This window comes from Cupriavidus sp. UGS-1 (assembly GCF_021213615.1).
GTDB lineage: Bacteria > Pseudomonadota > Gammaproteobacteria > Burkholderiales > Burkholderiaceae > Cupriavidus.
Genome location: NZ_JAJQJF010000012.1, coordinates 1 through 115343 on the forward strand (window position 1 = coordinate 1; position 115343 = coordinate 115343).

At 68.1% G+C, this 115343-nt stretch carries 88 protein-coding genes, 7 tRNA genes, 1 other RNA gene and 1 pseudogene (1 of these 97 running past the window's edge); 42 read left to right on the plus strand and 55 right to left on the minus strand.

Annotated features, from left to right (window positions below; genetic code table 11):
- Positions 1–33 precede the first annotated feature (33 nt).
- Positions 34–1530 (minus strand): annotated as a pseudogene (locus LRR16_RS15915) (DNA polymerase III subunit gamma/tau); the annotation flags it as partial.
- 157 nt (positions 1531–1687) lie between these two features.
- The gene (locus LRR16_RS15920) at positions 1688–4207 is read right to left on the minus strand and encodes an adenosylcobalamin-dependent ribonucleoside-diphosphate reductase (protein ID WP_232206495.1); all 2520 of its coding nucleotides are present in this window, start codon (positions 4205–4207) and stop codon (positions 1688–1690) included.
- Positions 4208–4264: 57 nt separating this feature from the next.
- Here LRR16_RS15920 and ffs point away from each other — a divergent pair.
- An RNA gene (ffs, locus tag LRR16_RS15925) (signal recognition particle sRNA small type) lies at positions 4265–4363 on the plus strand.
- 318 nt (positions 4364–4681) lie between these two features.
- On the opposite strand, the gene LRR16_RS15930 is transcribed toward ffs, so the two are convergent.
- From LRR16_RS15930 to LRR16_RS15940, 3 genes are all read right to left on the minus strand, one after another.
- The gene (locus LRR16_RS15930; RefSeq protein WP_232206496.1) at positions 4682–8356 is read right to left on the minus strand and encodes an exodeoxyribonuclease V subunit beta; all 3675 of its coding nucleotides are present in this window, start codon (positions 8354–8356) and stop codon (positions 4682–4684) included.
- Positions 8353–11502 (minus strand): PD-(D/E)XK nuclease family protein, encoded by a 3150-nt coding sequence (locus LRR16_RS15935; protein WP_232206497.1) that lies wholly within the window; start codon positions 11500–11502, stop codon positions 8353–8355. The genes LRR16_RS15930 and LRR16_RS15935 overlap by 4 nt, the downstream gene beginning before the upstream one ends.
- Before the next feature lie 214 nt (positions 11503–11716).
- Positions 11717–12058: a hypothetical protein gene (locus LRR16_RS15940; protein WP_006578222.1), complete on the minus strand. Its 342-nt coding sequence runs from the start codon at positions 12056–12058 to the stop codon at positions 11717–11719.
- 464 nt (positions 12059–12522) lie between these two features.
- Here LRR16_RS15940 and trxA point away from each other — a divergent pair, with 464 nt between their 5' ends.
- The 6 genes from trxA (at position 12523) to LRR16_RS15970 (ending at position 19218) form a co-directional block, all read left to right on the plus strand.
- Entirely contained in the window at positions 12523–12849 is a 327-nt protein-coding gene (trxA, locus tag LRR16_RS15945) for a thioredoxin TrxA (RefSeq protein ID WP_006578220.1), read from the plus strand.
- 199 nt (positions 12850–13048) lie between these two features.
- Complete coding sequence (rho, locus tag LRR16_RS15950; protein WP_006578219.1) at positions 13049–14311, plus strand: transcription termination factor Rho; 1263 nt, start codon at positions 13049–13051, stop codon at positions 14309–14311.
- Positions 14312–14388: 77 nt separating this feature from the next.
- Positions 14389–15240: a M90 family metallopeptidase gene (locus LRR16_RS15955; RefSeq protein WP_232206498.1), complete on the plus strand. Its 852-nt coding sequence runs from the start codon at positions 14389–14391 to the stop codon at positions 15238–15240.
- Between the two features lie 206 nt (positions 15241–15446).
- Positions 15447–15713, plus strand: a complete 267-nt coding sequence (locus LRR16_RS15960) for a type B 50S ribosomal protein L31 (RefSeq protein ID WP_006578217.1) — start codon at positions 15447–15449, stop codon at positions 15711–15713.
- A 258-nt stretch (positions 15714–15971) separates the two neighbouring features.
- Positions 15972–17750, plus strand: a complete 1779-nt coding sequence (locus LRR16_RS15965) for a glycosyltransferase family 39 protein (RefSeq protein WP_023263381.1) — start codon at positions 15972–15974, stop codon at positions 17748–17750.
- 118 nt (positions 17751–17868) lie between these two features.
- Positions 17869–19218, plus strand: a complete 1350-nt coding sequence (locus LRR16_RS15970) for an MATE family efflux transporter (protein ID WP_023263380.1) — start codon at positions 17869–17871, stop codon at positions 19216–19218.
- A gap of 140 nt (positions 19219–19358) precedes the next feature.
- On the opposite strand, the gene LRR16_RS15975 is transcribed toward LRR16_RS15970, so the two are convergent.
- The 4 genes from LRR16_RS15975 to gltX all read right to left on the minus strand — a co-directional run bounded on the left by LRR16_RS15975 (position 19359) and on the right by gltX (position 21487).
- Positions 19359–19435 (minus strand) — tRNA-Asp (locus LRR16_RS15975).
- Between the two features lie 77 nt (positions 19436–19512).
- Positions 19513–19588: transfer RNA gene (locus LRR16_RS15980), tRNA-Glu, on the minus strand.
- 102 nt (positions 19589–19690) lie between these two features.
- A tRNA-Ala gene (locus LRR16_RS15985) sits at positions 19691–19766 on the minus strand.
- Positions 19767–20080: 314 nt separating this feature from the next.
- Positions 20081–21487, minus strand: coding sequence for a glutamate--tRNA ligase (gene gltX, locus LRR16_RS15990; protein ID WP_064576090.1), 1407 nt, complete (start codon positions 21485–21487; stop codon positions 20081–20083).
- 274 nt (positions 21488–21761) lie between these two features.
- Between gltX and LRR16_RS15995 the strand changes: the two genes are divergently transcribed.
- On the plus strand, positions 21762–22736 hold the full coding sequence (locus LRR16_RS15995) for a patatin-like phospholipase family protein (protein ID WP_232206499.1): 975 nt from the start codon (positions 21762–21764) through the stop codon (positions 22734–22736).
- Positions 22737–22860: 124 nt separating this feature from the next.
- Here the strand turns inward: LRR16_RS15995 and LRR16_RS16000 are convergent, their stop codons facing one another.
- The 5 genes from LRR16_RS16000 to LRR16_RS16020 form a co-directional block, all read right to left on the minus strand.
- The gene (locus LRR16_RS16000; RefSeq protein WP_006578047.1) at positions 22861–23538 is read right to left on the minus strand and encodes a C40 family peptidase; all 678 of its coding nucleotides are present in this window, start codon (positions 23536–23538) and stop codon (positions 22861–22863) included.
- Positions 23539–23928: 390 nt separating this feature from the next.
- Positions 23929–25614: an ABC transporter ATP-binding protein gene (locus tag LRR16_RS16005; protein WP_232206556.1), complete on the minus strand. Its 1686-nt coding sequence runs from the start codon at positions 25612–25614 to the stop codon at positions 23929–23931.
- Between the two features lie 17 nt (positions 25615–25631).
- On the minus strand, positions 25632–26834 hold the full coding sequence (locus tag LRR16_RS16010) for an ABC transporter permease (RefSeq protein ID WP_232206500.1): 1203 nt from the start codon (positions 26832–26834) through the stop codon (positions 25632–25634).
- Positions 26831–27880 (minus strand): microcin C ABC transporter permease YejB, encoded by a 1050-nt coding sequence (locus LRR16_RS16015; RefSeq protein ID WP_006578940.1) that lies wholly within the window; start codon positions 27878–27880, stop codon positions 26831–26833. The genes LRR16_RS16010 and LRR16_RS16015 overlap by 4 nt, the downstream gene beginning before the upstream one ends.
- Positions 27881–27926: 46 nt before the next feature.
- Complete coding sequence (locus LRR16_RS16020; RefSeq protein WP_370646828.1) at positions 27927–29792, minus strand: extracellular solute-binding protein; 1866 nt, start codon at positions 29790–29792, stop codon at positions 27927–27929.
- Positions 29793–30178: 386 nt separating this feature from the next.
- Between LRR16_RS16020 and fabI the strand changes: the two genes are divergently transcribed.
- From fabI to LRR16_RS16050, 6 genes are all read left to right on the plus strand, one after another.
- The gene (gene fabI / locus LRR16_RS16025) at positions 30179–30967 is read left to right on the plus strand and encodes an enoyl-ACP reductase FabI (RefSeq protein WP_006578939.1); all 789 of its coding nucleotides are present in this window, start codon (positions 30179–30181) and stop codon (positions 30965–30967) included.
- Positions 30968–31033: 66 nt separating this feature from the next.
- A tRNA-Pro gene (locus LRR16_RS16030) sits at positions 31034–31110 on the plus strand.
- Positions 31111–31178: 68 nt separating this feature from the next.
- Positions 31179–31255: transfer RNA gene (locus tag LRR16_RS16035), tRNA-Arg, on the plus strand.
- Positions 31256–31541: 286 nt separating this feature from the next.
- On the plus strand, positions 31542–31763 hold the full coding sequence (gene infA / locus LRR16_RS16040) for a translation initiation factor IF-1 (protein WP_006578938.1): 222 nt from the start codon (positions 31542–31544) through the stop codon (positions 31761–31763).
- A gap of 688 nt (positions 31764–32451) precedes the next feature.
- Positions 32452–32928: a histidine phosphatase family protein gene (locus LRR16_RS16045; protein ID WP_232206501.1), complete on the plus strand. Its 477-nt coding sequence runs from the start codon at positions 32452–32454 to the stop codon at positions 32926–32928.
- Between the two features lie 156 nt (positions 32929–33084).
- Positions 33085–33921, plus strand: coding sequence for a GNAT family N-acetyltransferase (locus LRR16_RS16050; protein WP_006576601.1), 837 nt, complete (start codon positions 33085–33087; stop codon positions 33919–33921).
- 145 nt (positions 33922–34066) lie between these two features.
- On the opposite strand, the gene ppx is transcribed toward LRR16_RS16050, so the two are convergent.
- A complete protein-coding gene (ppx, locus tag LRR16_RS16055; RefSeq protein ID WP_006576602.1) occupies positions 34067–35599 on the minus strand; it encodes an exopolyphosphatase in 1533 nt (510 codons plus the stop codon).
- Between the two features lie 130 nt (positions 35600–35729).
- Here ppx and ppk1 point away from each other — a divergent pair, with 130 nt between their 5' ends.
- Positions 35730–37847: a polyphosphate kinase 1 gene (gene ppk1 / locus LRR16_RS16060; RefSeq protein WP_023265070.1), complete on the plus strand. Its 2118-nt coding sequence runs from the start codon at positions 35730–35732 to the stop codon at positions 37845–37847.
- Between the two features lie 177 nt (positions 37848–38024).
- On the opposite strand, the gene phoR is transcribed toward ppk1, so the two are convergent.
- From phoR to LRR16_RS16115, 11 genes are all read right to left on the minus strand, one after another.
- On the minus strand, positions 38025–39344 hold the full coding sequence (phoR, locus tag LRR16_RS16065; RefSeq protein WP_006576604.1) for a phosphate regulon sensor histidine kinase PhoR: 1320 nt from the start codon (positions 39342–39344) through the stop codon (positions 38025–38027).
- Positions 39345–39543: 199 nt separating this feature from the next.
- The gene (phoB, locus tag LRR16_RS16070; RefSeq protein ID WP_006576605.1) at positions 39544–40251 is read right to left on the minus strand and encodes a phosphate regulon transcriptional regulator PhoB; all 708 of its coding nucleotides are present in this window, start codon (positions 40249–40251) and stop codon (positions 39544–39546) included.
- Positions 40252–40407: 156 nt separating this feature from the next.
- A complete protein-coding gene (phoU, locus tag LRR16_RS16075) occupies positions 40408–41112 on the minus strand; it encodes a phosphate signaling complex protein PhoU (protein WP_006576606.1) in 705 nt (234 codons plus the stop codon).
- A gap of 74 nt (positions 41113–41186) precedes the next feature.
- Positions 41187–41975 carry a phosphate ABC transporter ATP-binding protein PstB gene (pstB, locus tag LRR16_RS16080; protein ID WP_006576607.1) on the minus strand — a complete coding sequence of 263 codons (789 nt, stop codon included), beginning with the start codon at positions 41973–41975 and terminating at the stop codon, positions 41187–41189.
- 71 nt (positions 41976–42046) lie between these two features.
- On the minus strand, positions 42047–42943 hold the full coding sequence (gene pstA, locus LRR16_RS16085; protein ID WP_006576608.1) for a phosphate ABC transporter permease PstA: 897 nt from the start codon (positions 42941–42943) through the stop codon (positions 42047–42049).
- Positions 42944–42963: 20 nt separating this feature from the next.
- The gene (gene pstC / locus LRR16_RS16090; RefSeq protein WP_006576609.1) at positions 42964–43929 is read right to left on the minus strand and encodes a phosphate ABC transporter permease PstC; all 966 of its coding nucleotides are present in this window, start codon (positions 43927–43929) and stop codon (positions 42964–42966) included.
- Positions 43930–44023: 94 nt separating this feature from the next.
- Positions 44024–45055, minus strand: a complete 1032-nt coding sequence (pstS, locus tag LRR16_RS16095; RefSeq protein WP_006576610.1) for a phosphate ABC transporter substrate-binding protein PstS — start codon at positions 45053–45055, stop codon at positions 44024–44026.
- Between the two features lie 236 nt (positions 45056–45291).
- Positions 45292–46635 (minus strand): phosphoglucosamine mutase, encoded by a 1344-nt coding sequence (gene glmM, locus LRR16_RS16100; protein ID WP_023265067.1) that lies wholly within the window; start codon positions 46633–46635, stop codon positions 45292–45294.
- Between the two features lie 93 nt (positions 46636–46728).
- Positions 46729–47598, minus strand: coding sequence for a dihydropteroate synthase (gene folP / locus LRR16_RS16105; RefSeq protein WP_370646829.1), 870 nt, complete (start codon positions 47596–47598; stop codon positions 46729–46731).
- 149 nt (positions 47599–47747) lie between these two features.
- Entirely contained in the window at positions 47748–49631 is a 1884-nt protein-coding gene (ftsH, locus tag LRR16_RS16110; RefSeq protein WP_006576612.1) for an ATP-dependent zinc metalloprotease FtsH, read from the minus strand.
- Between the two features lie 204 nt (positions 49632–49835).
- Complete coding sequence (locus LRR16_RS16115) at positions 49836–50501, minus strand: RlmE family RNA methyltransferase (protein ID WP_064576082.1); 666 nt, start codon at positions 50499–50501, stop codon at positions 49836–49838.
- 134 nt (positions 50502–50635) lie between these two features.
- On the opposite strand from LRR16_RS16115, the gene LRR16_RS16120 reads away from it, so the two are divergent.
- Positions 50636–51136, plus strand: coding sequence for a YhbY family RNA-binding protein (locus LRR16_RS16120; protein ID WP_053822097.1), 501 nt, complete (start codon positions 50636–50638; stop codon positions 51134–51136).
- Positions 51137–51308: 172 nt separating this feature from the next.
- Here LRR16_RS16120 and LRR16_RS16125 read toward each other — a convergent pair whose 3' ends face one another.
- The 15 genes from LRR16_RS16125 to gloB form a co-directional block, all read right to left on the minus strand.
- Complete coding sequence (locus LRR16_RS16125; RefSeq protein WP_043437799.1) at positions 51309–51782, minus strand: DUF4149 domain-containing protein; 474 nt, start codon at positions 51780–51782, stop codon at positions 51309–51311.
- 65 nt (positions 51783–51847) lie between these two features.
- Positions 51848–52324 carry a transcription elongation factor GreA gene (gene greA, locus LRR16_RS16130; protein WP_006577738.1) on the minus strand — a complete coding sequence of 159 codons (477 nt, stop codon included), beginning with the start codon at positions 52322–52324 and terminating at the stop codon, positions 51848–51850.
- A gap of 275 nt (positions 52325–52599) precedes the next feature.
- A complete protein-coding gene (carB, locus tag LRR16_RS16135; protein ID WP_006577739.1) occupies positions 52600–55848 on the minus strand; it encodes a carbamoyl-phosphate synthase large subunit in 3249 nt (1082 codons plus the stop codon).
- Positions 55849–55915: 67 nt separating this feature from the next.
- A complete protein-coding gene (gene leuE, locus LRR16_RS16140; RefSeq protein ID WP_006577740.1) occupies positions 55916–56605 on the minus strand; it encodes a leucine efflux protein LeuE in 690 nt (229 codons plus the stop codon).
- Positions 56606–56654: 49 nt separating this feature from the next.
- Positions 56655–57791, minus strand: a complete 1137-nt coding sequence (carA, locus tag LRR16_RS16145) for a glutamine-hydrolyzing carbamoyl-phosphate synthase small subunit (protein ID WP_006577741.1) — start codon at positions 57789–57791, stop codon at positions 56655–56657.
- Positions 57792–58271: 480 nt separating this feature from the next.
- Positions 58272–58694 (minus strand): RidA family protein, encoded by a 423-nt coding sequence (locus tag LRR16_RS16150; protein ID WP_232206559.1) that lies wholly within the window; start codon positions 58692–58694, stop codon positions 58272–58274.
- 96 nt (positions 58695–58790) lie between these two features.
- A complete protein-coding gene (locus tag LRR16_RS16155; protein ID WP_232206560.1) occupies positions 58791–59276 on the minus strand; it encodes a thioesterase family protein in 486 nt (161 codons plus the stop codon).
- Positions 59276–60943: an AMP-binding protein gene (locus tag LRR16_RS16160; RefSeq protein WP_232206502.1), complete on the minus strand. Its 1668-nt coding sequence runs from the start codon at positions 60941–60943 to the stop codon at positions 59276–59278. Before LRR16_RS16160 ends, LRR16_RS16155 begins: the two co-directional genes overlap by 1 nt.
- Positions 60944–60987: 44 nt before the next feature.
- Positions 60988–62172 carry an acyl-CoA dehydrogenase family protein gene (locus LRR16_RS16165; RefSeq protein WP_064576068.1) on the minus strand — a complete coding sequence of 395 codons (1185 nt, stop codon included), beginning with the start codon at positions 62170–62172 and terminating at the stop codon, positions 60988–60990.
- Between the two features lie 15 nt (positions 62173–62187).
- Complete coding sequence (locus tag LRR16_RS16170) at positions 62188–63039, minus strand: enoyl-CoA hydratase family protein (RefSeq protein ID WP_023264571.1); 852 nt, start codon at positions 63037–63039, stop codon at positions 62188–62190.
- A 79-nt stretch (positions 63040–63118) separates the two neighbouring features.
- Positions 63119–63925 carry an SDR family NAD(P)-dependent oxidoreductase gene (locus LRR16_RS16175; protein WP_232206503.1) on the minus strand — a complete coding sequence of 269 codons (807 nt, stop codon included), beginning with the start codon at positions 63923–63925 and terminating at the stop codon, positions 63119–63121.
- On the minus strand, positions 63922–66291 hold the full coding sequence (locus tag LRR16_RS16180) for a bifunctional salicylyl-CoA 5-hydroxylase/oxidoreductase (RefSeq protein ID WP_232206504.1): 2370 nt from the start codon (positions 66289–66291) through the stop codon (positions 63922–63924). The genes LRR16_RS16175 and LRR16_RS16180 overlap by 4 nt, the downstream gene beginning before the upstream one ends.
- Before the next feature lie 182 nt (positions 66292–66473).
- A complete protein-coding gene (locus LRR16_RS16185; RefSeq protein WP_232206505.1) occupies positions 66474–68366 on the minus strand; it encodes a propionate--CoA ligase in 1893 nt (630 codons plus the stop codon).
- Between the two features lie 226 nt (positions 68367–68592).
- Entirely contained in the window at positions 68593–70290 is a 1698-nt protein-coding gene (locus tag LRR16_RS16190; RefSeq protein ID WP_006578184.1) for a transglycosylase SLT domain-containing protein, read from the minus strand.
- A 126-nt stretch (positions 70291–70416) separates the two neighbouring features.
- Complete coding sequence (gene gloB / locus LRR16_RS16195) at positions 70417–71217, minus strand: hydroxyacylglutathione hydrolase (RefSeq protein ID WP_232206506.1); 801 nt, start codon at positions 71215–71217, stop codon at positions 70417–70419.
- Between the two features lie 10 nt (positions 71218–71227).
- Here gloB and LRR16_RS16200 point away from each other — a divergent pair, with 10 nt between their 5' ends.
- From LRR16_RS16200 to LRR16_RS16215, 4 genes are all read left to right on the plus strand, one after another.
- Positions 71228–72034 carry a class I SAM-dependent methyltransferase gene (locus tag LRR16_RS16200; protein ID WP_232206507.1) on the plus strand — a complete coding sequence of 269 codons (807 nt, stop codon included), beginning with the start codon at positions 71228–71230 and terminating at the stop codon, positions 72032–72034.
- Positions 72035–72164: 130 nt separating this feature from the next.
- Positions 72165–72614, plus strand: a complete 450-nt coding sequence (rnhA, locus tag LRR16_RS16205) for a ribonuclease HI (protein WP_232206508.1) — start codon at positions 72165–72167, stop codon at positions 72612–72614.
- A gap of 10 nt (positions 72615–72624) precedes the next feature.
- Entirely contained in the window at positions 72625–73350 is a 726-nt protein-coding gene (dnaQ, locus tag LRR16_RS16210; protein ID WP_232206509.1) for a DNA polymerase III subunit epsilon, read from the plus strand.
- 125 nt (positions 73351–73475) lie between these two features.
- Positions 73476–73550: transfer RNA gene (locus LRR16_RS16215), tRNA-Val, on the plus strand.
- 96 nt (positions 73551–73646) lie between these two features.
- On the opposite strand, the gene LRR16_RS16220 is transcribed toward LRR16_RS16215, so the two are convergent.
- Positions 73647–74207 carry a DUF1801 domain-containing protein gene (locus tag LRR16_RS16220; RefSeq protein ID WP_370646831.1) on the minus strand — a complete coding sequence of 187 codons (561 nt, stop codon included), beginning with the start codon at positions 74205–74207 and terminating at the stop codon, positions 73647–73649.
- Positions 74208–74464: 257 nt separating this feature from the next.
- On the opposite strand from LRR16_RS16220, the gene LRR16_RS16225 reads away from it, so the two are divergent.
- Positions 74465–75211, plus strand: a complete 747-nt coding sequence (locus LRR16_RS16225) for a hypothetical protein (protein ID WP_232206510.1) — start codon at positions 74465–74467, stop codon at positions 75209–75211.
- Positions 75212–75367: 156 nt separating this feature from the next.
- Here LRR16_RS16225 and waaC read toward each other — a convergent pair whose 3' ends face one another.
- The 7 genes from waaC to LRR16_RS16260 all read right to left on the minus strand — a co-directional run bounded on the left by waaC (position 75368) and on the right by LRR16_RS16260 (position 82838).
- On the minus strand, positions 75368–76381 hold the full coding sequence (gene waaC, locus LRR16_RS16230) for a lipopolysaccharide heptosyltransferase I (protein WP_232206511.1): 1014 nt from the start codon (positions 76379–76381) through the stop codon (positions 75368–75370).
- A gap of 223 nt (positions 76382–76604) precedes the next feature.
- Positions 76605–78356 (minus strand): ABC transporter substrate-binding protein, encoded by a 1752-nt coding sequence (locus LRR16_RS16235; protein ID WP_232206512.1) that lies wholly within the window; start codon positions 78354–78356, stop codon positions 76605–76607.
- A gap of 134 nt (positions 78357–78490) precedes the next feature.
- A complete protein-coding gene (locus LRR16_RS16240; RefSeq protein ID WP_174107149.1) occupies positions 78491–78799 on the minus strand; it encodes a DUF2160 domain-containing protein in 309 nt (102 codons plus the stop codon).
- A 27-nt stretch (positions 78800–78826) separates the two neighbouring features.
- Positions 78827–79648, minus strand: coding sequence for a carbohydrate ABC transporter permease (locus LRR16_RS16245; protein WP_006576490.1), 822 nt, complete (start codon positions 79646–79648; stop codon positions 78827–78829).
- Entirely contained in the window at positions 79641–80522 is an 882-nt protein-coding gene (locus tag LRR16_RS16250; RefSeq protein WP_232206513.1) for a carbohydrate ABC transporter permease, read from the minus strand. Before LRR16_RS16250 ends, LRR16_RS16245 begins: the two co-directional genes overlap by 8 nt.
- Positions 80519–81652 (minus strand): ABC transporter ATP-binding protein, encoded by a 1134-nt coding sequence (locus tag LRR16_RS16255; RefSeq protein WP_232206514.1) that lies wholly within the window; start codon positions 81650–81652, stop codon positions 80519–80521. The genes LRR16_RS16250 and LRR16_RS16255 overlap by 4 nt, the downstream gene beginning before the upstream one ends.
- Positions 81653–81656: 4 nt before the next feature.
- On the minus strand, positions 81657–82838 hold the full coding sequence (locus LRR16_RS16260; RefSeq protein WP_232206515.1) for an ABC transporter ATP-binding protein: 1182 nt from the start codon (positions 82836–82838) through the stop codon (positions 81657–81659).
- Positions 82839–83043: 205 nt separating this feature from the next.
- On the opposite strand from LRR16_RS16260, the gene LRR16_RS16265 reads away from it, so the two are divergent.
- On the plus strand, positions 83044–83811 hold the full coding sequence (locus LRR16_RS16265) for a DeoR/GlpR family DNA-binding transcription regulator (RefSeq protein ID WP_064576047.1): 768 nt from the start codon (positions 83044–83046) through the stop codon (positions 83809–83811).
- 196 nt (positions 83812–84007) lie between these two features.
- On the opposite strand, the gene purU is transcribed toward LRR16_RS16265, so the two are convergent.
- Positions 84008–84874, minus strand: coding sequence for a formyltetrahydrofolate deformylase (purU, locus tag LRR16_RS16270; RefSeq protein WP_232206516.1), 867 nt, complete (start codon positions 84872–84874; stop codon positions 84008–84010).
- A 96-nt stretch (positions 84875–84970) separates the two neighbouring features.
- The gene (locus LRR16_RS16275; RefSeq protein WP_232206517.1) at positions 84971–85855 is read right to left on the minus strand and encodes an NUDIX hydrolase family protein; all 885 of its coding nucleotides are present in this window, start codon (positions 85853–85855) and stop codon (positions 84971–84973) included.
- A 95-nt stretch (positions 85856–85950) separates the two neighbouring features.
- Between LRR16_RS16275 and glpK the strand changes: the two genes are divergently transcribed.
- From glpK to LRR16_RS16340, 13 genes are all read left to right on the plus strand, one after another.
- Positions 85951–87540 (plus strand): glycerol kinase GlpK, encoded by a 1590-nt coding sequence (gene glpK / locus LRR16_RS16280; protein ID WP_232206518.1) that lies wholly within the window; start codon positions 85951–85953, stop codon positions 87538–87540.
- A 56-nt stretch (positions 87541–87596) separates the two neighbouring features.
- Positions 87597–89207 carry a glycerol-3-phosphate dehydrogenase/oxidase gene (locus LRR16_RS16285; RefSeq protein WP_232206519.1) on the plus strand — a complete coding sequence of 537 codons (1611 nt, stop codon included), beginning with the start codon at positions 87597–87599 and terminating at the stop codon, positions 89205–89207.
- A gap of 67 nt (positions 89208–89274) precedes the next feature.
- Entirely contained in the window at positions 89275–89655 is a 381-nt protein-coding gene (locus LRR16_RS16290) for an MliC family protein (protein WP_232206520.1), read from the plus strand.
- A 93-nt stretch (positions 89656–89748) separates the two neighbouring features.
- Positions 89749–90132 (plus strand): hypothetical protein, encoded by a 384-nt coding sequence (locus LRR16_RS16295; RefSeq protein WP_006577295.1) that lies wholly within the window; start codon positions 89749–89751, stop codon positions 90130–90132.
- A 563-nt stretch (positions 90133–90695) separates the two neighbouring features.
- Entirely contained in the window at positions 90696–92990 is a 2295-nt protein-coding gene (bcsB, locus tag LRR16_RS16300) for a cellulose biosynthesis cyclic di-GMP-binding regulatory protein BcsB (protein ID WP_232206521.1), read from the plus strand.
- A 16-nt stretch (positions 92991–93006) separates the two neighbouring features.
- Positions 93007–94215: a cellulose synthase complex periplasmic endoglucanase BcsZ gene (bcsZ, locus tag LRR16_RS16305; protein ID WP_232206522.1), complete on the plus strand. Its 1209-nt coding sequence runs from the start codon at positions 93007–93009 to the stop codon at positions 94213–94215.
- Positions 94197–98027 (plus strand): cellulose synthase subunit BcsC-related outer membrane protein, encoded by a 3831-nt coding sequence (locus LRR16_RS16310; RefSeq protein ID WP_232206523.1) that lies wholly within the window; start codon positions 94197–94199, stop codon positions 98025–98027. The genes bcsZ and LRR16_RS16310 overlap by 19 nt, the downstream gene beginning before the upstream one ends.
- A 16-nt stretch (positions 98028–98043) precedes the next feature.
- Positions 98044–99960 (plus strand): cellulose biosynthesis protein BcsE, encoded by a 1917-nt coding sequence (gene bcsE, locus LRR16_RS16315; protein ID WP_232206524.1) that lies wholly within the window; start codon positions 98044–98046, stop codon positions 99958–99960.
- Between the two features lie 7 nt (positions 99961–99967).
- A complete protein-coding gene (locus LRR16_RS16320; RefSeq protein ID WP_232206525.1) occupies positions 99968–100171 on the plus strand; it encodes a hypothetical protein in 204 nt (67 codons plus the stop codon).
- Entirely contained in the window at positions 100168–101007 is an 840-nt protein-coding gene (gene bcsQ / locus LRR16_RS16325) for a cellulose biosynthesis protein BcsQ (RefSeq protein WP_232206526.1), read from the plus strand. The genes LRR16_RS16320 and bcsQ overlap by 4 nt, the downstream gene beginning before the upstream one ends.
- A complete protein-coding gene (bcsA, locus tag LRR16_RS16330; protein WP_232206562.1) occupies positions 101004–103571 on the plus strand; it encodes a UDP-forming cellulose synthase catalytic subunit in 2568 nt (855 codons plus the stop codon). The genes bcsQ and bcsA overlap by 4 nt, the downstream gene beginning before the upstream one ends.
- Before the next feature lie 54 nt (positions 103572–103625).
- On the plus strand, positions 103626–105263 hold the full coding sequence (bcsG, locus tag LRR16_RS16335) for a cellulose biosynthesis protein BcsG (RefSeq protein ID WP_232206527.1): 1638 nt from the start codon (positions 103626–103628) through the stop codon (positions 105261–105263).
- The gene (locus tag LRR16_RS16340; RefSeq protein ID WP_232206528.1) at positions 105260–105562 is read left to right on the plus strand and encodes a hypothetical protein; all 303 of its coding nucleotides are present in this window, start codon (positions 105260–105262) and stop codon (positions 105560–105562) included. The genes bcsG and LRR16_RS16340 overlap by 4 nt, the downstream gene beginning before the upstream one ends.
- Here the strand turns inward: LRR16_RS16340 and LRR16_RS16345 are convergent.
- Together LRR16_RS16345 and LRR16_RS16350 are read right to left on the minus strand one after the other, a co-directional pair.
- Positions 105543–106286 (minus strand): TetR/AcrR family transcriptional regulator, encoded by a 744-nt coding sequence (locus LRR16_RS16345; RefSeq protein WP_064576026.1) that lies wholly within the window; start codon positions 106284–106286, stop codon positions 105543–105545. The genes LRR16_RS16340 and LRR16_RS16345 overlap by 20 nt on opposite strands.
- Positions 106287–106333: 47 nt before the next feature.
- Entirely contained in the window at positions 106334–107035 is a 702-nt protein-coding gene (locus LRR16_RS16350; protein WP_232206529.1) for a copper resistance protein CopQ, read from the minus strand.
- Positions 107036–107451: 416 nt separating this feature from the next.
- On the opposite strand from LRR16_RS16350, the gene LRR16_RS16355 reads away from it, so the two are divergent.
- Positions 107452–107853: a VOC family protein gene (locus LRR16_RS16355; protein WP_232206530.1), complete on the plus strand. Its 402-nt coding sequence runs from the start codon at positions 107452–107454 to the stop codon at positions 107851–107853.
- A gap of 108 nt (positions 107854–107961) precedes the next feature.
- Positions 107962–108052 (plus strand) — tRNA-Ser (locus LRR16_RS16360).
- A gap of 635 nt (positions 108053–108687) precedes the next feature.
- Here LRR16_RS16360 and LRR16_RS16365 read toward each other — a convergent pair.
- Both LRR16_RS16365 and LRR16_RS16370 read right to left on the minus strand, forming a co-directional pair.
- Positions 108688–110211: an amidase gene (locus LRR16_RS16365; protein ID WP_232206531.1), complete on the minus strand. Its 1524-nt coding sequence runs from the start codon at positions 110209–110211 to the stop codon at positions 108688–108690.
- 6 nt (positions 110212–110217) lie between these two features.
- Complete coding sequence (locus LRR16_RS16370) at positions 110218–111210, minus strand: tripartite tricarboxylate transporter substrate binding protein (RefSeq protein ID WP_232206532.1); 993 nt, start codon at positions 111208–111210, stop codon at positions 110218–110220.
- Positions 111211–111398: 188 nt separating this feature from the next.
- Between LRR16_RS16370 and LRR16_RS16375 the strand changes: the two genes are divergently transcribed.
- The 5 genes from LRR16_RS16375 to LRR16_RS16395 all read left to right on the plus strand — a co-directional run.
- On the plus strand, positions 111399–112319 hold the full coding sequence (locus LRR16_RS16375) for a LysR family transcriptional regulator (protein WP_006576415.1): 921 nt from the start codon (positions 111399–111401) through the stop codon (positions 112317–112319).
- Positions 112320–112441: 122 nt separating this feature from the next.
- Positions 112442–113680, plus strand: coding sequence for an FAD-binding oxidoreductase (locus LRR16_RS16380; RefSeq protein ID WP_232206533.1), 1239 nt, complete (start codon positions 112442–112444; stop codon positions 113678–113680).
- Between the two features lie 159 nt (positions 113681–113839).
- Entirely contained in the window at positions 113840–114328 is a 489-nt protein-coding gene (locus LRR16_RS16385; protein ID WP_006576413.1) for a GFA family protein, read from the plus strand.
- A 143-nt stretch (positions 114329–114471) separates the two neighbouring features.
- Positions 114472–114801: a multidrug efflux SMR transporter gene (locus tag LRR16_RS16390; protein ID WP_232206534.1), complete on the plus strand. Its 330-nt coding sequence runs from the start codon at positions 114472–114474 to the stop codon at positions 114799–114801.
- A 477-nt stretch (positions 114802–115278) separates the two neighbouring features.
- Positions 115279–115343, plus strand: the beginning of a protein-coding gene (locus LRR16_RS16395; RefSeq protein WP_232206535.1) for a helix-turn-helix transcriptional regulator. It continues 901 nt past the right edge of the window; 65 of the gene's 966 nt are visible here — the first part of the coding sequence; its start codon is at positions 115279–115281; its stop codon lies off the right edge, out of view.

Sequence of the window (115343 nt, forward strand, 5' to 3'; positions counted from 1 at the left end):
CGCTCTTCCGATCTACAGCGGCTTGCCGTCATTGGCGGGCCGGGCGACAAGAGCCGGCGCCGCTGCAGCCGGTGCGGGGGCTGCCGGTGTGGCCGCCGGTGTGGCCGCCGGTGTGGCCGCCGACGCGGGCGCCGATGCAAGTGCCGATGCAGGGGTTGCTGCGCCGGAAGCCGTCGGGCTCGACGGCGCCGGGCGAGGACCTGGCGTCGCTACGGGTGCGGCGGCGGCAATGGTTGCGCCGGTCGCGGGGCCGGCAGCGGCCGGACTCGAGGCCGGAGCCGATGCAGCGGATGCAGCGGGCGAAGCCGGCGCAGCCGATGCTGCCGGCGCCGCAGCCGCTGCTGCGCCGGCCATACCGGCCATCGCCGGGCCCGGCATCCGCCGCGCACCGGTCGTCGCCGGTCCCGCCGGCGCCGGCGCCGACGGCATCGCCGAGGGCCGGAACGCCAGCATCCGCAGCAGCGTCATCGTGAAGCCGGCGTACTCGTCCGGTGCAAGCGCGAGCTCGCTGCGGCCGAGATTGGCGATCTGGTAGAACAGCTGGACTTCTTGCGGATCGAAGGCGGCGGCCAGCCGGCGCACCTCGCCGGCCTCGGGCCATTCCTCCTGCACCGACGCCGGCACCGCCTGCGCCAGCGCGATCTTGTGCAGCAGCGAACCGAGGTCCTGCAGCGCGCCGGCGAACGACAGGCTGCGGTCGGCCATGCTGTCGGCCACCGCCAGCATCGCGGCGCCGTCCTCGGCGGCCAGCGCGTCGAGCAGCTGCACCAGGTAACTCTGGTCGATCGCGCCCAGCATGCCGCGCACCGACGCCTCGGAGACCTCGCCCGCACTGTAGGCGATGGCCTGGTCGGTCAGCGACAGCGCGTCGCGCATCGAGCCGTGCGCGGCCTGCGCCAGCAGCCGCAGCGCATTGCCATCGTGCGCGATGCCCTCCTCGGCCAGGATGCGGTCGAGGTGGTTGACGATATGGCCGGGCGGCATCTGCTTCAGATTGAACTGCAGGCAGCGCGACAGCACCGTGACCGGAATCTTCTGCGGGTCGGTGGTGGCGAGGATGAACTTCACGTGGCCTGGCGGCTCTTCCAGCGTCTTCAGCATCGCGTTGAAGGCGTGGTTGGTCAGCATATGCACTTCGTCGATCATGTAGACCTTGAAGCGTCCGACCGTCGGCGCGTAGACCGCCTTGTCGAGCAGCTGGGCCATCTCGTCGACGCCGCGGTTCGATGCCGCGTCCATCTCGATGTAGTCGACGAAGCGGCCCGCATCGATCTCGGTGCAGGCCTTGCAGACGCCGCAGGGCTGCGCGGTGATGCCGCCGTTGCCGTCAGGCCCGGTGCAATTCAGGGCCTTGGCCAGGATGCGCGACAGCGTGGTCTTGCCGACCCCGCGCGTACCGGTAAACAGGTAGGCGTGATGCAGCCTCTGCTGTTCCAGCGCATGCGTGAGCGCGCGCACCACGTGCTCCTGGCCGACCAGCGTGGTGAAATCCCTGGGGCGCCATTTGCGCGCTAGAACTTGGTAACTCATGGCGGCGATTGTAGCAAATGGCGTGCCGCGGCAGCGCGGCCGCGGGACGGGCTGGTCGAGGCGTCGCCGTCGCGAGCGCTACCGCATTTCTCCCCTCTCCCGCGCGCGGGAGAGGGGCCGGGGGAGCGGGCAAGCCACCGCCGCCCAGCGGCACGCACTAGCCGCACTCGCCGACGTAGCCGCAATTGGCGCATTTGGCGCAGCCATCGACCTTGTGCAGCGCATGCGCGCCGCATTCCGGGCATGGCTTGCCGGTGCCGACGCCGGGCGCGCCTACCGGCAAGCCGGCGCCCGGCGCCAAGGCTCCGCGCGGCGGCGCCGCGTCCGGCTCAAGGCCGGGCTCGCGCTGCGCCAGCCGCTCGGCCAGCACGGCGACCGGTACCTGCTGGCCCTCGGCATCGAGAAAGCCGCGCTTGATCAGGATCCGCTGCAGCGCGTAGCCGAGCGCGGCCACCTCGGAGTCGTGGAAGCGCGGCACCTCGGTGCCGTCCTGCCGCGCCAGCGTGCCGTAGCGCACCGTGCCCTTGTCCCAGACCACGTTGCGCATGTCGGCCAGCGCCTTGGCGATCGAGCCGCCCGAGCGCGCCACCATCGACAGCAGCCGCATCGTCGAGGTAATCCATTGCTGGCCTTCGCTGCGCTGGCCGGCCGGCATGAAGAACTCGACCGGCCGCTCGATCGTCACTGGCCGACCGTCGACCACGCCGTCGACGCGCATGAAATTGACGGTCAGGTAGACCGTCTTGTGGCCCTCGTAGGTCAGGTACTCGACCTTGGAAGTCACGCCCTCGAGATCGCCCACGGGCCGGCTCTCGAAGGGCCGGCGCAGCGGATCGTCGCCATTGGCGGCCGATGTCGAGGCCGCCGCGCCGGCCGCGCCCGCGCCCTGGCCCGCCTGCTCGACCGACAGCACCGCGCCCAGCACGCGATTGGGCCGGTAGGTCGCCAGGCCCTTCAGCCCTGCTTTCCACGCCTCCAGATACAGGTTGCGGAAGGCCTCGTACGGATAATCCTCGGGCACGTTGACGGTCTTGCTGATGCTGGTGTCGATATAGGGCTGCACCGCCTCCAGCATCTTCATATGGTCCAGCGCGGACATCTGCAGCGCGGTGACGAAGCGCTCGGGCAGCTGCTCGACGTCGCCGCCCAGATGACGGTACAGCCGCCACGCATGGTCCGCGACTTCGTAGACCTTGTAGCTGTCGTCGCCCATCCGCTTGCGCCGCTGGTAGGTCCACGAGAACGCCGGCTCGATGCCGTTCGAAGCGTTGTCGGCGAAGGCCAGCGTGATGGTGCCGGTCGGCGCGATCGACAGCAGGTGCGAATTGCGGATGCCATGCGCGCGGATCGCGGCCCGCACCGGCTCGGGCAGCCGGCTGGCGAAGCCGCTGCGCAGATAGGCGTCGGCGTCGAACAACGGGAACGCGCCCTTCTCGCGCGCCAGCTCCGTCGAGGCCAGATAGGCGGCATCGCGCAGCGTCTGCGCGATGCGTGCAGCCAACGCGCGGCCGGCCTCGCTGTCGTAGCGCACGCCGAGCATCACCAGCGCGCTGCCCAGGCCCAGGAAACCGAGTCCGACGCGGCGCTTGGCCATCGCTTCGGCACGCTGTTCGGGCAGCGGCCAGTAGGTGACGTCGAGCACGTTGTCCAGCATCCGCACCGCGACCGCGACCAGTGCGCGAAAGCCGTCGAAATCGAAGGCCGCCGCGTCGCTGAACGGGCCGCGCACGAAGCGCGTCAGATCGATCGAACCGAGGTCGCAGCAACCGTAGGCCGGCAGCGGCTGCTCCGCGCACGGGTTGGTGGCCTCGATCCGCTCGCAGTAATGCAGGTTGTTGTCGTCGTTGATGTGCGACAGGAACAGGATGCCGGGTTCGGCGTGATCGTAGGTCGCCTGCATGACCTGGTCCCACAGCTGCCGCGCCGGCACGCGCCGGTACACCCACATGCCGTCGTCGCGGCGCCACGCGCCGGCGGCAATCGTCTCCGGCGCCGGCTCTGCAACGTGGACCAGCTCGATCTCGCCATCGGCCTCGACCGCCTGCATGAAGGCGTCGTCGACGCCGATCGACAGATTGAAGTTGGTCAGTTCGCCGCGATCCTTGGCGTGAATGAAGGCCTCGATATCGGGATGGTCGGCGCGCAGCACGCCCATCTGCGCGCCGCGCCGTGCGCCGGCCGATTCGACGGTCGCGCACGAGGCGTCGAACACCTTCATGAACGAGACCGGACCCGAAGCGCGCGAATGCGTGCCGCGCACCAGCGCGCCGGACGGGCGGATGGCCGAGAAATCGTAGCCGACGCCGCCGCCGCGGCGCATGGTTTCCGCAGCCTGCGCCACCGCGGCATAGATGCCCGGCTTGCCGTCGACCGTCTCGGACACCGCGTCGCCGACCGGCTGCACGAAGCAGTTGATCAGCGTGGCCTCGATGCGCGTGCCCGCGGCGGAGTGGATGCGGCCCGCCGGCACGAAGCCGCCTTCGAGCGCCGCCAGGAAGCGCTGCGCCCAGCGTTCGCGCTGCGCCTCGGGCTCGGCCTCGGCCAGTGCGCGCGCCACGCGGGCGCGCACATCGGCCGCGGTCCGTTCTTCACCCTTGGCGTACTTCTCGCGCAGCACCTCGACCGAGATTTCCTGCGGCGGCAGCACGGCCTGCATCATCTGTTCGTTGGCATTCATCGCTCGGATCACCGGGTTTTGGCGCGGGACTCGCGCTCTGGGTTACAATGCCGGTCGGACGGGCCTCCTCGCATGGCGGCGCGGTCAACCTGGTCAGGTCGGGAACGAAGCAGCCACAGCCGTTTTCCGCCAGTGCCGAGGGTCAGGCTCGTCCCCCTTCTCTTTCCCCCCGCCCCGCTTTTCCCCTGATTTCCCCTGCTTGCTGTTCGCTTCCCGCGTGCCACATCGGCCGAAGGATCGTATTCGTCTTCGTGCCGGGCTGCCCCCGTTGGCACTTGGCCAGCGCCCCTGCCCTCTCCCCCGAGCCCCTCTCCCGCGCGGCGGGGAGCGCGATATCGGTATTGGTTGCGCTGAGGAGCTGGTCGCCGGCTCCCTCTCCCGCTTGCGGGAGAGGGGTCGGGCGAGAGGGCAACGACGCCCCACCACCCCGCATCGTTTGCATCTTATTCCCGTTCGCCGCGCTGCGCCGAGCGCTCAGAACAGCGACGCCTGCCGCGGCTGCACGGGCGCCGACAGTTGCGCCAGCGCGATCCAGTCGCCGTCGGCCGTGGCGATGCCCGACGCGATGCGCCGGCCGGGGAACATCGGCCGCAGCGCGGCCTCGTAGCGCCGCAGCTGCGCCGCGTAGGCGGCGTGTTCCTGCGGCAGCAGCCGCAGCTTGTAGTCGACCACCACCACGCGATCGGCGTATTCGACCAGCCGGTCGATCCGCAGCAATCGCCCCTGCGCGTCATACAGCTCGACCTCGTTGCGCGCGCTCAGCGCGCCCTCGGGCAGCAGCAACGCGCGCAGCGCCGGCGCGTTCAGCATCGCGCTGACGGCGCGTACCGCGGCCTCGGCCTGCTCGCGCCACTCGGTGCGCGCCTGCGGACTGCCGGCGCCGGCCAGCGGAAACCAGCGCATCACCGCATCGGCGTCCGGCACGCCGTCGTAGGCGCCGGGATAACGCGTGATCCGTTCGAGCAGCGCATGCACCAGCTCGCCGTGGCGAGCGGCGGCGGCATCGAAGACGATCTCGTCGTAGCCTTCCTCGCTCGCCTCGCCCTGGTCCTGCCCATCGAGCGGCGCCACGGGCAGCGCATCGCGATAGCGGGCACGAAAATCGGCAAAGCGGATCGGTCCTGCCGCCGCGCCAAAGGCGGCACCGCGCACGCGGGCATCCTCGCCCGGCAGCGCCGGCACCGGCTCGCCGACATCCGCGGCCTGCAGGCGCACATACCAGCTGCCGGCGATCTCGCTGCCCGGCTCGCTGCCGCCCTCGTCGCCCTTGCCGCCCTTGCCGTTGCGCTGGATGCCGCTGACGATCAGGCCCTGCCTGGCACGGGTCATCGCGACATAGAGCAGATTCCAGTTCTCGCGTTCGGCCAGCGCGGCCTGCTCGTCGAAGCGCGCCGCGCGCGCGAGCCCACGCTCCGAGCGCTTGCCGTACGCGGAGAAATGCACCGGCGCCGGGGCCGACGGCGGCCAGTCGATCAGGATGCCCGCGCGGTCGGCGGCCGGCTCGCTGTGGTTGGCATCGAGCAGCACCACGAACGGCGCCTCGAGCCCCTTGGCAGCGTGCACGGTCAGGATGCGCACCGCGTCCAGCGTGCCGTTGCTGTCGTCCGCGCCCTCGGGCTCGTCGGCCTCGGCTTCCGCCGCATCGCCCATGCCGCCTTCGTCGGGACTCTCGTCCTCGTCGCCGCGGCGGATCGCCTGCAGTTCGTCGATGAACTTGGGCAGGCTCGGATAGCGGCCGCCATCGAGATCGAGCGACAGCTTCAGGAACGCGTCGAGGTTGGCCAGCACCTGCTCGCGGATTTCCGCGGGCGCCGCCTGCGCATAACGGCGGCGCACCTCGCCCGTGTGATAGATGTGGTCGATCAGGTCGTGCACCGGCCGATGCGGGGCGATCTCGAGCCAGCCGCGCAGCCGCGCCAATCCTTCGCGCAGGGCCGGCGACGCCTGCTGCGGAAGCTCGCCGGCGGACAGCGCCGGCCACCAGCGGCGCTTGCCGGCCAGCTGCGCGATCGCGATCAGATCGTCGTCGCCCGCGCCCACCAGCGGACTCTTCAGCACGTGCGCCAGATCGAGGTCCGACTCGGGCGTCATCAGGAAGGCCAGCAACGCCGACAGGTCCAGCGCTTCCAGCGTGGCCAGCAGGCCGCCGCGCCGCGGGCTCAGGCACGGAATGCCGGCCTCGCGGAACGCGCGTTCGTAGTCGGCCAGATAGGTCTTGCGCCGGACCAGCAGCGTGATATCGCGCCAGCAAGCCGGACGCTGGTTCTCGCCTTCTTCGACCGGCACCGTGTCGCGCAGCTGCCGCAGCCACGCGGCGACGCGACGGCCTTCCTCGAAGCGCGGCGAGTCGCCCAGCGGCGTGCGCGGCTGGGTCAGCGTGTCGCGGGAATCGGGGGCGATGGTGGAGACTTCGTTGCCGCTGCCGTTGCCATTGCCGCTGCCGTTGCCATCGTCGCCGTTGGTGTCGCGCTCGCCGTTGCCGCCGTTGCCGCCGTTGTCACCATTGCCGCCATTGCCGTTCGCCGGCACCAGCGGCAGCAGCCACACCGGCCCGCCCTGCTGCGTCAGCGCGGTGGTCTGCGTTTCGTACAGCGGATAGCGACCTTCGGCGCGCGCCTGGTCGAACACCGCATTGACCCAGCGCAGCACGTCGCCGCTGTTGCGGCGGGTGCGGTTGGTGCGCAGCACCGTGGCGCCGAACTCGTGCTGCAGCATCTGCCGCGCGACCTCGAACAGCCGCGCGTCGGCACGGCGGAAACGATAGATCGACTGCTTCGGATCGCCGACCAGGAACACCGTCGGCCGCTCCGCCAGATCCTGATAGCCGGCCAGCCACCCCTGCAGGATGCGCCATTGCAGCGGGTTGGTGTCCTGGAATTCGTCGAGCAGCAGATGCCGGTAGCGCGCGTCGAGCCGCACCTGCAGATAGGTCGCGGTGTGCTCGTCGCGCATCAGCCGCGCGGCCAGCCATTCGAGATCGGCAAAATCCATCGCGCGCTGCTGGCCCTTGTGCTGCTGATAGCGCGTCAGCAGCGCATCGCCGAGCAGATAGAGATCGCGATTGAGCGCGAGCACCGCGGCCTCGCAGCGGCGCGCGGCGACCTGCCGCAAGACGTCGCAAAGCGCCGCATGCCGCGCCAGCAGCGCATCGGCCTGCGCCTCGCCGCCGGCCGCCTTGACCAGCGCCGCGGTGCGCCGCAGCGCGCGCGGCTCGCCCTTGCCGGTGAAGAAGGCCTCCCAGCAGCAGCCGAACGCCTCGTGCGCCGGCTGCCCGCTGTGCGCGCCGGCGTCGGTCCACTCGCGCATCGCCGCCAGCGCGGCGCCGATGCGATCGGCATGGCCCTGCTCGGTCTTGCCGCCCTGCGACAGGGTTGCCGCCAGCGCCTCGCAATCGGCGCGCAGCGCCGCATCGCCGATCGCCTGCGCCAGCACGTCGATACGCGCGTCGTCGCCCAGATCGGCGGCCAGCCGCTCGGCGGGATCGTCATCGGGCGCATCCTCGCGCATCGCCCACCATTCGCTGCGCGCGTGGAACATGGCGTCGAGCAGCGCGCGCGCCGAGAACTCGCCGATCGCATCGACCAGCCGCTCGTAGGCTTCGCGGTATGGCGCCGCCTCGGGCGCCGACAACCCACGCCAGAACGGTGCCCAGGCCTCGCGCTTCATGCGCAGCGCATCCTCGCGCAGCGCCGCGCCGGGCACGATGCCGGAGGCCAGCGGCGCGCCGCGCAGCAAGGTACCGAACCAGCCGTGGAAGGTGTCGATGGCGATGCGGCCCGGGCTGGCCAGCACGCGCGCATGCAGCGTACGCGCGCGAGGCAGCGCGGCGCGCGCCGCGTCGGGCGACAGTCCGCGCTGCTCCAGCGCGGACAGCACCTGCGCGTCGGTGCCGCGGGCCAGTTGCGCCAGCACGTCGAGCAGGCGCTCGCGCATTTCCTCGGCGGCCTTGCGCGTAAAGGTGATGGCGAGAATCTGGCTCGGCTCGGCACCGGCCAGCAGCAGGCGCAGCAGCCGCGCCACCAGCAGCCAGGTCTTGCCGCTGCCGGCGCAGGCCTCGACCACGACGGAGCGCGCCGGATCGCAGGCGGCGCGCGTGAATTCCGCTTCGCTGACGTCCTGGCCGTCGCGCAGATAGGCGTGCACGGTCATGCCAGCAGTCCTCCTTCCTGGTCGCTCGATGGCGCGTTTGCTGGTTTGTTCGTTTGATCTTCCATCGGTGCGGACGGCCTCGGGGGCGCGTGCTGTGGTGCGTGCTCGTGCGTGTATCCTGGCGCTGCTGTCACCGCCTCCGGCAACGCGGTCGACTGCCAATATCCCTTGCGGCACAGCCCGCGCGCATTGCACCATGTGCATGCCGCGGCGTCGCCGAAGGCCGGCAGCGGCGCCCCTTCGCGCAGGCGCAGCGCATCATGCGTCAGCTGCTCCTGCAACCATGCCACCGCCTCGTCGAAGTCCGGCAGCGAGACCTCGCGGCGGCTTGCCGGCGAGGCGCTACGCGGCTCGTTGCGGCCGTCCTCCAGCGCGATCCAGCTGCCCTCGCGCGCATCGGCGCGCAGCAGGCCGTAGAACGGCAACTGGCAATCCTCCTGCGCATCGCGCGCCTTGCGCTTCAGGCGAGCGGCGCTTTGCGTCTTGTAGTCGAGCACCGCATGACGGCCGTCGCGATGGCGGTCGAGCCGGTCGATGCGGCCATGCAGCCGGATCGGCTGGCCGTCGCGCATCGGCAGTTCCGCGCCGGCGTCGAGTTCGCCCGCATGCCAGTACCAGCCTTCGCGCTCGCGCGCGGCCTGCCACGCGACGTACGAGGGCAATACCGCGAGCCAGCGGCGGTAGTAGCCGATCGCATTGCCGTCCTCGGCCATCACGCCGTCGAAGACCTCGCGCGAGACGGCCTGCAGATGCGCGACGCGGGCCGCATCGTCGCGCAGGTCCCGCGCCTGCACGTCGCGGTGATAGCGCAGCAGGATCTGGTGCAGCAGCTCGCCGATATCGCGCTTCTCGAGGTCGTCGCTGACCGCCTCCAGGCCAGCCAGGCCCAGCATGCGCCCGGCGAAGAACTGGTACGGGCAGCGGCGCAGCATGTTGTACGACTGCGCGCTCCAGCGCGCCGGGGCCAGTTCCGGCGCCGAGGGTGCGGGCATGCCGCCGACCTGCGCGATCGCCTCGTGCAGCGAAGGCGCGACGCTCGCGGCGATTGGCGCACCGGCCGCTTCGCAGTGCACTGCCAATCGTTCGAGCCAGCCCGATACATGCTTCGGTTCGCCGCGGCCGCCGAAACGCTGCCAGGTCATCACGACGTCGTCGTTGTTCAGCAGCACCTCGGCCAGATCGCGCGCCTGCTGCGCAAAGCGCGCCTCGCGATCCTCGAGGCCGAGCTCGCGGCGCATCTGGTTGGAGAAGAACATCAGCTCGGCCGCGGTCGACGGCAGTTGCGCGTCGTCGCAGCCGACGATCACCACACCGTCGAAGCGGCGCATCCGCGCGCCGTTCAGCGGCAGGATCGTGATGCGCGCGGCGGCGGGCTCGCTCGGCTCCTTGTAGGCCACCGCTTCGAGCAGCGCGGCCAGCATCGCGCGGAACTCGGCCAGCGTCAGCGTGGCGGTGGCGCTCGCCTCGTCGTCGGGCAGTTCGTCGAGCCGCGCCAGTGCGTCGAGCAGTTGCGCGCCGGCATCGTCGGCGGTCAGCGCGGCGCGCATGTCGAGCGCGTCGAGCGTGGCCTGCAGGCGCTGCAGCCAGAATCCGACCGGACGCGCGTCGTTGCCGCGCGGCCAGGCTTGCGCCTCGCCGGCCAACTGGCGCAGCAGCGCCGCGGTGGCGGCCTGGGCCGCGGCCAGCACGGCCGCTTCCTCGTCGTCATGCGGGCTCATATCGGGCGCTGTGTCGGCGGTCCACTGCGCCTGTGGCGTCGCCGGAAAGCGCTGCAGCAGCCGGCGCCATCCGCCGGTGATGCCGTGGCGGCGCACTTGGCGCTCGAGCAGCGCGATCGCGGCGCCGCGCTGCGGCAGCTGCGGCAGGCAGAACGGGCTCTTGAGCAGGTCGAGCAGCGCCGCGGTATCGCCGTCGCCGACGACCAGATCGAACCAGCGCATCAGTGCGGCGGCGGCGCGCGTGGTCGACAGCTTCCAGCCCGTTTCGTCGCGTACCGGCGCCCCGGCGCGCGCCAGCAGCGCACGCGCGCGCCGCGCGACCACGCGGTCATGCGCGACCAGCGCCAGCTGCTTGCGGCCCTCGTTGAGCCAGCGCACCAGCTGATCGGCCGCGGCCGCCGCCTCGTCCTCGAAGCGCGCGCTGCCGATCAATCGCACGCGCGGGCGATCGGCGGGCAGGCGCGGCGCCATCAGCATCGGCAGCGACGGCAACGCGGACGTGTCGGCGGGCAGACGGCACTCGGGCCAGAGCCTGAGCAAGGTGCGATACCAGTTGCCGCGGCCGCCATCTTCATCGCGGCCGCCATCGCCGGCGCGATCGAAGTCGAAGCCGCTCGCCCCTTCCACAGCGCCGCCGCCTTCGTCATCGACTTCGTCGGCCTCGCCCTCGGCCGCCTCGCCGCTCCAGTCGTAGCCGATCTCCAGCACCGGCACCATGTCGGCGGCGGCGCGCAGGAAGGCCGCCTCGATCGGCGTCGGCGGAGTCGGCCCGAGCCATACCACCGGGCCGGTCAGTTGCTGGGCCAGCGCCTGCAACGCGCGCCGGCGCGCCGGCAGCGGATCGTCGGGTCCGGACAGCGCCTGCCAGAACGCCAGCACGATGCGCGCCTCCTCGCCGAGGAAGCGCTCGGACAGATGCGCATAGCTGCGTTGCAACGCCTCCTGCAGCAGGCCGGCGCGATCCTCGGCCAGTACCGCGTCGTCGTCGCGGATGGCGGCATCCTCGAGCCAGCGCGCCGAGAGTTCGTCGCAGACCGTCAGCACGGTCTGCGCCAGCCCCCAGGCCGCCGGCTCGGTCTGCGCGCCGAAGGCCTGCCGCAACCAGTCCTGGCCGCGGATCGCCTGCTGCACCGCGAGCAGGCGCGCGGCGTGGCTGCGTACCTTGCCGCCATGCAGCATCGCGGGCGGGAAATCGAGCAGCCAATGGCCGAGCGTCAGGATCCGCGGCAGCAGCCGCGGCGCCCCGGATGCGCGCGCGGCGCGGTCCAGCGCCTGGCGCACGCCCGGGATCTGCGCCGCGGTAGGCACCACCAGATGCGCGGCGGACGCGCTCTGGCCGTGCTGCTCGCAGCGGTCGAGGAAATACCAGGCCGCGGCCGCGGCATTGTCGAGAAAGTCGCGGCCGGGGCGGAAGCGCAGCGTTGTCATGTAGCGGGGTGAAATGGCAAGGCCTGGCTGGCGGAAACGGTGGCAATCGGTGAACGTCGGCCCGCGTTCGGAGCGGGCGCATGGGGGCGCGCATGGGGGCGCGCATGGGGGGCGCGCATACGGGCGCAGCACATACGGGCGCAGCATGGCAACACCTCGACCCCATCCTGACGCCGCGCGGTCCTGCGCCGGCGTCACGCGATCGCGGCCGGCCTCAGGAGCGGTCGCCTTCGATGCGGGCGCGGATCTCGCGCGCGGTTTCGAGCAGTCCTTCGTAGCCGGAGCGCGCATGTTCGGGCAGGTCCGGATCGCCGACCAGCGTACCGAGCGTCTCGATGATGCTGTAGACAAGGCCCTTGGCCGCACCCACCGCGATGCTGTTCTCTTCGACGGCGGTACTCAGATGGGCCAGCGCATCGCCAAGATGCTCGGCGCCGGCCGATTCGGACCGTGCTTCAGCATCCGCCTCGGGCAACGGCCGGGAATCGCGCAGGGGATCGCGGATCGGGTCGCGGGTCGGGTCGCGGGTCGGATCGTCTTCGGGCGTCATGGTCATGGCCTGATCGATAGCAAGGGACTGCGCCGGGACTTGTCCGGCACGTGTTCATTCTACGCGCGCCGTGCCCGCCCACGGCAACTACGAGCCAGTGCGGTGCCCTGCGCGCCTCGGGAAAACCCGAGGTCCAAGCATGCGATATTGACAAAATCTCTGGCGCCGATTGAAAGGGATCATTGGCTTCGCGGCGCCGGGCGCGGCAGAATGGCGCCATCCCTGGTACGAGGCCGATGCCGCCGGCGCCGGGACCGCACGGCACGCAAGCGTACGGACGAAGGCAGGCACGGTTGAAATCGAGGCTGCCGCCGCCATCTTCGATATTGCGAATCCGGGCGGCCAAACCGGCCAGCTCCGACCGGCGCAATATGACCGGCCCCGACGAGCCGCGAAAAAGTCGTGTAATGTAGCGGTTCGGCATAATCCAGCCTTTTGAAATCCCCGAGCGAAACCTGAGGTTTTCCGCCATGAGCGAACAAATCAAGTATGTGAGCGACGCCTCCTTCGACGCCGACGTCCTCCAATCCGACAAGCCCGTGCTGCTCGACTTCTGGGCCGAATGGTGCGGCCCCTGCAAGATGATCGCGCCGATCCTGGACGAAGTCGCCAAGGACTACAGCGACAAGCTGCAAGTAGCCAAGATCAACGTCGACGAGAACCAGCAGGTGCCGGCCAAATTCGGCATCCGCGGCATCCCCACGCTGATCCTGTTCAAGAACGGCCAGGTCGCCGCGCAGAAGGTCGGCGCGCTGTCGAAGTCGCAGCTGACCGCCTTCCTCGACGGCAACCTGTAATTGCCCTCGCGGCGCCGCGCAACGCGCGCCGCGACAGGCATCGCCGCCCTCCCGGGCGGCCACGATCCGACCGGCTCGCCGCCTCTGGTGCGCCGGTCGGATTGTGCTAAGATGCCCCCTACAACTTCCCCGAGCGTTCGCTCATTTCTTTCCCCTTCCTTTGCTTCTGCCCGTCCGGGCCCATCTGTACCCCTCGTCTATGCACCTGACAGAACTCAAATCGCTTCACGTGTCTGCCCTTCTCGAAATGGCCGCGACCCTCGAGATCGACAACGCACAGCGGATGCGCAAACAGGAACTGATGTTTGCGATCCTGAAGAAGCGCGCCAAGATGGGCGAAACCATCTACGGAGACGGCACGCTGGAAGTGTTGCCTGACGGCTTCGGCTTTCTGCGCTCGCCCGAAACGTCGTATCTGGCCAGCACGGACGATATCTATATTTCCCCCTCGCAAATCCGCCGCTTCAATCTGCATACCGGCGATTCGATCGAGGGCGAGGTGCGGACGCCGAAGGATGGCGAGCGTTATTTCGCGCTGGTCAAGGTCGACAAGGTCAACGGGCAGCCGCCCGAAGCGGTCAAGAACCGCATCATGTTCGAGAACCTGACGCCGCTGCATCCGAACCGGCCGCTGACGCTCGAACGCGATATCAAGGCCGAGGAAAACATCACCGGCCGCATCATCGACATGATCGCGCCGATCGGCCGCGGCCAGCGCGCGCTGCTGGTGGCCTCGCCGAAGTCGGGCAAGACCGTGATGCTGCAGCACGTCGCGCACGCGATCGCCAACAACCATCCCGAAGCCGACCTGTTCGTGCTGCTGATCGACGAGCGTCCCGAGGAAGTGACCGAGATGCAGCGCTCGGTGCGCGGCGAGGTGGTGGCGTCGACCTTCGACGAACCGGCGATCCGCCACGTGCAGGTCGCCGAGATGGTGATCGAGAAGGCCAAGCGCCTCGTAGAACTGAAGCGCGACGTGGTGATCCTGCTGGACTCGATCACGCGTCTGGCGCGCGCCTACAACACGGTGGTGCCGGCCTCGGGCAAGGTGCTGACCGGCGGTGTCGACGCCAACGCGCTGCAGCGTCCGAAGCGTTTCTTCGGTGCCGCGCGCAATCTCGAGGAAGGCGGTTCGCTGACCATCATCGCCACCGCGCTGATCGAGACCGGCAGCCGCATGGACGACGTGATCTACGAAGAGTTCAAGGGCACCGGCAACATGGAAGTGCACCTCGAACGCCGGCTGGCCGAGAAGCGCGTCTACCCGTCGATCAACCTGAACAAGTCCGGCACGCGCCGCGAGGAACTGCTGATCAAGCCCGAGATCCTGCAAAAGATCTGGGTGCTGCGCAAGTTCATCTCGGACATGGATGAAGTGCAGGCGATGGAATTCATCCTCGACAAGATGAAGGCGACCAAGAACAACGCCGAATTCTTCGACATGATGCGCCGCGGCGGCTGAGGCCGCGCCGGCCCGCTTCATCGCCGCATGATCAAGGCGCGCCGCGGCGCGCCTTTTTTCTTCCTGCACCGACCGCCATGCTCGCCCGCCTCGCCCGACTGCTGCATGCCCGTTCGCGCCAGCGCAAGCTGCGCCGCTACGCGATCGACGACGCGCTGTGGCAGCAGACCGTTTCCGCGCTGCCCTTCCTGCAGCGCTACGGCGCCGAAGACCTGGCGGCGCTGCGCGAGCTGGCCACGCTGTTCATCGCCGACAAGGAATATTCGACCGCGCACGAGCTGGTGCTGACCGACGAGATGGTGGTCAGCGTCGCCGCGCAGGCTTGCGTGCCGATCCTGCGGCTCGGGCTGCAGTGGTATCGCGGCTGGCACGGCATCGTGCTGTATCCCGGCGAATTCATCATCCGGCGGACCGTCGAGGATGAGATCGGCCTGGTCCATGGCGTGGTCGAAGAGGCCAGCGGCGAAGCATGGGAGCATGGGCCCGTGATCCTGTCGTGGCCGGACGCGAGCCTGCCCGGCGCGGGGCTCGATGCCGCCGCGGACCATCCCGACGACACCTACAACGTGGTCATCCACGAGTTCGCCCACAAGCTCGACATGCTCGATGGCGAGGCCGACGGTGTGCCGCCCTTTTCGCGCGGTCTGCATGCGGGCGTCCAGCGCAGCCAGTGGGCGCAGACGTTCGAGGCCGAATACCAGCGCTTTGCCGACGCCTGCGATGCGGTGCCCGACGCCGCCTGGGACGAGCCCGAGCGCCTGCCGGCGCCGATGCGCGTGATCGACCCCTACGGCGCCGAGGCACCGGGCGAGTTCTTCGCGGTGGCCTCGGAAGCGTTCTTCGTCGAGCCGGCGGGGCTTTCGCGGCATTGGCCGGTGCTGTACGGGCTGCTGAAGACGTTCTACCGGCAGGATCCCGCGTCGATGTGATTCACGCAACACAAACCAACATCGGATCTTCGCGGCGCGATGTTTGTTGCACCTTGCCCAAGTCCTTGTTTCTCTGCCATAATCCGCGTTTGTCCGTCACCGGCAAGTGGTTCGCTCGCCGCCAGCCAGCGCAACACCGAATGGCCAAGCTTGGCCAGCACGAACAGGCGGCCGCGGACTGGCTACCCAACCTGCAAGGAAACACCATGAAAGAAGGCATTCACCCGAATTACCGCGAAGTCGTGTTCGTCGACGTGTCGTGCGACTTCAGCTTCGTGACCCGCTCGACCATCCAGACCAAGGAAACGATCACCTGGAAGGACGGCAAGGAATATCCGCTGGCCAAGATCGAAGTGTCGTCGGAATCGCACCCGTTCTACACCGGCACCCAGAAGATCATGGACACCGCCGGCCGCGTCGAGAAATTCCGCCAGAAGTTCGGCAGCAAGCTGGGCAAGGCCGCCGCGAAGTAATCCGGCGCTGGACCCAGAGACGGCGCCGGCAGCGCATCCCGCATGCCTTCTGCCGCCGTCCGATGCGCGCCTTCCTGCAGGAATCGGTGCACATTGTGTTAAAAGAGGCAGCCCAGGCTGCCTCTTTGCATTTGCAACGCGTGGGGCGCCGCGCTGTCTTCTTTCCGATGCAAGCAGTCAACCGCGCCCACCCGGTTCGGTGCCACGTCCGGCGCCATGCCAGCGCCAAACCACGCCGCCCAGTCCGCTGACCGATCGATGAGCCCCGTCAAAGCCTCCCGCGTCCACCTGACCGCCGCCGCCACCGGGGCGCTGCCCCGCGCGCTGCTGCTGGCGATCTGCATCATCTACGGCGCCGTCGGCCTGTTCGGCCGCGACCCGTGGAAGAACGAGGACGCCGCCGGCTTCGGCGTGATGTGGCAACTGGCCATCGGCGGACTGCACGACTGGCTGATGCCCAATATCGCCGGCCGGCCCTACGGGCAGGACGGCCCGCTGGTGTTCTGGGTCGGCGCGGCGATGATCCGGCTGGCGGGCGGCTGGCTGGGCGCGCCCGATGCCGCCCGGCTTGCCACCGCGCTGTTCTACTTCGGCACCTGCGCCTTCATCTGGTACGCGACCTATCTGCTGGGACGCCGCACCGAGGTGCAGCCCTTCGCCTTCGCCTTCGGCGGCCAGCCCAACGCCCGCGACTACGGCCGCACGCTGGCCGATGGTGCGCTGCTGATCTTCCTGGCCTGCGTCGGCCTGGCGATGCGCGGCCACGAGACCACGCCGCAGGTCGGCCAGGTCTGCTTCGTCGCGATGAGCCTCTATGGCCTGGTGCGCAGCCTCGACATGCCGACCCAGGGCGCGCTGTGGCTGGGCGCCGGCCTGGGCGCGCTGACGCTGGCCAGCGGGCCGATCCTGCCGCTGGTGCTGTTCGCCGCGATCCTGATCGGCGGCCTGGTCTGCAAGCCGCTGCCGCTGCGGCGCGTGCTGACAATCGCCCTGCCGATCGCGCTGGCGATGGTCGCCGCCTGGATGGCGGCGACCTATTTCGGCGCGGCGCAGCGCGACGAGGCGGTCAGCTTCATCCGTGAATGGTCGCGCTACGACCGCCGCACCTACAGCTGGCCGAACGGCTTCGCGATCGGCTTCGTCGCGCGCAACTTCTTTCTGTTCTCGTGGCCGGTGTGGCCGATCGCGATCTGGTCGTGGCTGAGCTGGGCCGGCATGCGTCGCAGCCCTCATGTCGCGCTGCCGCTGGCGCTGCTGCTGCCGTTGTTCGTGCTGCTGCTGATGCTGCGCCAGCCCGGCGACGTGCAGTTCATCCTGCTGCTGCCGCCGATGGCGGTGCTGGCGGCTTTCGGCCTGCCGACGCTGACGCGCGCGACGATCAATGCGATCGACTGGTTCGCGCTGCTGTTCTTCACGATCTTCGGCGGCACCGTCTGGTTCATGTGGCTGGCCAAGACGACCGGCTGGCCGCCGCGGATCGCCAACAACATCTTCAAGCAGCTGCCCGGCTACCTGCATGTGTTCTCGGTCAGCGCGGTGCTGTTCGCGCTGGCCGCTACCGCGGCCTGGGTGCTGGTGGTGCGCTGGCGGCTGTCGCGCGCGCCCAAGCAGATCTGGCGTCCGGTGGTGATCTCGGCCGCCGGCACCACGCTGATGTGGGTGATGGCGATGACGCTGTGGCTGCCGTCGATCAACTACGGCAAGACCTACCGCGACGTCGCCGAGGCCGCCTCGATGGCGCTGCCCTCGACCTACGAATGCGTGCAGCCAATCCGCATGGGCGACGCGCAACTGGCCTCGTTCGCCTTCTTCGGGCATTTCCGCTTCGGCGGTCCGGAGGACGGCTGCGACGTGCTGCTGCGCCACGATCCGGTCGACTACGGCGAACCGTCCAGCATCTCGCGCTTCGAATGGCGCCTGATCTGGGAAGGCCGCCGCCCGTCGGACCGTGACGAGCGCTTCCGCATGTACCAGCTGATCGAAAAACCCGCGGTGCCGCCGCGCAAGAGCACGCGCCGGCTGCCGCGGCAGCCTTGATTCCCCGCCGCGGCGGCTGGGGTGCCCGCCCTTCCCGCGCTGCCGGGGCTTATCCCGTCCGCCCCGGCATGATCGCGCAGCCGCGCGGCCCGGCCTTGCGCGGCGCCCTCGAACGACCATGACCCTGACCCAGGACCTTCGCCGCATTGCCGCGCTGGCCGGCCCCGTGCTGGTGGGCCAGCTGGCCGTCATCGCCTTCAGCGTGATCGACACCATCATGGCAGGCCGCGCGTCGGCCACCGATCTGGCCGCGGTCGGGCTGGGCGGATCGATCTACGTGACGGTCTACATCAGCCTGATGGGGGTGCTGCAGGCGCTGGCGCCGATCGCCGGCCAGCTCTATGGCGCCGGCCGCCACGCCGAGATCGGCGTCGAGGTGCGGCAGGCCGCGTGGCTGGGCCTTGCGCTCGCTGTGCCGGGCATGCTGCTGCTCAGTTTCCCCGGGCCGCTGCTGGCGTTCGCCAAGGCCCCGCCAGAACTGGTCGACAAGGCCACCGCCTATCTGCATCTGCAGGCGTTCGGCCTGCCCGCGGCGCTGGGCTTTCGCATCTATTCGGCGCTGAACAATGCGCTGTCGCGCCCGATCATGGTGACGCTGCTGCAATTGCTCGGGCTGGCGGTCAAGGTGCCGCTCAATGCGTGGTTCATCCATGGCGGGCTGGGTCTGGCGCCGATGGGCGGCCCGGGCTGCGCGCTGGCCTCGACGCTGATCAGCTGGATGTGGTGCCTGTCCGGCGTGCTGATCCTGCGCCATGGCGGCGCCTACCGGCCGCTCGGCATCTTCGCGGCGTGGAGCTGGCCGATGCGCTCGCACCTGTGGGCGCTGCTGCGGCTCGGCGTACCGATGGGGCTGACCTATCTGATCGAGATCACCTCGTTCACGCTGATGTCTGTCTTCATCACGCGGCTGGGCACCGTGACGCTGGCCGGGCACCAGATCATCGCCAATCTCGGCGCGGTCGCCTACATGCTGCCGCTGTCGCTGGGCATCGCCACCTCGACGCTGGTGGCGCAGGCGGTCGGCGCGCGCGACCGGGCCGGCGCACGCCGTGTCGGCTGGCGCGGGATCCGGCTGGCGGCGGCGCTGGCGCTGGCTGTCGGCGCGACGCTGTGGCTACTGCGTGCGCCGGTGCTGCAGGCCTATGCCAGCGATGCGGCGGTGGTCCAGGCCGCGCTGCCGCTGGTGACCTTCGTCGCGCTCTACCAGGCCTTCGACGCCGTGCAGGTGACGACCGCCTTCGTGCTGCGCGCCTACAAGATCGCGCTGGTGCCGACCGTGATCTATGCGGTATCGCTGTGGGGAATCGGCCTGGGCGGCGGCTATCTGCTGGGATTCGGGCTGATCGACGGGCTGCCGGCCTTTACGCGGGGCGCGGCCGGTTTCTGGCTGGCCAACAGCCTGAGCCTGGCGATTGCCGGTGCGCTGCTGGTGTTCTATTTCATTAGGATCAGCGAGGAGCGCAGCTGAGGGCGAGCGCGGGCGGAACCTGGAGACATGACCAGCGCCCCACTCCGCGCTTTCCGGCAAACCAGGCGACAAAATCCCGCGACCAATTCCCGCGACCAAAAAGAAAAACCCGCATGGCGTTAACCATGCGGGTTCAGTTTTGGCGGAGTGGACGGGACTCGAACCCGCGACCCCCGGCGTGACAGGCCGGTATTCTAACCGACTGAACTACCACTCCTTAGTCGGCTTATCGATATTGCCGCACCGAAGTGCAGGCTTTACCGATAATCTGGACGTTTGATTACGCCCATTATCTGGCGTCCCCTAGGGGATTCGAACCCCTGTACTCACCGTGAAAGGGTGATGTCCTAGGCCTCTAGACGAAGGGGACAGAAACCTGTTTTTCAACACGTTCCGTCTTGCTTCGATCATCGCGGCGAACCGCTTGATCGAAACGGATAACACCGGACTGCTGATGTTATCGCTGGAATTTTGGTGGAGCTAAGCGGGATCGAACCGCTGACCTCTTGCATGCCATGCAAGCGCTCTCCCAGCTGAGCTATAGCCCCATGTGTACTGCCGTCGCCGTTATTGCCACCGGCGTTTCGCCTTTTGTTTCAGATTATCGTTCGTTTTACCGAAGCGATTATCTTGTCGTTTCCAGCGAAGCCAAGATTATATAACAGCCTTGCTTTTTTGCAAGCCCCTATTTCACTTTTTTTACTGCTTCGGTTGCCGTCGAAATCGCTTCGGATATTCGCCGCCAAACCGCTGCGGTACTGCCGTGATGCCCGCTTGGTGTTGAACCGCGCTGCAGGGAGAAAGAGATTATGCGCAAGTCGCGGCGAAAGCGCAAGCCCCCGCCGCAACTTTTTTTGCTGGATCAGGCACTCACGCCGGCCTGCAGCCGGCGGAGCACGGTCTCGCGGCCGATCAGTTCGAGCACTGCATCGATGCTGGGCGTCTGCAGCTGGCCGACCACCAGCAGCCGCACCGGCATCGCGAGCTTCGGCATCTTCAGGCCGAACTCGGCCAGCACCGCCTTGAACTCGGCCGAGATCGCCTCGCGCCGCCATTCGGCCAGCCCTTCCAGGCGCTGGGCCAGCGCGCGTACCGCCGGCGCGATCTCGGCGGTCAGATGTTCTGCCTTCAGCGCCGGATCGGGCTGCGGCTCGCCGCGATAGAACAGCAGCGCGGTCTGCGCGACCTCTTTCAGCGTATTGGCGCGATCCTTGACCAGCGCCACCACGCCGACCAGATCGGCGCCCTCGACCTTGCCGCCCAGCTGCTCGATGAACGGCCGCGTCAGTTCGGCCAGGCGCGCGTTGTCGCCGACCTTGATGTAGTGGTTGTTCAGCCAGGCCAACTTTTCCGGGTTGTACTGCGCCGGCGACTTGCCCAGATGTTCCAGGTCGAACCATTCGACGAACTGCTCGCGCGAGAAGATCTCGGCGTCGCCGTGCGCCCAGCCCAGCCGCGCCAGATAGTTGAGCACCGCCTCGGGCAGATAGCCCTCGTCGCGATAGGCGGTCACCGCCATCGCGCCATGGCGCTTGCTCATCTTCTCGCCGTGCTCGTTCAGCACGGTCGGCAGGTGCGCGTAGACCGGCGGCGTACCGCCCAGCGCGCGAATGATATTGATCTGGCGCGGCGTGTTGTTGACGTGATCGTCGCCGCGGATCACATGGGTGATCTTCATGTCGAGGTCGTCGATCACCACGCAGAAGTTGTAGGTCGGCGTGCCGTCCGGCCGCGCGATCACCAGGTCGTCGAGCTCGTCGTTCGAGATCTCGATGCGGCCCTTGACCGCGTCGTCCCACACCACGCTGCCGCCGATCGGGTTCCTGAAGCGGACCACCGGATCGACGCCGGCCGGCGGAGTCGGCAGGACCTTGCCCGGCTCGGGCCGCCAGAAGCCGTTGTAGCGCGGCTTTTCGCCCCGCGCGCGCTGCGCCTCGCGCAGTGCATCGAGCTCCTCGGTGCTCATGTAGCAGGGGTAGGCCAGGCCCGCGTCCAGCATCTGCCTGACCACCTCGCGATAGCGGTCCATCCGCTGCATCTGGTAGAACGGGCCCTCGTCGATGTCCAGGCCCAGCCAGTCCATGCTCTCGAGGATCACGTCGACCGCTTCCTGCGACGAGCGTTCGACGTCGGTGTCCTCGATGCGCAGAATGAAATCGCCCTTCATGCGGCGGGCGAAGGCCCACGGATACAGCGCGGAGCGGATATTGCCCAGATGGATGAAGCCGGTCGGGCTCGGGGCGAAGCGGGTGCGGACGCGTGTGGTCATAGAGGGGAAGAACCGGGGAAGACTGCGGAGATTCGCGGAAAAACAGCCCGCGCAACAGGGGGCGCGGGCGACGATTCGAAGCCGGTCATTGTAGCAAAGGCATCAGTCAGCGCTGACTGATACCGGCCGCGGCCGCTACGGATGATCGGGCCGTTGCGCGGAATCATTTATGCTATCGCCCGGTCTGAACCGCTGCCGCCACCGGCGGCCGTCGGAGCGCGACGCGCCGGCACGCCGGCCCCGGGGTCCTGCCCTTTCCTATTCGTATTCCCGCATGCAACGACGTACCTTCCTGAGCGCGGCGGCGGGCGCCACCGCGGCGTCCCTGCTCGCAGCCTGCAGCCTGGGCCCCAAGCCGGATACGCCGGCCGCGCCGTCCGCCGTCACGCCCGCGCCCCGCCCCGTCCGCATCGGCCTCGCGCTGGGCGGCGGCGCCGCGCGCGGCTTCGCCCATATCGGCGTGATCAAGACGCTGGAAGCGCACGGCATCCGCCCCGACCTGGTCACCGGCACCAGCGCCGGCGCGGTGGTCGCGGCGCTCTACGCCTCCGGCATGGACGGCTTCGAGCTGAACAAGCACGCACTGAAGATGGACGAGGCCACCATCGCCGACTGGGCGCTGCCGTTCGGCACCCGCTTCGGCGGCTGGCTCAAGGGCGAGGCGCTGCAGAACTACGTGAACCGCCTGGTCGACAACCGGCCTATCGAGGCGATGAAGATTCCGCTGGGCATCGTCGCCACCGACCTGAAGACCGGCCGCGCGATCCTGTTCCGGCGCGGCAATACCGGCCAGGCGGTACGCGCGTCCAGCAGCGTGCCGGGCGTGTTCCAGCCAGTGTCGATCCAGGGACACGACTACGTCGACGGCGGCCTGGTCGAGCCGGTGCCGGTCGACTCCGCGCGCAGCATGGGCGCCGACTTCGTGATCGCGGTCAACATCTCGGCAGATCCGGCCAGCCAGAACAACGCTGGCCAGAGCGGCGTGCTGCTGCAGACCACGGCCATCATGGGGCAGTCGATCAACCGGCTGGCGCTGGCCCGCGCCGACGTGGTGATCCGCCCCGACCTGCCGGACATGAGCGGCAGCGACTTCGGCGCACGCAACCGCGCGATTCTCGCGGGCGAGAAGGCCGCCGTGGCCGCCCTGCCCGCACTGCGCGAGAAGCTGGCGCAGGCGCGCCTGCAGCTCGTTGCGCCGGTCGCGCCGGTCGCGCCGGTCGCGCCGATTGCGCCGGTCGCGGGGAAGTAGGCAGCGGGCACAGCAGATCGCAACCAGCACGGCACCACCGCACCAACGAAAAAGGACTGCCGAGGCAGTCCTTTTCATTGCATGGCGATCGGCGCCAATCGACGCCAATCCGGCGCCGTTGCGATCAGCCGCCGTAGAACGTACGCCCGCTGGCGTTCGGATCGAAGCGCTTGAGCGTCTCGACCATGCCGCCGATGCCGCCGGCCGCGCCGTTGTCGCGCTCGGGCATATCGTCGATGCGGCGCGCGCCGTTGTAGCGCGTGACCCAGTAGGCCGAACGCATGTCGTCGACGCGGATCTTGCTGCCCGTCGACGGCGCGTGCACGAACTTGTTGTCGCCGATATAGATGCCGACGTGCGAGAACGCGTGGCGCATCGTGTTGAAGAACACCAGGTCGCCGGGGCGCAGTTCGTGCGCGGCAACGTTCGTGCCGACGCGGCTGATCTCGACCGAGCGCCGCGGCAGCATGAAGCCGAAGGTGTCGTTGAAGACGTAGCGGACGAAGCCGCTGCAATCGAGGCCCGATTCCGGCGTGTTGCCGCCGAAGCGATAGCGGACACCGATCAGGCCCAGCGCGTTCATCACCAGATCGCCGGCCTTGTTGGCGACATGGCTGGTCGAATTCATCATCGACGACAGCAGGCCCTTCTTCGGCTCGGGCTGCTGGGCCTCGGCGCTCAGCTCCGTGCCGGGTTCCTTGAACACCGTGTCAGCCAGGGCTCCATTCGACAAGGCCGCGCCGCATGCCAGGGTCAGTCCGATGGCGGCACGCGCCAGGGAATGAAGCACCGTTCGCTGCATGGGTTCTCCCGTTGGTTCCGGTTCGGATGATTCAAATCACACGATCCCTCACGCGACGCGACAACCCATCGTCGTGTGGATCGGAGATGACTATGTGGAAAGACTGCTGACGGCGAATGCCAGGAGCCGAATCGTCCCGACAACGGTGTCGGGGTACGGCCGGACGCACCCGCCAGGAGACGTGCGGCGTGCAAACCACCCACACATCAAGTTCTCGCGGGATGGTATAAGGTCACGCCGGCGATGTCAAAGTTCGTTACAAAATCGGCCGAAATCGCCGTGTAATCAAAGGAATAGCGGGGGACTTGCACGCTGATTCTTGGGATTGGCCGCGGTATCGGACAAAGAGCGGCGGCCGTGGGTGGCCATGTGCGGACCTCAGCCGGGCGTTCATCCCGGCCAGCCTCCGGCGTCTCCTGCCCGCAGACCCAGGCCGGAGTCCATGCCGAGTTGGGCCGCCCGCATCAGCTTGCGGGTGTAGGCGTGCTGCGGTGCGCCCAGCACCGCATCGGTCTCGCCGGCCTCGACCACCTCCCCGCCCTTCATCACGATGACGCGGTGCGCCATCGCGCGGATCACGGCCAGGTCGTGGCTGATGAACAGGTAGCTGAGGTTGTACTTGCGCTGCAGCTGCGACAGCAGTGCCAGCACCTGCTGCTGGATCGATACGTCGAGCGCCGAGGTCGGTTCGTCGAGCACCACCACCTGCGGCTTGAGGATCAGCACGCGCGCGATGGCGATGCGCTGGCGCTGCCCGCCGGAGAACTCGTGCGGATAGCGCCCCAGCGCGGTGCGGTCCAGCCCCACCTCGCGCAGCGCCTCGATCACGCGTTCGCGCATCGCCTCGCGCGACAGCCCCGGCTGATGCAGCGCCAGGCCCTCGCCGACGATCTGCTCGATCGTCATGCGCGGCGACAGCGAGCCGAACGGGTCCTGGAACACCACCTGCAGCCGGGCCCGCAGCGACGCGCGCTCGGCCCGCCTGACCTGTTCCAGGCTGCGCCCGAGAAACTGGATCTGGCCGCCGCTCTTGCGCTGCAGCGCGAGCACCGCGTGAGCCAGCGTGGTCTTGCCCGAACCGGACTCGCCGACGATGCCCAGCGTCTCGCCCTCGCGCAGGTCGAAGTCGACCTCCTTGACCGCGCGGACCACGTCGCGGCCGAACCAGCCGGCCAGGCCCCGGCGCTTGCGCGTGTAGTTGACGTCCAGGCCGCGCGCGCTCAGCAGGGTCGGCGCCAGCGGCAGCACCGGCACCACCTCGCGCCGCGGCCGGCTGTCGATCAGCCGCTGCGTGTACGGGTGGCGCGGATTGGCGAAGACCTCGGCGGTCTCGCCGATCTCGACCAGCACGCCCTGCTCCATCACGCCGATGCGCTGGGCAAACGCGCGCACCATGTTCAGGTCGTGGGTGATCAGCATCACCGCCATGCCGAACTCGGCCTGCAGGTCGCGCAGCAGCTCGAGGATCTGCACACGGATCGTGACGTCGAGCGCCGTGGTCGGCTCGTCGGCCAGCAGCAGCTTGGGCCGGCAGGCCAGCGCCATCGCGATCATCGCGCGCTGGCGCTGGCCGCCCGACAGCTGGTGCGGGAAGCTGTCGAAGCGATGCGCCGCCTCCTCGATGCCGGTGCGCTCGAGCAGCGCGATCGCCCGTTCGCGCGCGGCGCGCTTGTCCAGCCCCTCGTGCAGCTCCAGCGTCTCGACGATCTGGTTGCCGACCGTATAGAGCGGGTTCAGCGCGGTCATCGGCTCCTGGAAGATCATCGCGATCTCGCTGCCGCGGATCGCGCGGATCTCGCGGTCGGGCACGCGCAGCAGGTCGCGCCCTTCGAAATGGATCGCGCCCTGGTAGCGCGCGTCCTCGACGAGCCGCAACATCGACAGCGCGGTCACGGTCTTGCCCGAGCCGGACTCGCCGACCAGCGCGAAGCGTTCGCCGGGACGCAGCGAGAAGCTGACATCGCGCACCGCGCGGGTGGCCTCCGGCCCTTCGCCGAAGGTCACCGACAGGCGGTCGACGCGGATCAGCGCCGGATCGGCAGCGTCGCGCGGCGTACCCATGGGCTGTGGCGGCATCTTGATGGGAAGGTCATTCATGGCCGCGCTCCCGCGGCGGACTGCCCCGCCGCTGCGGCATCCGTCGCCGGTCCGCCGGCCGATCCCGCCGACGGGTCGGGCAGCTTGGGCTCGACCCGGCCGCGCAGCGCCGCCAGGCCCAGCCGCGTATCGAAGGCATCGCGCAGCGCATCGCCCATGAACGTCAGCAACAGCAGCGTGACGACCAGCACGCCGAAGGTCGACAGCGAGATCCACCACGCATCCAGATTGGCCTTGCCCTGCGCCAGCAGCTCGCCCAGGCTCGGCGTGGTCGGCGGCACGCCCAGGCCGAGGAAGTCGAGGCTCGTCAGCGCCAGGATCGCGGCGCTCATGCGGAACGGCAGGAAGGTGATCACCGGCGTCAGGCTGTTGGGCAGGATATGGCGCCACATGATCTGCACATTGGACAGGCCCAGTGCGCGCGCCGCCTTGACGTAGTCGAGCGAGCGGTTGCGGTAGAACTCGGCGCGCACGTAGTCCGACAAACCCATCCAGCCGAACAGCGACAGCAGGATGATCAGCAGCGCCAGGCTGGGCTCGAAGATCGAGGCGAAGATGATCAGCAGATAGAGCTCCGGCATCGAGCTCCAGATCTCGATCGCGCGTTGCGAGATCAGGTCGAAGCGCCCGCCGAAGAAGCCCATCAGCGCGCCGGTGATGGTGCCGATCACCACGCCGATCACGGTCAGCGCCAGGCCGAACAGCACCGACACGCGGAAGCCATAGATCAGCCGCGCCAGCACGTCGCGGCCGCGGTCGTCGGTGCCGAGCCAGTTCTCCGACGACGGCGGCGCCGGATTGGGCTCCTTGGCGAAGTAGTTCAGCGTGTCGTACGAATAGCGGTTGGGCGGATAGATGGCCCAGTTGCCGTTGCTGGTGATGCGCTGGCGGATGAAGGGATCGAGATAGTCGGTCGGGGTCGGGAAGTCGCCGTCGAACGTGGTCTCGGCATAGGTCTGCACGATCGGGAAATACCACTCGCCGCGGTACTTGACCACCAGCGGCCGGTCGCTCGACAGCACCTCGGCAACCATGCTTAGCACGAACAGCACGACAAAGGCGATCAGGCTCCAGTAGCCGAGCCGGTTGCGGCGAAAGCGCTGCCAGGCGCGCTGGCGCGGCGACAGCGACGACGGCAGCCGGTCCAGGCGCGGCGGCCGCGGCGTCGAGCGGAAAGGAGTTTGCCAACGCGGGATCATCGCGGCATGGCCTCGAAATGGATGCGGGGGTCGACCAGCACGTAGCAGACATCGGAGATCAGCCGGGTCACCAGGCCGATCAGCGTGAACAGGTACAGCGTGCCGAGCACGACCGGATAGTCGCGGCGCAGCACCGCCTCGTAGGACAACAGGCCCAGCCCGTCGAGCGAGAACAGCGTCTCGATCAGCAGCGAGCCGGTGAAGAAGGCGCCGATGAAGGCCGCCGGGAAGCCGGTAACCAGCGGGATCAGCGCATTGCGGAAGATATGCTTCCACAGCACACGCCGCTCCGACAGGCCCTTGGCGCGCGCGGTCAGCACATACTGCTTGCGCACCTCCTCCAGGAACGCGTTCTTGGTCAGCATCGTCACCACGGCGAAGCTGCCGACCACCGACGCGGTGATCGGCAGCACCAGGTGCCACAGATAGTCCATCACCTTGCCCATCAGCGACAGCTGCTCCCAGTTGTCCGAGGTCAGGCCGCGCAGCGGGAACCACTGCACGAAGGTGCCGCCGCCGAACAGCACCAGCAGCAGCACGCCAAGCACGAAGCCGGGGATCGCGTAGCCGACCAGCACGATCATGCTGGTCACCACGTCGAAGCGGCTGCCCGCCCGGATCGCCTTGGCGATGCCGAGCGGCACCGATATCAGGTAGGTCAGGAAGAACGTCCACAGGCCCAGGCTGACCGACACCGGCAGCTTGGACTTGACCAGCTCCCAGACGCTGCGGTGCTGGAAGTAGCTCTGGCCCAGGTCGAACTGCGCGAAGCGCTTGAGCATCATCCAGTAGCGCTCCAGCGGCGGCTTGTCGAAGCCGTACAGCGCCTGGATCTCCTTGATCTTCTCGGCGTCGACGCCGCGCCGGCCGCGGTATTCGGCACCGCCGCCGCTGGCCTCGCCGCCGCCCCCGCGTCCCTTGAGCTCCATCATCATCTGCTCGACAGGGCCGCCGGGCACGAACTGGATCACGACGAACGTCAGCGTGATCACGCCGATCAGCGTCGGGATCATCAGCAGAACGCGTTTGAGCAGATAGGCCAGCATGCCGTTTCCTGTTTTCCTGTGGCGCCCGTCGCGGCGATCGCCGCGCTCAGCGCGCCGCCTTGGCCGGCGCCGCCGCCTTGGCCTGCCCGGCGCCGGCCACATCGCTGCGCCACCAGCTGCTGAGCACCCAGCCCTCGGCCGTGTAGTAGTACGGCAGCCGCTGCGGATAGACCAGCTCGCGCCGGTAGGCCACGCGGTGCGAGGCGCTGTACCAGTTCGGCACCACGTAGTAGCCGTGCATCAGCACGCGGTCGAGCGCGCGCGACGCGTTGACCAGGTCCTTGCGCGTATGCGCGCGCAGCACCTGGTCGACCAGCTTGTCGACCGCCGGCGACTTCAGCCCGAACAGGTTATCCGAGCCCGGGGTCGAGGCCGCCTCGCTGGTGAAGCGGTCGCGCAACTCGTTGCCGGGGCTCTGCGAATCGGGGAAGCGGATCGACACCACGTCGAAATCGAAGTCCTCGAGCCGCTTCTGGTACAGCGCGAAGTCGGTGGTGCGCTGATGGACCTGGATGCCGAGCTTCTCCAGATTGCGCACATAGGTGGTGATCACCCGGCTCATCGCGCCGCCGTCGTCGAGGAACTCGAACACGAAGGGCTCGCCCTTGGCGTTGCGCAGCGCGCCGTCGCTGTAGGTCCAGCCCGCCTGCGCCAGCAGCCGGCGCGCCTCGCGCAGATTGTCGCGCAGCGAGCGCGGCGGCTCGGTGGTCGGCTGCGTCACGATCGGGCCGAACACCTCCGGCGCCAACTGGTTGCGCAGCGGCTCGAGCAAGGCCAGCTCGCCGGGGCCGGGACGGCCGTCGAAGGTCGAGCTGGCCGCCAGCTCGCTGTTGGAGAACCAGCTGTCCAGGCGCTTGTAGGCGCCGTAGAACAGCTGCCGGTTCAGCCATTCGAAGTCGAGCGCCAGGATCAGCGCCTGGCGCACGCGCACGTCCTGGAACAGCGGCTTGCGCAGGTTCATCACGAAACCCTGCATGCCGGCGCCATTGCGGTGCGGGAATTCCGTCTTCATCAGCTCGCCGTTGCCGAAGCGCTTGCCGACATAGCTCTTGGCCCAGCTCTTGGAGCGGTACTCGACGATGGCGTCGAACTCGCCCGCCTTGAAGGCCTCGAGCCGCGCGGTCTCGTCCTTGTACAGCCGGTAGACCACGCGGTCGAAGTTGAAGGTGCCGCGCCGCACCGGCAGGTCCTTGCCCCAGTAGTCCGGATTGCGCTTGTAGATGATGCCGCGGCCGGCGTCGTAGCGCTCGATCAGATAGGGGCCGCTGGTGACGGGCGTCTCGAAGGTCAGCTTCTCGAACGGCACCTTGGCCGTCCATTTGCGCGAGAACACCGGCAGCGAGCCGACGATCAGCGGCAGCTCGCCGTTGCGCTGCTTGAAGTCGTAGCGCACCGTGCGGTCGTCGATCACGGTCAGCGATTTGACGTCGGCGCACATGCTGCGATAGCCGGGGCTCGAGGCCTTGCTCATCAGCATGTCGTAGGAATACTTGACGTCGCTGGCCAGCACCGGATCGCCGTTGTGGAAGCGCGCCTGCGGGCGGATGCGGAAGGTCACCGACAGCTCGTCGGGCGCCACCGTGATGTCCTCGGCCAGCAGCCCGTAGGCGCTGGCGGTCTCGTCGGCGCTGCCGATCAGCAGCGACTCGAACATCAGCGAGGTCAGGCCCGGCGCGGCGACCCCTTTCAGCGTGAACGGATTGAATTTGTCGAAGCTGGTGCGCCGGTCCGGATTGGCCAGCGTCAGCGTGCCGCCGCGCGGTGCCTCGGGGTTGACGTAGTCGAAGTGATGGAAGTCCGCCGGGTACTTCAGGTCGCCGTGCAGCGCGAAGCCGTGCGCGGCCAAAGCCGTGGTCGGCGACATTGGCAACAGCGCGGCCACCAGGGCGGCTGCGGCGGACCGTGCCAGCATCTGGACCAGGCCGGTGCGGGTCCGCGCCCGGATACGATGCCATGCCGAAAACGGCCCTGCTGCTTGCCTTTGCATCCGGTCGATGCCCTCCCCCTGAACTTCGCTTGCCAATACGACGGCCGCGGTCGGTGCCCGGGCCAAGTTGTGCGACAATTTTACCTTCGTTCGGCGGCGTTCCAGCCATCCGGACATTCCAGTACGCGGCGTGGCCGCGGCCGCAGCGGGCATGCCCGCTCGCGATCGGCAATCCGGTACGGGCCGGCGGGGGCCAAGTGGAATCCCACCCGACCCTGCGGCCCGGCGGGACTCAGCAGAAACCGTGCCCGGCAGCGTGCCCTACCCCGGCACACCGCGAACGCGCATCACAAGACCACCATGGAGAACTTATGGGATTTCTGGCAGGTAAGCGGATCCTGATCACCGGCTTGCTGTCGAACCGCTCGATCGCCTACGGCATCGCGTCGGCCTGCAAGCGCGAAGGCGCGGAACTGGCCTTCACCTATGTCGGCGAGCGCTTCAAGGACCGTATCCAGGACTTTGCCAAGGAATTCGGCAGCGATCTGGTATTCGAATGCGATGTGTCGAGCGACGAACAGATCGCCGCCACCTTCGCCGCGCTCGGCCAGCGCTGGGACAAGCTCGACGGGCTGGTCCATTCGATTGGCTTCGCCCCGCGCGAGGCGATCGCCGGCGACTTCCTCGACGGCCTGTCGCGCGAAGCGTTCCGCGTGGCCCACGACATCTCGGCCTACAGCTTCCCGGCGCTCGCCAAGGCCGCGCTGCCGCTGCTGTCGGACAAGGCCTCGCTGCTGACGCTGACCTATCTGGGCAGCGAACGCGTCGTGCCCAACTACAACACGATGGGCCTGGCCAAGGCGTCGCTGGAAGCCAGCGTGCGCTACCTGGCCGCCTCGGTCGGCCCGCGCGGCATCCGCGCCAACGGCATCTCCGCCGGCCCGATCAAGACGCTGGCCGCGTCCGGCATCAAGGGCTTCGGCAAGCTGCTCGGCCACTTCGAGGAAGCCGCGCCGCTGCGCCGCAACGTCACCATCGAGGAAGTCGGCAATGTGGCGGCCTTCCTGCTGTCGGACCTGTCCAGCGGCGTGACCGGCGAGATCACCTACGTGGACGCCGGCTTCAACATCGTCGGCGCCAGTCTGCCGGAAGGCGAGTAAGAGGTCTGCCTTGTCCCGTTTGTGGCGTTTGACCGCGGCAGTGCCGACGGATACAATGCGCGGCTTCGGGGCGTAGCGCAGCCTGGTAGCGCATCTGATTTGGGATCAGAGGGTCGCATGTTCGAATCATGTCGCCCCGACCAGAACGATAAGGGTTAGCAGGCCAAGGCCGGCTAACCCTTTTTCTCTTCCCCTTCTGTTTCTCTTCCGACCGCCCTTAGCTCAGTTGGATAGAGCACTCGCCTTCTAAGCGAGCGGTCGCACGTTCGAATCGTGCAGGGCGGGCCATCCTTCTGTCGGCGCAGGGTCGACCTTCCCGAACGCCACTCGACACGGCGCCAGAGTCCTATGGAGAATCGCGCCGCGTTCGTCTCGTCCGCCCAAAAAACGACTGGCGCGTCGTCGCGAGGGGGCCGGCACCAACAAGGGGCGATCGCGCCACTTTATCGGTGCACGCGGGAACTAAAGGGTCCTGCCGGGAACCCAAAATGCTGCAGGTGCGTTCGTGCTATAATCGCGCATCCGCAAAGGCGGCCGTCCGGCTGCCCATCATGGAGCCACAAAGGAAGGAAGCTTGGCTAAGGAAGAACTCATTGAATTCGGCGGCGTCGTTTCGGAAGCGCTGCCCGACAACCGCTATCGCGTGCTGCTGGAAAACGGCGTGGAAATCTGGGCCTACGCATCGGGCAAGATGCAGAAGCACCGGATCCGTATTCTGGCCGGCGACCGCGTGACGCTGGAAATGTCGCCCTACGACCTGACCAAGGGTCGCATCAACTTCCGTCACAAGAGCTGATACCCGGACCCCCCGGTCCAACGGTTTCGCTCCTGCTCGGCGTCGCGGCGACGACGCGATCCTGTGCGTCGCCCGGCGGCGCCGTGCCTCCCGCTCCACCACAGCTCGTACGCGGTCACTCGCCAGCAATGATCGCGCTGGTTGCGTTCGCCCCTGCGTTATAGCCGGCTTTCCCGCGTCCCCCGCGCTTCGTCCATTTGGCGGACGACGGCCGCGACGCCATGCCCTCTGCCGTTAATGCCGGCAGCACCGCTACTCCCCCGCTGAACCTCGAGAAGACCGTCCCTGGTCCGACGCCGGTCGCCCGCTTGCAGCGCCGATCGTGACCATCGCACTTCCGTCATCGCACTGTCATCGACGCGCCCGATACTCCCGCGTCGCCCCCTGTCATGGGCCTGTCACCGACATGGCGGCGCATTGCCCCCGCCATGCCGCTGCGCCATACTGGCCGCGGCATTGGCTCGCCGGCCATGTCCCGGACGTACAAGCCGACAGCACCGACCGAACGCGGCGCCTGATACCGTGCCGATTACCGTGCCGATTACCGCGCCTAATACGGCGCCGATTACCGCGCCGAACCCAGGCGCGGCACGCCAGTCGAATCGATCCAGACGGAGCCGGTACCGGTTTCCGGAGTACCAACACCAACGACCGCCGCACGGCATTCGCGCCGTGCCCATCTCCAGCAATGAACCTGATCCTGTGGCGCCACGCCGAAGCGGAAGCGCTCCCCGATGTCGCCGGCATGGGCCGCGCCGCGGACCTGCAACGTGCCCTGACCCGCCGCGGCCGCAAGCAGGCCGAAGCCTCGGCCGCCTGGCTGCGCGCCCATCTGCCGCCCGATGCGCGGCTGCTGTGCAGCCCGGCGCACCGCAGCCGCGAGACGGCCGCGGCGCTGCGCTCGGACGCGCTGGTGGTGCCCGCGCTGGCGCCCGACAGCGATGTCACCGACGTGCTGGCCGCGATCGACTGGCCGCATGCTGCCGGGACAACCATCGTGGTCGGCCACCAGCCCTGGATCGGCCGGCTCGCTGCCCTGCTGCTGGCGGGCACGGAGATCAGCTGGAGCATCCGCAAAAGCGGCATCTGGTGGCTGACGGCCCGCACGCGCGAGCACGAGGATCAGGTCGTGCTGCGCGCGGTGATCAATCCGGAATTCCTGTGACCCCGGTTCGGGTCGGGTACGTAGCGCGCTGACAGCCGCCACGTCTCGATGTCGCCACGGCAGCACGGTCACGCAACCGTCATCGCCGCTTCACGGGGCTGTCACCCGCCCCCTCTACATTGTTTCGCAGCCATGTTGTCATCGAAAGGACATCTGATGCGAGACCTCCCGACGCCTACCCAGCCGCTCTTCGATTCCTTGCCCAATGGCCTGGCGGGCCATCCGGGCCGGAGGCGTCTTCATCGCCAATCCGTTGCGCAGCAAGATGCAGCGCCTGCTCTCAGCGTGGCGTGGGCGCGCCACCAGGACGAAGTAGTCGAGGCACAGCGGCTGCGCTACAAGGTGTTCGCCGAAGAGATGGGCGCGCGCCTGTCGACCACGTCGCCCGAGCTCGACATCGACATGTTCGACGCCTACTGCGACCACCTGATCGTGCGCGACCTGGCCACGCTGAAGGTCGTCGGCACCTACCGCGTGCTGCCGCCGCACCAGGCCAAGCGCATCGGCTGCCTGTACGCCGAATCGGAATTCGACCTGGTCCGGCTGGCGCATCTGAAGCCGAAGATGGTCGAACTGGGCCGTTCGTGCGTGCATCGCGACTACCGCACCGGCAGCGTCATCATGGCGCTATGGGGCGGCCTGGGCGAGTACCTGCAGCGCTGGGGCATCGAGTCGATGCTGGGCTGCGCGAGCGTGCCGATCAACGACGGCGGCCATATCGCCGCCAGCCTGAGCCGCGTGTTCGCGCGCAACTATCTGGCGCCGATCGAGTACCACGCGTTTCCGCGGCTGCCGCTGCCGGTCCACGAACTGAACCAGGATCTGGAAGTCGAGCCGCCCGCGCTGATCAAGGGCTATCTGCGCCTGGGCGCGCGCATCTGCGGCATGCCGGCCTGGGATCCGGACTTCAACGTCGCGGACTTCCTCACGCTGCTGCGTGTGGGCGACATGAATCCGCGCTATGCGCGGCATTTCCTCGGGCTGCAGCGCTGACGGGATCGGGATCAGGTAAGGCGCGCCGCGCTGGCGCGCTGCCCTCGCCCTCTCGCTGGCCCACTCCCCGGCCCTCTCCCGCCAGCGGGAGAGGGAGAACGCCCGCGCTGTTTCCGGGCGCCTTCTGACGGCGACCGCCACAGATTCAGACGTACACCACCTTGTAGCGGATCCCGATCCGCTCCCATTCGTCGGCTTCCTTGCCCAGGCTGTATTCGACCAGCGGATTGGCCTCGACCCACGTCTTCGGCAGCCGCACCTCGAAGCCCTCTTCCAGCGCATCGGCGCGCTGGCTGACCCTGATCTCCGGCAGTTCGACATCGGCGCGACGCCGGCACAGCACGAAGGCCAGCCGCAGGCTGAACAGCATGCGCCAGTCGAGAAAGCGTCCGCGCCCCGACAGTTTGCCCAGCTTGCCGGCATGGCCGAGCAGCAGCGTGGCGAGCCGCGCCTGATCGGTCTTCGAAAAGCCGGGCATGTCCGCGTGCGTGGCGATATAGGCCGAATGCTTGTGGTAGCTGCTGTGCGCGATCGACATGCCGATCTCGTGCAGGCTCGCGGCCCAGCCCAGCAGCGCCAGATTGTCCTCGCGCCGCTCGTTGGCCGGCTCGGGAAACTGCGCCAGCAGCCGTTGCGCGGCCTGACGCACGCGCGCGGCCTGGGCACGGTCGACGCCGTAGCGGCGCATGAACTGATCGACCGTGACCGTGCGCATGTCCTCGTGATGGCTGCGGCCGAGCAGGTCGTACAGCACGCCCAGCCGCAGCGCGCCGTCGGTGACGTCCATGCGGTCGATATCGAGCTCCGCAAAGACACCCAGCATGATCGACAGCCCACCGGGCAAGACCGGAATCCGGTCGGGCTTCAGGCCGACCAGCCGCACGCGATTGGTGTTCTCCGCCTTGATCAGCGCGCGCTTGAGCCGCTCCAGCCCTTCGCGCGTGATGCCATGCTCCTGCGCGTTGTCGTTCATGCCGTTCAGCTCGATCAGCTCGGCCAGCGCCCGCGCCGTACCCGACGAGCCCACCGCCTGCTGCCAGCCCGCGCCGCGGTACTGGCGTACCAGCACCTGGATCTCGCGGCGCGCGGCGAGCTCCGCCTGCTTCATCGCATATTCGTCGACATTGCCGCTGGGGAAGAACTGCCGGCTGTGCGAAACGCAGCCGATGTACAACGACTCCATCAGCTTGGCGGTGTAGCCGTTGCCGATGATGAATTCGGTCGAGCCGCCGCCGATATCGACGACCAGCCGATTGCCGGCGCAGGCCGGCGCATCGTGCGACGCGCCCAGGTAGATCAGCCGGGCCTCCTCGCGGCCGGCGATCACCTCGATCGGAAAGCCGAGCGCGTTCTCTGCCTCGATCAGGAACTCGGACGCGTTCTTGGCCACGCGCAGCGTATTGGTGGCGACCGCGCGCACCTGGTCCGGCGAGAATTCGCGCAGGCGGTCGCCGAAGCGCCGCAGCGCCTCCACGCCGCGGCGCCGCGCCGGCTGGTCCAGATACTTGTCCGCGGTCAGGCCCGCGGCCAGCCGCACCGGCTCGCGCAGCGCATCGACCTGGAAGATCTGGCTGACCGGACCGGTCGCGGTCTGGGTCTCGTCGACGCGGCCGATCATCAGCCGGAAACTGTTGGAGCCCATATCGACGGCAGCGAGCAGGCGTGGAGTATTGTTCATCGTCATAGCTGTCTGGAAACACGGACCGGCGGCGTTGCGCTCATCGCCGTCCGCGCGAGGCACGAAGAATATGTCCTGGCCGTGTCGGTGTCATGACAAAATCACGCTGTCATCAAGTTGACACGATTCTATGGAAAAGTCGCCGCATCGCCCAAAGAAGGTCATGCCCATGTCGACGACCCCGCCCGGTACGCTGCTCAATCGCGAACTTGGCATCCTGGAATTCAACTCCCGTGTGTTGGCCCAGGCGGCGGACCCGTCGGTACCGCTGCTCGAGCGCCTCAAGTTCATCTGCATCGTGTCGAGCAATCTCGACGAGTTCTTCGAGATCCGGATGGCCGGACTGAAGGAGCAGATGCGCGACAACCCCTCGGGCCTGACCCCGGACGGCCTGTCGTTCCAGCAGACCTACCAGTCGATCACCGAGCGGACACAGCGCCTCGTTGCAGCGCAGTATGCCATGCTGCAGGACGTGATATTTCCCCTGCTCGAGCGCGAGGGCGTGTTCTTCCACATGACGACGGTGTGGAACGACGCGCAGCGCGACTGGGCCCGCGACTTCTTCGTGCGCGAGATCGGGCCGGTGCTGACGCCGATCGCGCTCGATCCGGCCCATCCCTTCCCGCGCGTTTCCAACAAGAGCCTGAACTTCGTCGTCGAGCTGTCGGGCAAGGATGCCTTCGGCCGCGAAGCGGATCTCGCGATCGTGCAGGCGCCGCGCGCGCTGCCGCGCGTCGTGCAGATGCCGCAGTCGCTGTCGGGCTATCCGTACGGCTTCGTGCTGCTGTCCTCGTTCATGCAGGGCTTCGTGCACGAGCTGTTCCCGGCGATCGAGGTCGACGGCTGCTACCAGTTCCGCGTCACGCGCAATTCCGACCTGTTCGTCTCCGAAGACGAGATCACCGATCTGCGCGAGGCGCTGCAGGGCGAACTGCCGACGCGCCACTACGGCGACGCGGTGCGGCTCGAGGTCGCGGCCGAGACGCCGCCGGCGCTGACGCGGCGGCTGCTGACCGAATTCGCACTCGGCGAGCAGGACCTGTACCGCGTCAGCGGGCCGGTCAATCTGGTGCGGCTGATGTCGATCCCCGATATGGTCGATCGCCCCGCGCTCAAGTATCCGCCGCACGTTCCCGCCGCCGTGAAGGCGTTCAGCGGCGGCACGCCGATGTTCGACGTGATCCGCCAGCGCGACGTGCTGCTGCACCACCCCTACGAGAGCTTCAGCTCGGTGCTCGATCTGCTGCAACTGGCGGCCAACGATCCCGACGTGGTGGCGATCAAGCAGACCGTCTATCGCACCGGCAACGATTCGCTGGTGATGGAAGCGCTGATGACCGCGGTGCGCAACGGCAAGGATGTCACCGTCGTGCTGGAGCTGCTGGCGCGCTTCGACGAGGAAACCAATATCAACTGGGCCGAGCGCCTGGAATCGGCCGGCGCGCACGTGATCTACGGCGTGGTCGGCCACAAGTGCCACGCCAAGATGCTGCTGATCGTGCGGCGCGAACCGGCCGGCCCGAAGAGCAAGCAGACCAAGCTGCGCCGCTACGTGCATCTGGGCACCGGCAACTATCATCCGCGTACCGCGCGGCTGTACACCGACTTCGGGCTGCTGACCGCCAACGAGGAAGTGTGCGAGGACGTGCACCACGTGTTCCAGCTGCTGACCGGCACGGCCGGCTCGATCAAGCTCAAGCATCTGTGGCAGTCGCCGTTCACGATGCAGAGCAATCTGGTCGAGCATATCCGTGCGGAGGCGCGCAACGCGCGGGCCGGCAAGCCGGCGCGCATCATCGCCAAGATGAACGCGCTGCTGGAGCCGTCGGTGATCGAGGAGCTGTACAAGGCCTCGCGCGCCGGCGTGCAGATCGACCTGATCGTGCGCGGCGTCTGCGCGCTGCGGCCCGGCGTGCCGGGGCTGTCCGAGAACATCACGGTGCGATCGATCGTCGGCCGCTTCCTCGAACACCATCGCGTCAACTACTTCCTGGCCGGCGGCACCGAGCTGCTGTATCTGTCGAGCGCCGACTGGATGGACCGCAACCTGTTCCGCCGCGTCGAGGTGGCCTTCCCGATCCTGGACAAGACGCTGAAGACGCGCGTGATCCAGGAAGGATTGCTCGTGCATCTGCGCGACAACGGCTCGGCGTGGGTGATGCAGCCGGACGGCAGCTATGTCCAGCAGACCGGCAAGGGGAAGGAACGGCGGGTCAGCCAGATGGAGCTGCTGGGGATGTTCGCCTGAGGGCGAAAGCTGGCGCTGATGCTCCCCTCTCCCGCTGGCGGGAGAGGGAAAACGGTGGTTCAAACACCAACCGCCTCTGCTTGACACCCCCCCGTCTCCCCAGCCCTCTCCCCCTGAGGGGGCGAGGCAGAACACAATCGGCCGCAATGGCCGGAGTCGGTCCTGCCAGCAACAGCCCTAAGCCGCGTGCCGCGCGCCCGGCTGATGGATGCTGCGGTCGACCGGGAACACCACGCGGAACACGCTGCCCTTGCCCACCTCGCTGCTGATGCGCAGCTCGGCATGGTGGCGCGACAGCACGTGCTTGACGATCGCCAGGCCCAGGCCGGTGCCGCCGGTATCGCGCGAGCGGCTGCGGTCGACCCGATAGAAGCGCTCGGTCAGCCGCGGAATGTGCTCGGCGGCGATGCCCAGGCCCGTATCGCTGACCGAGAACACCGCATGGCCGTCGCGGTAGCACAAGCCGATGCCGATGCGGCCGCCGTCGGGGGTGTAGCGCACCGCGTTCGACACCAGATTGCCCAGCGCCGACAGCAGCTCGGTTTCGCTGCCCCGGATGCCGACCGCCCGGTCGATGTCGGCGGTGATCTCGTGCCGGCCCTGCGACAGCCCTTGCGCGTCGTGCACCAGGTGGTGCACCAGCGCGCCGATGTCGACGGGATCCTGGCTGGGCGGCTGCATATCGCTCTCGAGCTTGGCGAGCGCCAGCAGGTCCTCGACGATATGCTGCATGCGCATGGCCTGCGTCATCATCATGTCGACATAGCGCCGGCGATCCTCGTCCGAGACCGGCAGATCGCGCACGGTCTCGAGAAAGCCCGTCAGCACCGTCAGCGGCGTCTTCAGTTCATGCGAGACGTTGGCGACGAAATCGCGCCGCATCGACTCGGTGTTCTCGAGCTTGGTGATGTCCTGCGTCAGCACCAGCTTGCGATTGTCGCCATAGGGCAGCACCTGCACCGCCAGCACGCTCTGCTTGTGTTCGCCCATGTCGCGCATCTGCAAGGGTTCGTCGAAACGTTGCAACATCAGGTACTGCACAAACTCCGGGCGCCGGATCAGATGCGTGATGCGCTGACGCGCGTCGCGCCGCGCACTGAGGCCGAAATGCAGCTCGGCCACGGCGTTGCACCACTCGATCTGGTCGGCGTCGTCCAGCATCAGCACGCCGTTGGGCGAGGCCTGAATGGCCTGGATGAAGCGCGTGTGCTGCTGCTCGACCTGCAGCACCTGCATGCGCCAGCGCTTGACGAGGCGATGCAGCCGGTAATAGACCTCGCCCCATAGTCCGACCGCGCTCGGAATCTCGCCGTAGGCCGGCGCGTCCAGCACCTTCCACAGCCGGTTGATCTGATACAGGTAGAAAATCAGCAGCGCCAGCAGCGCGCCGGTGGTCACCGCCAGCGCGGTGGTTACGCCGACGAAAGCGGCCAGCAGCGCGGCGGCGATGGCCAGCAGGATCAGGACGGCCGCGGATCGGGCCCAGATGACATTCATGAGATCGTGCGGTGGCAGCCTGGCGGGGAACGGCGAAGGCGACGGCGACAGTCAGAGCCGGCCCCGCAGGCGGGATGGGCCGCAGTGTGCCACGAAAAACGCAACAGCGAGGCAACAGCGCCCCGGCAGCGAAGACGCCCTGCCCGGGCCACCGAATCGCGGGACAAGCCGCGCGGCAAGCCAGGGCCAGGCCGGCCGCTCACTGGCCCGGCGACCGGGCCAGACGGTAGCCGCTGCCGCGGACAGTCTCGATCATCGCGCTGTAGCCGCCGGGGGCCAGCGCCGCGCGCAGACGCTTGATATGCACGTCGACGGTGCGCTCCTCGACGAAGACGTGGTCGCCCCAGACCTGGTCGAGCAGCTGCGAGCGGCTGTGCACGCGCTCCGGGTGCGTCATCAGGAAATGCAGCAGGCGGAATTCGGTCGGGCCGAGCTCCAGCTTGATCGGGCCCGATTCGTCCTGGCCGGTGACGCGATGCGTGGCCGGGTCCAGCCGCAGGCCGTTGATCGCCACGACGTCGTCGGTCAGTTGCGGGGCGCGCCGGCGCAGCACCGCCTTGATGCGCGCCAGCAGTTCCTTCGGCGAGAACGGCTTGGTCACGTAGTCGTCGGCGCCCGCCTCCAGCCCCATGACCTTGTCCTGCTCCTCGCTGCGCGCGGTCAGCATGATGATCGGGATCTGCTTGGTGCGTTCGTTGTTGCGCAGCTCCTTGGCGAACACCGCCCCGGACTTGCCCGGCAGCATCCAGTCGAGCAGCACCAGGTCGGGCAATACATCGCTCATCAGCGACAGCGCCTGCTCGGCGTTGTAGGCACGGATCGGATAGTGCCCGGCGTGCTGCAGGTTGACGGCGATCAGTTCGGCAATGGCCGGTTCGTCTTCGACGACCAGAATACTGCTAGGCATGAATGAGGTCTCCGCTCTCTGGCAGGTTCAGGTATTGGCAGATGGAACAGCGCGATGACGTAGTACGGCGGGCGATGTACGGCGAGCGAAACGGGCAGGTACACACCGGGCAGCAAGACAACGGACCGATACCACGGCATCGCTCGACGGGTTGGTTCAGCTCAGCGCTTCCTTCTCCATGTCCTCGCGCGAGGTATGGCGAACGTCGGTGCCCTTGACGATGTAGATGATGAACTCGGCGATGTTCTTGGCATGGTCGCCGATGCGCTCGACGGCCTTGGCGATGAACAGGAAGTCCAGCGCGACCGAGATCGTGCGCGGATCTTCCATCATGTAGGTGATCAGCTTGCGCACGAAGGCGCGGAATTCGTCGTCGATCGCCTTGTCTTCCTTGACGATGCGCGCGGCCGCGACCGTATCGAGGCGGGCGAAGGCGTCCAGCGACTTGCGCAGCAGCGCGATTGCCAGATCGCCGGCCAGCTTGACCTCGGCGTAGTTGATGCCCTGCGCGCCGGTCTCTTCCATGATGTGCTTGGTGCGCTTGGCGATCTTCTCGGCCTCGTCGCCGGCGCGCTCCAGGTTGGTGATGGTCTTGGAGATGGCCATCACCAGGCGCAGGTCGCGCGCGGTCGGCTGGCGGCGCGCGATGATGTTGCCGCAGTCGGCGTCGATCTCGATCTCGAGCGCATTGATCTGGTTCTCGCGCTCGATGACCTGCTCGGCCAGCGTGGCGTCGAAGTCGGCCAGCGCCTTCATCGCGGTATCGATCTGCGCCTCGACCAGGCCGCCCATCTGCAGCAGCTTGGTATTGATCGCGTTGAGGTCGGCGTCGAATTGGGTCGACAGGTGCTTGTCGGTCATCATGTTCTCCTGGCCGCGGATGCTGGCGCGTCGCGCGACACGGCGGGCGTTGCTTGGGCGGGCTGCCTTGGTGCTCAGCCGAAACGGCCGGTGATGTAGTCCTCGGTTTCCTTGCGGTGCGGCTTGATGAAGATCTTCTCCGTCTCGCCGAACTCGATCAGCTCGCCCAGGTACATGTAGGCGGTGAAATCCGAGCAACGCGCGGCCTGCTGCATATTATGGGTCACGATCACCACGGTGTACTCGTCCTTCAGTTCCGCGATCAGTTCCTCGATGCGGCCGGTCGAGATCGGGTCCAGCGCCGAGCACGGCTCGTCGAGCAGCAGCACCTCGGGGCGGATCGCGATGCCGCGCGCGATGCACAGCCGCTGCTGCTGGCCGCCGGACAGGCTGTAGCCCGACTGGTGCAGCTTGTCCTTGGCCTCGTTCCACAGCGCGGCCTTCGACAGCGCCCACTCGACGCGGTCGTCCATCTCCGAGCGCGACAGCTTCTCGAACAGCCGCACGCCGAAGGCGATGTTGTCGTAGATCGACATCGGGAACGGCGTCGGCTTCTGGAACACCATGCCGACCTTGGCGCGCAGCAGCGCGATGTCCTTGCGGCTGGTCAGCAGGTTCTCGCCGTCCATGTTGATCTCGCCCTCGGCGCGCTGCTCGGGATAGAGCGCGTACATCTTGTTCAGGGTACGCAGCAGGGTCGATTTGCCGCAGCCCGAGGGGCCGATGAAGGCGGTGACCTTGCGGTCCGGGATCGACATGTTGATGTTCTTCAGCGCATGGAACTGTCCGTAGTAGAAGTTCAGGTTGCGCACGTCGATCTTGGCGCGGACGCTGTCGGGGATGTCGATGACGGTCGAAGTCATGCTGGGTCTCGCAGGTAGATTCGTGGTTTCGCGTGCTGCTTGCGGTTCGCTTTGCTGTCTGCCGGTTGCGCTCACTGGCTCTTCTTGAACAGCACGCGCGCCAGGATGTTCAGCGCCAGGACGCCGATCGTGATCAGGAACACGCCGGCCCATGCCAGCTGCTGCCATTCGGTGAACGGGCTCATCGCGAAGCGGAAGATCGTCACCGGCAGGTTGGCCATCGGCTTGTTCAGATCCGTGCTCCAGAACTGGTTCGACAGCGCGGTGAACAGCAGCGGCGCGGTTTCGCCGGCGATCCGGGCCACCGCCAGCAGCACGCCGGTGATGATGCCCGCGTACGAGGCCTTGACCGTGATCGACAGCACCATCTTCCATTTCGGCGTGCCGAGCGCGAAGGCGGCCTCGCGCAGCGCGTTGGGCACCAGGTTCAGCATGTTCTCGGTGGTGCGCACGACGATCGGGATCTGCAGCAGCGCCAGCGAGCAGATGCCGGCCCAGGCCGAGAAATGCCCCATCCGGGCCACCACCAGCGCGTAGACGAACAGGCCGATCACGATCGACGGCGCCGACAGCAGGATGTCGTTGATGAAGCGGATGAAGCTCGCCAGCGGCGACTTCTGGCCATACTCGGCCAGGTAGATGCCGGCCAGGATGCCCAGCGGCGTGCCGAGCACGGTGGCCAGGCCGACCATCACGAAGCTGCCGAAGATCGCGTTGGCAAGGCCGCCGCCGGCGGTGTTCGGTGCCGGCGTCATCTGCGTGAACAGGTCGATCGACAGCCCGCCGATGCCCAGCGAGATCGTGGTCCACAGGATCCACGCGAGCCAGAACAGGCCGAAGGTCATCGCGGCCAGCGAGGCGGCCAGCGCGTAGACGTTGACGCGCTTGCGCCGCGCCTGCAGGCGTTCACGGACCTCGTTGGCATCGGCATGGACCGCCGGGATCGACGAGGTCGACGAGGCCGACATGGTGGCTTGGCTGGTCGAATTCATTTCTTGCCCTCATTGCGCGACAGGCGCAGCAGCAGCAGTTTGGACAGCGCCAGCACCACGAAGGTGATGAAGAACAGGATCAGGCCCAGCTCCATCAGCGCGGCGGTATGCAGCCCCGGGCCGGCCTCGGCGAACTCGTTCGCCAGCGCGGAGGTGATGCTGTTGCCCGGCGAGAACAGCGAGGCGTTGTCCAGCAGGTTGGTGTTGCCGATCACGAAGGTGACCGCCATGGTCTCGCCCAGCGCGCGGCCCAGGCCGAGCATCACGCCGCCGATCACGCCGGCGCGGGTATAGGGCAGCACGACGTTCCACATCACCTCCCAGGTGGTGCAGCCCACGCCGTAGGCGGACTCCTTCAGCAGCACCGGGGTGACCTCGAACACGTCGCGCATCACCGAGGCGATATACGGGATGATCATGATCGCCAGGATCACGCCCGCGCACAGCAGGCCGATGCCCAGCGGCGCGCCCTGGAACAGCGGGCCGATCAGCGGCAGCTGGCCCACGGTGGCGGCCAGCGGCTTCTGGAAGTATTCGCCGAACAGCGGGGCGAAGACCAGCAGGCCCCACATGCCGTAGACGATCGACGGCACCGCGGCCAGCAGCTCGATCGCGGTGCCGAGCGGGCGGCGCAGCCAGACGGGCGACAGTTCGGTCAGGAACAGCGCGATGCCGAAGCTGACCGGCACCGCGATGATCAGCGCGATCAGCGAGGTCACGATGGTGCCGTAGATCGGCACCAGCGCGCCATAGACGTCCGCGGGGGGATCCCACTGCGCGGTCCACAGGAATTTGAGGCCGAAGGCCTGGATCGAAGGCCAGGCGCTGATGGCAAGCGAGACGATGATGCCGCCCAGCAGCATCAGCGTGATGATGGCGGCGCCGCGCGTCAGGCCACCGAACAGGATGTCACCGGTGCGGCCGGGTGCGCGTACGGCGGGAAGATCGGACGTGGTCGCCATGTTCAGGAGTACTCGGTTTGGCTCCCCTCTCCCGCCTGCGGGAGAGGGGCCGGGGGGAAGGCCGGTTGCGCCCTCCCATCAGGTCAGCTGACGATCAGTACAGGCCCTTGCCCGACGCGTCCTTGATGCTGTTCTTCCAGGTCGCGCGGATCTGGTTGACGACCGACTCGGGCATCGGCACGTAGTCCAGTTCGCTCGCCATGCTGGCGCCGCTCTTGTAGGCCCAGTCGAAGAACTTCAGCACTTCCGCGCCCTGCGCCGGCTTTTCCTGGTTCTTGTGCACCAGGATGAAGGTCGCGCCGGCGATCGGCCAGGCTTCCTTGCCCTGCTGGTTGGTCAGGATCTGGTAGTACGACTTGCTCCAGTCGGCGCCGGCCGCAGCGGCCTTGAACGCGTCATCGCTCGGCGAGACCACCGCGCCAGCGGCGTTCTTCATCTTCACGTGCGTCATCTTGTTCTGCTTGGCGTAGGCGTACTCGACATAGCCGATCGCGCCGTTCAGACGCTGCACGAAGGCGGCCACGCCCTCGTTGCCCTTGCCGCCCGTGCCGCCACCCGGCCAGTTGACCGTGGTGCCCTCGCCCACCGAGCCCTTCCAGTCGGCGCTGACCTTCGACAGATAGTTGGTGAAGATGAAGGTGGTGCCCGAGCCGTCGGCGCGGCGCACCGGCAGGATGTCCTGGCTCGGCAGCTTGGCGTTCGGGTTCAGCGCCTTGATGGCCGGATCGTCCCACTTCTTGATCTTGCCCAGGTAGATGTCTGCCAGCACTTCGCCCGTGATGGTCAGGTCGCCCGGCTTGATGCCTTGCAGATTGATCACCGGCACCACGCCGCCGATCACGGTCGGGAACTGCACCAGGCCTTGCTTGGCCAGTTCCTCGTCCTTCAGCGGGGCGTCGGAAGCGCCGAAATCGACCGTCTTGGCGTTGATCTGCTTGATGCCGCCCGACGATCCGATCGATTGATAGTTGACCTTGTTACCCGTGGCTTTTTGGTATGCGTCGGCCCACTTGGAATAGACGGGCGCCGGGAAAGAAGCGCCTGCACCGGTAATTTCTGCCGCGAATGCGGAGCCCGCTACCACCATCGATACGATGCCCGCAACGGCAGTCTTGACCAGCTTCATATGTCCTCCAGAGAACATGGTTGGGAATGTCAGTTTTTTGACATCCCGAACTTTATGCGGCCACTATGACAGTTCCGTGACATCGCGAAAATTTCTCTGAAGGGACATTTAAGCGGACATTTCCGCACGCACTCAAGCAGGCATGGTAAGCACCGATCGGCCCTCGGCTGCGGCGCGACAAAGGAAACGCCCGGCCGGAGCCGGGCGTTCACGGTGGGCTGGCGCCTTGTGCTGGATCAGGTTGCCAGCGCGTCGGCCAGCTTGCGGGCCGCCTGCTCGGCGGTCTCGGCCTGTTCGGCCTCGACCATCACCCGGACCACCGGCTCGGTACCGGAAGCACGGATCAGCACCCGGCCCTTGCCGGCCAGCGCGGGCTCGATCTCGGCGCGGGCCGCCTGCAGGCCGGCATGGTTCTGCCAGTCGAAACCCTTCTGCACCCGCACATTGATCAGCGTCTGCGGGAACAGCGACACGCCGTCCAGCAGCTGCGCCAGGGTCTTGCCGCTGCGGCGCAGCGCCGCCAGCACCTGCAGCGCGGAGACGATGCCGTCGCCGGTCGAGTGCCGATCCAGGCATAGCAGATGGCCGGAGCCCTCGCCGCCCAGCGTCCAGCCGCGCTTGCCCAGTTCCTCCAGCACATAGCGGTCGCCGACCTTGGCGCGCACGAACTCGACGCCCTGGCGTTGCAGCGCCAGTTCGACCGCCATATTGGTCATCAGCGTGCCGACCACACCGGGAACGCTGTGTCCACAAGCGACGCGGTCCTGCACGATCGCATACAGCAGCTCGTCGCCGTTGTAGAGCCGGCCGTCGGCGTCGACCACCTGCAGGCGGTCGGCATCGCCGTCGAAGGCCAGCCCGAGGTCCGCGCCGTGGGCCTTGACCGCCTCGACCAGCTTGTCGGGCGCGGTGGCGCCATAGCCGTCGTTGATATTGCGGCCATTGGGCTGATTGCCGATCGACACCACGTCGGCACCGAGCTCGTGGAACACGTGCGGGGCGATGTGGTAGGCGGCGCCATGCGCGCAGTCGACCACCAGCTTCAGGCCGTGCAGGTCGCGGTCGTACGGGAAGGTGCTCTTGCAGAACTCGATGTAGCGGCCCGCCGCGTCGTCGATCCGGCGCGCGCGCCCCAGCTGGTCGGACGGCACGCAATGCATCGGCGCCTCGAGCTCGGCCTCGATCGCCAGTTCGACCTCGTCCGGCAGCTTGTCGCCGGTGGCCGAGAAGAACTTGATGCCGTTGTCGTGGTACGGATTGTGGCTGGCCGAGATCACCACGCCGGCGGCCAGCCGCAGCGCGCGGGTCAGATAGGCCACACCGGGCGTCGGCAGCGGGCCGGTCAGCAGCACATGGACGCCGGCCGCGGTAAAGCCCGCTTCCAGCGCGGCTTCCAGCATGTAGCCGGAGATCCGCGTGTCCTTGCCGATCAGCACCGTGGGCTTGCCCTGCGTGCTCGGCTGGCCAAGCGCCAGCACGCGCCCCGCCGCATAGCCGAGCCGCATCACGAAGTCCGGCGTGATCGGCGCCTCGCCGACCCGGCCGCGCACGCCATCGGTGCCGAAGTATTTACGTGTCATCCGATCGTTCTCCCTGTTCTGATTCGGGGTTCGAAGTGTTTGGGTTGTCGGTTTGGGCGCCGTGATTGGTCGCCGGGGATCGCCGTGGCGGCATCAGGCCGCGGCATCGGCTCGCTGCTGCCGCACGGCCCACCAGGTCTTGATCGCATCGACCGATGCCTGCACATCGTGCACGCGCACGATATAGGCGCCGCGTTCGGCCGCGCACACAGCGGCGGCGATGCTGGCCGCGACGCGCTGCTGCGGCGGCCGTCCGCCAAGAATGGCGCCCAGCGTCGACTTGCGCGACAGGCCGGCCAGCAGCGGCAGTCCGTCGACGGCCAGTTGCGGCAGCTCGCCGAGCAGGCGCAGATTGTGATCCGCGGTCTTGCCGAAGCCAAAGCCCGGATCGAGCACGATGCGGCTGTCGTCGACGCCGGCCGCGCGCAGCGCATCGACGCGCTGCCGCAGGAAGTCGCGGACCTCGCCGACCACGTCGTCGTAGTGCGGGGCTTCCTGCATCGTCTGCGGGTCGCGCTGCATGTGCATCACGCACAGGCCCGCCTGCCCACCCTGCCCCGCTTGCGCGACCGCCTCGATCGCCCCCGGCATGCGCAGGCCCCAGATGTCATTGATCAGGTCCGCGCCGGCCGCCAGCGCCGCGCGCATCGTCTCGGGCTTGTAGGTATCGATCGACAGCGGCTTGCCGCAGTCGCGCAGCGCCTCGACGACGGGCAGCACGCGGGCCAGCTCCTGGTCCAGCGGCAACGACGCCGAGCCGGGCCGGCTCGATTCGCCGCCGATATCGATGATGTCGACGCCCTCGGCGATCATCTGCTCGGCATGCCGCAGCGCCGCGTCGCGGCTCGCATGCTGGCCGCCATCGGAGAACGAGTCGGGCGTCACGTTGAGGATGCCCATGACCAGCGGGCGGCGGTCGCGTGCAAAGCGATAGCGCCCGCACTGGAAATACGAGGTCGACAAGTTGCAGTCCTGAATATGCGGGGAAGTAAGACGAGGTCGCCGGTGCGGGAAGTCGGGACGAAAAAAGCCGGTGCCCTGGGGCACCGGCTTTGCGGAACTCAGCGCGCGACGCGCCGCACTGCCATCATCCTCTGAACGCAGGTCCCGAATCAGGCCGCGGCGGGCGCGTTCGACGGCGTCACCGGCGAGCCACCGGACGGCGGCGTGCCGCCACCGCTGGCGCCCGGCATGCCGCGCGGAGGACGCGGCGGCTTGCCGGCCATGATGTCGTTGACCTGGTCGGCATCGATGGTTTCCCATTCCATCAGCGCGGCGGTCATCGCCTCGACCTTGTCGCGATTCTCTTCGAGCAGGCGCTTGGCCAGCGCGTACTGTTCGTCGAGGATGCGGCGGATCTCGCCGTCGACCTTCTGCTGCGTGACTTCCGACACCGACTTGGACGACATCTTGCCGAACAGGCCTTCCTGCTCGGTGTCGACATAGACCATCGTGCCCAGCGTGTCGCTCATGCCGAAGCGGGTCACCATGTCGCGCGCGATCTTGGTGGCGCGCTCGAAATCGTTGGACGCGCCGGTGCTCATCGCATTGAGGAACACCTCTTCCGCCGCGCGACCGCCGAACAGAATGGCGATCTCGTCCAGCATGTTGTCCTTGTACTTCGAGTACTTGTCATGCTCCGGCAGCTGCCAGGTCACGCCCAGCGCCCAGCCACGCGGCATGATGGTGACCTTGTGCACCGGGTCGGCCTTGGGCAGCAGCTTGGCCACCACCGCATGGCCCGACTCGTGGTACGCGGTCGCCTTGCGTTCCTCTTCGCGCATCACCGTCGACTTGCGCTCCGGACCCATGTAGATCTTGTCCTTGGCGTCCTCGAAGTCCTGCATGTCGACCACGCGCTTGTTGCGGCGGGCGGCGAACAGCGCGGCCTCGTTGACCAGGTTGGCCAGGTCGGCACCGGAGAAGCCCGGCGTGCCGCGCGCGATCACCGACGCGTCGACATCGTTGCCGATCGGCACCTTGCGCATATGGACCTTCAGGATCTGCTCGCGGCCGCGGATGTCCGGCAGGCCGACGAAGACCTGGCGGTCGAAACGGCCCGGACGCAGCAGCGCCTTGTCCAGGACATCGGCACGGTTGGTCGCGGCGATCACGATCACGCCCGAGTTGGCCTCGAAGCCGTCCATCTCGACCAGCATCTGGTTCAGCGTCTGCTCGCGCTCGTCGTTGCCGCCGCCCATGCCGGCGCCGCGATGGCGGCCGACAGCGTCGATTTCATCGATGAACACGATGCAGGGGGCCTGCTTCTTGGCGTTCTCGAACATGTCGCGCACGCGGGCCGCGCCGACGCCGACGAACATTTCGACGAAGTCCGAACCCGAGATGCTGAAGAACGGCACCTTGGCCTCGCCGGCGATCGCGCGCGCCAGCAGCGTCTTGCCGGTACCCGGAGGGCCAACCAGCAGCACGCCGCGCGGAATGCGCCCGCCCAGCTTCTGGAACTTCTGCGGGTCCTTCAGGAAGTCGACCAGCTCGACCACCTCTTCCTTGGCCTCGTCGCAACCGGCGACGTCTTGGAAGGTGACCGCGTTCTGGTTCTCGTCGATCAGCCGCGCACGCGACTTGCCGAACGAGAAGGCGCCGCCTTTGCCGCCACCCTGCATCTGCCGCATCATGTAGAACCAGAAGACGATGATCAGCAGGGTCGGTCCGAGGTAGTACAGGGCCTGGACCAGCACATTCGGCTCGTCATCGGCCTTGCCAGTCACCTGGACGCCGTATTTCATCAGGTCGCCGACCATCCAGATGTCGCCCGGCGAGATGATGGTGTATTTCTGCCCTTCCTTGGGCGTCACCACGAGGTTCCGGCCCTGTACGTCGACGCGGCTCACCTTGCCGTTCTTGGCGTCATCCATGAACTGGGAGTAGGTGACGCTTTCCTGCGCACGGGGCTTGTCGAACTGCTTGAAGACGGTAAACAACACCAGCGCGATCACGAGCCAGATTGCCGCCTTTTGAAACAGGTTGTTATTCAAGGCCGAACTCCTTTGCGATTGCCTTGCCAACGATAGCTGCATTGCATTGTAATGCAGCGCCGCCCCGGGGGGCGAAAAGCGTCCCTATCGGGCCAATAGTGATAGCGCTAGCGGCCGATTGCCCGTAGGCCAATGCGGGACGACAGTCAGACCGGCAATGGTCCGAATGGTGCCCGGTCGCGCGCCATGACCGGTGCCCAGGCTTCAACCCGGCGACTTCAGGTGGCGTCCAAGAATGAAGGTTTCGGAGGACTTGTCCCGCGAGGCCTTCGGCTTGCGCTTGGCCACCACCTTGAACTGGCGCTTGAACTTTTCGACGATCTGGCTGTAGCCGCTGCCGTGGAAGCACTTTACCAGCAACGCGCCGTCGGGTTTCAGATGGGCCTGGGCGAATTCGAGCGCCAGGTCGCACAGATATTCGATGCGCGCCGCATCGGCCGAGGCCACACCGGACAAATTGGGGGCCATGTCGGACAAAACAAGGTCGATCTTGTTGCCGCCGGAGGCCTCCAGCACGATCGTCTCGAGCTGCCGGAACACCTCCTCGTCGCGAAAGTCACCCTGGATGAAGGTCACGTCGGCAACCGGCTCCATCGGCAGCAGGTCGATCGCGACCACCGCCCCGTCGATATGGCCTTCGCGCGCGCGCGGCGAGGCGGCCAGCTTGTTGCGGACATACTGGCTCCAGCTGCCCGGCGCCGCGCCCAGGTCGACGATGACCTGGCCCGGCTGGATCAGCTTGTCCTGTTCGTCGATCTCCTTGAGCTTGTAGGCCGCGCGCGCGCGATAGCCTTCGCGCTGCGCCAGCTTGACGTAGGGATCGTTGATATGGTCGTGCAGCCACGACTGCCTGAACTTGTTCTTGGCCATTTCTCGTGATTTCGCCGCCAGACCATGACGGTTTGACGGATAATACGCGCCGTTGCGACGCCCTTGCGACGTAAGAGGCCCTACCGGCCGCCCTTCCAGCGCCTTTACCGGCGTCGCCCCTTTCCTGCCTGACTATGCCTGCCCTTCAATTGAATCCCGCCCAGCGCTCCGAACTCCGCTCCCGTGCCCACGGCCTGAACCCGGTCGTGATGATCGGCGCCGAGGGCCTGACCCGCGCCGTCCTGGCCGAGATCGACCGCAGCCTCGCGGCCCACGATCTGATCAAGATCCGCGTGTTCGGCGACGAGCGCGACACCCGCATCGCCATCTACGAAGCCATTTGCGATGAACTTGGCGCCGCCCCGATCCAGCACATCGGCAAGCTGCTGGTGGTCTGGCGCCCGGGCCCGGCCCGGCTGAAGGAAAACCAGCCGCAGGACCTCGGCCGCATGGCGCCGGCTCGCCGCGGCGCAGCACCGCGCACCGTCACGGTGCGCAAGCCCGCCGCCAAGCCGGGCGGCCGCCCGACCCGCAACGAGGTCCGCCTGCTGGGCAACGAGCGCGTGACCGCCGGCGGCAACGTCAAGCGCGCCCGGACCCGCCAGGCCAGCCAGAAGAAGAAGTCGCTGGGCTGAGCGGCGCGTCTTCACCCACACCGCTGTATTGCCTCTCGCCCTCAGGCGAAGAGGGTTGGGAGGGGGCGATTTCCGTCGACCTCGGCATAACGACTGCCGTTTTTCCCTCTCCCCAACCCCTCTCCCGCAAGCGGGAGAGGGGGAGAAAACCGCTCTCGAGGGACGGCCCCTCTCAGTCCTCCGCCACCGTCCGCCGGCCGGCGAGACGCCAGACCAGCACCAGCGCCAGCAGGCTCTGCAGCAGGTAGAAGGCGCTCGAGACGCCGTGCAGCATGCCGAAGCGCGCGCGGAACGGCGACTCCGACACCCCGAGCCCCAACGCCTGCGCCTTGTGCCGCAGGCTCTCCATGAAGGGCTGCAGCCCGAAGTAACCGATCAGCACGCAGCACAGCATGCCCAGCACCAGCCAGCGCAGCGCCCGGTAGCGCATGGCGCCGCGCCGGATCATCACGTTGCACAGCACCAGCTGCAGCACGCCGATCACCACGCCAAGCACGGCCTCGGTGCGGAACAGCTGCCCGGCCAGCATGCCGGCCATCTCGCGGCTCGGCAGCACGGCGAACAACGTGGGCGCGACCAGATAGCCGATGGTCCAGAGGCTGCCGGCCCAGATCACGGTCAGCAGCAGGAACAGCCGGTGAGGCAGCAGCGGCTGGCCGCCGGACGCCGGGCTCGGCAGCGGGGAGGACGGCGACACCACGACGCGCCGCCTCAGATGTAGCGGACGGTGATGACTTCGTACTCGCGCTCGCCGCCCGGGGCCAGCACGGTCGCGACATCGCCTTCGAACTTGCCGATCAGCGCCCGCGCAATCGGCGAGCTGACCGAGATCTTGCCGCTGTCGAGATCGGCTTCGTCCTCGCCGACGATCTGGTAGCGGACCGACTTGCCCGATTCCAGGTCTTCCAGGTCGACGGTGGCGCCGAACACGATGCGGCCATCGGTATCGAGCTGGGTCGGATCGATGATCTGCGCGGCCGACAGCTTGGCCTCGACCTCGAGGATGCGGCCCTCGATGAAGGCCTGTTTTTCCTTGGCGGCGTCGTATTCCGCGTTTTCCGACAGATCGCCCTGCGCACGCGCCTCGGCGATGGCATTGATCACCGCGGGACGTTCGACGGCCTTCAGGCGTTGCAGCTCCGCTTTCAGGAGTTCTGCGCCGCGCTTGGTAATCGGAATGGTGCTCATGTCTTCGTCAGGCAAAAAAATGAGCCGCAGCGCAGCGGGCGATGTACGCAGCGGTCTTGCCGGCACACCTCCGCTCAACCGCGGCTTTTGGGTGGTTCTTGGATTGTACGACCAGGCTCTGATTGCTCAGCTTTCGGGCGCCCCTGATAACTGGGGTCCGCCGAAATTCCCGTTAGTTTAGGTCAAGACGCCGAAGCACATCAACCAGGGCCAAGGGGCCGCCCCCTCCCCGAAGGGAGGAGGCAAGCCGCCGCGCCGTGGGAAGCGCCGCGGAATCAGGCCAGCGAGCCGTGCAGGCCCTGCAGGTCGTAGACCTCCAGGTTCTGCATCTGCTTCAGGCCCTCGACCGCGGCGCGGGCGCCGGCGATCGTCGTGTAGTACGGCACCCGGTTGGCCAGCGCCGAGATCCGGATCGAGCGCGAATCGGCGATCGCGGTGCGGGTCTCGTCGACCGTGGTGAACACCAGCGCCAGTTCGCCGTTCTTCAGCATGTCGACGATATGCGGGCGGCCGTCCTTGACCTTGTTGACCACGCGCACCGGAATGCCGGCCGCCTCGATCGCGGACGCGGTGCCGCGGGTCGCCACCAGCGGATAGCCCATGTCGTGCAGCATGCGGGCGACGCTGACCGCGTGCGGCTTGTCGCTGTCCTTGACGGTCAGCAGCACGGTGCCGCGCTCGGGCAGGCGCGAACCTGCCGCCAGCTGGCTCTTGAACAGGGCCTCGCCGAAGGTCTTGCCCACGCCCATCACCTCGCCGGTCGAACGCATCTCGGGTCCGAGCACCGGATCGACGCCAGGGAACTTGTTGAACGGGAACACCGCTTCCTTGACGCTGTAGTACGGCGGCACCACCTCGGCGCCGATGCCCTGCTCGTCCAGCGACTGGCCGGCCATGCAGCGCGCGGCGATCTTGGCCAGCGACAGGCCGGTGGCCTTCGAGACGTACGGCACCGTGCGGGAGGCGCGCGGGTTCACTTCGAGCACGTAGACGATGTCCTGGCCATCCTTCTGCTGGATCGCGAACTGGACGTTCATCAGGCCGACCACGTTCAGCGCCTTGGCCATCGCGGCGGTCTGGCGCTTCAGTTCGTCGACGGTCGCCTGCGACAGCGAGTACGGCGGCAGCGAGCACGCCGAGTCGCCCGAGTGGACGCCCGCCTGCTCGATGTGCTCCATCACGCCGCCGATGAAGACGCGCTTGCCATCGCACAGCGCATCGACGTCGCACTCGATCGCATCGTTGAGGAAGCGGTCGAGCAGCACCGGCGAGTCGTTCGACACCTTGACCGCCTCGCGCATGTAGCGCTCGAGGTCGCGCGGCTCATGGACGATCTCCATCGCGCGGCCGCCCAGCACGTACGACGGGCGCACCACCAGCGGATAGCCGATCTCCTCGGCCAGCTTCAGCGCCTCGTCCTCGGCGCGTGCGGTGCGGTTCGGCGGCTGGCGCAGGCCCAGCTCCTGCAGCAGCTTCTGGAAGCGCTCGCGGTCCTCGGCCGCATCGATCATGTCGGGGCTGGTGCCGATGATGGGCACGCCGTTGGCCTCCAGGTCCAGGGCCAGCTTCAGCGGGGTCTGGCCGCCGTACTGCACGATCACGCCGACCGGCTTTTCCTTGTCGACGATCTCGAGCACGTCCTCGAGCGTCAGCGGCTCGAAGTACAGGCGGTCGGAGGTGTCGTAGTCGGTCGACACGGTCTCCGGGTTGCAGTTGACCATGATGGTCTCGTAGCCATCCTCGCGCAGCGCGAGCGCCGCGTGCACGCAGCAGTAGTCGAACTCGATGCCCTGGCCGATCCGGTTCGGACCGCCGCCCAGCACCATGATCTTGCGCTTGTCGGTCGGGTTGGCCTCGCACTCGCCATGCTCGGCCTCGTAGGTCGAGTACATGTAGGCGGTGTTGGTGGCGAACTCGGCCGCGCAGGTATCGACGCGCTTGTAGACCGGACGCACGTTGTTGGCCAGGCGCGCTTCGCGCACGGCCTTGGCGTCCGTCTTCATCAGCCTGGCCAGGCGCCGGTCGGAGAAGCCCTTCTGCTTCAGGTAGCGCAGCTCGGCGGCCGACAGGCTGGCCAGCGTACGGGCCTTGACCTGCGCCTCGGTCTTGACGATGTCCTCGATCTGGGCGAGGAACCACGGGTCGATGTCGGTCTCGGCGTACACCTCCTCGAGCGACATGCCCAGGCGGAACGCATCGCCGACGTACCAGATGCGGTCCGGGCCCGCCTCGCCGATCTCCTCGACGATCTCGTCGCGATCGGTCGACTTCTCGTCCAGCCCGTCGACGCCGACCTCCAGGCCGCGCAGCGCCTTCTGGAACGACTCCTGGAAGGTGCGGCCCATCGCCATCACCTCGCCCACCGACTTCATCTGCGTGGTCAGGTGGCTGTCGGCCTGCGGGAATTTCTCGAAGGCAAAGCGCGGCACCTTGGTGACCACGTAGTCGATCGACGGCTCGAACGATGCCGGGGTCTGGCCGCCGGTGATCTCGTTCTTCAGCTCGTCCAGCGTGTAGCCGACCGCCAGCTTGGCGGCGACCTTGGCGATCGGGAAGCCGGTAGCCTTCGAGGCCAGCGCCGACGAACGCGACACGCGCGGGTTCATTTCGATCACGATCATCCGGCCATCCTTCGGATTGATCGAGAACTGCACGTTGGAGCCGCCGGTATCGACGCCGATCTCGCGCAGCACCGCCAGCGAGGCGTTGCGCAGCAGCTGGTATTCCTTGTCGGTCAGGGTCTGCGCCGGCGCGACGGTGATCGAGTCGCCGGTATGGATGCCCATCGGGTCCAGGTTCTCGATCGAGCAGACGATGATGCAGTTGTCCTTCTTGTCGCGGACCACTTCCATCTCGTACTCTTTCCAGCCCAGCAGCGATTCCTCGATCAGCAGCTCGCGCGTCGGCGACAGGTCCAGGCCGCGCTTGCAGATCTCCTCGAATTCCTCGCGGTTGTAGGCGATGCCGCCGCCGGTGCCGCCCAGCGTGAACGACGGGCGGATCACGATCGGATAGCCGCTGGTGTTGGTCTCGCGCGCGATCTGCGACTGGACGGCCAGCGCCTCTTCCATCGAATGCGCGATGCCGGACTTGGCCGAACCGAGACCGATCTTGGTCATCGCGTCCTTGAACTTCTGCCGGTCCTCGGCCTTGTCGATCGCCTCGGGCGACGCGCCGATCAGCTCGACCTTGTACTTGTCGAGCACGCCGTGGCGGTGCAGGTCCAGCGCGCAGTTCAGCGCGGTCTGGCCACCCATGGTCGGCAGGATCGCATCGGGGCGCTCCTTGGCGATGATGCGCTCGACCACTTCCCAGGTGATGGGCTCGATGTAGGTCACATCGGCGGTGTTCGGGTCGGTCATGATGGTCGCCGGGTTCGAATTGACCAGGATGACCTTGAACCCTTCCTCGCGCAGCGCCTTGCACGCCTGCGCGCCGGAATAGTCGAACTCGCAGGCCTGGCCGATGATGATGGGGCCCGCGCCGATGATCAGGATGCTCTGGATGTCTGTGCGTTTTGGCATTGCACGCTCTCTTTGTCGGCCGGTCCGCGCTCGCTTGGAGCAGGCGCACCGCGCCGGATATCAATATTCAGTTCAGGGTAGCCGTCGCCAGCTTGGCGCCGAAGCCGATAAACATCGCGCCCACGCCGCTCGCCATGCCGGCCGACAGCCTGCGCCGGCGGCGGAAGGCCTCGGCCAGCTTCGCGCCGACGAAGATGATCGCGGTCAGGTAGGCGAAGCTGCAGACCTGGCACACCAGCCCCAGCGCGGCGAACGACAGCACCGGATAGGCGAACTGCGGATCGACGAACTGGATGAAGAACGAGACGAAGAACAGGATGGCCTTGGGGTTCAGCAGGCTGATCAGCAGCGCCTTGCGGAACGGGTTGGTCGGGTCGGTGACCTGCACCTGCGCCTCGCCCTGCCCCGCCGCAGCCTCGGCGCCCTTGCCGTGGGAACTCCAGTTTCGCAGCGCGCCGCGCAGCATCTGGAAACCAATCCACGCCAGATAGGCGGCGCCGATGTACTTGATCACGTAGAACAGCCCAGGGCTGGCCTTGAGCAGCGAGGCCACGCCGGCCGCCGACAGCACCATCAGGATGGCGTCGCCGAGGAACACGCCGCAGGCGCCGCGATAGCCGGCGCGCACGCCGCGCTGCGCGGCGACCGACAGCACGTACATCGAATTCGGCCCCGGCAGCAGCACGATGAAGATCGTGCCCAGCAGATAGGTCCAGAAGTCGGTAATGCCGAAGGTAGCGTGCATCAGGGCGTTCATGGTCGCGATCCTGTGTCGTCTCGTTCCGCTCTCGATGTCGAAGTCCGCCTTACTGGCGGGCCTCCTCCATCAGCTTCGTGAAGCGGTCGAACAGATAGGCCACGTCGTGCGGGCCGGGCGACGCTTCCGGGTGGCCCTGGAAGCAGAACGCCGGCTTGTCGTTCAGCGCGAAGCCCTGCAGCGTGCCGTCGAACAGCGAGACGTGCGTCACGCGCGCGTTGGCCGGCAGCGTCTCGGCGTCGACCGCAAAGCCGTGGTTCTGCGAGGTGATCACCACGCGGCCGTCGTCCAGGTCCTTGACCGGATGGTTGGCGCCGTGGTGGCCGGTCGGCATCTTGACCGTCTTCGCACCGACGGCCAGGCCCATGATCTGGTGGCCCAGGCAGATGCCGAAGGTCGGAATGCCGCGCTGCAGGAATTCCTGCGTGGCACGGATCGCGTAGTCGCACGGCTCGGGATCGCCCGGGCCGTTGGCCAGGAAGATGCCGTCCGGCTTGTAGGCCAGCGCGTCGGCCGCGGTCGACTGGGCCGGCAGCACCGTGATGCGGCAGCCGCGCTGGGCCAGCATCCGCAGGATGTTGAACTTGACGCCGTAGTCGAACGCGACGACGTGAAAGCGCGGGTTCTCCAGCTTGCCGTAGCCGCGCTCCAGCGCCCACTCGGTCTGGTTCCACTCGTACGGTTCCTTGACCGACACGACCTTGGCCAGGTCCATGCCGGCCAGGCCCGGGAACGAGCGCGCCAGGTCGATGGCCTTCTGCGCGTTGTCCTCGCCGGCCAGGATGCAGCCGTTCTGCGCGCCCTTCTCGCGCAGGATGCGGGTCAGCTTGCGGGTGTCGATGCCGGCGATGGCGGGCACCTTCTCCTGCTTCAGGTAATGCGGCAGCGTGTGCTGCTTGCGGAAGTTCGAGGCGAGCAGCGGCAGATCCTTGATGATCAGGCCGGCGGCATGGACTTTGGTGGCTTCGACATCCTCGGAATTGACGCCGACATTGCCGATATGCGGATACGTCAGCGTGACGATCTGCCGCGAATAGCTCGGGTCGGTGAGGATTTCCTGGTAACCGGTCAGCGCGGTGTTGAACACCACTTCGCCGATGGTATGGCCGGAGGCGCCGATGGAATAGCCACGAAAGACCGTGCCGTCTGCTAGCGCAAGGATGGCGGGCGGAAAAGACGGTAACACGGGTAGGCTCCTGCTGGATTCACCCCGTGACCGACCTCTCTCGACGCCTCGTGCCCCGAATCTGACGGCGAGCGCGCCGGCGGCGAGCCGGGGCTGTCGGGCCGGGCTGCGCGGGATTCGGCATGGGTGCGCAGACAGTGTCGACGGCGATCGGCACGGCGCTCCGGGGCGAATCCGCAGGGCAGCGGTCAGGGCGGCGGAAGGTGGAATGCGGTTGGCGCTAGGGTGAAGGGTTCTGAAAGCGAAACTTTCGGATTGTACCTCACGCCGGCCAATTTCTCAAGTTTTCAAGGACTTGCGTATGCCAGGCCCTTGCCATTTGCCCTGGAACTGCTCCCCTCTCCCGCTTGCGGGAGAGGGGTCGGGGGAGAAAGCGCAGCGTTGCCTCTGCGAGACGTTGCGGTCGCTGCGACCGCCCTGTTCCCTCTCCCCGGCCCTCTCCCGCAAGCGGGAGAGGGAGGACACCGGCGGCATGCCCAGTTACGCCGCCGGCATCGACGCCGGCGGCACCACCGCCGTCACTTCGATCTCCACCCGCGCGCGCGGTTCGATCAGGTCCGCGACCTGCACGGCGGTCATCGCCGGGAAGTGGCGGCCGATGATCTCGCGATAGTGCTTGCCGATCGCGGGATAGGCGGCGACGTATTCGGCCTTGTCCTTCACATACCAGGTCATCCGGGCGATATGCTCGGCGCGCGCCCCGCCCTGCTCCAGCACCGCGATCACATTGCGCAGCGCCTGGGCGGTCTGCTCGGCGAAGTCGTCGCTTTCGAACTCGCACTGGCCGTTCCAGCCGATCTGGCCGCCGACGAAGATCAGCCGGCTGCCGGCCTGGAACTCGGTCAGGATGCCATTGGCATAACCGCGCGGCGCGGCCCAGTCCGGGGGCTGCAGCACGGCCATCGGCTGGCCCCGCTGCGCAGCGGTGGTGGCGTTGGCGTTGGTGGGGGTCGGAGATTTGGCGGCGGGCGCCACGATATCGTTCATAGCTTGGACTCGTCAGGAATTCGAGGAAACAGGGGCCGATGCGGCCGCAGTGGCGACGTCCGCTGCATCGACGAAGCGGGCCATCGCCTCGCGCACCGGCGCGGGAAAGGGTCGCGGCGCAAGCCGGGCGGTATCGACGCAGACCAGCCGCTGCGTGAATTCGACGCGCAGGTCCGCCCGCCCGTCGTGCTGCGCGCCGACAAAGCGCACGCGCAGCGTGCAGCTGGAACTGCCCAGCCGCGTCACCGCCAGCTCACGCGTCAGCACCTCGCCCATCCGGCTCGGCGCGACGAAGCGGCATTGCAGGTCCGCGGTGGGCACGCCGGCGCGGTCGGCGCCGTGCATCCGCTCGAACGGCCAGTCGAGCGCCTCGCGAAACCAGTCTTCGACCAGATCGTTCAGCATCTCGAAATAGCGCGGAAAGAACACGATGCCGGCGGCATCGCAGTCCTTGAAGCGCACCCGCACCGTGTTGCGGAAGCTCGCCGGCGTGGCCATCACGTCGGCGTCCCGTTCTGCCCGGCCATCTGCCGCAGCCGGAAGCGCTGCAGCTTGCCGGTCTCGGTGCGCGGCAGCGCGTCGACGAAGTGGATGCGGCGCGGATACTTGTACGGCGCGATCTGGCGCTTGACGTGCTCCTGCAGCGTCACGCGCATCGCATCGTCGCCGTGAAAGCCGGCTCGCAGCACCACATAGGCGGCCACCACCTGCCCGCGCCCATCATCGGGCGCGCCGACCACGCCGCACTCGGCCACCGCTTCGTGCTGCATCAGCGCGGCCTCGACCTCGGGACCGGCGATGTTGTAGCCGGCCGAGACGATCATGTCGTCCGAGCGGGCCTGATAGAAGTAGTAGCCGTCGGCATCCATCACGAAGGTATCGCCGGGCAGGTTCCAGCCGTCGCGCACATAGTTGGCCTGGCGCGGATCGTCCAGGTAGCGGCAGCCGGTCGGGCCCTGCACCGCCAGCTTGCCGGGCACGCCGGGCGGCAGCGTCTGCATGCTCTCGTCGACGATGCGCGCGACGTAGCCGGGCACCACCTTGCCGATCGCGCCGGGCCGCACCTCGTCGCCGGCGCTCGAGATGAAGATATGCATCATCTCGGTGCCGCCGATGCCGTCGATCATCTCGATGCCGGTCGCGGCCTTCCAGCTCTGGCGCGTGGCGTCGGGCAACGCCTCGCCGGCCGACACGCTCTTCTTCAGGCTCGACAGGTCGTAGCGCTCGGCCGCCGCGGCCATCTGGCGATAGAAGGTCGGCGCGGTGAAGACGATGGTCGCGCGCGCGTCCTGGATCAATGCCAGCAGCGCCTCCGGCGTCAGCTTCTCGGCGAGGACGGTCGATGCGCCGGCACGCAGCGGGAAGCACAGCAGCCCACCGAGCCCGAAGGTAAAGGCCAGCGGCGGCGTGCCGCAGAACACGTCGTCGGCCGTAGGCCGCAGCACATGGCGCGGGAACAGGTCGCACATCGCCAGCACGTCGCGATGGAAATGCACGGTGCCCTTGGGCTGGCCGGTGGTGCCGCTGGTAAAGGCGATCAGGCAGATGTCGTCGCTCGCGGTATCGCAGGCGACGAAGTCGTCCGGCTTGCCCTCGAGCGCCGCCTCCAGCGAGCCCGGCCCGCTGCCGTTGAAGCACAGCACCTGCCGCATGGACGGACAGTGGAACTCGCCACCTTCGCGCATATTGGCGTCCAGCTCGTCGCGCAGCCGCGCATCGCACAGCGCGGCGCCGACCTCGGCCCGGTCGATCACCTGCTTCAATTCCCGCGCGCGCAACAGCGGCATGGTCGGCACCGCAATCAGCCCGGCCTTCAGCGTCGCCAGCAGGCTGGCGGCCATCATCAGGTTGTTGGGACCGCGCAGCAGGATGCGGTTGCCTGGCACCAGCCCCATGTCCTCGGTCAGCACGCGGGCGATGCGATTGGTCAGCGCGGCCAGCTCGGCATAGCTGACGGCGGCGAAACCGCCCGCGCCGCCGGCATCGGGATAGCGGATCGCAGTGCGTTCGCCGCGGCCTTCGCGCACATGGCGATCGACCAGTTCCACCGCGGCGTTGAGCCGCTCGGGATAGCGGGTGTCCTCGTTGAACAGGAACTGCGGCCAGGCCTCGCGCGGCGGCAGGCGGTCCTGGGCAAAGGTATCGAGATGGGCTGTGCTCGCCATGGCTGTCTCCTTGATGGGCGGCGCTCGTTCTGTGGAGCGCGCGGTCAGGACTGCGGTTGCCGCGCGGCCAGCGTTTCCCGCGCGACGATCAGCTTCTGCACTTCGGTGGCACCCTCGTAGATGCGCAGCGAGCGGATCTCCCGGTACAGGCTCTCGACCCGGCTGCCGATGCGCACGCCGAGACCGCCGAACAGCTGCACCGCGCGATCGATCACCATCTGCGCGTTCTCGGTGGCGGTCATCTTCGCCATCGCGGCCTCGCGCGTGGTGCGCCCCGCGCGCGTATCGCGCAGCCACGCCGCGCGCCAGGTCAGCAGCGCGGCCGCGTCCAGCGCGGTCGCCATCTCGCCGAGCGCGGCCTGCGTCAGCTGCAGGTCGGCCAGCTTGCCGCCGAACATCGGCCGCGCGGTGGCTCGCGCGATCGCCTCATCGAGCGCCGCGCGGCCGAAGCCGAGCGCGGCCGCCGCAACGGAGGCACGAAAGATGTCCAGCGTCATCATCGCCAGCTTGAAGCCCTGCCCCGGCTCGCCCAGCCGCTGCGCGACCGGCACGCGGCAGCCGTCGAAGCGCAGCGTCGCCAGCGGATGCGGCGCCATCACGTCGATGCGCTCGGCGATCTGCAGCCCCGGCGTATCGGCATCGACGACGAAGGCCGTGATGCCGCGTGCGCCAGGCGCTTCGCCGGTGCGCGCGAACACGCAATAGAAATCGGCGATGCCGCCGTTCGAGATCCAGGTCTTGGCGCCGTCGAGCACGTAGTGATCGCCGTCCAGCGTCGCGCGGCACTGCATCGCCGCGACATCGGAACCGGCCTCCGGCTCCGACAGCGCGAAGGCCGCGATCGCCTCGCCGCGCGCCACGCGCGGCAGATAGCGCTGGCGCAGCGTCTCGTCGCCCGCCAGCGTGATCGCGCCCGATCCGAGGCCCTGCATCGCGAAGGCGAAATCGGCCAGCCCGTCGTGCCGCGCCAGCGTCTCGCGCAGCAGGCACAGCGCGCGCGAATCGAGCTGGTCGAGCGCGCCGCCGTAGGCCCGCGGCACGCAATAGCGCAGCCAGCCGGCGTCGCCGAGCTGCCGCACCAGCGCGCGGCAGTCCGCGTCGACATCGGCGCCGGGCGCATGCGGCTGCGCCGACAGCGAGCGCGCGCACCACGCGTCGAGCTCGCGCGCCAGCGTGCGGTGCGCATCGTCGAAGAACGGCAGCGTCAGATCATCGTCCCAGGCGGGCATCTCGGCTCTCCTCGCTCAGTTGCCTTCGAACACGGGCCTGGCCTTGGCGACGAAGGCTTCGTAGGCACGGCGGAAGTCGCCGGTCTGCATGCAGATCGCCTGGGCCTGCGCCTCGGCCTCGATGGCCTCGTCCAGTCCCATGTTCCATTCCTGGTGCAGCAGCTTCTTGGTGACGCCATGCGCGAAGGTCGGGCCCGCGGCAAGCTGCGCGGCCAGCGCGGCGGCCTCGTCGCCGAGCCGCTCGGGCGCGTGCAGCGCGTTGAAGAAGCCCCATTGCAGCCCCTCCTGCGCGCTCATCGCGCGGCCGGTATAGAGCAGCTCGCTGGCGCGGCCCTGGCCGATCATCCGCGGCAGCAGCGTGCAGGCGCCCATGTCGGCGCCGGCCAGGCCCACCCGCACGAACAGGAAGGCGGTGCGTGCCGACTCGGTCGCCAGCCGCATGTCCGAGGCCAGCGCGATCATCGCGCCCGCGCCGGCGCAGACGCCGTCGACCGCCGCGATGATCGGCTGCGGACACGCCCGCATCGCCTTGACCAGGTCGCCGGTCATCCGCGTGAAGTCGAGCAGCTCGGGCATCGCCATCTTCGTCAGCGGGCCGATGATCTCGTGCACGTCGCCGCCCGAGCAGAAGTTGCCGCCGGCGCCCTGCACCACCACGGCCTTGATGTCGCTGGCATAGACCAGCGCGCGGAACAGATCGCGCAGTTCGGCGTAGGCGTCGAAGGTCAGCGGATTCTTGCGCTCGGGACGGTTCAGCGTCACGGTGCCGACCTTGCCGTCCGCGGATACCGACCACAGGAAGTGGCGCGGCGCGAAGTCCGCGAAGCCGCGCTTGTGGTGGCGCATGTCCAGTGCGATCTCGTTCATCTGCGTTCTCTCGTCGATTTTGTCGATGGATCGATGTATCGATGTATGGGTTCGTCGTGGGTCGCCGGGAAATATCCGTTCAGCCCGCCATCACCTCGCCGCCCGCCACCGCGATGGCCTGCCCGGTGATCGCGCTGGCCGACGGCCGGCATAGCCAGGCGACCGCGTCGGCCACTTCGTCCGGATCCACCAGCCGGCGCTGCGGATTGCGGCCGGCCAGTTCGGCGCGCGCCTGCGCTTCGGTGCGGCCCGTCTTGCCGACGATATTGGCGACCGCCTCGCGCACGATGTCGGTATCGGTATAGCCGGGGCACACCGCATTGACGGTGACGCCGCTGCGCGCCAGCTCCAGCGCCAGCGCGCGCGTCAGGCCGAGCACGCCGTGCTTGGCCGCGCAGTAGGCCGTCACATAGGCATAGCCGGTCAGCGCGGCGGTGCTGGCCACATTGACCACACGGCCCCAGCCGGCGTCGCGCATCGCGGGCAGCGCGGCCTGCGTGCACAGGAAGGTGCCGGTCAGGTTCACATCGAGCATGCGGCGCCACAGCGCCAGATCGGTCTTCGCGATCGGCGCGCTGTGCGCCTGGCCGGCGTTGTTGACCAGCACGGCGATCGGTCCCAGCGCCTGCGCCGCGGCGTCGAACGCGCGGGCCACACTGCCGGCATCGGCGACATCGGCCTGCACCCCGTGCAGCCGCGCACCGGGATGATCGTGCCCAAGTCGCTCCGCGGCGCGCGCCAGCGCGTCGCCGTCGCGGCCCAGCAGCGTCACGCTGGCGCCCTCGGCCAGCAGGCGTCCGGCGATGGCGGCGCCAATGCCGCGCGCCCCGCCCGTGACCAGCGCGTGGCGGCCCTGCAGCGGCAACGACGAACGATCGGCGTTCATCGCGCCCCCGCCAGCGCGGCGGCGCGTTCGAGGTTGGTCTCCAGTTGCCGCTTGCCGGCCTGGTATTGCACCGGCCAGTCGACCGGCCGATAGCCCAGCTGCGCGGCCTGGTGCAGTGTCCAGGCCGGATCGGCCAGATGCGGGCGCGCGATCGCGCACAGGTCGGCGCGGCCCGCGGCGATGATGCTGTCGACGTGATCGGCCTCGGAGATCGCGCCAACCGCGATGGTCGGAATGCCTGCCTCGTTGCGGATGCGGTCGGCGAACGGCGTCTGGTACATGCGGCCATAGACGGGCGCCTGGTCGGGACTGACCTGCCCCGACGAGCAGTCGATCAGGTCCGCGCCGGCCGCCTTGAAGGCGCGCGCGATCTCGACCGCATCGTCGGGCGTGATGCCGCCCTCGACCCAGTCGTGCGCGGAAATGCGCACCGACATCGGCCGCTGCGACGGCCAGACTTCGCGCACCGCGGCGAACACCTCGAGCGGATAGCGCAGCCGGTTGGCCAGCGAGCCGCCGTACTCGTCGTCGCGCCGGTTGGTCAGCGGCGAGATGAACGACGACAGCAGATAGCCGTGCGCGCAATGCAGCTCCAGCCAGTCGAAGCCGGCCTCGGCCGCGCGCCGCGCCGCGGCGACGAAATCGTCGCGCACGCGATCCATGTCCTCGCGCGTCATCGCACGCGGCACCTGCGAGATGCCGGGCAGATACGGCAGCGGCGAGGCCGAGATCAGCGGCCAGTTGCCCTCGGGCAGCGGATGGTCCATCGCCTGCCAGCCGAGCTGGGTCGAGCCCTTGCGGCCGGCATGGCCCAGTTGCATGCCGATGCGCGCGCCGCCGGCCAGCCCCGTGCCCGCATGGACGAAATCGACGATGCGGCGCCACGCGTCGCGTTGTTCGTCATTCCACAAACCCGGGCATCCCGGCGTGATGCGCGCGTCCGGCGACACGCAGGTCATCTCGGCCATCACCAGGCCGGCACCGCCCTGGGCGCGCGCGCCCAGATGCACCAGATGGAAGTCGCCGGGCACGCCATCGACGCAGCAATACATCGCCATCGGCGACACCACCACGCGGTTCTTCAGCGTCAGGCCGCGCACGCGGTAAGGCGTGAACATCGGCGGCAAGGCGCCGTCGTGCGCGCGCAGGCTTTCCTCGGGCACGCCGGCCTGGCGCGCCAGCCAGCGCTCGTAGTCCTCGACATAGCCGCGGTCGCGCAGCCGCAGGTTCTCGTGCGAGATCCGCTGCGAGCGCGTCAGCAGCGAATAGGCGAACTGCTCGGGCGCCAGCCGCGCGTAGCGCTCGACGTTCTCGAACCATTCGGTGGAATTGCGTGCGGCGTTCTGGATCTTCAGCACCTCGACGCTGCGGACGGCCTCGTAGCGGCGCAGCGCCTCGTCCAGCGCGTCCGCACCCGGTTGCGCCAGGCCGCGCAGATTGGTGGCCAGATCGATCGCATCCTCCAGCGCCAGCTTGGTGCCGGAGCCGATCGAGAAATGCGCGGTGTGCGCGGCATCGCCCATCAGCACCACCGGCACGCGGCGGCCGCCCGCCAGCGTGTTCCAGTGGACCCAGGTGTTGCAGATCACGCGGTTGAAGCGGATCCAGTTGGCCGAGCCGCGCAGGTGCGTGGCATTGCTGATCAGCGGCTGGCCATCGAGATATTTCGCGAACAGCCGCTCGCAGTAGGCGATGCCCTGCTGCTGGTCGATCTGCTCGATGCCGGCGGCACGCCAGACCGATTCGGGAGTCTCGACGATGAAGGTCGAGGTGTCGTCGTCGAAGCGGTAGGCGTGCGCCTGAAACCAGCCGTGCTCGGTCTGCTCGAAGGCGAACGTGAAGGCGTCGAAGCGCTTTTTCGTGCCAAGCCAGACGAAACGGCACTGGCGCGTATCGATGTCCGGCGCGAAAGTCTGCGCGTAGCGGGTGCGCACGCGGCTGTTGACGCCGTCGGAGGCGATCACCAGATCGGCGCGGTACTGCTCGGCCAGCGCCTGGTCGTCCTGCACGTCGGTCTCGAACACCAGCTCCACGCCAAGCCCCTCGCAGCGGGCCTGCAGGATGTTCAGCAGGCGCTTGCGGCCGATGCCGATGAAGCCGTGCCCGCTCGAACGCATCGTGCGGCCGCGGAAATGGATATCGATGTCGTCCCAGTGATTGAAGGCCGCGTCGATCTCGCGCGCGCTTTCCGCATCGGCCTCGCGCAGGTTGTCCATGGTGGCGTCGGAGAACACCACGCCCCAGCCGAAGGTGTCGTAGGGGCGGTTGCGCTCGACCACGATTACCTCATGGCGCGGGTCCTGCCGCTTCATCAGCAGGCCGAAATACAGGCCGGCCGGTCCGCCGCCAATACACAGTATTCGCATCTGTCGTCTCCTCGCGGCGTGATGGCCGCTGCCGCCCTGCCGCCGTGGTACCGATTCGCCGGCGCTGTGCCGTAATCAATACAGCCCTAAATATTTTATGCTTAAAATAATAGGGCGAGGCGGCCCGCTTGGCAAGCGGCCCCTGCAGCATGGCTCTGTGGCGCCGCCTGCCCGCGGCCGGGTCAGCCCTGCAGGGCCTCCCGGAACTGCGCCAGCGCCGACGGGTCCTCGATGGTCGTCAGGTCCCCGGGGTCGCGCCCTTCCGCCACCGCCTGGATCGCGCGGCGCAGCAGCTTGCCGGAGCGCGTCTTCGGCAGCGCGCCGACGAACACCACGCGGGCGGGCCGTGCCACCGCGCCGAGCTGGCGGTCCACCGTCTGCATGATCTCTCCCTCCAGCGTCATGCGGTCTTGCGGCGTGGCGGCGCGCCCGGCATCGCGCAGGATGCAGACCGCCAGCGCGACCTGCCCCTTCAGCGGATCGGCGACACCCACCACCGCGACCTCCGCCACCGCCGGGTGCGAGGCGATGCTTTCCTCGATCTCGCGCGTGCCCAGCCGGTGGCCGGCCACGTTCAGCACGTCGTCGGTACGCCCAAGGATGAACAGATAGCCGTCCTCGTCGCGCACGCCCCAGTCGAAGGTCGAGTAGCGCTGCTTGTCGGGAAAGCCGGACCAGTAGGTCTTGACGAAGCGCTCGTCGTCGCCCCAGACGGTGCTCATGCAGCCGGGCGGCAGCGGCCCCTCGATCGCCACCACGCCCTTCTGCCCCGGTGCGCATTCGGCGCCGGTCTGCTCGTCGACGATGCGCACGTCGTACCCGTACACGGGCAGCCCCGGCGAGCCCAGCTTGGCGGGCAGCGCCTCGATGCCGTGCTGCAGCGCGATGATCGGCCAGCCGGTCTCGGTCTGCCAGTAGTTGTCGACCACCGGCTTGTTGATCGCGGACTGGATCCAGCTGGCGGTCGGCTCGTCCAGCGGCTCGCCGGCCAGGAACAGCATGCGCAGGCTCGACAGGTCGTAGCGGGTCAACCAGGACGGGTCCTGCTTCTTCAGCACGCGGATCGCGGTCGGCGCGCTGAACATCACGTTGACGCGGTACTGCTCGACCAGCTGCCACAGGATGCCGGCATCGGGCCGCACCGGCGTGCCCTCGTACAGCAGCGTCGTCATGCCGGCCAGCAGCGGACCGTAGACGATATAGCTGTGGCCGACCACCCAGCCGATGTCGGAGGTGCAGAACATCGTGTCGCCGGGCTTGCCGCAGAAGATGGTCTCCATCGACGTGGCCAGCGCGACCGCGTAGCCGCCGGTGTCGCGCTGCACGCCCTTGGGCTTGCCGGTGGTGCCGGAGGTATAGAGGATGTACGACGGCGCGCTCGATTCAAGCCATTCGCATGGCACCTGCGTCGCGCCGACGCGCTCGCGCCAGGCCAGGTAGTCCTCGTCGCGGCCGGGGGTCCGTTCCATCGGCGCGAGGCCGCGGTCGACCAGCAGCACCTTGTCGGGCGGGTTCTGCGCGAGCCGCAGCGCCTCGTCGAGCAGCGGCTTGTAGGGCACGACCTTGCCGCCGCGCGAGCCGGCATCGGCGCTGACCACCACGCGCGGCCGCGCATCGTCGATGCGCGCGGCCAGGCTGACCGAGGCAAAGCCGCCGAACACCACCGAATGCACCGCGCCGATGCGCGTGCAGGCCAGCATCGCGAACACCGCCTCGGGAATCATCGGCATGTAGATCAGCACGCGGTCGCCCTGCCGCACGCCCAGCGCCAGCAGCACGGCGGCCATGCGGTTGACCTCGGCATGCAGTTCGCGATAGCTGTAGCTGCGGCGCTGGCCGGTTTCGGTGGAGACATGGACCAGGGCCGGCTGCTCGGCCCGCTTGGCCAGGTGCCGGTCGACCGCGTTATGGCAGAGATTGGTGCGGCCGCCGACGAACCAGCGCGCAAATGGCGGCCGGCTGTAGTCGAGGACCTGTTCGCAGGGGGTCTGCCAATCGATGCGGCGGGCCTGCTCGGCCCAGAAGGCGTCGGGATCGACGAGGGAACGCGCGTGCAGGGCGCGGGTGGTGGCCATTGCTGTCTCCTCCGCTGGGGCGGCGGTTATCGTTGGACCGCCAGTTTGCCACCACCGGCACCGGCTTCGCCATCCGCAATGTCCACAAGGTCACCCGCCTGGCTGGCCGGACCGGCCGCGCCCAAAGAGAAAAGGGGCACGCCCTTTGGCATGCCCCTTCCCGGTGGCTGCTGCGGTGCCGCGCCGCTCGCGACCGTCCGCGACCGTCAGCGACCGTCAGCGACCATCAGCGCGCCTTGCCCTTCGCCTTCGCCTTGGGCGCCGCGCTGGCCTTGGCGCTGGCCCGGCCGGAGGAGGCCCCGGTGCTGGCCTTGACACTGGCCTTGACGCTGGCCTTGGCGGACGCTCTCGACGAGGCCCGCACCGCCTTGCCGTGCGGTTCGACCACCACGCGCTGGCGGGCGTTGACGGCGCGGCCGCCCTTGCCCGATACGCGGATCACCCGCACCTCGTCGTCGCGCTCGGCGATCGCTCGCGCGCGCTTGACCGGCACGTTCAGCACCAGGCTCTGGCCGGCCACCAGCTTGGAGCCGGACAGCTTGTTCCATGCCCGGACCTGGCTGACCGACACGCCATAGCGGCGCGCCACCGAGGCGACCGTGTCGCGCTTGCCCGCGCGCACCACCAGCCGGCGCGCTTCGGGCAGGTCCGGCTCCATCGCCAGGATCGCGTTGTCCGCCAGCTTGGCGCTGATGTCCTCGGTATGGCGGCCCGAGCGCGGAATCATCACGGTCGAGCCCGGCTTCAGACGCATGCCCTTCGGAATCCGGTTGATCTCGCGCAGCGTGTCCGGATCGACGTTCAGCCGGGCCGCCAGCGATTCGACACGCTCGCGCCCGTCCACCGTCACCGCGGTCCAGCTCGACAGCCCGCCGCGATAGGTGTTCAGGTTGTACTGGAAACGCTCGGCATTCTCGAACGGCAGCAGGATCTGCGGGTTCGACGCACCGAGGATCACCGGCTTGTTGAACGACGGATTGAGCGCGCGGAATTCCTCCAGCGGCATGTTGGCCAGCTTGGCCGCCAGCGTCACGTCGATATCGCGCGAGGTCGTCACCGTGACGAAATACGGATGGTCCGGAATCGGCGGCAGCGTGACGCCATAGCTGGCCGGGTTGCTGACGATGTTCTTGACCGCCTGCAGCTTCGGCACGTAGTAGCGCGTCTCGTTGGGCATCGTCAGGCTGGCGTAGTCGGTCGGCAGCCCGCGCGCCTCGTTGCGCGCGATCGCCCGCGACACCGCGCCCTCGCCCCAGTTGTACGCCGCCAGCGCCAGATGCCAGTCGCCGAACATGTCATGCAGCCGGCTCAGGTAGTCCAGCGCCGCTTCGGTCGAGGCCAGCACATCGCGGCGCTCGTCGCGGAACATGTTCTGCTTCAGGTTGTAGTGCTTGCCGGTGCTCGGGATGAACTGCCACATGCCGGCCGCCTTCGCGCTCGACACCGCCTCGGGATTGAAGGCGCTCTCGACGAAGGGCAGCAGCGCCAGCTCGGTCGGCATGTTGCGGCGTTCGAGCTCGGCGACGATGTGGTACAGGTATTTGCTCGACCGCGCGATCATCCGCTCCATATAGTCAGGCCGCGCCGCATACCACTGCGTGCGGTCCTCGACCAGCGTGCCTTCCAGGTCCGGCATCGAAAAGCCGCGACGGATGCGCACCCAGATATCCTGCGACTGGCCCAACGTCCAGTCGATCCTGTCTTCGTCGACATTGATCGGCGCGGTCTCGCGCGCGATGGTCGGCGGCAGGTGGATCGAATTGAGCGGATCGGTGGGGGGAAGGCCGGTCTTGGGCTTGGTGGCGGAGGCCAGGGCGGTCGGCGAGCCGGCCGTGCCGGCTTCATCAGGCGGGACGGGCGTGCTGGCGCAAGCCGCCAGCAGCGCCGCACAGGCTACGGCCGCCAGGTATCGACCAATTCTCATCAAGTTCTCGGATCGTGACGCTAAAAATTGGCTGATCCTAAAGACAAAGCGGTTCTTGCGTCAATTGGATTTTCCGCTTTTCGCCCAGGCGCGGGCGGTCGGGCAGACGGATCGGCGGTGCATCCGTCAGCGAAAGCCGTCCTTCCAGGCGCGCAGCGCGCCGAAGGCTCCGGCATCGTCCGCGGCGGCAGCGCCCTGACGGGCCAGCGCCTGGCGCACCGCGGGGTCACGGGAACGCAGGAAGGGATTGACCGCCCGCTCATGGCCGACGGTGGTCGGCACGGTCGGCGCGCCCGCGGCGCGCAGCGCCTCGACCCGCGCGTCCCAGGCGGCCAGCGCGGCGTTGTCCGGCTCCACCGCGCGGGCGAAGCGCACATTGCTGCGCGTATACTCGTGGGCGCAATAGACGCGGGTCTCGGCGGGCAGCGCGGCCAGCTTGTCGAGCGAGGCCAGCATCTGTGCCGGCGTGCCCTCGAACAGCCGCCCGCAGCCGCTGGCGAACATCGTGTCGCCGCAGAACACCACGGGCCCGATGCCGGGCAGCTCGCCGGTGTAGGCGATATGTCCGGCGGTGTGGCCGGGCACCTCGAGCGCCCGCAGCCGCAGCGCCGGCGCCTTCAGTTCGACCTCGTCGCCCTCGCGCACCGCGCGGGTACGATGGCCGATGCGCTCGGCGGCCGGCCCGATCACCGGCATCGGTTCGCCGTCGGGTCCGGCCGGATAGGCCGCCAGCAGGTCGGCCACGCCGCCCTGGTGATCGGCATGGTGGTGGGTGATTACAATGGCGCCCAGGACCAGCCCCGTCCGCGCCAGATAGGCGAGCACCGGCGCGGCGTCGCCCGGATCGACCACGGCGGCGGCATGACCGTCGTCGATCGCCCAGATATAGTTATCCTGGAAAGCGGGGATCGGCTCCACCCTCAACATACGTGCTCCTATGTCCAAGCGTCCGATTATAGATTGGGAAAACTGGCTGGCCTCCCCGCCCGGCCAGTACATGCTGCGCTGGGAGGAAGGCCAGTACGACCGCACCGTGGCCGACATCTTCGGCTACCACGCGGTCCAGCTCGGCATGCCGGTGCTGGACACGCTGCGCGAGAACCGCATGCCGTTCGGCGCGCTCGCGCTGGACGCCCGCAGCGGCCCGCACGGTCCGCGCGCCGCGGAAAGCGGCATCGCCCCCGGCCCCCAGCTGCTGTGCCGCTTCGACGAACTGCCCTTCGATACGCAGAGCCTGGACCTGGTCACGCTGCCCCATGTGCTCGAATTCTCCGAGGATCCGCACGAGGTGCTGCGCGAGGTCTCGCGCGTGCTGATGCCCGAGGGACGCGTGGTGGTGTCCTGCTTCAACCCGATGAGCCTGTGGGGCGCACGGCAGGGCCTGAACCGGCTCGGCGCCGACCCCTTCCTGCCGACCGACGCCCAGTCGATCGGGTTCGTCCGCATCAAGGACTGGCTCAAGCTGCTCGGCTTCGATATCATCCGCGGCCGCTTCGGCTGCTATTGCCCGCCCTACCGCACCGACCGCTGGCTGCAGCGGGCCGCCTTCATGGAGAAGGCCGGCGATCGCTGGTGGCCAATCTTCGGCGCGGTCTATATGCTGTCGGCGGTCAAGCGGGTGCGCAACATCCGCCTGGTCGGGCCCGCCTGGAAGACGCCCAAGGCCGCGCTGGCCCCGGTGGCGGCGCCGGTCGCCACGCCGAACGGCACGCACGGCAAGTCCCCCGACGAAGAGAAGACGTGAGGCGCGCGCCCCAACCTGCCTGACCAGCCCATTCCCGAGCACCGCCCGCTCGGACCGATTCCAACCCGTTCGCCCCGGCGGACACCCGGCGCCGGCGACGTCCCGCCGCACCGGTTCCCACCGTTCATCGATGCAAGAAGTCACGATCTATTCCGATGGCGCCTGCAAAGGCAATCCCGGCCCCGGCGGCTGGGGCGCCGTGCTGCTCGCCAATGGCCACGTCAAGGAGATGTTCGGCGGCGAGGCCAATACCACCAACAACCGGATGGAGCTGACCGCCGTCATCGAGGCGCTGCGCGCGCTGAAGCGGCCTTGCAAGGTGCAGGTCTGGACCGACTCCCAGTACGTGCAGAAAGGCATCTCCGAATGGATCCGCGGCTGGAAGGCGCGCGGCTGGAAGACCGCGGAGAAGAAGCCCGTCAAGAACGCCGACCTGTGGCAGGCGCTCGACGCCGCCGCGGCCGAGCACGACATCTCGTGGCACTGGGTACGCGGCCACAACGACCACCCGGGCAACGAACGGGCCGATGCGCTGGCCAATCGCGGTGTCGCCTCGCTCACCGGCGCCCAGGTTGAGTAGAATGCCCGCCATGCGACAAATCGTACTGGACACCGAAACCACGGGCCTGAACGCCGCCACCGGCGACCGGCTGATCGAAATCGGCTGCGTCGAGCTGGTCAACCGGCGGCTCACCGGACGCAACCTGCATTTCTATATCAACCCGGAGCGCGACATCGACGCCGGCGCGATCGCGGTGCACGGCCTGACGGTCGAATTCCTGGCGGACAAGCCCAAGTTCGCCGAGGTGGTCCACGAGATCCGCGATTTCGTGCAGGACGCCGAGCTGATCATTCACAACGCCGCGTTTGACCTCGGGTTCCTCGACATGGAATTCCAGTTGCTGGGCCTGCCGCCCTTCCGCAAGCATGTGGCAAGCGTGATCGATACGCTGCTCGAAGCGCGCCAGATGTTCCCCGGCAAGCGCAACTCGCTCGACGCGCTGTGCGAACGGCTCGGCGTCAGCAATGCGCACCGGACGCTGCACGGCGCACTGCTGGATGCGGAGCTGCTGGCCGAGGTCTATCTGGCGATGACGCGCGGCCAGAACTCGCTGGTGATCGACATGATGGACGCCAGCGCGGGCGCCGGGCCTGCCGCGGTTGCCACCACCGACCTGTCGGCGCTGCGCCTGCCGGTGCTGGAACCGACCGAGGACGAACTGGCGGCGCACGCCGCGGTGCTGAAGGAGCTGGACAAGGCCAGCGGCGGCAAGACGGTATGGCAGGAGGCGCCGCAACTGGAAGAGGCGGCATGACGCCTGGCCGCGAGCCGGGAGCCAGGGTCCGGAGGCAAAAAATTCGCCGAAGGGCTTTACAAGATACAAAGGTCCTGACATAATCTCGCTTTCTCTGCTGCACGGCAGTTCAAGCGCAGCGGCAGGGGTGGTTAGCTCAGCGGTAGAGCACTGCCTTCACACGGCAGGGGTCACAGGTTCAATCCCTGTACCACCCACCAGATTCGCGGGACACCGCATGAAAAAGGCCCTCAGACGAACGTCGAGGGCCTTTTTCTTTTGGTCTTGATTTGGCCTTGATTTTGCCCTGATCCACCTCAAGGCACCCATCCCGGCAATTCTGCCGCCTGCCGTATCCAGTCCCCCACCCGCTTCTCGTCGATCTCGTCGGTTTGGTAAATGTCGAGATACCGCGTATTCGGGTCCTTCGATTCCCCGGGCGGCAGCGGGCGCAGCGACGATCCTTTGAAAAAGGCCACCTTCACGTACCGCGTGAAGCAGTGGAAGCTGAGAAACCAGCCCTGCCCTTCCACGCCATAGAACGGCGAATTCCATTTCACCGCCTTGCGGACGTCCGGCACGGTGCGCACGATCAGCGCGTCAAGCTTTTCGCCGACCTCACGCTTCCAGTCCGGCATGGCGGCGATGTAGGCCTGCACCGGGGCATCGCCGTCGCCCTTCGGGATCTGCGGATTGCCGCCCGACAGCAGGACCGGCTTGCCGTCGGCGGGCGGCTTATGCGCCGATTTATTGGCCGATTTCTGGGCCGATTTCTGGGCCGATTTCTGGGCCGATTCGTCGGCCGGTTTTGCCGGGGAGTTTCTTGCCGGCTTCGCCGCGGCGTTCACCGGTTTCGCAGGCGTTTTGTTCGTTGCCATCGTATTCACCCCCAACGTCACAAGTCGAGCCTGTCAAGGACGGGCCTGGACGCCCGGCCGCTGAACCGGACCGATCCTATGTCGAATGCCGGCCGTCAACAACCACCGGCGCCGTCTGGCCCCATTCGCGGGAAAGCGCAATACCCCACCAATCGGGAATAGCAGGCGCCGCCGGCAGCCTCTAGGATTGCCGCGCCCCGGTGCAATGCCGGGGCGCCATCCCGATAGAACAACAAAGACAACCCTTCGAGAATTCCATGAACAAGACCCTGCTGATTGCTTCCATGGCACTGGCCCTCGCCGCTTGCGGCGGTGGCGGTGGCGACGACGACGGCCCCGCGCCGCAACCGGCCACCTCCCCCGCCGAAGGCCTGTACACGGGCAAGACCTCGGCGAACCAGGACATCGCCGGCCTGGTGCTCGACGACGGCACCTACTACGTGATCTACACCTCGTTGGCGCCGATCTCGCTCGGCGTGATCCAGGGCAAGCTCAGTGCCGCCAATGGCAACTTCTCGTCGAACGACGGCAAGGACTTCAGCGTGACGTCGCGTGGTATTTTCGATGTGGCCATCAACGGCACCTACGCGACCAAGGGCAATCTGAATGGCACGGTGCGCTATCCGGCGACGGGCCAGACCGCGACCTTCACCAGCACCTACGACAAGAACTACGAGCTGACGCCGTCGCTGGCGACGCTGGCCGGTACCTACAGCGGAACCTCGGTGATTCCCGAGGGCGGCGAATCGGCGACGATCACCGTCGCCAGCTCCGGCACGATCAGCGGCGCGGGCGCGTCCGGCTGCCGGATCGAAGGCGCCGCCAAGCCGCGCGCACGTGGCAACGCTTACGACATCACCGTGACCTTCGGTCCGTCGCCGTGCGCCCGTCCGGGGCAGAAGATGAGCGGCGTCGCGTATTACAGCGCGGAGGATCGCAGCCTGATCGCCACCGGCACGACTTCTGACCGGTCGGCGGGAGTGCTATTCGTCGGCACGCGGTAAGCCGACAGGCGCCATGCCGCCAATCCCGTCGGCGGCATGGCGTCATCCTCGATCATGGCCGGACACGCCGACACTCAAATCTTCATGAATAGCGGATTGTCGTATCGCTGATACGACAATCGAACTCGACCGCCCCCGGAGCCGCTGCCGCTGACGTTATAGACCTGACGGCAAGGCATGCATCCCCGCCGCAGGCGCAGCCATCACGCCGCCGCCAGTCACCTGATCAATCGCCCCAATCACCTCTGGCACATCCGGCACCACGCCTTCATTGCCGATCGACACCGCCCGGCCCGGCTCGGAAATACCGAAGTGCTCGCGCGAGGTCGCGGTGAACAGCATCACCGAGGGCTTGCCCAGTGCGTGGGCAAGGTGGACGAAGCCGGTGTCGGTACCGATCACCAGGTCCGCGGCGGCGACGCGCTGGGCGCATTCGGTGATCGTCATCCTGGGCAGCACCTCGGCGTCCGGGATGCCACGGGCCAGCACTTCGGATTGCTCCTTTTCCGCGGGGGAGCCCCAGGGCAGCTGCACGCGATAGCCGCGGGCGTTCAGCTCGCGGCCGACCGCGATCCAGCGTTCCGGCGGCCATTTCTTGATCTCCAGCGAGGTCGCGTGGAACAGCATCGCGCGCGGCACGCCGTCGGTATTGAGTGGCGCGGCCGGAGCCGGGATGCGCAGTTCGTAGTGTTCCTTCGGGTCGAGCTCGTAACCGAGCGCCTTGGCGGCGACCAGGCGCATCTTGTGGCGTGCGGTGGCGTCGCCATGCGGCGCGAAGATGTCGGTATAGAACATCTCGGCACGCGCTTCTCCCAGGTGCCTGGCGGCATAGCCGAAGCGGCGGCGGGTGCGGGCCAGCCAGCCGACGATGGCGCTCTTGTAGACGCCGTGCACGTCCAGTACCACGTCGTACTTCTCACGGCGCAGTTCGCGCACCGCGGCGAGGATCGCGCGCAGGTCCTTCCATTGCTTCGACTTCTTGTAGCCGCGCAGCGGCGGCGCGATCACGCGGTCGACGCCGACCGTCCAGCGCGGGATATCGGCGCAGGAGGCATCGGCGACCCAGTCGATCTTGGCCTCGGGATAGGCGTGCCGCAGATCCCAGATCAGCGGCAGCGTGTGCGCCATATCGCCGAGGGAGGTGATCTTGATAACCAGGATGCGCTTCATGGGTGCAGGAGCGGGCCTTTGCCGCGGGGCTGGATTTTGCGAAGGCCGTAGTATGCACCAGAGGCTGGGCGGGGGGCGTGTCCGGAGGTAACGGAGGAAATTTGAAGCCGGGCGTGCGGTGGTTGCCCTCTCCCCGGCCCTCTCCCCGGCCCCTCTCCCCGGCCCCTCTCCCGCACGCGGGAGAGGGGAGAACTGCTGTGGGCCGGTCAGCCGGCCCACCCCATCACCGCACCTTGCCCTCCTTCCACGCCTGCAGCAGCTTCTCGTAGGCGATGGTCTCGCCCTTGGGCTTCTCGTTGGCCAGCTTCTTCCACGGCGCGTGCTCGTCGGACAGCCACTTGGCCGCATCCCCCTTGGGATTGAGCTTCGGCGCGCAGGTCGCCATGCCCGCGCGCTGCAGCCGCGCCATCACCTGGTCCATTTCCTCGGCCAGGCTGTCCATCGCGGCCTGCGGGGTCTTCTCGCCGGTCACCGCGGTCGCGACGTTCTTCCACCACAGCTGGGCCAGCTTCGGATAGTCGGGGACGTTGGTGCCGGTCGGCGTCCATGCCACGCGCGCCGGACTGCGATAGAACTCGATCAGCCCGCCGTACTTGGCCGCGTTCTTGGTCAGGTACTCGTGGTTGATGTCGCTGTCGCGAATGAACGTCAGCCCGGTCAGCGACTTCTTCAGCGACACGGTCTTCGAGGTCACGAACTGCGCATAGAGCCAGGCGCCCGCGAGGCGGTTCGGATCGGTCTTCTTGAAGAAGGTCCACGAGCCCACGTCCTGGTAGCCGTTCTGCATCCCCTGCTTCCAGTACGGGCCATACGGCGACGGCGCCATGCGCCACTTCGGCGAGCCGTCCGCGTTGACCACCGGCAGCCCCTTCTTGGTCATGTCGGCGGTGAAGGCGGTGTACCAGAAGATCTGCTGCGCGACCTGCCCTTGCGCCGGCACCGGCCCGGCCTCGGAGAAGGTCATGCCCATCGCCTGCGGCGGCGCGTACTTCTTCATCCAGTCGACGTACTTGGTCAGCGCATAGACGGCGGCCGGGCTGTTGGTGGCGCCGCCGCGCGCGACCGAGGCGCCGACCGGCGTGCACTTGTCCGCGGCCACGCGGATGCCCCACTCGTCGACCGGCATGCCGTTGGGCAGCCCCTTGTCCGCGGTGCCGGCCATCGACAGCCAGGCATCGGTGAAGCGCCAGCCCAGCGACGGGTCCTTCTTGCCATAATCCATATGGCCGTAGACCTTCTTGCCGTCGATTTCCTTGACGTCGTTGGTGAAGAAGTTGGCGATGTCCTCGTAGGCGGACCAGTTGGTCGGCACGCCGAGGTCGTAGCCGTACTTCGCCTTGAACTTCTCCTGCAGGTCCTTGCGGGCGAACCAGTCGGCGCGGAACCAGTAGAGGTTGGCGAACTGCTGGTCCGGCAGCTGATACAGCTTGCCGTCCGGCGCGGTGGTGAACTTGGTGCCGATGAAGTCCTTGATGTCGAGATCGGGATTGGTAAATTCCTTGCCGGCGCCGTTCATGTAGTCGGTCAGCGGCAGGATCGCGCCATAGCGGTAGTGCGTGCCGATCAGGTCCGAATCGGAGATCCAGCCGTCGTAGATCGACTTGCCCGACTGCATCGACGTCTGCAGCTTCTCGACCACGTCGCCTTCCTGGATCAGGTCGTGATTGACCTTGATGCCGGTGATCTCTTCGAACGCGCGCGCCAGCGTCTTGGCCTCGTACTCGTGTGTGGTGATCGTCTCCGACACCACGTTGACCTGGGTCACGCCCTTGGCCTTGAGCTTGGCGGCCGCGTCGATGAACCACTTCATCTCGGCCAGCTGCTTGTCCTTCGATAGCGAGGACGGCTGGAACTCGCTGTCGATCCACTTCTTCGCCTCGGCTTCTCCCGCCCAGGCGGCATGGCCGCAGGCGAGCGCGGCGGCCACCGCCACCAGCTTCACCGCAAGCCTTGCCCGTTGCTTCAGCGCTATCATCGATGTCTCCTCGAATGGCCCTTCCCGAAAGCGTTGCGGGTCGCGGCCGGGGAAGGATTGAGCCGCGCTACCTGCGAATACCAACCAGACGCACCTCTGAACCACAGCGAACAACCCCGGGGATCACCCGTAAATCACCCCTTGCGCATCACCAGCGCCAGTACGGCCATCGACAGCACGAAGCTGATCCACACGGACGGCTCCTCCGGCAGCGAGAACCAGTTCATCATCGCCTCGCCCAGTCCGACCCAGGCGAGGTTGATCCACGCTGCGCACATCAGCCCGATGAACAGCCGGTCGCCGCGCGTGGTCGCGATCGGCAGCCAGCCCTTGCGCAGGCGCGTCGGCGAGCGCAGCTCCCAGATCGTCATGCCGATCAGCATCAGCACCACGCAGACGAAGAACACCGCGACCGGCGTGGTCCACACCATCCAGCCGAACATCGCCGTCGTTTCCATCGCCACCCCCGCTCAGACGCGGCCCATCGCGAAGCCCTTCGCGATGTAGTGCCGCACGAACCAGATCACAATGCCGCCGGGCACGATCGTCAGCACACCGGCCGCGGCCAGCACGCCCCAGTCCATGCCCGAGGCGGAGACCGTGCGGGTCATCGTCGCCACGATCGGCTTGGCGTCGACCGAGGTCAGCGTGCGCGCCAGCAGCAGCTCGACCCAGCTGAACATGAAGCAGAAGAACGCCGCGACGCCGACGCCGGCCTTGATCAGCGGCAGGAAGATCGTCAGGAAGAAGCGCGGGAACGAATAGCCGTCGACATAGGCGGTCTCGTCGATCTCGCGCGGCACGCCCGACATGAAGCCCTCCAGGATCCACACCGCCAGCGGCACGTTGAACACCAGGTGGGCGAGCGCGACGCCCAGGTGCGTGTCCATCAGCCCGACGCTCGTATAGAGCTGGAAAAACGGCAGCAGGAACACCGCCGGCGGCGTCATCCGGTTGGTCAGCAGCCAGAAGAACACATGCTTGTCGCCGATGAACTGGTAGCGCGAGAACGCATACGCGGCCGGGAGCGCCACGGTGACCGAAATCACCGTGTTCAGCGCGACATAGATCAGCGAGTTGATATAACCGGAGTACCACGACGAATCGGTGAAGATCGTGCGGTAATGCTCCAGCGTGAATTGCGCGGGCCACAGCGACAGCGTCGACAGGATCTCGTCGTTGGTCTTGAACGACATGTTGAGCATCCAGTAGATCGGCAGGATCGCGAACACCAGATAGACCAGCAGGAAAGCGGCGCGCCACCAGCCGCCACGCGAGGCCGGATCATGCATGGGGAACGTCCTCGGCGACGGTGCCCGCACGCTGCATCCAGTTGTACAGCACGAAACACAGCAGCAGGATGATCAGGAAATAGACGATCGAGAACGCCGCGGCCGGACCCAGGTCGAACTGCCCCACCGCCTTCTGCGTCAGGTACTGCGACAGGAACGTGGTGGCGTTGCCCGGCCCGCCGCCGGTCAGCACGAACGGCTCGGTATAGATCATGAAGCTGTCCATGAAGCGCAGCAGCACCGCGATCATCAGCACGCCGCGCAGCTTGGGCAGCTGGATATGGCGAAACACCGCCCAGCGCGAGGCGCCGTCGATCTGCGCGGCCTGGTAGTAGGCGTCGGGAATCGCGCGCAGGCCGGCGTAGCACAGCAGGCCGACCAGCGGCGTCCAGTGCCAGACGTCCATCACCAGCACCGTCAGCCACGCGTCGAGCGCGTTGCCGGTGTAGTTGTAGTCGAAGCCGAGCCCGGCCAGCGCGGCGCCGAGCAGGCCGATGTCGGTGCGGCCGAAGATCTGCCAGATCGTGCCGACCACGTTCCACGGAATCAGCAGCGACAGCGCGACGATCACCAGCACCGCCGACGCCTTCCAGCCGCGCGCCGGCATCGACAGCGCCAGCAGGATGCCGAGCGGAATCTCGACCAGCAGCACCGCCAGCGAGAAACCGAGCTGCCGCAGCAGCGCGTCGTGCAGCTCGCCGTCGCGCAGCACCGCGCGGAACCATTCGGTGCCGACGAACACGCGCCGCTCCGGCGAGATGATGTCCTGCACCGAGTAGTTGACGATGGTCATCAGGGGCAGGATCGCCGAGAACGCGACGCAGACCACCACCGGCAACACCAGCAGCCACGCCTTCTGGTTGATCGGCTTCATCGGACCAGCTCCTCGTCGACGTAAAAGCAGGTATGGCGGTGGAACACCGAGAACCAAGCGGTCTCGCCGGGCCGCAGCGCGGCGGCCTCGTCGCCGAGCCGGGCGCGCAGCAGCGGCGCGCCATCGGCGCTGTCGATGCTCTTGCCATGGGCACCGCTGTCCTGCAGCCGCGCGGCGGCGATCCAGTAGGTGCCGATGTCCTGCGCGCGTTCGATCAGCGCGGGCACCGCCTGCTCGTCATCGGAGCGCGCCAGCCGCAGATATTCGGGGCGCACGCCGATCTTGAAGGTGCCGGCCGCCTGCAGCCGCTGCACGAGGGCATCATCCGCCGGCGGCGCATACCGCCGTCCGGCCAGTTCGATCCAGCCGTCGCGCCAGCGCGCCGGCAGGAAGTTCATGCCGGGCGAGCCGATGAAATGGCCGACGAACGTATGGGCCGGCCGCTCGAACAGCGCATCGGCGGTACCGACCTGCACGGCCTTGCCGCGCGACATGACCACCACCTGATCGGCGAAGGTCAGCGCCTCGGTCTGGTCGTGCGTGACATAGATCAGCGTCAGATGGAATTCGCGGTGGATCTGCTTGAGCTTGCGCCGCAACTGCCATTTGAGGTGCGGGTCGATCACGGTCAACGGCTCGTCGAACAGGATCGCGGCGACGTCGTGACGCACCAGCCCGCGCCCCAGCGAGATCTTCTGCTTGGCATCGGCCGACAGGCCGCTGGCCTGGCGATCGAGCACGGCCGACAGGTCCAGCATCTCGGCCACCTGCCCCACGCGCTCGCGCACCTGGGCCTGCGGCACGCCGCGGTTGCGCAGCGGAAAGGCGAGGTTCTGGCCGACGGTCATGGTGTCGTAGATCACCGGGAACTGGAACACCTGGGCGATATTGCGCGCCTGCGGCGAGTCGCCGGTGACGTCGCGGCCATCGAACGACACGGTGCCCTGCGACGGCCGCAGCAGGCCCGAGATGCAGTTCAGCAGCGTGGTCTTGCCGCAGCCCGAGGGCCCCAGCAGCGCATAGGCGCCGCCGTCGTCGAAGGTAAAGCGCAGCGGCAGCAGCGCATAGTCCTCGTCGCTGCGCGGATTGGGGCCGTAGGCATGGGCCAGGTCCAGGTCGATGCGGGCCATGGCCTCAGTTCCCCTGCCCGTTGGCGCGCCGCGGATGCACGCGGCGCGGCGCGCGCACGCAGCGTCCCTGCGCATCGAACAGATACAGCTGCGACGGATCGAGCCGCAGCGTCACCGTCTCGCCCAGCGCCAGCTCCAGCACGCCCGGCACCTGGGCGACCAGATTGCCGACCGCGGTGTCGACGTGCACGAAGGTATCGGAGCCCGACAGCTCGGCCAGCGCCACCCGTCCCGGCAGCGGCACGCCCTCCCGCGCGCGCGGTACGCCGACCGCGAGCTCGTCGTGCCGGTCCGATACGCCATCGAGCCACAGCGTGCCGGCGCGCACGCCGACGGTCACAGCGCCGGCATAGCCTTGCAGCGCATCGCGGGCACCATCGACGGCGTTGTCGATGGCGCTGTCATCCGGGCGCAGCACTACCTCGATGCCGTCGGGCAGATGCACGGCGCCATCGCGCCATTCGCCGGCAATCAGGTTCATCGGGGGATCGCTGAAGGCGCGCGCCACGCGCAGCGAGTCGGGGTAATGGAAGACTTCGGCCGTCGGCCCGTATTGCAGCAGCTCGCCGGCATCGAGCACCGCGGTATGGCCGCCGAGCAGCAATGCCTCGCCGGGCTCGGTGGTCGCGTAGATCACGGTTGCATCGCCCTGCGCGAACAGCTGGGCGAGCTCCTCGCGCAGTTCCTCCCGCAGCTTGTAGTCGAGATTGACCAGCGGCTCGTCCAGCAACATCAGCGGCGCGCCCTTGGCCAGCGCCCGCGCCAGCGCGACGCGCTGCTGCTGGCCGCCGGAGAGCTCGGCCGGATGGCGCTCGAGCAGATGTTCGATATGCAGCCGCGCCGCCAGCGTCCGCACCTGCCCGTCGATATCGGCAGCGCCGCGCAGCCGCAGCGGCGAGGCGATGTTGTCGAACACCGTCAGCGACGGGTAGTTGATGAACTGCTGGTAGACCATCGACACATTGCGCTGGCGTACCGGCATGCCGGTCACATCAGCGTCGTCGACCAGCACGCGGCCGGCGCTGGGACGGTCGAGCCCGGCCATCACCCGCATCAGCGACGTCTTGCCGGCCTGGGTCGCGCCAAGCAGGATCGTCACCGCGCCCGGGACCGGGGCCAGCGACATCGGATAGAGATGGACCTGCGAACCTGCCTGCTGCGCGATGCCTTCCAGTCTGAGCTGCATCCGGTCTCCGTCGGGGTTCTTGCCCTGCGCGCGGCATGGTTCGGCCCGAAGGAAGGTCGCGCGGTCAGCGGACACAGGGCGGGACGCGAAAAGGGACTCCGGCGCGCATCGATGGCTTGCTTGCTCGTTTTAGTAAAGAAGCGAACAAAAAACAATAGTGCAATGCGTCATTTGTTTTCGTTTTTGTTTGAACTAGAATCCCGGCATGACGCTCAATCCCCGCCAGACCGCTCTTCTGGAAGAAGTCCGCAGCCAGGGCTTCGCCTCCATCGAAGAGCTAGCACGCAAGTTCGGCGTGACCCTGCAAACGGTCCGGCGCGACGTCAATCTGCTGGCGGAGAACGGCATGCTGGCGCGCTTTCACGGCGGCGTGCGGATGGATGGCTCGACCACCGAGAACATCGCCTATCGCCAGCGCCAGCTGCTCAATGCCGAGGGCAAGGCGCGCATCGCGCGCGCGGTGGCCGCCGCGGTGCCCGAGGGCTGTTCGCTGATCCTGAACATCGGCACCACGGTCGAGGAGATCGCGCGGGCGCTGGTCCATCATCGCGGCCTGCGCGTGATCACCAACAATCTGCACGTCGCCAACATCCTGGCCGACAACCAGGACTGCGAGGTGATCGTGGCCGGCGGGGTGCTGCGTTCGCGCGACCGCGGCATCGTCGGCGAGGCCACGGTCGAGTTCATCGGCCAGTTCAAGGTCGACATCGGCCTGATCGGCATCTCGGGCATCGAGGCCGACGGCACGCTGCGCGATTACGATTTCCGCGAGGTCAAGGTGGCGCGCACGATCATCGAGCATTCGCGCGAGGTCTGGCTGGCCGCCGATGCAACCAAATTCAACCGGCAGGCGATGGTCGAGCTGGCGCACCTGTCGCAGATCGACCGGCTCTTCACCGACGAGCCGTTGCGGGCGCCGTTCGAGCAGATCGTCGCGGACAGCGGAGTGAAGTGTGTGGTGGCGGGAGACTAAGGGGCGGAGCTGCCCTCTCCCCTACCCCTCTCCCGCAGGCGGGAGAGGGCATGTCGGTGTGCGCGCGCTGCCGGCCTTCTCCACATCCAGCGCGGGCGGTCGAGAGGCAGTCGGTCTGCGGGTACTGACGGTGCTCTCCCCTCTCCCGCGCGCGGGAGAGGGGCGGGGGAGAGGGCAACCCCGGCAACAGCGGTCCTTACTTGAAAACGACCGTCTTGTGCCCGTTCAGCAGGATGCGATGTTCCGCATGCCACTTGACCGCGCGGGCCAGTGCCACGCATTCGACGTCGCGGCCGACCGCGGTCAGCTGGTCCGGGTCCATGCTGTGGTCCACGCGTTCGATCTCCTGCTCGATGATCGGGCCTTCGTCGAGGTCGGCGGTCACATAGTGGGCCGTCGCGCCGATCAGCTTGACGCCGCGATCGTGCGCCTGGTAGTAGGGCTTGGCGCCCTTGAAGCTGGGCAGGAACGAATGGTGGATATTGATCGCGCGGCCCTCGAGCTTGCGGCACAGGTCGTTCGACAGCACCTGCATGTAGCGCGCCAGCACGACCAGGTCGATCTTCTGGTCCTGCACCACCTCGAACACCTTGGCCTCCTGCGCGGCCTTCTGCTCGGCCGACGCGTTCATCAGCGGCAGATGGAAGAACGGAATGTCGTAGGACGCGGCCAGCTGGTAGAAGTCGCGATGGTTCGACACGATGGCCGCGATCTCGACCGGCAGCTGTCCGCTCTTGGCGCGGAACAGCAGATCGTTCAGGCAATGGCCGATGCGCGACACCATGATCATCACGCGCGGCTTGATCGCGGCATCGAACAGCTCCCACTGCATCGAGAACTGCTCGCCGACCGGCGCAAACCCGCTCTTGAGCGCGCCGAGCTCCGGACCGCCCGGGGCCGCGGTGAAATGCACGCGCATGAAGAAGCGACCGGTGTACTCGTCACCGTACTGGTCCGAATCGACGATATTGCAGCCGTGCTGGAACAGCAGTCCCGAAACGGCATGCACGATGCCCGGCTGATCGGGGCACGAAATGGTCAGAATAAAGCCTGGATTGCTCATCGTTGGGGTTCTCTGGAGGGGGCGCGCCCGGCGAACCGGCCGCCTTGCGGGGCCCCATACGGCGCGCCGTACGGGGCCCGGTACAGCGCGGCTGCGCTAGTCGGCGAAGCCCGGTACCGGCGGCGCCCAACCGCGCCGGCGCAGCGCACAGAGCGTCACCAGCGTGGCATCGAGCGTCATCGCGCCATCCGCCATGATAGCAAGCGCGGCGTCCGGGCCGACCCGCCGGTGCTCGGCGACCTCACCGTCGCGGTTGTGCGGCACGAAGTCGGCGGGCAGTTCCAGGTCGTACAGATAGACCGTTTCCCACTGCACGCCCTCGTCGATTTCGCGCAGCACCTGCACCGTGCCGTGGGCCTGCGCCTGGGCCGCCAGCCACGGGGGAATGCCGGACTCCTCGTCGCATTCGCGCACCAGCGTGGCCAGCGGATCGCTGCCGTGCGGCATGCCGCCGGCGACCAGGTTGTCCCACATGCCGGGATCGACCGCCTTGCTGTCGCTTCGCCGGGCGATCCACAGCGCGCGCTGGCCGGCCACGATGCCGTTCATGTGCGAGGCGAACGTCAGCAGACCGAAATAGCGCGCGGCCGCGCGTTCGATCGTCGCCAGGGCCGGATGATCCAGCGCCGGCGTGACGGCGAACGCCTCATCGCGCCAGCCGCGCAGCAGGTTGTGCGCGGCCAGTCGGCGGGCCACCGTGGCCAGCGCCGCGGTACGCGCGTCGAAACCATGGATCCGCGGCAACAGCACGACCGTGTCGTCGGCTTCCGTGCCCAGCACGGCGAAGCCGATGCCCTCGGTCCCTTCCAGCTCGCGCAGCGTCTGCGCATGCCGGCGCGGCAGCCAGCCGACCTGCAGGCCGTCGACGGTCAATCGCAGATGCTGGGCGGGATCGAAGCGCGAGCGCGCGCCGAGGCTGGCGGCCACGTTGGCGGCCAGGTTGGCGGCAATGCGTTGTGCAAGGTCGTGGGAAGGGGACATCGACATATTGGCGCCCGCCAGGGGCGTTCTTCTTTCGGCTCCGCCGTACGCAACCGCGGAACCACGGAATCATTGAAATCAGCAGGATGGCAGCCATGACCGACAGCACGACGCCAGCGCGCGGCGAATACATCCTGGCGCTCGACCAGGGCACCAGCAGTTCGCGTGCGATCCTGTTCGATCATGCCGGCAATGTGGTGCGGATCGCCCAGCGCGAATTTCGGCAATATTACCCGCAGCCCGGCCATGTCGAGCACGACCCCTACGAGATCTGGCAATCGCAGCTGGCCGTCGCGCACGAGGTGCTGAACGGCGCCGGCGTGTCCGCGCGCCAGATCCGCGCGATCGGCATCACCAACCAGCGCGAGACCGCGGTGCTGTGGGATCGCCGCACCGGCGAGCCGGTCGGCCGCGCGCTCGTCTGGCAGGACCGCCGTACCGCACCGATGTGCGAGGCGCTGCAGCGCGACGGCCATGGGGAGCGCTTCCGCGCCAAGACCGGTCTGGTCATCGACGCCTATTTTTCCGGCACCAAGCTGCGCTGGATGCTCGACCACTACGACGGTGCGCGCGAACGCGCGGCGCGCGGCGAGCTCGCCTTCGGCACGGTCGACAGCTGGCTGATCTGGCAGCTGACCGATGGCGCGCGCCATGTGACCGACGTCTCCAACGCGTCGCGCACGATGCTGTTCAACATCCACGAGTTTCGCTGGGACGACGAGCTGCTGGCGCTGCTCGACATTCCACGCAGCCTGCTGCCCGAAGTGGTGCCGTCCAGCGGCGAGGTCGCGCGAACCGCGGCACGCGTGTTCGGCGCCGAGCTGCCCATCGCCGGCATCGCGGGCGACCAGCAGGCGGCGACGTTCGGCCAGGCCTGCCTGTCGCCCGGCATGGCGAAGAACACCTACGGTACCGGCTGCTTCCTGCTGATGAACACCGGATCGGCGCCGGTGGTCTCGCAGAACCGGCTGCTGACGACGATCGGCTGGCAGCTCGGTTCGCATGCCGGCGATAGCGGCAAAGCCACCACCCAGTATTGCCTCGAAGGCGGCGTCTTCATGGGCGGCGCGACGATCCAGTGGCTGCGCGACGGCTTGCAGATCATCCAGAGCGCGCCCGAGGTCGAGCCGCTGGCGCGGCAATGCGACGACACCGGCGGCGTGGTGCTGGTCCCCGCCTTCGCCGGACTCGGCGCGCCGCACTGGGACGCGTTTGCGCGCGGCACGCTGATCGGCATCACGCGCGGCACCGGCCGTCCACAGATCGCGCGCGCCGCGCTCGAGGCGATCGCGCTGCAGAGCGTCGACGTGCTGGACGCGATGCAGAAGGACGCCGGCATCGCGCTGGCCGAGCTGCGCGTCGACGGCGGCGCCTCGCGCAGCGACCTGCTGATGCAGATGCAGGCCGATCTGCTGGGCACCGCGGTCGTGCGCCCGCGCGTCACCGAAACCACCGCGCTGGGCGCCGCCTATCTGGCGGGCCTGGCCAGCGGCTTCTGGCGCGACCAGCAGGAACTGGCCAGCCAATGGCAGATCGAACAGCGTTTCGAGCCGCGGCTGTCGGCCGATGCGCGCGCCAGCCAGCTCGCGCGCTGGCATCGCGCGGTGGAGCGCGCGCGGGATTGGGCGCGCGACGATGCGGCGCCGGCCAATGTGGCATCGGCCAATGCCCCGTCGGCCAGTTGAGCCCGCGCCCTCGAACCGTCTTACCCACCGATCCGATTCGCACCGCTTTCCTTGCCATGCAGACACCCAACCCTACCCTGCCCCCGGATCGCGCGGCGCTGCTCGCCACGCTGGAGCGCGAGCGCCGCTGGGACGTGATCGTGATCGGGGGCGGCGCGACCGGACTCGGCACCGCGGTCGATGCCGCCTCGCGCGGCTACCGCACGCTGCTGCTGGAGGCCGCCGACTTCGCCAAGGGCACCTCGAGCAAGGCCACCAAGCTGGTGCACGGCGGCGTGCGTTACCTGGCCCAGGGCAATATCGGGCTGGTGCGCGAGGCGCTGCAGGAGCGCGGCATGCTGGCGCGCAACGCGCCGCACCTGGTGTGGCCGCTGGGCTTCGTGGTGCCCGCCTATCAGCTGTTCGACCAGCCCTTCTACGGCATCGGCCTGAAGGTCTACGACATGCTGGCCGGCAGCCGCAATCTGATGGACAGCCGCTGGCTCAACCACCAGCAGGCAATGGACGCGGCGCCGACGCTGGCCGAGCATGTCGGCGGCCGGCCGCTGCGTGGCGCGAACCTGTATTTCGACGGCCAGTTCGACGACGCGCGCCTCGCAATCGCGCTGATGCGCACGCTGTTCGATCTGGGCGGTGTCGCGCTGAACTATGCCCGCGTGACCGGTCTCGTGATGCAGGCGGGCGTGGTCGGCGGCGTCACGGTGCGCGACGAGCTCGGCGATGCCGAACTGACGCTGCATGCCGAATGCGTGATCAATGCCACCGGCGTCTGGGTCGACGCGGTAAGGCGCATGGAGGACGAGCGCGCGCAGATGATGGTCGCGCCCAGCCAGGGCGTACACCTGACGCTGCCGCGCAGCTTCCTGCCCGGCGATCGCGCGATCCTGGTGCCCAAGACCGACGACGGCCGCGTGCTCTTCCTGGTGCCCTGGAACGGCCACACGATCGTCGGCACCACCGACACGCCGCGCCGTGACCTGCCGCTGGAGCCACGCGCCGAGGACGACGACGTCGACTTCATCCTGGAGACCGCGGCGCGCTATCTGTCGCGCGATCCCACCCGCGACGATGTCACCAGCGTCTGGGCCGGCTTGCGCCCGCTAGTCAAGGCGACCGGCGAAAACTCGACCGCCTCGCTGTCGCGCGAGCACACGATCGTGGTCTCGAAGGCGGGCCTGATCACCGTGACCGGCGGCAAATGGACCACCTACCGCAAGATGGCCGAGGATGTCATCGACACCGCGATTCGGCGCCAGATGCTGCGCGCCGCGCCCTGCGTGACCGCCGACCTGCCGCTGCATGGCGCGGGCGCATGGGCCGGCCACCAGGCCAACCTGAACGCGCCGGACCGCTACTATGGCGGCGATCTGGGCCTGCTGCGCAGCCTGCCCGGCGCGGACAACGTGATCGCGCCCGAATCCGGCCTGACCGAGGCCCATGTCCGTTTCGCCGCCCGCTATGAACTGGCGCGCAAGGTCGAGGACGTGGTCGCGCGCCGCAACCGCCTGCTGTTCCTCGACGCGCGCGCGGCCGACGCGGTGGCTCCGCGCGTGGCCGCGATCCTCGCGGAAGAACTGGGCCACGACGCCGCCTGGCAACAAGCCGAGGTGGACAGCCTGCGCGGCCTCGCGGCAAGCTATCGTCTCGATGCCGGCGCGGGACGTTGAGCGTCACGCGCGGGCGCGCCTCCTGATCGATTGCACCTGGACCGTCTCCCCGCAGGAACCCACCGACATGGTCAAGCCCCTCCCCTTTCGCCGCGCCGCGCTGATGGCCTGCGCCCCGCTGCTCGCGGCCGCCTCGTTCACCGCGCCGGCACAGGCCCGCCCCGGCATCGACGGCGTGCGCTTCGACCCACCGATCACCGTGCATTACCGCTGCGACGACGACAAACGGCTGACCGCACGCTATTTCAACAGTGCCGACAACCAGATCGCGATCCTGCGGCTCGACGGCAAGCCGCTGCTGTTCGTCACCGTCCTCAGCGCGTCCGGGGCACGCTACGCGCATGGCCAGCACGTCTGGTGGACCAAGGGCGACGAGGCCATGCTGCAGGACGTCACGCAGGGCGAAAACGCGCCCCCGGTCTACGCGAACTGCCGCGCGCAACGATAGGCGCGCCGCGCCCGTCCGCGAGGGATTGGTGAATGGTGGGCGGGACCATGGTGTCCGAGCGATAATGCGGGTCATCGAATCAGGGAGAACACCATGGACGAGATAGACGATCTGTCCGATCTGCCGATGCCCCGCTTCATCTGGGGCTTCGCCATCGCCACCGGCAAGGGGGGCGAAGTGATGCACGACGAATTCGAGTATCTGACCCATACCCGCAGCCCGCGCTTCACCTGCCGCGTGGTCGAGCTGGAGGACATGCCGACCGAGAGCGACGACTCCGACATCGACGGCCGCATCGTCCACTACGACGATCCCGCGCGCCTGTTCTACATCACCGATGCAGGCATGGCGCTGGTCAATTTCGAGCTGTTCGACAAGCTGCCGGACCGCCAGAAGCTGAAGAAGGTCTGCGACGAGGCCATCCGCAACTGGATGATCCGGCGCGACTTCCTCGACAGCGAGGATGACGAGGATTGAGCGGGCACGGTGCGCATTGATGCAGCGCACCGATATGCAGCGCCCATGCGGGCAGCCCGTCGGACAGCCGGTCGGCCCAGTCCTACAAGCCTAGCGGAGGGGTCCCGACAGTAGGCCCCGGCCGCGCTCCCTATAGTGAAGCCATGGAGTTCACGACAAGGAGCGAAACCATGCCTTATATCCTCGCCTGGTTGCTGGGTGTACCCGCCTTCGTGCTGGTCCTGATCTGGCTGTTCGCGCACTGATCCCTGGGCATGGCCGGCGGCTTCCGCGACGGTCCGCGCGACCCCCTCGCCGTCGGCCACGCCCCAATGTGGCAACGATCCAACGTCCGCCCCCAAGGCGGACGTTTTTGTTGCGCCCGCGGTCTGCGCGAGCGGACGGCGTGCGACATTGGTGTAGACTCCGCCCGACAAGGCGCATCGTATTGCACAGAGCGCCGCCCCCGCCGCAGCTATCGAGGGGAACCTGGCCAGACGGACGCACAGCGGGCGTTCACCGTTTATTTGGCATTGATGACGAGGATCGATTCGACTGTCGCCACGCCGCGCCGGCGTGGCGCCATGCTGACCACGGCATGGCTTCTGGCCGCGATGGCACTGCCGCCGGCCCACTCCCAACCCGCCTCCCCCAATTCTGCAGTCGAAGGTCCGAGCAGCAATGGCGGCGCCACGCCCGGCGTCGGCGCGCCGGCCACTGCCGCGTCCGCGCCGGCCGGCACGGCGGCCCGCCGCCAGGTACTGACGGTCGCCGAAATGGGCGCCTATGGCCCGATCGCGCTGCGCGGACTGGATCCCGAACGCGTGCTCAATGTCGGCATCCGTGCGGACGAGGTCGTCACCAGCGCCACGCTGCGGCTGCACTACACCTACTCGCCCTCGCTGATCTATCCGCTGTCGCATCTGAAAATCAAGCTGAACGACGAGGTCGTCGCCACGTTGCCGCTCGAGGCGAATCGCGCGGGCCAGCAGGTCACACGCGACATTCCGCTCGAGCCGCGGCTGTTTACCGACTTCAATCGGCTGGCGATCGAATTCATCGGCCACTACACGGTGGACCACTGCGAGGACGCCGCGCATTCGGCGCTGTGGACGGATATCAGCGCCAACAGCGCGCTGACGCTGACCACCGCCGCGCTGCGCCTGCCGGACAATCTGGCGCTGCTGCCGCTGCCTTTCTTCGATCGCCGCGACAATCGCCGCGTCACCGTGCCGTTCGTGCTCGCGGAGAACGCCGACATGGCGACGCTGCGCGCGGCCGGCGTGGTGGCGTCGTGGCTGGGCGCGCTGGCCGACTATCGCGGCGCGCGCTTCCCGGTGGCGCGCAGTGCGCCGGCCGGCCAGCACGCGATCATGCTGACGTTGCCCGGCCCCGCCGCCGCCGCGCTGGGACTGCGCGAGATCGCCGGCCCGACGGTCACGGTGATGCCCAATCCGAACAGTCCCGACCACAAGCTGCTGGTGGTCGCCGGCCGCAATGCCGAGGAGCTGACGACCGCGGCCAACGCGCTGGTGCTCGGCAAGGCCGCGATGTCGGGCCGCCAGGCGTCGATCCAGAGCGTCGACCTGGGGCCGCCGCGCGCCCCCTATGACGCGCCGAACTGGGCGCCGGTCGATCGTCCGGTGCTGTTCCGCGAGCTCGTCACCGATCCGCAGCAGCTGCAGGTGTCGGGCAACGACCCGCAGGCGATCCGCGTCAACCTGCGCGTGCCGGCCGACCTGTACGGCTGGAACCAGCGCAGCGTGCCGCTGAACCTCAAATACCGCTATACCGCGCCGTCGACCTACAACGACTCGGTGCTGAACGTCGATATCAACGAGCAGCTGGTGCGCTCGTATCGCTTGCGGCCGCTGTCGGGCAGCGACGACGAGAATCTGGTCAGCGTGCCGCTGCTGTCGGGCAGCGACGCGGTGGTCTCCAACGCGATCCGCGTGCCGGCCTTCCGCGTCGGCAGCGACAACCAGATGCAGTTCCGCTTCCATCTGGACTCGCAGAAGACCGGCCTGTGCGCGTCGACACCGGCCAAGGTCGCACGCGCGGCGATCGATCCGGACTCGACCATCGACTTCAGCGGCTTCGCGCACTATGCCGCGATGCCGAACCTGGCCTTCTTCGCCAACAGCGGTTATCCGTTCACGCGGCTGGCCGATCTGGCCGACACCGCGGTGGTGCTGCCAGACGCGCCGCGCGCGATCGACCAGGAAGCCCTGCTGACGCTGCTCGGCCATATGGGCCGCTGGACCGGGCTGCCGGCGCTGCGCGTCACGGTGGTGCCTGCCAGGGACGTCGAATCGGTCGGCCAGCGCAATCTGCTGATCGTCGGCAACGGCAGCGCCGGCGAACTGCTGGCGCGCTGGGGCAAGTCGCTGCCGCTGATGATCGCGCGCGGCAAGACCGAGATGGCGCTGCGCGACCAGCGCGCCAGCGCATGGTCGAACTGGCTCAGCGACAGCGAACCGGAGGCGATGACGCCGGCAGGGCGCGCAATCCTGTCGGCCGGCGGTCCGCTGGCCGCGCTGGTCGGCTTCGAATCGCCTTTTCGCGAACGGCACAGCGTGGTCGCGGTGACCGCGACCGAGGCCGACCGGCTCGGCGATGTGCTCGATGCCCTCGACGATCCGGCCAAGGTCGCGCAGATCCGCGGCGACCTGACCGTGGTGCGTGCGAAGGAAGTCGAAGGCCTGCGGCTCGGCGAGCGCTATTTCGTCGGCGATTTCCCCTGGTATGCGCGGGTCTGGGTGCGGGTGTCCTCGCACCCGGTCTTCCTCGGCATCGCCGGCATTCTGGCCGGCCTCGCGGTGGCGCTGAGCGCGTTCTGGGCGCTGTCCCGGCTGGCCGCGCGGCGCAACGGGGGCTGAGATGGCGAGGTTCGCGATGGCGGGGTTCGCGATGGCTGCGTGCCTGCGCGGCAACCTCCGCCGGCTCGCGGCGGCTTCGCGCGCGCTGCTCGGCGCGGCGCTGCTGACGGCGTCGCTCGGCTGTGCCGCGGCCTCCTGCCCCTGGCCCGCCTGGGACAGCTTCAAGCGCGACACGGTCAGCGCCGACGGCCGCGTGATCGACGCCAGCACGCCGCAGCAGACCACGGTGTCCGAGGGACAGGCCTATGCGCTGTTCTTCGCGCTGGTCGCCAACGACCGGCCAACGTTCGAGCGGCTGCTGGCCTGGACCGAGAACAACCTGGCCGAAGGCGACCTCGCTTCGCGCCTGCCTGCGTGGATCTGGGGCAAGCGCGAGGCGGCCGGCGGCAAGCCGGAAAGCTGGGGTGTGCTCGACAGCAACCCCGCCTCCGACGCCGATTTGTGGATCGCCTACGCGCTGCTCGAGGCCGGCCGGCTCTGGCAGGAGCGCCGCTACACCGCGCTCGGCACCGTGATCGCGCGCCAGGTGCTGCAGCGTGAAAGCGCGCTGCTGCCGGGGCTGGGCCGCACGCTGCTGCCCGGCCCGGTGGGCTTTCATCCTTCGCCGACGCTGTGGCGGCTCAATCCGAGCTATGTGCCGCCGCAGCTGATGCGCCGCTTCGCCACGCTGTGGCCGCAACAGCCGGAATGGGCGCAGCTGCTGTCCAGTTCGGCGCGTCTGCTGCTCGATACCGCGCCGCGCGGCTTTTCGCCGGACTGGGTCGAATATCACGGCGGCGCCAAACCGGGCTTCCGTCCGGACCAGCAGACGCAGGCGGAAGGCGCCTACAACGCGATCCGCGTCTATCTGTGGGCCGGCATGCTGTCGCCGCAGGACCCCTTGCGCGCGCCGCTGCTGAAGACCTATCGGCCGATGGCGGACTACACCATCGCACAGGGACACCCGCCCGAACGCGTCGATACGCGCTCCGGCTCCGTCGGGCCGAACTCCGGCAATGCTGGCTTTTCCGCCGCGGTCGCGCCGTATCTGGCCGCGCTCGGCGAAGCTGGCGCCGCGCAGCGGCAGGTGGAGCGGATGCGCAAGCTGGCCGCCGAACAGCCGCTGGGCTACTACAGCCAGGTGCTGGCGCTGTTCGCGCTCGGCCATCTCGATGGCCTGTACCGTTTCGAAGCCGATGGCGCGCTGACGCCGGCCTGGACCGCGACATGCCCCGCTCGCCGCTGATTCCCGCCGCCGCGGTGCTGCTCGTTCCCGCGCTGCCGGCCACCGCCCAGACCGCCGCTGCGCCCGCCGTCGCCCCCTCCATCAACGCGGAGCTGGCGCGCCTGCTGTCGTCGGCGCGCATGTGGGAGGCCAAGAACCGCGCCGATCTGGCGCGCGGCGCGCTCGACAAGATCCTGACGATCGAGCCGCAGCAGCCCGATGCGCTGCTGTTGCTGGCGCAGATCGAGCTGCGTTCGAACCGCCCTGCCGAAGCACAACGGATCCTGCAGCGCCTGCGCCAGCACCATCCGAAGCACCCGGCCACGCGCGAGCTCGAGGACAGCTATCGCATCGCCACGCAGGACAAGCGCGAAATGGCAACGGTGCGCATGCTCGCGCGCGGCGGCAACGAGAAGGAAGCGCTCGAACGCCTGCAGAAGCTGTTTCCCGACGGGCCGCCGCAGGGCGAGCTGGGAATCGACTACTACCGCATCCTGGCCGGCACCGACGCGGGCCGTCCGCACGCGATCGCGGAACTGCGCCGGCAGTTGGCGCAGCGGCCAGACGACGCCCGCCTCGCGCTGGTGCTGGGCGACCTGCTGACCGACCGCCCCGCCACGCGCGCCGAAGGCCTCGGCCTGCTGTACCGGCTGAGCCAGCGCACCGACGCCGACCGCAAGACCGCGCTCGATATCTGGCGCCGCACGCTGTATCGCGTCAGCGACGATCCGGCTTACGCGGTCTGGTTCGAGCGTTATCTGCAGGAAGTGCCCGACGACGACATCGCGCGGCAGACGCTGGCCGAGCTCGACCGCAAGCGCGAAGCGCATCGGCGCATGCTGGCCGATCCCGCCTACCAGGCACGCCAGCGGGGCCTGCGGCAGCTCGAGCGCGGCAATCTTGCCGAAGCGCAGGCGGCTTTCGAGCAGGCGATGCGCACGCGCGGCAACGATGCCGAGGTGGTCGGCGGCCTCGGGCTGGTGCGGCTGCGCGAGGGCCGGCACGACGAGGCGCGCGCGCTGTTTTCGCGCGCGCTGCAGCTCGATCCCGAGCAGGGCAACAAATGGCGCAGCCTGCTGGACACCGCGACCTTCTGGGGCACCATCGCCCGTGCGCGGCTGGCCGGCACGCAGGGCAAGCCCGGCGAAGCCGAAACGCTGGCCCGACAGGCGCTGGCTCGCCAACCGGACAACGCCGATGCGCTGGTGATCCTGGCCGACGCGCTGGTCGCGCAGCAGCGTGAGGCCGAGGCCGAGACGCTGCTGCGCCAGCAGCTCGCCGGCCGCACGCCCGACCCCGGCGCGCTGCGCCGGCTGGTGACGCTGCTGCAGAACAACGGCCGCGGGGCCGAGATCGATCCACTGCTGTCCGCCACCGAGGCGCGCCTGCAGACATCGCCGGCCAATGCGCAGACGCTGCGCCAACTGCGCGCCGAGCTGCTGACGCGGCAGGCAGACCAGCTGCTGGCCGAGCGCCGCGCGAGCCCGGCCATCGCCCGACTCGAGGAAGCGCTGCGGCTGACCCCCGACGCACCGTGGACACGCTACATGCTGGCACGGGCCTATCGCGATCTCGGGCTGCCGGCGCTGGGCCGCGAGACCATGGACGAAGGCCTGCGCCTCGCGCCGAACGCCGACATGCGCTATGCGAGCGCGTTGTACCTGCATTCCGTCGACGACCCGGATGCCGCGGCCGCGCTGCTGGCGCAGATTCCGGAAGCGGAGCGCACCGAAGGCATGCGCGAGCTCGGCGGCAATCTGCGCGCGCAGCAGCTGCTGCGGCAGGGCCGCCTGGCGCTGGCCGCCGGCCGGCACGACGAGGCCCGCGCGCTGCTGCGGCAGGCCGCGGACGCGACGCAGGCGGATCCGCAGATGCTGGCCACCGTCGGCCGCGAAGCGATCGCGCTCGGCGAGTCCGACTATGGGCTCGGGCTGGTGCAGCAGTGGCTGGCCGCCCATCCCGACGATCCGGCGATCGGCGTGCGGCTGCGCTACGGCGAACTGCTCGCCGCCGCCGGGCGCGACGAGGCGCTGCGTGCCTGGCTCGACGACCTGCGGGATCGCGACATGCAAAGCCGCGGCCAACGCGGCGCCTTCGAGCCCGCGCAGCGCGCCGCACTCGACGACCAGTCGCTGCGGCTCGCGCTGCGCGATACCGACCGCCGTCTCGATGACGACGATCCTGCCGGGGCGCTGCGCGTATTGGCGGCGGTACCGGCCGAGCAACAGCAGGACCCGCGCTGGTCGCTGGCGCTGGCCGACGTGCGCGAGCGCCAGGGCGATCTCGACGGCGCCGCGGCGGCCGCCCGCACGGTGCTGGCACGGAACCCCGACGATGCCGACGCGCGGCTGACGCTGGCGCGGCTGGCCGAGCGCGCGGGACGCAACGACGAGGCGCTGCGCATCGTGCGCGACGTGCTGGCCGGCGCGGCGGACGACGATATCGATACGCGGCTGTCGGCGGCACGGCGGCTGACGGCGCTGCGCCGCGACGATGAAGCGGCCGCGGTGGTCGACCCCCTGCGCCAGCGCTATCCCGAGCGCGCGGATATCGTCGTGCAGCAGGGACGGATCGCGCAGTCCGGGGGCCGCTTCGACGACGCGGCCTCGCTGTACCGGCAAGCCCGCACGCTCGAGCAGGCCGAAGCCGCGGCCCCCGCGGCCGGCGGCACCGCCGCGCAGCGCGCGCTGCAGGACCTCGATGCGCGCCGCGACGGCCAGGTCGCCACCGCCACGTTGTTCTCGCGCAAGTCCGGCGACAGCGGCATCTCGGAACTGAGTGCGACCGAAATCCCGCTGTACGTGCGGATGCCGCATGGCTACACCGGCCACGTGTTCTTCCACGCCGACACCGTGCTGCTCGATGCCGGCACGCTGCGCATGGACGCCAGCGGCGCCGAAGAGTTCGGCCAGATCGCCGCGCGCGGCAGCGCCGGCATCGCGCCGCGCGGGCAAAGCGACAAGGGCGTGGCACTGGCCGCCGGCTATGCGTACAACGGCGCCTACGACAGTTGGCGCGCCGACCTCGGCACGACGCCGCTCGGCTTCCTGCAGCAGTCCGTGGTCGGCGGCTTGCGCTATCGCGCCGAACTGAACCGCGCCGCGGCCACCATCGACGTATCGCGCCGCGCGGTGACCAGCAGCCTGATTTCCTACGCGGGCGCGATCGATCCGGCCAGCGGCGAACGCTGGGGCGGCGTGGTGCGCAACGGCATCACGCTCGGCTATTCGCACGATGTCGGCCGCGGCAGCCTGTTCGCCACCGTCGGCGCCGGCGTGCTGACCGGGCATAACGTCCGCACCAATCGCGAGTTGACGGTACGCGCCGGCTTCGACTGGCCGCTGCTGCAGGCGCGCAACCAGCGCGTGACCAGCGGCCTGGTGGTCAATTACTGGCGCTATCAGGAAAACCTGCGCTACTACACCTTCGGCCATGGCGGCTATTACAGCCCGCAGCGCTATCTGTCGCTGTCGGTGCCGCTCGAATGGACCGGGCGGCGCGGCGCCTGGTCGTGGCGGCTGGGCGGCTCGGCCGGCTGGTCGGATACCTACGAAAAGGACATGCCGTTCTATCCGACCCGGCCGGACCTGCAGGCCCTGGCTGGCAATCGGTCGTTCCGCGGCGGCAGCGGCGGCGGCTTCAGCTATACCGCGCTGGCCGCGGTCGAATATCGCTTCGCGCCGAAGTGGGTCGCCGGCATGGCGCTGCAGATCGACCGTTCGCGCGACTACGCGCCCAATCGCGCGATCGCCTATCTGCGCTATCACTTCGAACCGCAACGCGGACCGGTGCCCTTCCCGCCCGAGCCGGTGCGGCCGTATTCCTCGTACTAGATCGGATCGACGCATCATGAACCCATCGACGAGGCCCGCCACCACTTCGCTGACCCCGCACTCCGCTGCATCGACCGCGCCCGCGCCGCCGCGCTCGGCGCTGTTCGCGCGGCTGCAGGCACGTCCCGCGCTGGCGATCGACGGCCTGCCGGCCGAACTGGCCACGCTGGCGCCTGGCCATGCGCATATCGTCTATGCCGCGCCGTCGCCGGCGCGCGATGCGCTGTTCTGGCAGACCGCCGCCACCGCGCTGCGCGGTCCGGCCACGGTGCTGTCCGCCCGTCCGGCCGACGGCATCGCGCAGGCGCTGCGCGAGCACGGGCTCGATATCGACGTCGGCGGCGCGCTGCATCATCGCGCCAATCTGTGCGGGCTGCGCGTGGACGAGCGCGGCGCCGACATCGACACGCTGATCGATGCGCTGCAGGCCCTGGCCGACCAATGCGCGGCCCGCCACAGCGTGGTGATGGTCGAGGGCGCCGAAGCGTGCTTTTCGTGGGACGACGGCGCGCGCCTGTCGCGCGAAGGCGCGCGGCTGGCGGCGTGGTGCGTGCGCGAACGGCTGTCGCTGCTGCTGGTGCTCGCCCCGCCGACCGACGATATCGACGAGACCCGGCGGCCCGCCGATCTGGGCAGCCTGCACGCGCGCTTTGCCGGCGCCGCGCATCTGGCGCAGGTGCAGGGCCAGTTCACCTGGGAGGTCGCGTTCTGGCGCGATCGCGAGGCGGTGCTCGCCAGCCGCTCGCTGCCGCTGCGCTTCGCCGCCGACGAGCACCGGCTGATGGTCAGCGGCGCCGGCGCGGAAGGCGAAGGCGGCGATGCCGCGGCGGCCGGCCTGCTGGCGCCGGACGAACACCGCGTGATCGTCTGCCGCGATGCGGTCGCGCACGAGCGCTGGGTGCCCGAGTCCTGGCAGCTGGTCGACAGCAACGAGGCCGCGGTGGCGAGCGCCAGCGGCGCGGTGGCGGCGACCGTGCTGCTGCACTACCACGGCAACCGCGCCTTCGAGACGCTGGCCGAACAGGTGCACCGGCTGCGGCGCACGCGCGGCAGCGCGCTGAAGATCGTGGTGCGCGAGGACCAGGAGGCGATGCGGCAGCACTACGAGTTGCTGCTGCTCAATCTGGGCGCCAATCTGGTGGTCGCGCGGCGCACACCGTTCGCGCGTGTCCAGGCGATGCTCGAAGGCGTGCAGGGCCAGGTGTTCTCGCGCCCGCTGCCGGCGGACTACCGCACCGCGCTATCGGCGGTGCTGACCGGCTCGGCGATCGGCTATGTGCCGCCGGCCGAGTTCATCGACACGGTGCGCGGCGCGGTCGAACAGGGCCGCACGATCCGGCTGCCGCATGTGCTGTTGCGCCTCACGCTGCTGCCGGAGGTCGCGCATATCGACGCGCTGCGCGCCTGCCGGATGAACCGCACCGGCGATATCTGCAGCGCGGACGGCGACAGCGTCTATGTGTTCTTCTTCGCCTGCCGGCTCGACGACGCCGACGCGGTCTGCCGGCGCGTGTTCCAGCGGCCGCTGGAGGCGCTGTTCTCGGGCGAGCTGCGCTGCGGCGACGCGCCGACCATCGAAGCCGCGCTGAACGCGTTCGCGCAGCAGGCGCAGGAGCAAGCGCTGCCCGATTACAGCGGCTGGCTGCAGGCGCGCGAGCAAGCGAACGGACAGGCGAACGGACAGGCGAACGGACAGGCGAACGATCAGGCGGCGGAAGCCGAGGCGGAACGCTCGCCGACGTCCTCGATGCCAGTAGACGAAGCCGCGCCCGCGCCGGCCGCTGTTCCGTCCTCCGGACGCGCCAGGCCCGCACTGCCGCTGCTGTCTCCGTTGGACGTACTGCGGCCGCCCGCATCGGCTCACGGCGCCTCGCACCCCAAACCCCGCACCGCGCCGACGCCGGCCGCGGTGCCGCTCAAAGCCAGGGAATAGCCTCGCCATGCGCGTCTTCATCGGATATTTCATCTGGGGCCTGATCCTGGCCGCGCCCGTCGCCTGGCTGATCTGGAAGCTGGACCTGATGCGCGCGATGCCGCGCTGGTTCCAACCCAGGCAGCGCCGCGCGGTGCGGCTGCCGCCCCAACTCGAAGGCATCGTGATCCGCGGCAAGCGGTGGCAGGCGCCGAAGGACGGCAGGCGATGAAGACGATCGCCATCGTCGCGCCGGTCGGCGGCGCCGGCCGCAGCACGATGACCGCCGCGCTCGCCTCGCTGCTGGCCGGGCGCGGACATGCCGTGCTGGCGCTCGAGTGCGATCCGCGCAATCTGCTGGGCCTGCATTTCGGCCTGCGAGAGCCCGTCGAACGCGGGCTGGTCGACGCGGCCTTGCGGCCCTCGGCGAGCGACTGGGCCACAGCGGCGCTGCGCAGCGACGACGACGTGCTGCTGCTGCCGTGGGGTCAGGCCGATGGTGTGCATGGCGGCGCCGATCGCAATGACGGTGGCGCCAATGCCGACGCCGACGCCGACGCCGAGGGCGCCGCCACGCGATGCCTGCTCGAGCGGCCGCACTGGCTGCGCACGCTGCTGGCGCAGGTCGACCTGCCAGACGACGGCATCGTGCTGATCGACACGCCGGCCTGGCCAGCCCCGCATGCCGCGCAGGCGCTTGCCGCCGCCGATCTGGCGCTGGTGCTGGCGCCGCCCGAGCCGGAAGTCTGCGCCACGCTGCCGCGACTGCAGCACGCGCTGGAACGGATCGGCCTGCCCTACCGCGTCGTCGCAACACGGGTCCAGCCGGCGCGCCAGCTGCATGAGGACGTGCTGGCGCTGCTGCGCACCCGGCTGCGCGAGCGGCTGCTGCCCTATCAGGTCCATCTGGATCACGGCCTGCCCGAAGCGCTGGCGCGCGGCGAGAACTTCTGCCGCGCGATGCCGCATTCGCAGGCCGCGCACGATCTGCAGGGCATCGCGGCCTGGCTGTCGCAATGGATCGCGGCCGCGACCGGCGCCGCGCAACACGCTGGGGCGCGCGGATGATTCTCGGCGTGCTGCTCGACCTGAGCTTGCGGCTGCGTGCCGCGCTGGCCCAAGGACTGGATCTTGGCGAGCAGCCCGCGCGCGGCGACTGGCTGGTGCGCCTGTTCTTCCGCCCGGCGCGCCCCGGCAAGCGCGATTGGCCGGCCGAGTTCGCGGCCTGGCTGTCGCAGCGCGGTGCCGAGCGTCTTGGCATCGATCCGCGGCACAGCCTGCCGCGCCGCGTATGGCGGCTGTTCGTGCGGCCGCCTCGCGCGCGCCGGCGCCTGGCCGCGCCGACGCGCCGGCGCAGCGTACCGGACCAGGCGCCGCCGCAATCGGCGCTGCGCCGCTGGCTCGACCATCGGCTCGAGCCAGCCTATCGCTACGTCGCGCGCAAGCGGCGCCGGCTCGCGGCGCGGCTGCCGCGGGTCGACTGGATGCGCGCCGGCAGCGGCCTGGCCCGCGTGGCCGCACTGGTGCACCGCGTGCGCGGCCTCGCGCCCACGCTGCTGGTGCTGGCCGCGCTGACCGGGCTGGTGTTGTGCACCACGCCGCTGCCGCTGGGCGGACAGCTGACGGTGTTCGCGCTGGTCTGGATCGCGGTGATGGTGCTGCGCAAGATCCCGGGTCGCTTCCCCACGCTGACGATGATGGCGCTGTCGCTGCTGATGACGCTGCGCTATATCTGGTGGCGCGCCACCGAGACGCTGGACCTGGCCACGCCGATGGAGGTCACCATCGGCTATCTGCTGTTTGCCGCTGAAGCCTATACCTGGCTGGTGCTGATCCTCGGCTATGTGCAGACCGCGTGGCCGCTGTCGCGCCGGCCCAAGCCGATGCCGGCCGACCCCACGCAATGGCCGACGGTCGACGTCTATATCCCGACCTACAACGAGCCACTGTCGGTCGTGCAGCCGACCGTCTACGCCGCGCGCAGCCTCGACTGGCCCAGCGGCAAGCTGAACATCTACCTGCTCGACGACGGCCGCCGCCCGCAGATGCAGGCCTTCGCCGAGCAGGCCGGCGTGCATTACCTGACGCGCAGCGACAATCGCCACGCCAAGGCCGGCAACATCAACCATGCGCTGTCGGTGACGCAGGGCGACTACATCGCGATCTTCGATTGCGACCACATCCCGACCCGCTCCTTCCTGCAGATGACGATGGGCGAGTTCATCGCCGATCCGCGCTGCGCGATGGTGCAGACGCCCCACCACTTCTTCTCGCCCGATCCGTTCGAGCGCAACTTCGATACCTTCCGCCGCGTGCCGAACGAAGGCAGCCTGTTCTACGGGCTGATCCAGGACGGCAACGACCTGTGGAACGCCGCGTTCTTCTGCGGCTCGTGCGCGGTGATCAAGCGCGCGCCGCTGGCCGAGATCGGCGGCATCGCGGTCGAGACCGTGACCGAGGACGCGCACACCGCACTCAAGCTGCACCGCCGCGGCTACAACACTGCCTATCTGCGCACGGTGCAGGCCGCGGGCCTGGCCACCGAAAGCCTTGCCAGCCATATTGGCCAGCGGATCCGCTGGGCGCGCGGCATGGCGCAGATCTTCCGCATCGACAATCCGCTGTTCGGCAAGGGGCTCAAGCTGTTCCAGCGGCTGTGCTATTCGAACGCGATGCTGCATTTCTTCTACGGCATCCCGCGGCTGATCTTCCTGACGATGCCGCTCGCCTATCTGGTGTTCGGCATGCACGTGATCAACACCTCCGCGGCGATGATTGCGGCCTACGTGCTGCCCTACCTCGTGATCGCCAACATCACCAACTCCCGCATCCAGGGCAAGTACCGCCATTCGTTCTGGGCCGAGGTCTACGAATCGGTGCTGGCGTGGTACATCGTGTTGCCGACCACGATGGCCTTCATCAACCCGCGGCTGGGCAAGTTCAACGTGACGGCCAAGGGCGGCCGGATCGAGGACGACTATCTGGACTGGACGATCTCCAAGCCCTATCTGCTGCTGCTCGCGCTGAACGTGGCCGGCCTCGGCATGGGCGTGGGCCGGCTGCTGATGGGCACCACCACCGAACCCGGCACCGTGGTGATGAACATGGTCTGGGCCAGCGTCAACCTGCTGATGCTGGGCGCCGCGATCGGCGTCGCCAAGGAAGCGCGCCAGGTACGCGTGTCGCACCGGATTCCAATGCGCGTGCCGGCCACGCTGCTGCTGCCGGACGGCACCACGCTGGCCTGCAAGACCGAGAACTATTCGCTGGGCGGCCTGGGCCTGCTGCTGCCGATCGACGTGGCGCTCAGCGAAGGCGACCGCGTCGGCGTCTGCCTGTCGCGCGGCGCGCGCGAATATCACTTCGCCGCGACGGTGGCGCGCAACGTCAACCGCCACCTCGGCGTGCGGATGCAGGACCTGAGCCCCGAAGCCGAGACACAGCTGATCCAGTGCACCTTCGGCCGTGCCGACGCCTGGATCGACTGGCTCGACGACCAGCCGCGCGATGCGCCGCTGCGCGGGCTCAAGGAGGTCATCGAGATGGGCTATCAAGGCTTCCTGCGGCTGTACGATGCCGCGCTCGACATGCTCGAGGCCGCGCTGGCGCGGCGGCGAACGCGCCAGTCCTGAGCCGGCCGCCCTCCCGATCAACCACCAGCCCGAACTGCAAATCCTGCGATCCATATGGGACTCTGGAACCTCTACTTCGCCGCCAAGCTGTACCTGTTCGCAATTGGACAGGTACAGCCGCGCTGGCTGCTCAACTTGCTGTTCGCGCTGTGGCTGGTGCTGCCGCTGGAACACCGCGGCCTGCGCGTGCTGCGCCAGGTGCTGGCGGTGGTGGTGGGCGTGGCGCTGCTGTACCACGAATCGAACCTGCCGCCGTTCGCCCGCGTGATGTCGCAGTTCTCGAACCTCAGCGCCTTCACGCCGGCCTATCTGCTCGAGCTGCTGCAGCGCTTCGTCAGTCCGAACCTGGTGCTGGGCGCGATCGTCGTCACGCTGGGCTATCTGGTGATCAACCGCTGGGTGCGCGTCACCACCTTCGTGCTGCTCGCGCTGATCGTGGTGCCGCTGTGGCAAGGCGCCGGCACGGTGTCGACCGGGACGGCGGCAACCGGTACCGGCGCGGCGCGCGGCGCGCAACGCCCGGCCTCGACCATGCGCATCGACAGCCCGGCCGAAGTCGGCGACAACGAGGCGCAGCTGAACGCCTTCCGCGCGCAGGAGGCCACGCGCCAAGTCGCGTTCACGCCGATCAGCGCCTCGCCCGACAGCCAGTTCGACATCATCGTGCTGCATGTCTGCTCGCTGTCCTGGGACGATCTCGATGTCGCCAAGGCACGCAATCACCCGCTGCTGTCGCGCTTCGACTATCTGTTCACCGAGTTCAGCTCGGCGGCGAGCTACAGCGGTCCGGCCGCGATCCGGCTGCTGCGCGCGGCTTGCGGCCAGCAGCCGCACCAGGCGTTGTACTCGCCGGCGCAGGCGCAATGCCATCTGTTCGAGGCGCTGGCGCAGGCCGGCTTCGATACGCGCGTGCTGATGAACCACGATGGCCGCTTCGACAATTTCCGCGGCTTCGTCGACAAGGAAATCGGCATTCCGAACGTCACGCATGTGCCGGTCGACGGCGTGCCGCCGGCGATGCGCGCCTTCGACAATTCGCCGATCCTCGGCGACTACGCGGTGCTGGAGAAGTGGTACAAGGCGCGGCTCGCGCAGAACGGCGGACCGCAGGCGCTGTACTACAACACCGTCACGCTGCACGACGGCAACCGCCTGCCGGATTCGAAGCTGACCAGCATCCAGTCGTATCCGCTGCGGCTGACGCGGCTGCTGGACGATATCGACAAGCTGATCGCGATGATCGCGCAGTCTGGCCGCAAGGCGGTGGTGGTGTTCGTGCCCGAGCACGGCGCCGCGCTGCGTGGCGATGCCAACCAGATCGCCGGCATGCGCGAGATTCCCACGCCGCGGATCGTCCATGTGCCGGTGGGGGTCAAGCTGATCGGGTTGCAGGGTGCCGATGCAGGCGGCAATGCGGGTGCTAATGCCGGTGCTAATGCGGGCAGCAGCGACAAGGCGCCCGACGGCCCGGTGACGATCCACGCGCCGAGCAGCTATCTGGCGCTGTCGCAGCTGTTGTCGAACCTGGTCGCCGACAGCCCGTTCCGGCAAGGCGCCCCCGCGCCGTCGCAGTACGCGGCGGACCTGCCGCAGACGCGCATGGTCGGCGAAAACGAGGCGACCGTGATGATGAAGCGCGGAACCGGCTACGTGGTACGCACGCCCGACGGCGTATGGGTGGACGGCAAATGAGCGAGTGGGGCGAGGTGAGCAAGACCGGCGAGCGCCAGCGCAAGCGCGCCCGACTGCGGCGCGACATGCGACCGCGGCAGGCGCCGCGGCCCAATAACGATATCGAGGCGTTGGCGATGAAGGTGCCGGGCTTCGCCGCGCAACGCTATGTCGACGAGCAGGAAGCCCAGGCGGCCCGCGCCGCCGCGGCGCGCTGGCCGCGGCTGGCGGGATGGCTGGGCTATGGCGAGGACGGCGAGCCGGATGGCCTCGCCGTCGCCAGCGGGACAGCGCCGCAGCTCAGCCCGACGCCGCGTTGAGCGCCTGCGGCTCGGTGCTCGGCTCGTTCATGGCGGTGGCCGAAGCCGGGGCCGAAGCCGAGACGGATGCCGATGACAACCGTACCGGCGCATCGGCTCCCGCTACCGCGGCCAGCAGCAGATTCGCCGCCGGCTCCAGGCGCTCTTGCTGATTGAACAGCCGCACGGACACCAGGCTGTTCTGCAGGGCGGCAAACAACACCTGCGCCAAGGCAGCGGAGTCCATCGTCGGCTGCGCCACGCTGCCGTTCTGCTCGCGTGCCCGCTCCAACAGCGCGGTCAGCCAGCTTTCGTGGATCCGATGGAATTCCTGCAGCGCCTGGTGCACCGCCGACGGCAGGCACAAGGCCTCGGTCGACAGCATACCGGCCAGGCATACCTGCTGCCCGCCGCATTCGCGCCGCCACGAGGCCAGATAGCGTTCTGCCTGCTGCAGCGGCGGCAGCGTCGGATCGATGCCATCCAGATAGCGCGCGATGCGTTCGCTGTAGGCGTTCACCGCTTCCAGCGCCAGATCTTCCTTGGTCGGGAAGTAGTAATGGATGCTCGACGTCTTGACGCCGACGCGCTCGGCCAGATCGCGATAGCTGAAGCCGTTGAAGCCCCGCTTGCGGATCAGGTCGAGCGTGTGTTCGAGCAGCTGGTCACGCACCGTCGCCACCGGCGCGCCGGCGCCGGCGGGCTGGCCCCGGCCGGCGGAGCGGGAAGTCGAAGCGTCTTTCATGACATACCCTCCCCCGCTACCACGAGCGGCCGTTGCGGTATTGCCCTTCAAACGTTGGCACCTTCGGTGAAGACGTCGAACTGACCCTGACGCGCGCCTTCGGTGAAGACATCGAAGCGGCCCTGGCGGGCGCCGTCGGTGTACGGGCTGCGCGACGGCTCGGCCGAGACGCCGGTGCGATCCAGGCCGGCGACGATGCGAGCGCCGTCGGTGTACGGGTCGAACTTGCCGCTGCGCGCGCCGTCGGTGAACTGATCGACGCTGCGGGCGCCGTCGGTGTACTGGTCGACGCTACGAGCCGGGCTGGCCGACACGCCGGTGCGGTCCAGGCCGGCGAGCACGCGTGCCCCATCGGTGTACGGATCGAACTTGCCGCTGCGGGCGCCGTCGGTGAACTGGTCAACGCTGCGGGCGCCGTCGGTGTACTGGTCGACGCTGCGGGCCGGGCTGGCCGACACGCCGGTGCGATCCAGGCCGGCGACGATACGCGCGCCATCGGTGTAGGGATCCGCCTTGCCGCTGCGGGCGCCGTCGACAAAGGTGTTGCGATCGCCGCTGCGGGCGCCATCAACGAAGGTATTGCGCTCGCCGCTGCGTGCACCGTCGACATAGGTGCTGCGCGCGCCGGCGCGGAATTCGTAGCCGTACTTGTCGGCGGGAACGGTGGCAGCCTGAGCGGTACCGGCGACGAAAGCGGCGGCAAGGGTGGCGGCGGTCAACAGGGACTTGGCGAAGGTACGGTTGGTCATGATCAGCTCCTTTCGGGGATCCGCGCCTGGCGGATCGAATTGGTCAGTGTGGAATCCGGCTGTCGAATCTACGAACCACATCTACTAGTAGATAGATAACCTGACTCGAAAAAAACCCGGATTCCCGGGGTTGTTGCGTGGACTTGAGTGCCGCTTCACGTCTTCTTCGGTGCGGCGCCGCGTCCATGTGTCGTACTTTATCTACTACTAGGTAGATAGTCAAGGAGTTTTTTCGAGCGCTTCCGTCAAGGTCGCGGGCGCCCATAATGCTTCGATACTGGACGGCCCTTTGCGGGGCGCCGGAAAATGCACTTAGCGCTGTCCACTCCGAGTCCTTCAGAGCTGTACCGAGCGCATCGAGGCCGAAGCGGCCTCGGATCGGACCGGAGATTCCCTGCCTTCACGAGGAGACTTCCATGCAGATCCAACGCGGCCGCCTGATCGACCACCTCCACCTGAAAGTTCACGACCTCGCCGCCTCCCGCCGCTTCTACGGCGCGGTACTCGGCGTGCTTGGCATCGCCATCACCGACGGCGATGGCTACTTCTACGCCGACGAACTGTGGGTCGACGAAGGCACGCCAGGACAGATCACCCACGCCCACTTCGCCTTCCAGGCCAAGGACCGCGACACGGTCGAAGCCTTCTACAAGGCCGGCCTCGCCGCCGACGGCCGCGACAACGGCGGCCCTGGCGAGCGCACCTACCACCCCGGCTACTACGCCGCGTTCCTGCTGGATCCGGATGGGAACAACGTCGAGGCCGTCTACCACGGGCCACACCAGCGATCGTCGGAAGCGGTGGTGATCAGTTGGTGAGCCGGGCTGGGTAACAGCGCTCGCCTGCCACTACGTCTCTCCCACCCCCTTGGTCACGTCACGAAACTGTGGCTTCTGCAAGCCAGTCTGATATAATCGCGGGCTTCCGGAGAGATGGATGAGTGGTTTAAGTCGCACGCCTGGAAAGCGTGTATGGGTTAATAGCCCATCGGGGGTTCGAATCCCCCTCTCTCCGCCACGAATTCAAGCGAATCAAGCACTTGGCATAACGACGCGCCGATTATTACCGTCAGACACCATCGAATTCGGTGGGGAATCGGAACCAAATCGCAACATCGAAGCTACGAAAGTAAAACGCTGCGGCGCCCACTCGGGCGCCGTTTTGCGTTGGCACGTCATCTACCGTAGCAGTTGGTGCCATCCGTCTCCATCGCACCGATTCATGGGGCTGGAACAGCCCGGGCAGCCAAGCGCCTCGGTGATGGCGCTTGGCCGGCAAAATCCCTCCGACGAAAAGCTGCAGCGATTTCCGGCGATGCATCGCGACGCGCAAGCCCGAATCGAGGAGCGGAAGCGCGGTGGACACCGGTGTCAGCCTTGGCCAAGGCCGCGGAGTTGCCGTGCCGACTCTGTAGCCAATATCAAAGAGCTTTAGGTTCTATGCCCAAGCCGTCCGCTTGTACAGCCACGACGCTTGCAGCCCCCTGATCACCAAGCTAGACTCATCGAATAGTCGGGAGCGCTGAGACATCGGTGCGTTGGACGATTGTTCCACTCGGCTTACCCCATACCAAAAAGCGGATCGCAATGCGGTCCGCTTTTTTTCGCCCCTCGGAAGCATTCCCCCTCCTGCTCCCTCGGTGTTCCGTTCGCCTACACCGCCGAGACTTGCGCCGAGGCTGCCTGTCCCACGAACTCCGGCGGCGCCGTAACGATCGAGCGCAAGTCAGGCTCGGCCGGCTTGAGCCGATCCAGATCCGGCTTCGGACGCGACAAGCCGGGCATCGAAGCAAACGCCGATTCCATCGCCTGTGCGACGCCGAGCGTCAGCGCGTCGCCGCGGAACGGGCCGGTGATCTGCAGGCCGAACGGCATGCCGGCCTCGTCGGAACCGCACGGCAAGGCGATGCACGGATGGGTGGTCAGCGTCACTACATAGGTCAGCGCCAGCCAGCGGTAGTAGTTCTCCTGCTTCTCGCCGTCGACGACGTCCGCATAGAGCTGGGTCCACGGGAATGGCGAGACCGGCGTGGTCGGCGACAGGATCACGTCGTAGTCGCGGAATGCCTGCTGGAAGCGCTGCAGGATGCGGGTCTGCTCGGCCTGCGCCCATGCGCTGTCGACCAGCGACATGCGCGCGCCGATCTCGTAGTTGGCGCGCGTATTGGGACCGAGGCTGTCGGGATCGCGCTCGTAGGTGTCGCGCAGCGAGGCGACGAAGCTCTCGGCGCGCAGCACGTCGAAGCAGCGATGCACATCGCCCAGGTCGAACGCGACCTCGTCGCAGGACTTGAACAGGTGCCGCATCGCGGCGAGCCGTGCACGGAACACGCGGCGGATGTCGGGGTCGACGGCGCAGCTGCCGAAGTCCTCGGTCCAGCCGACCCGCAGTCCCGACAAGTCGACGCGCGCCGGCGTCAGCAACGCCAGCGGATCGACCGCATGGCTCAGCGGATCGCCCGCCGACTGGCCAGCCGATGCCGCGAGCTGCAGGCAGGCATCGGCGACCGTGCGGCCCATCGGGCCGACAACCGAGATCGGCGTCCATCCGAGCAGCTTGCGCGAGTTAGGCACCAGCCCAGGCGATGGGCGGAATCCCACCACGCCGCATTTGGCGGCGGGAATCCGCAGCGAGCCGCCGGTATCGGAGCCGGTGCAGACCGGCAGAAAGTCCGCCGCCAGCGCGGCAGCCGAGCCGCCCGACGAGCCGCCCGCGTTCAGGTTCGGATTGAACGGATTGCCGGTGGCCCCCCACACGGCGTTGCGCGAATTCGCGCCGGCGCCCATCTCCGGAATATTGGTCTTGCCGACCACCACGGCCCCGGCCGCCCGCAGCCGCGCGACCAGCGTGTTGTCCTGCGCGGGCACATTGCCGCGGTACAGCGGCGAGCCGTAGGTCGTCAGCAGGCCGGCGGTCGCCTCAAGGTCCTTGACGCCGAGCGGCAGGCCATGCAGCAGGCCCAGCGAGTCGCCGCGCATCACCGCCTGTTCGGCCGCCCTCGCCTCCTCGCGCGCGCGTTCGTAGCAGGTCGCGGTGATCGCGTTGATCAGCGGGTTGTAGCGCTCGATCCGCGCGATGCAGGCGTCAAGCAACTCCACCGGCGAGATCTGGCGGGCGCCGATCAGGCGGCGCAGTTCGACGGCGGACAGCGAAGTCAGTTGGTTCTGGTCGGACATGGCGGATCAGTCGAGCTTGATATTGGCGCGCTGCGCGATGGCCCGCATCTGCGGAATTTCCTTCTCGATCATCGCGCTGACCTGCTTGCCCGACGCGAACGACGGCTCGATGCCGTTGTCGGCGAGCTTCTTGCGCGTGTCGGGATCGGCGATCGTATCGGCCAACGCCTTCTCGAGCCTGGCGTGGACCTCCGGCGGCAAGCCGCGCGGCGCGACCAGCGCGATCCACGTGCTGGCGTCCATGCCGGGATAGCCGCCCTCCGCGACGGTCGGCACATTGGGCAGCAGCGTCGAGCGTTTCGCCGTCGTCACCGCGATGGCCTTGACCTTGCCGGCGCGCACCTGCGGCAGCGCCGCGGCCACGGTGTCGATGCTGAACGGAATCTGGCCGCCGATCAGGTCGGTCATCGCAGGCGCGCTGCCCTTGTAGGGCACGTGCAGCAGCCTGGCGCCGGTCAGATTGAGCAATTGCTCGCCGGCGAAATGCGCGGTGGTGCCGGCACCGAACGAACCGTACGAGTACTTGCCGGGATCGTTCTTCGCCGCGGCCACAAACTCCTTCAGGTTGTTCACCGGCACATCGCGATTGGCCAGCAGGATCAGGCCGGTCACGCCGATCAGGCCGATCGGCTCGAAGTTCTTCTGCGGGTCGTACGGCAGCTTCGGATAGACCGCGGGATTGACCGTGAACGTCGTGCCGGAACTGGCCAGCAGCGTGTAGCCGTCCGGCGCGGCCTTGGCGACGTAGCTGGCGCCGACGACGGTACCGGCGCCAGCCCGGTTCTCGACCACGACGGTCTTGCCTAGCCGTTCGCCGAGCTTCTGCGCGACGATGCGCCCCACCACATCGGTCGCGCCGCCGGGCGGGAACGGCAGCACCAGCTGGATCGGTTTGGTCGGGAAGCTGTCCTGTGCCGAGGCTGCCGACGGCGCCATCGCGACGAGCGCCAGGCCGGTGGCGGCAAACAGGAAACGGACGGATGAGGCGGAAGGACGCATGGGATGCTCTCTCGTAAGAATCCAAGGCGATGCCGGCGCCTGTGCGTCGGCTCGATGTCATCCTAATGTCAAACTTCGCATAGAATCGTCGCAATGTTTCGAACACTCGATTGCCGAAATGGCAATCGTTGGCGCAAACCCGGAGCGGGTTTTCCCCGAGGCATCACATCCCATTCACGTCGATTCCCATGTCCTATCGGGCCCTGCAAGAGACCGCGGTGCGCTACTTCCTCGAAGTGGTTCGCACCGGATCGGTCAAGGATGCGGCGATCAAGCTGAACGTCGCGCCGTCGGCCGTCAGCCGGCAGATCGCCAAGCTCGAAAGCGAGCTGGACACGCTGCTGTTCGACCGGCGCGCACGCGGGCTCGTGCCGAACGCCGCGGGCGAACTGCTGGCCGCGTTTGCCAAGCGCTCGCAGCAGGACATCGAGCGCGTGGCGGGCGACATCCAGGCGTTGCGCGGCCTGCGCGTCGGGCGCGTGCGGCTCGCGGCGGTCGAGGGCATCGCCCATGAATTCCTGCCCAATCTCGCCGCCAGTTTTCGCGAGACCCATGCGGGCATTCACTTCGAACTCGAGGTCTGTCCGCAGGGAGAGATCGCACGTCGGATACGCGACGGGGAAGCCGATATCGGCATCACGCTGGCGTGGTTGCCCGAGCCGGAGATCCACGTGGAGCTGCGGCACCCGGCTCCGGTGCTTGCCGTGATGGCGCCGGACCATCCGCTGGCGCGCCATCGGCAGCTGTCGCTGGCGCAGGTCGCCACCTACCCGCTGGCGTTGCCGCCGAAGGACAGTTCCGTGCGGCAACTGCTCGACGCCGGCTGCAGCCGGCAGGGCCTGCGCTACCAGACGGTGTTCTCGAGCAACCAGCTCGATTCGCTGGTCAGCTTCGCGGCGGCCGGCGGCGGCGCGATCTGCTTCTACGGCGAGGTGTCGATCCGCGGCAGGTTGAAGGCTGGCACCATCGCCGCGGTGCCGCTGCGCGATCGCGAAATGAACGAGCGGCAGATCGAGGTGCAGACGCTGGCCAACCGCAAGCTGCCGCCTGCCGCGCGCGCCTTCGTCGAGCATCTGCGGCAGGGCCTGATCGAGCTTCCGCATTCGTGATTGCCGAAACCGCAATCGAGTATTCGGAATATTGCGCCGATCGCATGGCTTCAGCGAGGCGGTGCCCGGCGAAAATCCCGACCTGATCCACCCTTCTACGTTCCGCGCTAGTCGCTGCCCTCATGTCACAGGAAATCCTCGTTCTCGGCGCCGGCATGGTCGGCGTCAGCACCGCGCTGGCCCTGCGCCAGCGCGGGCACCCAGTCGTCCTCGTCGATCGCGCCGCCCCGGGCACCGAGACCTCCTATGGCAATGCGGGCTTCATCCAGCGCGAGGCGGTGCAACCGTATGCGTTTCCGCGCGACTGGAAGACGATCCTGCGCGTGATCGCCCGCCAGGGCAACGATGTGCACTACCACCCCGGCGCGATGCTGCGGCTGCTGCCCGTGCTCGCCCGGTACTGGCGCGAATCGGCCCCGGACCGCTACGCCGGCACGATCGCCGCCTATGCGGCGCTGGTCAGGCATTGCGTCAGCGAACACGAAAAGCTGATCGCGGCCGCGGGTGCGGAGGACCTGGTCAGCAAGGCGGGATGGCTCGAGGCCTACCGCAGCCCGCGCGCCTTCGATGACACGGTACGAACCGCGACGATGGTGGCGCGCGAGCACGGACTCGATTGCGCCGTTCTCGATGGTGCCGCGCTGCGGGCCGCCGAGCCCGCGCTGCATGGCGGCCTCGCGGGTGCGATCCATTGGCGCGATCCGTGGACCGTCAGCGATCCCGGCGAACTGGTGCAGCGCTACGCTGCGCTGTTCGAACGGCAAGGCGGCATCGTCCGCCGTGGGGACGCCACGACGCTGCAGCCCGACGGCAGCGGCTGGCGCGTGATGACCGAAGCCGGCCCGCTGTCGGCCGCGCAGGCGGTCATTGCATTGGGTCCATGGGCGTCGACGCTGACGCGGCCGCTCGGGTATCGCCTGCCGCTGTTCATCAAGCGGGGCTACCACCGCCACTACGCGAGCGCCCGCATGCCGTCGCTGCCGCTTCTCGATGCCGAACGCGGTTTCGTGCTGGCGCCGATGCGGCGCGGTCTTCGCGTGACCACGGGCGCCGAATTCGCTCACCACGATGCACCGCCGACGCCGGTGCAACTGGCGGCGGCCGAGCGCTACGCGCGCGAGCTGGTCGATCTCGGCGCACCGGTCGAAGCCCAGCCGTGGATGGGCGCGCGGCCCTGCGTCGCCGATATGCGGCCCGTGATAGGACGCGCGCCGCGCCACCGCGGGCTGTGGTTCCATTTCGGCCATGCGCATCAGGGCTTCACGCTCGGCCCGGCGACCGCGCGGCTGCTGGCCGAACTGATCGACGGCGAGACACCGTACGTCGACCCGCGGCCCTACGATCCGGTGCGATTCGAATAGCGCCCAGGGAAGGCAGGAACAAGGTTCGAGCCACGCCTGCAAAGGCGAGATGTTGGGATGCACGGGCCAGCCACCGGCGGCCCGATGTCATGCAAAATCCGATGGCAGCCACGGCGAGCGACGCGTCGGCGACGCTCGCCCCAACCTGTCGGAGGTCGCATGCATCTCGAAGGCTCCTGCCACTGCGGCGCGGTCCACTTCAGCGTGGAATCGCCCTGGCCCTACCCCTATCTGCATTGCTACTGCTCGATTTGCCGCAAGACCGCGGGCGCCGGCGGCTATGCCGCCAATATCGGCGCATTGAACGACACCTTGCGCGTACGCGGCAGGCAGCACATCGCCATCTATCACGCCGTGATGCGCGAGCCCGGCAAACGGGCGAGACGTTCGCCGATGGAGCGGCACTTCTGCACGAAGTGCGGCAGCGCATTGTGGATACGCAACCCGGACGAGCCCGAGCGCGTCTATCCGTTTGCGTCGGCCGTCGACACGCCGCTGCCGCGCCCGCCGGAGATCGTCGAAGCGGAGCTCGACTCCGCGGCCTCCTGGGTCGACGTACCGAGCGGCAAGGGACACGTGCACTGCGCGCAGTGGCCCGAGGAAACACTGGCGCAATGGCATCGGCGGCACGGCCTGGAGCAGCGCTGAGCGGGCCCGGGACCGGTCCGGGATGGGGCTCCGCAGCGGGACGGCTCCCGCACCGCTGCTATTCTTGGCGCTCCGTCAATACCCGACACTATCCGGACACTATCCGGACACTATCCGGTCACTATCCGACACCGCGCCATCCCATGCACTGGATCTACCTGGCCATCGCCATCGTCGCCGAAGTCATCGCCACCACCGCACTGAAGGCCGCCGCCGGCTTTACCCGTCCGCTGCCGTCGCTGGTCGTCGTCACTGGCTATGCGATCGCCTTCTTCTGCCTGTCGCTGACGCTGCGCAGCGTGCCGATCGGTATCGCCTACGCGATCTGGTCGGGCGTCGGCATCGTGCTGGTGTCCGTGGCCGCGTGGCTGCTGTTCGGCCAGCGGCTCGACCTGCCGGCCCTGCTCGGCATCGCGCTGATCATGACGGGTGTGCTGGTGATCAACCTGTGGTCGAAGTCGGTCACGCATTGAGTCGGCGGCCCCCCGCGGCGCACCCTACCCCCCACCCTACCGCCACCCCTACCAACTGCAAACAAATGTAAGCACTTTGAAAAGTGCATTGGGAGGGGCCACAATTTGAAAAAAATACAGTACGCTAATAACAATCGATTAAGACATTACTCAATATCGATATAAACAAAACTAAAGTCAGTAACTGGCAAACGAAAATTCGACGCAGCCGTTCATCGTTCCATTGGAACGGCAAACGATTGGATTCGGCGCCAATTTTTTGACCAAAGAATTCCGGGGGGGCATCCGGGCACAGCCCATGCCAATTGATGGATATTCCATTGCCATGGAATATCGAGGGTCATTGTCGCGGTCTGTCGTCATCGCCTGTTCAGCCAACCCGTTTTGCCGCGGTGTTTGCCGCGGCCCTTTGTGGGATCGCCTGTAGCGTTCGCCGGCCCGGCGTGCGCTCGTTTTTTCGCAGGACTGAACTGGCGTATGGCTCAAACCCGCATCGGAACGGACGCGATCGTCGCGTCCAGCGTCGCGCAGGCGCAGGATTG

What these genes read in the sequence shown, in the direction of transcription:
- gltX (WP_064576090.1), bottom strand. Translation starts at nt 21,487, where the DNA reads ATGACCACACGCGTCCGCACCCGCTTCGCCCCGAGCCCGACCGGCTTC.
- LRR16_RS16220 (WP_370646831.1), bottom strand. Translation starts at nt 74,207, where the DNA reads ATGGCAACGAACAAAACGCCTGCGAAACCGGTGAACGCCGCGGCGAAG.
- bcsG (WP_232206527.1), top strand. Translation starts at nt 103,626, where the DNA reads ATGGGACTCTGGAACCTCTACTTCGCCGCCAAGCTGTACCTGTTCGCA.
- LRR16_RS16235 (WP_232206512.1), bottom strand. Translation starts at nt 78,356, where the DNA reads ATGATAGCGCTGAAGCAACGGGCAAGGCTTGCGGTGAAGCTGGTGGCG.
- LRR16_RS15920 (WP_232206495.1), bottom strand. Translation starts at nt 4,207, where the DNA reads ATGAATGCCAACGAACAGATGATGCAGGCCGTGCTGCCGCCGCAGGAA.
- glpK (WP_232206518.1), top strand. Translation starts at nt 85,951, where the DNA reads ATGACCGACAGCACGACGCCAGCGCGCGGCGAATACATCCTGGCGCTC.
- LRR16_RS15965 (WP_023263381.1), top strand. Translation starts at nt 15,972, where the DNA reads ATGAGCCCCGTCAAAGCCTCCCGCGTCCACCTGACCGCCGCCGCCACC.
- LRR16_RS16005 (WP_232206556.1), bottom strand. Translation starts at nt 25,614, where the DNA reads ATGCCGCCACAGCCCATGGGTACGCCGCGCGACGCTGCCGATCCGGCG.
- LRR16_RS16225 (WP_232206510.1), top strand. Translation starts at nt 74,465, where the DNA reads ATGAACAAGACCCTGCTGATTGCTTCCATGGCACTGGCCCTCGCCGCT.
- LRR16_RS16155 (WP_232206560.1), bottom strand. Translation starts at nt 59,276, where the DNA reads ATGGCCACGCCGGCGAGCTTCCGCAACACGGTGCGGGTGCGCTTCAAG.
- LRR16_RS16385 (WP_006576413.1), top strand. Translation starts at nt 113,840, where the DNA reads ATGCATCTCGAAGGCTCCTGCCACTGCGGCGCGGTCCACTTCAGCGTG.
- pstB (WP_006576607.1), bottom strand. Translation starts at nt 41,975, where the DNA reads ATGACTTCGACCGTCATCGACATCCCCGACAGCGTCCGCGCCAAGATC.
- LRR16_RS16375 (WP_006576415.1), top strand. Translation starts at nt 111,399, where the DNA reads ATGTCCTATCGGGCCCTGCAAGAGACCGCGGTGCGCTACTTCCTCGAA.
- glmM (WP_023265067.1), bottom strand. Translation starts at nt 46,635, where the DNA reads ATGACACGTAAATACTTCGGCACCGATGGCGTGCGCGGCCGGGTCGGC.
- LRR16_RS16200 (WP_232206507.1), top strand. Translation starts at nt 71,228, where the DNA reads ATGTCCAAGCGTCCGATTATAGATTGGGAAAACTGGCTGGCCTCCCCG.
- LRR16_RS16290 (WP_232206520.1), top strand. Translation starts at nt 89,275, where the DNA reads ATGGTCAAGCCCCTCCCCTTTCGCCGCGCCGCGCTGATGGCCTGCGCC.
- LRR16_RS16255 (WP_232206514.1), bottom strand. Translation starts at nt 81,652, where the DNA reads ATGGCCCGCATCGACCTGGACCTGGCCCATGCCTACGGCCCCAATCCG.
- fabI (WP_006578939.1), top strand. Translation starts at nt 30,179, where the DNA reads ATGGGATTTCTGGCAGGTAAGCGGATCCTGATCACCGGCTTGCTGTCG.
- trxA (WP_006578220.1), top strand. Translation starts at nt 12,523, where the DNA reads ATGAGCGAACAAATCAAGTATGTGAGCGACGCCTCCTTCGACGCCGAC.
- rnhA (WP_232206508.1), top strand. Translation starts at nt 72,165, where the DNA reads ATGCAAGAAGTCACGATCTATTCCGATGGCGCCTGCAAAGGCAATCCC.
- carB (WP_006577739.1), bottom strand. Translation starts at nt 55,848, where the DNA reads ATGCCAAAACGCACAGACATCCAGAGCATCCTGATCATCGGCGCGGGC.
- phoB (WP_006576605.1), bottom strand. Translation starts at nt 40,251, where the DNA reads ATGCCTAGCAGTATTCTGGTCGTCGAAGACGAACCGGCCATTGCCGAA.
- LRR16_RS16185 (WP_232206505.1), bottom strand. Translation starts at nt 68,366, where the DNA reads ATGGCCACCACCCGCGCCCTGCACGCGCGTTCCCTCGTCGATCCCGAC.
- LRR16_RS15940 (WP_006578222.1), bottom strand. Translation starts at nt 12,058, where the DNA reads ATGACCATGACGCCCGAAGACGATCCGACCCGCGACCCGACCCGCGAC.
- LRR16_RS16295 (WP_006577295.1), top strand. Translation starts at nt 89,749, where the DNA reads ATGGACGAGATAGACGATCTGTCCGATCTGCCGATGCCCCGCTTCATC.
- LRR16_RS16170 (WP_023264571.1), bottom strand. Translation starts at nt 63,039, where the DNA reads ATGAACGAGATCGCACTGGACATGCGCCACCACAAGCGCGGCTTCGCG.
- LRR16_RS15935 (WP_232206497.1), bottom strand. Translation starts at nt 11,502, where the DNA reads ATGACAACGCTGCGCTTCCGCCCCGGCCGCGACTTTCTCGACAATGCC.
- bcsZ (WP_232206522.1), top strand. Translation starts at nt 93,007, where the DNA reads ATGGCGGGGTTCGCGATGGCTGCGTGCCTGCGCGGCAACCTCCGCCGG.
- phoR (WP_006576604.1), bottom strand. Translation starts at nt 39,344, where the DNA reads ATGAATGTCATCTGGGCCCGATCCGCGGCCGTCCTGATCCTGCTGGCC.
- bcsA (WP_232206562.1), top strand. Translation starts at nt 101,004, where the DNA reads ATGATTCTCGGCGTGCTGCTCGACCTGAGCTTGCGGCTGCGTGCCGCG.
- LRR16_RS16020 (WP_370646828.1), bottom strand. Translation starts at nt 29,792, where the DNA reads ATGCTGGCACGGTCCGCCGCAGCCGCCCTGGTGGCCGCGCTGTTGCCA.
- phoU (WP_006576606.1), bottom strand. Translation starts at nt 41,112, where the DNA reads ATGACCGACAAGCACCTGTCGACCCAATTCGACGCCGACCTCAACGCG.
- LRR16_RS16320 (WP_232206525.1), top strand. Translation starts at nt 99,968, where the DNA reads ATGCGCGTCTTCATCGGATATTTCATCTGGGGCCTGATCCTGGCCGCG.
- purU (WP_232206516.1), bottom strand. Translation starts at nt 84,874, where the DNA reads ATGAGCAATCCAGGCTTTATTCTGACCATTTCGTGCCCCGATCAGCCG.
- LRR16_RS16265 (WP_064576047.1), top strand. Translation starts at nt 83,044, where the DNA reads ATGACGCTCAATCCCCGCCAGACCGCTCTTCTGGAAGAAGTCCGCAGC.
- LRR16_RS16380 (WP_232206533.1), top strand. Translation starts at nt 112,442, where the DNA reads ATGTCACAGGAAATCCTCGTTCTCGGCGCCGGCATGGTCGGCGTCAGC.
- LRR16_RS16010 (WP_232206500.1), bottom strand. Translation starts at nt 26,834, where the DNA reads ATGATCCCGCGTTGGCAAACTCCTTTCCGCTCGACGCCGCGGCCGCCG.
- LRR16_RS16390 (WP_232206534.1), top strand. Translation starts at nt 114,472, where the DNA reads ATGCACTGGATCTACCTGGCCATCGCCATCGTCGCCGAAGTCATCGCC.
- pstA (WP_006576608.1), bottom strand. Translation starts at nt 42,943, where the DNA reads ATGTCGGCCTCGTCGACCTCGTCGATCCCGGCGGTCCATGCCGATGCC.
- bcsQ (WP_232206526.1), top strand. Translation starts at nt 100,168, where the DNA reads ATGAAGACGATCGCCATCGTCGCGCCGGTCGGCGGCGCCGGCCGCAGC.
- gloB (WP_232206506.1), bottom strand. Translation starts at nt 71,217, where the DNA reads ATGTTGAGGGTGGAGCCGATCCCCGCTTTCCAGGATAACTATATCTGG.
- ppk1 (WP_023265070.1), top strand. Translation starts at nt 35,730, where the DNA reads ATGGAAAAGTCGCCGCATCGCCCAAAGAAGGTCATGCCCATGTCGACG.
- LRR16_RS16015 (WP_006578940.1), bottom strand. Translation starts at nt 27,880, where the DNA reads ATGCTGGCCTATCTGCTCAAACGCGTTCTGCTGATGATCCCGACGCTG.
- LRR16_RS16275 (WP_232206517.1), bottom strand. Translation starts at nt 85,855, where the DNA reads ATGTCCCCTTCCCACGACCTTGCACAACGCATTGCCGCCAACCTGGCC.
- LRR16_RS15960 (WP_006578217.1), top strand. Translation starts at nt 15,447, where the DNA reads ATGAAAGAAGGCATTCACCCGAATTACCGCGAAGTCGTGTTCGTCGAC.
- LRR16_RS16245 (WP_006576490.1), bottom strand. Translation starts at nt 79,648, where the DNA reads ATGCATGATCCGGCCTCGCGTGGCGGCTGGTGGCGCGCCGCTTTCCTG.
- LRR16_RS16175 (WP_232206503.1), bottom strand. Translation starts at nt 63,925, where the DNA reads ATGAACGCCGATCGTTCGTCGTTGCCGCTGCAGGGCCGCCACGCGCTG.
- LRR16_RS16050 (WP_006576601.1), top strand. Translation starts at nt 33,085, where the DNA reads ATGCGAGACCTCCCGACGCCTACCCAGCCGCTCTTCGATTCCTTGCCC.
- LRR16_RS16355 (WP_232206530.1), top strand. Translation starts at nt 107,452, where the DNA reads ATGCAGATCCAACGCGGCCGCCTGATCGACCACCTCCACCTGAAAGTT.
- LRR16_RS16350 (WP_232206529.1), bottom strand. Translation starts at nt 107,035, where the DNA reads ATGACCAACCGTACCTTCGCCAAGTCCCTGTTGACCGCCGCCACCCTT.
- LRR16_RS16150 (WP_232206559.1), bottom strand. Translation starts at nt 58,694, where the DNA reads ATGGCCGTGCTGCAGCCCCCGGACTGGGCCGCGCCGCGCGGTTATGCC.
- LRR16_RS16120 (WP_053822097.1), top strand. Translation starts at nt 50,636, where the DNA reads ATGCCTGCCCTTCAATTGAATCCCGCCCAGCGCTCCGAACTCCGCTCC.
- waaC (WP_232206511.1), bottom strand. Translation starts at nt 76,381, where the DNA reads ATGAAGCGCATCCTGGTTATCAAGATCACCTCCCTCGGCGATATGGCG.
- ppx (WP_006576602.1), bottom strand. Translation starts at nt 35,599, where the DNA reads ATGAACAATACTCCACGCCTGCTCGCTGCCGTCGATATGGGCTCCAAC.
- leuE (WP_006577740.1), bottom strand. Translation starts at nt 56,605, where the DNA reads ATGAACGCCCTGATGCACGCTACCTTCGGCATTACCGACTTCTGGACC.
- greA (WP_006577738.1), bottom strand. Translation starts at nt 52,324, where the DNA reads ATGAGCACCATTCCGATTACCAAGCGCGGCGCAGAACTCCTGAAAGCG.
- bcsE (WP_232206524.1), top strand. Translation starts at nt 98,044, where the DNA reads ATGAACCCATCGACGAGGCCCGCCACCACTTCGCTGACCCCGCACTCC.
- LRR16_RS16180 (WP_232206504.1), bottom strand. Translation starts at nt 66,291, where the DNA reads ATGCGAATACTGTGTATTGGCGGCGGACCGGCCGGCCTGTATTTCGGC.
- dnaQ (WP_232206509.1), top strand. Translation starts at nt 72,625, where the DNA reads ATGCGACAAATCGTACTGGACACCGAAACCACGGGCCTGAACGCCGCC.
- LRR16_RS16345 (WP_064576026.1), bottom strand. Translation starts at nt 106,286, where the DNA reads ATGAAAGACGCTTCGACTTCCCGCTCCGCCGGCCGGGGCCAGCCCGCC.
- pstS (WP_006576610.1), bottom strand. Translation starts at nt 45,055, where the DNA reads ATGAAGCTGGTCAAGACTGCCGTTGCGGGCATCGTATCGATGGTGGTA.
- rho (WP_006578219.1), top strand. Translation starts at nt 13,049, where the DNA reads ATGCACCTGACAGAACTCAAATCGCTTCACGTGTCTGCCCTTCTCGAA.
- LRR16_RS16045 (WP_232206501.1), top strand. Translation starts at nt 32,452, where the DNA reads ATGAACCTGATCCTGTGGCGCCACGCCGAAGCGGAAGCGCTCCCCGAT.
- LRR16_RS16250 (WP_232206513.1), bottom strand. Translation starts at nt 80,522, where the DNA reads ATGAAGCCGATCAACCAGAAGGCGTGGCTGCTGGTGTTGCCGGTGGTG.
- LRR16_RS15970 (WP_023263380.1), top strand. Translation starts at nt 17,869, where the DNA reads ATGACCCTGACCCAGGACCTTCGCCGCATTGCCGCGCTGGCCGGCCCC.
- LRR16_RS16160 (WP_232206502.1), bottom strand. Translation starts at nt 60,943, where the DNA reads ATGGCGAGCACAGCCCATCTCGATACCTTTGCCCAGGACCGCCTGCCG.
- pstC (WP_006576609.1), bottom strand. Translation starts at nt 43,929, where the DNA reads ATGGCGACCACGTCCGATCTTCCCGCCGTACGCGCACCCGGCCGCACC.
- bcsB (WP_232206521.1), top strand. Translation starts at nt 90,696, where the DNA reads ATGCTGACCACGGCATGGCTTCTGGCCGCGATGGCACTGCCGCCGGCC.
- LRR16_RS16365 (WP_232206531.1), bottom strand. Translation starts at nt 110,211, where the DNA reads ATGTCCGACCAGAACCAACTGACTTCGCTGTCCGCCGTCGAACTGCGC.
- LRR16_RS16240 (WP_174107149.1), bottom strand. Translation starts at nt 78,799, where the DNA reads ATGTTCGGCTGGATGGTGTGGACCACGCCGGTCGCGGTGTTCTTCGTC.
- LRR16_RS16190 (WP_006578184.1), bottom strand. Translation starts at nt 70,290, where the DNA reads ATGAGAATTGGTCGATACCTGGCGGCCGTAGCCTGTGCGGCGCTGCTG.
- LRR16_RS16310 (WP_232206523.1), top strand. Translation starts at nt 94,197, where the DNA reads ATGCCCCGCTCGCCGCTGATTCCCGCCGCCGCGGTGCTGCTCGTTCCC.
- LRR16_RS15955 (WP_232206498.1), top strand. Translation starts at nt 14,389, where the DNA reads ATGCTCGCCCGCCTCGCCCGACTGCTGCATGCCCGTTCGCGCCAGCGC.
- LRR16_RS16340 (WP_232206528.1), top strand. Translation starts at nt 105,260, where the DNA reads ATGAGCGAGTGGGGCGAGGTGAGCAAGACCGGCGAGCGCCAGCGCAAG.
- LRR16_RS15930 (WP_232206496.1), bottom strand. Translation starts at nt 8,356, where the DNA reads ATGACCGTGCACGCCTATCTGCGCGACGGCCAGGACGTCAGCGAAGCG.
- LRR16_RS16000 (WP_006578047.1), bottom strand. Translation starts at nt 23,538, where the DNA reads ATGCAGCGAACGGTGCTTCATTCCCTGGCGCGTGCCGCCATCGGACTG.
- LRR16_RS15995 (WP_232206499.1), top strand. Translation starts at nt 21,762, where the DNA reads ATGCAACGACGTACCTTCCTGAGCGCGGCGGCGGGCGCCACCGCGGCG.
- LRR16_RS16115 (WP_064576082.1), bottom strand. Translation starts at nt 50,501, where the DNA reads ATGGCCAAGAACAAGTTCAGGCAGTCGTGGCTGCACGACCATATCAAC.
- LRR16_RS16260 (WP_232206515.1), bottom strand. Translation starts at nt 82,838, where the DNA reads ATGCAGCTCAGACTGGAAGGCATCGCGCAGCAGGCAGGTTCGCAGGTC.
- LRR16_RS16165 (WP_064576068.1), bottom strand. Translation starts at nt 62,172, where the DNA reads ATGCCCGCCTGGGACGATGATCTGACGCTGCCGTTCTTCGACGATGCG.
- LRR16_RS16285 (WP_232206519.1), top strand. Translation starts at nt 87,597, where the DNA reads ATGCAGACACCCAACCCTACCCTGCCCCCGGATCGCGCGGCGCTGCTC.
- LRR16_RS16370 (WP_232206532.1), bottom strand. Translation starts at nt 111,210, where the DNA reads ATGCGTCCTTCCGCCTCATCCGTCCGTTTCCTGTTTGCCGCCACCGGC.